Source organism: Lysinibacillus sp. NPDC097287 (genome assembly GCF_044761695.1).
Lineage (GTDB): Bacteria > Bacillota > Bacilli > Bacillales_A > Planococcaceae > Lysinibacillus.
Genome location: NZ_JBIWCX010000007.1, coordinates 1 through 115,343, shown reverse-complemented (window position 1 = coordinate 115,343; position 115,343 = coordinate 1). Strand labels below are relative to the sequence as shown.

Annotated in this window: 112 protein-coding genes, 6 tRNA genes, 1 rRNA gene, 3 riboswitches and 2 other annotated features; of the genes, 34 read left to right on the top strand and 85 right to left on the bottom strand. The window is 37.6% G+C overall.

Annotation, left to right across the window (positions count from 1 at the left end; translation table 11 throughout):
- Positions 1-56: 56 nt before the first annotated feature.
- The 5 genes from ACIQ2D_RS11870 to ACIQ2D_RS11850 form a co-directional block, all read right to left on the bottom strand.
- Positions 57-440, bottom strand: coding sequence for a VOC family protein (locus ACIQ2D_RS11870; RefSeq protein WP_402864239.1), 384 nt, complete (start codon positions 438-440; stop codon positions 57-59).
- On the bottom strand, positions 437-871 hold the full coding sequence (locus ACIQ2D_RS11865; protein ID WP_402864237.1) for a DUF1801 domain-containing protein: 435 nt from the start codon (positions 869-871) through the stop codon (positions 437-439). Before ACIQ2D_RS11865 ends, ACIQ2D_RS11870 begins: the two co-directional genes overlap by 4 nt.
- A complete protein-coding gene (locus ACIQ2D_RS11860) occupies positions 868-1,530 on the bottom strand; it encodes a YdeI/OmpD-associated family protein (RefSeq protein ID WP_402864235.1) in 663 nt (220 codons plus the stop codon). The genes ACIQ2D_RS11865 and ACIQ2D_RS11860 overlap by 4 nt, the downstream gene beginning before the upstream one ends.
- Before the next feature lie 82 nt (positions 1,531-1,612).
- Positions 1,613-2,107 carry a DUF1648 domain-containing protein gene (locus ACIQ2D_RS11855; RefSeq protein ID WP_402864233.1) on the bottom strand — a complete coding sequence of 165 codons (495 nt, stop codon included), beginning with the start codon at positions 2,105-2,107 and terminating at the stop codon, positions 1,613-1,615.
- A 130-nt stretch (positions 2,108-2,237) separates the two neighbouring features.
- Positions 2,238-2,987 carry an HAD-IIB family hydrolase gene (locus ACIQ2D_RS11850; RefSeq protein ID WP_402864231.1) on the bottom strand — a complete coding sequence of 250 codons (750 nt, stop codon included), beginning with the start codon at positions 2,985-2,987 and terminating at the stop codon, positions 2,238-2,240.
- Between the two features lie 265 nt (positions 2,988-3,252).
- Positions 3,253-3,493: a binding site (T-box leader), on the top strand.
- 183 nt (positions 3,494-3,676) lie between these two features.
- On the opposite strand from ACIQ2D_RS11850, the gene ACIQ2D_RS11845 reads away from it, so the two are divergent.
- Entirely contained in the window at positions 3,677-5,251 is a 1,575-nt protein-coding gene (locus ACIQ2D_RS11845) for a 2-isopropylmalate synthase (protein WP_402864229.1), read from the top strand.
- 366 nt (positions 5,252-5,617) lie between these two features.
- Here the strand turns inward: ACIQ2D_RS11845 and metG are convergent, their stop codons facing one another.
- The 3 genes from metG to rsgA all read right to left on the bottom strand — a co-directional run bounded on the left by metG (position 5,618) and on the right by rsgA (position 9,150).
- A complete protein-coding gene (gene metG / locus ACIQ2D_RS11840; protein ID WP_402864227.1) occupies positions 5,618-7,252 on the bottom strand; it encodes a methionine--tRNA ligase in 1,635 nt (544 codons plus the stop codon).
- Between the two features lie 55 nt (positions 7,253-7,307).
- Positions 7,308-7,564, bottom strand: a binding site (T-box leader).
- Between the two features lie 109 nt (positions 7,565-7,673).
- Positions 7,674-8,015, bottom strand: a complete 342-nt coding sequence (locus ACIQ2D_RS11835) for a hypothetical protein (RefSeq protein WP_402864225.1) — start codon at positions 8,013-8,015, stop codon at positions 7,674-7,676.
- 61 nt (positions 8,016-8,076) lie between these two features.
- On the bottom strand, positions 8,077-9,150 hold the full coding sequence (gene rsgA / locus ACIQ2D_RS11830; RefSeq protein ID WP_402864223.1) for a ribosome small subunit-dependent GTPase A: 1,074 nt from the start codon (positions 9,148-9,150) through the stop codon (positions 8,077-8,079).
- A 329-nt stretch (positions 9,151-9,479) separates the two neighbouring features.
- Here rsgA and ACIQ2D_RS11825 point away from each other — a divergent pair, with 329 nt between their 5' ends.
- Positions 9,480-10,583: a type III polyketide synthase gene (locus ACIQ2D_RS11825; RefSeq protein ID WP_402864221.1), complete on the top strand. Its 1,104-nt coding sequence runs from the start codon at positions 9,480-9,482 to the stop codon at positions 10,581-10,583.
- 1 nt (position 10,584) lies between these two features.
- Entirely contained in the window at positions 10,585-11,127 is a 543-nt protein-coding gene (locus ACIQ2D_RS11820) for an isoprenylcysteine carboxyl methyltransferase family protein (RefSeq protein ID WP_402864218.1), read from the top strand.
- Positions 11,128-11,243: 116 nt separating this feature from the next.
- Here ACIQ2D_RS11820 and ACIQ2D_RS11815 read toward each other — a convergent pair whose 3' ends face one another.
- The 4 genes from ACIQ2D_RS11815 to ACIQ2D_RS11800 form a co-directional block, all read right to left on the bottom strand.
- Complete coding sequence (locus ACIQ2D_RS11815; RefSeq protein WP_402864215.1) at positions 11,244-12,077, bottom strand: coiled-coil domain-containing protein; 834 nt, start codon at positions 12,075-12,077, stop codon at positions 11,244-11,246.
- Between the two features lie 14 nt (positions 12,078-12,091).
- Positions 12,092-12,394 (bottom strand): hypothetical protein, encoded by a 303-nt coding sequence (locus ACIQ2D_RS11810; protein ID WP_402864212.1) that lies wholly within the window; start codon positions 12,392-12,394, stop codon positions 12,092-12,094.
- Entirely contained in the window at positions 12,387-12,962 is a 576-nt protein-coding gene (locus tag ACIQ2D_RS11805; RefSeq protein WP_402864209.1) for a hypothetical protein, read from the bottom strand. The genes ACIQ2D_RS11810 and ACIQ2D_RS11805 overlap by 8 nt, the downstream gene beginning before the upstream one ends.
- A gap of 159 nt (positions 12,963-13,121) precedes the next feature.
- The gene (locus ACIQ2D_RS11800; RefSeq protein ID WP_402864206.1) at positions 13,122-13,760 is read right to left on the bottom strand and encodes a BMQ_0737 family morphogenetic spore coat protein; all 639 of its coding nucleotides are present in this window, start codon (positions 13,758-13,760) and stop codon (positions 13,122-13,124) included.
- Positions 13,761-14,069: 309 nt separating this feature from the next.
- On the opposite strand from ACIQ2D_RS11800, the gene ACIQ2D_RS11795 reads away from it, so the two are divergent.
- The gene (locus tag ACIQ2D_RS11795) at positions 14,070-15,017 is read left to right on the top strand and encodes a hypothetical protein (protein ID WP_402864203.1); all 948 of its coding nucleotides are present in this window, start codon (positions 14,070-14,072) and stop codon (positions 15,015-15,017) included.
- 237 nt (positions 15,018-15,254) lie between these two features.
- Here the strand turns inward: ACIQ2D_RS11795 and ACIQ2D_RS11790 are convergent, their stop codons facing one another.
- Positions 15,255-15,416 carry a hypothetical protein gene (locus ACIQ2D_RS11790; protein WP_402864200.1) on the bottom strand — a complete coding sequence of 54 codons (162 nt, stop codon included), beginning with the start codon at positions 15,414-15,416 and terminating at the stop codon, positions 15,255-15,257.
- A gap of 419 nt (positions 15,417-15,835) precedes the next feature.
- Positions 15,836-16,006 carry a hypothetical protein gene (locus tag ACIQ2D_RS11785; protein WP_402864197.1) on the bottom strand — a complete coding sequence of 57 codons (171 nt, stop codon included), beginning with the start codon at positions 16,004-16,006 and terminating at the stop codon, positions 15,836-15,838.
- A gap of 596 nt (positions 16,007-16,602) precedes the next feature.
- Between ACIQ2D_RS11785 and ACIQ2D_RS11780 the strand changes: the two genes are divergently transcribed.
- On the top strand, positions 16,603-17,226 hold the full coding sequence (locus ACIQ2D_RS11780) for an exosporium glycoprotein BclB-related protein (protein WP_402864195.1): 624 nt from the start codon (positions 16,603-16,605) through the stop codon (positions 17,224-17,226).
- Positions 17,227-17,502: 276 nt separating this feature from the next.
- Here the strand turns inward: ACIQ2D_RS11780 and ACIQ2D_RS11775 are convergent, their stop codons facing one another.
- The 5 genes from ACIQ2D_RS11775 to ACIQ2D_RS11755 form a co-directional block, all read right to left on the bottom strand.
- Positions 17,503-18,015: a YfiT family bacillithiol transferase gene (locus ACIQ2D_RS11775; protein WP_402864192.1), complete on the bottom strand. Its 513-nt coding sequence runs from the start codon at positions 18,013-18,015 to the stop codon at positions 17,503-17,505.
- 32 nt (positions 18,016-18,047) lie between these two features.
- Positions 18,048-18,728: a hypothetical protein gene (locus ACIQ2D_RS11770; RefSeq protein ID WP_402864189.1), complete on the bottom strand. Its 681-nt coding sequence runs from the start codon at positions 18,726-18,728 to the stop codon at positions 18,048-18,050.
- Between the two features lies 1 nt (position 18,729).
- Positions 18,730-19,212, bottom strand: a complete 483-nt coding sequence (locus tag ACIQ2D_RS11765) for a GNAT family N-acetyltransferase (protein WP_402864186.1) — start codon at positions 19,210-19,212, stop codon at positions 18,730-18,732.
- 202 nt (positions 19,213-19,414) lie between these two features.
- Positions 19,415-20,317: a DMT family transporter gene (locus ACIQ2D_RS11760; RefSeq protein WP_402864183.1), complete on the bottom strand. Its 903-nt coding sequence runs from the start codon at positions 20,315-20,317 to the stop codon at positions 19,415-19,417.
- A complete protein-coding gene (locus tag ACIQ2D_RS11755) occupies positions 20,314-21,273 on the bottom strand; it encodes a proline dehydrogenase family protein (protein ID WP_402864180.1) in 960 nt (319 codons plus the stop codon). Before ACIQ2D_RS11755 ends, ACIQ2D_RS11760 begins: the two co-directional genes overlap by 4 nt.
- A gap of 118 nt (positions 21,274-21,391) precedes the next feature.
- On the opposite strand from ACIQ2D_RS11755, the gene pdxR reads away from it, so the two are divergent.
- The 3 genes from pdxR to ACIQ2D_RS11740 all read left to right on the top strand — a co-directional run bounded on the left by pdxR (position 21,392) and on the right by ACIQ2D_RS11740 (position 23,820).
- Positions 21,392-22,804 (top strand): MocR-like pyridoxine biosynthesis transcription factor PdxR, encoded by a 1,413-nt coding sequence (gene pdxR / locus ACIQ2D_RS11750; protein ID WP_402864177.1) that lies wholly within the window; start codon positions 21,392-21,394, stop codon positions 22,802-22,804.
- A 118-nt stretch (positions 22,805-22,922) separates the two neighbouring features.
- On the top strand, positions 22,923-23,351 hold the full coding sequence (locus ACIQ2D_RS11745; RefSeq protein ID WP_402864174.1) for a nuclear transport factor 2 family protein: 429 nt from the start codon (positions 22,923-22,925) through the stop codon (positions 23,349-23,351).
- Entirely contained in the window at positions 23,335-23,820 is a 486-nt protein-coding gene (locus ACIQ2D_RS11740; protein WP_402864171.1) for an SRPBCC family protein, read from the top strand. Before ACIQ2D_RS11745 ends, ACIQ2D_RS11740 begins: the two co-directional genes overlap by 17 nt.
- A gap of 214 nt (positions 23,821-24,034) precedes the next feature.
- Here ACIQ2D_RS11740 and abc-f read toward each other — a convergent pair whose 3' ends face one another.
- The 3 genes from abc-f to ACIQ2D_RS11725 form a co-directional block, all read right to left on the bottom strand.
- Complete coding sequence (abc-f, locus tag ACIQ2D_RS11735; protein WP_402864168.1) at positions 24,035-25,663, bottom strand: ribosomal protection-like ABC-F family protein; 1,629 nt, start codon at positions 25,661-25,663, stop codon at positions 24,035-24,037.
- 303 nt (positions 25,664-25,966) lie between these two features.
- Complete coding sequence (locus ACIQ2D_RS11730) at positions 25,967-26,815, bottom strand: AraC family transcriptional regulator (RefSeq protein ID WP_402864165.1); 849 nt, start codon at positions 26,813-26,815, stop codon at positions 25,967-25,969.
- 114 nt (positions 26,816-26,929) lie between these two features.
- Complete coding sequence (locus tag ACIQ2D_RS11725; RefSeq protein WP_402864162.1) at positions 26,930-27,289, bottom strand: MmcQ/YjbR family DNA-binding protein; 360 nt, start codon at positions 27,287-27,289, stop codon at positions 26,930-26,932.
- Between the two features lie 189 nt (positions 27,290-27,478).
- On the opposite strand from ACIQ2D_RS11725, the gene ACIQ2D_RS11720 reads away from it, so the two are divergent.
- Positions 27,479-27,814: a DHCW motif cupin fold protein gene (locus tag ACIQ2D_RS11720; protein ID WP_402864159.1), complete on the top strand. Its 336-nt coding sequence runs from the start codon at positions 27,479-27,481 to the stop codon at positions 27,812-27,814.
- A gap of 188 nt (positions 27,815-28,002) precedes the next feature.
- On the opposite strand, the gene ACIQ2D_RS11715 is transcribed toward ACIQ2D_RS11720, so the two are convergent.
- The 3 genes from ACIQ2D_RS11715 to ACIQ2D_RS11705 form a co-directional block, all read right to left on the bottom strand.
- The gene (locus ACIQ2D_RS11715; RefSeq protein WP_402864156.1) at positions 28,003-28,359 is read right to left on the bottom strand and encodes a hypothetical protein; all 357 of its coding nucleotides are present in this window, start codon (positions 28,357-28,359) and stop codon (positions 28,003-28,005) included.
- Positions 28,360-28,446: 87 nt separating this feature from the next.
- On the bottom strand, positions 28,447-28,953 hold the full coding sequence (locus ACIQ2D_RS11710) for a DNA-deoxyinosine glycosylase (protein ID WP_402864153.1): 507 nt from the start codon (positions 28,951-28,953) through the stop codon (positions 28,447-28,449).
- Between the two features lie 18 nt (positions 28,954-28,971).
- Positions 28,972-29,763, bottom strand: coding sequence for a DUF2268 domain-containing putative Zn-dependent protease (locus ACIQ2D_RS11705; RefSeq protein ID WP_402864465.1), 792 nt, complete (start codon positions 29,761-29,763; stop codon positions 28,972-28,974).
- 118 nt (positions 29,764-29,881) lie between these two features.
- On the opposite strand from ACIQ2D_RS11705, the gene ACIQ2D_RS11700 reads away from it, so the two are divergent.
- Positions 29,882-30,139: a hypothetical protein gene (locus ACIQ2D_RS11700; RefSeq protein ID WP_402864150.1), complete on the top strand. Its 258-nt coding sequence runs from the start codon at positions 29,882-29,884 to the stop codon at positions 30,137-30,139.
- 93 nt (positions 30,140-30,232) lie between these two features.
- Here the strand turns inward: ACIQ2D_RS11700 and ACIQ2D_RS11695 are convergent, their stop codons facing one another.
- Complete coding sequence (locus ACIQ2D_RS11695) at positions 30,233-30,946, bottom strand: polysaccharide deacetylase family protein (RefSeq protein WP_402864463.1); 714 nt, start codon at positions 30,944-30,946, stop codon at positions 30,233-30,235.
- A gap of 385 nt (positions 30,947-31,331) precedes the next feature.
- Here ACIQ2D_RS11695 and ACIQ2D_RS11690 point away from each other — a divergent pair, with 385 nt between their 5' ends.
- The 4 genes from ACIQ2D_RS11690 (at position 31,332) to ACIQ2D_RS11675 (ending at position 33,489) form a co-directional block, all read left to right on the top strand.
- Positions 31,332-31,454 (top strand): hypothetical protein, encoded by a 123-nt coding sequence (locus ACIQ2D_RS11690; RefSeq protein ID WP_402864147.1) that lies wholly within the window; start codon positions 31,332-31,334, stop codon positions 31,452-31,454.
- A 151-nt stretch (positions 31,455-31,605) separates the two neighbouring features.
- Complete coding sequence (locus tag ACIQ2D_RS11685; RefSeq protein ID WP_402864144.1) at positions 31,606-31,911, top strand: YunC family protein; 306 nt, start codon at positions 31,606-31,608, stop codon at positions 31,909-31,911.
- Positions 31,912-32,106: 195 nt separating this feature from the next.
- The gene (locus ACIQ2D_RS11680; RefSeq protein ID WP_402864141.1) at positions 32,107-32,724 is read left to right on the top strand and encodes a DUF2238 domain-containing protein; all 618 of its coding nucleotides are present in this window, start codon (positions 32,107-32,109) and stop codon (positions 32,722-32,724) included.
- A 114-nt stretch (positions 32,725-32,838) separates the two neighbouring features.
- Positions 32,839-33,489, top strand: a complete 651-nt coding sequence (locus tag ACIQ2D_RS11675; protein WP_402864138.1) for an SIMPL domain-containing protein — start codon at positions 32,839-32,841, stop codon at positions 33,487-33,489.
- Between the two features lie 187 nt (positions 33,490-33,676).
- Here ACIQ2D_RS11675 and ACIQ2D_RS11670 read toward each other — a convergent pair whose 3' ends face one another.
- The 8 genes from ACIQ2D_RS11670 to ACIQ2D_RS11635 all read right to left on the bottom strand — a co-directional run bounded on the left by ACIQ2D_RS11670 (position 33,677) and on the right by ACIQ2D_RS11635 (position 38,942).
- Positions 33,677-34,483 (bottom strand): DUF169 domain-containing protein, encoded by an 807-nt coding sequence (locus ACIQ2D_RS11670; protein WP_402864135.1) that lies wholly within the window; start codon positions 34,481-34,483, stop codon positions 33,677-33,679.
- 97 nt (positions 34,484-34,580) lie between these two features.
- Positions 34,581-35,834, bottom strand: a complete 1,254-nt coding sequence (locus ACIQ2D_RS11665) for a serpin family protein (RefSeq protein WP_402864132.1) — start codon at positions 35,832-35,834, stop codon at positions 34,581-34,583.
- Between the two features lie 128 nt (positions 35,835-35,962).
- Positions 35,963-36,211: a hypothetical protein gene (locus tag ACIQ2D_RS11660; RefSeq protein WP_402864129.1), complete on the bottom strand. Its 249-nt coding sequence runs from the start codon at positions 36,209-36,211 to the stop codon at positions 35,963-35,965.
- The gene (locus ACIQ2D_RS11655) at positions 36,204-36,737 is read right to left on the bottom strand and encodes an RNA polymerase sigma factor (RefSeq protein WP_402864126.1); all 534 of its coding nucleotides are present in this window, start codon (positions 36,735-36,737) and stop codon (positions 36,204-36,206) included. The genes ACIQ2D_RS11660 and ACIQ2D_RS11655 overlap by 8 nt, the downstream gene beginning before the upstream one ends.
- On the bottom strand, positions 36,715-37,104 hold the full coding sequence (locus tag ACIQ2D_RS11650; protein WP_402864124.1) for a group-specific protein: 390 nt from the start codon (positions 37,102-37,104) through the stop codon (positions 36,715-36,717). Before ACIQ2D_RS11650 ends, ACIQ2D_RS11655 begins: the two co-directional genes overlap by 23 nt.
- Positions 37,105-37,860, bottom strand: coding sequence for an ABC transporter permease (locus ACIQ2D_RS11645; protein WP_402864122.1), 756 nt, complete (start codon positions 37,858-37,860; stop codon positions 37,105-37,107). It abuts the gene before it with no gap.
- Positions 37,857-38,579, bottom strand: a complete 723-nt coding sequence (locus tag ACIQ2D_RS11640; RefSeq protein ID WP_402864120.1) for an ATP-binding cassette domain-containing protein — start codon at positions 38,577-38,579, stop codon at positions 37,857-37,859. The genes ACIQ2D_RS11645 and ACIQ2D_RS11640 overlap by 4 nt, the downstream gene beginning before the upstream one ends.
- Before the next feature lie 204 nt (positions 38,580-38,783).
- A complete protein-coding gene (locus ACIQ2D_RS11635; protein WP_402864118.1) occupies positions 38,784-38,942 on the bottom strand; it encodes a DUF1540 domain-containing protein in 159 nt (52 codons plus the stop codon).
- A 470-nt stretch (positions 38,943-39,412) separates the two neighbouring features.
- Between ACIQ2D_RS11635 and ACIQ2D_RS11630 the strand changes: the two genes are divergently transcribed.
- From ACIQ2D_RS11630 to ACIQ2D_RS11595, 8 genes are all read left to right on the top strand, one after another.
- Positions 39,413-39,715, top strand: coding sequence for an urease subunit gamma (locus tag ACIQ2D_RS11630; RefSeq protein ID WP_402864115.1), 303 nt, complete (start codon positions 39,413-39,415; stop codon positions 39,713-39,715).
- 17 nt (positions 39,716-39,732) lie between these two features.
- Complete coding sequence (ureB, locus tag ACIQ2D_RS11625) at positions 39,733-40,056, top strand: urease subunit beta (protein WP_402864112.1); 324 nt, start codon at positions 39,733-39,735, stop codon at positions 40,054-40,056.
- Positions 40,053-41,765: an urease subunit alpha gene (gene ureC / locus ACIQ2D_RS11620; protein ID WP_402864109.1), complete on the top strand. Its 1,713-nt coding sequence runs from the start codon at positions 40,053-40,055 to the stop codon at positions 41,763-41,765. Before ureB ends, ureC begins: the two co-directional genes overlap by 4 nt.
- Before the next feature lie 10 nt (positions 41,766-41,775).
- Positions 41,776-42,231 carry an urease accessory protein UreE gene (ureE, locus tag ACIQ2D_RS11615; protein WP_402864107.1) on the top strand — a complete coding sequence of 152 codons (456 nt, stop codon included), beginning with the start codon at positions 41,776-41,778 and terminating at the stop codon, positions 42,229-42,231.
- Positions 42,224-42,910 carry an urease accessory protein UreF gene (locus ACIQ2D_RS11610; protein ID WP_402864104.1) on the top strand — a complete coding sequence of 229 codons (687 nt, stop codon included), beginning with the start codon at positions 42,224-42,226 and terminating at the stop codon, positions 42,908-42,910. Before ureE ends, ACIQ2D_RS11610 begins: the two co-directional genes overlap by 8 nt.
- A gap of 32 nt (positions 42,911-42,942) precedes the next feature.
- Complete coding sequence (gene ureG / locus ACIQ2D_RS11605; RefSeq protein WP_402864101.1) at positions 42,943-43,554, top strand: urease accessory protein UreG; 612 nt, start codon at positions 42,943-42,945, stop codon at positions 43,552-43,554.
- Between the two features lies 1 nt (position 43,555).
- Positions 43,556-44,380 carry an urease accessory protein UreD gene (locus tag ACIQ2D_RS11600; RefSeq protein WP_402864098.1) on the top strand — a complete coding sequence of 275 codons (825 nt, stop codon included), beginning with the start codon at positions 43,556-43,558 and terminating at the stop codon, positions 44,378-44,380.
- Between the two features lie 262 nt (positions 44,381-44,642).
- Complete coding sequence (locus tag ACIQ2D_RS11595) at positions 44,643-45,122, top strand: hypothetical protein (protein WP_402864095.1); 480 nt, start codon at positions 44,643-44,645, stop codon at positions 45,120-45,122.
- Positions 45,123-45,582: 460 nt separating this feature from the next.
- On the opposite strand, the gene ACIQ2D_RS11590 is transcribed toward ACIQ2D_RS11595, so the two are convergent.
- From ACIQ2D_RS11590 to ACIQ2D_RS11570, 5 genes are read right to left on the bottom strand one after another with little or no spacing between them, the layout of a single operon-like run.
- A complete protein-coding gene (locus tag ACIQ2D_RS11590; protein WP_402864092.1) occupies positions 45,583-46,188 on the bottom strand; it encodes an ABC transporter ATP-binding protein in 606 nt (201 codons plus the stop codon).
- Positions 46,178-47,101 carry an ABC transporter ATP-binding protein gene (locus ACIQ2D_RS11585; protein ID WP_402864089.1) on the bottom strand — a complete coding sequence of 308 codons (924 nt, stop codon included), beginning with the start codon at positions 47,099-47,101 and terminating at the stop codon, positions 46,178-46,180. The genes ACIQ2D_RS11590 and ACIQ2D_RS11585 overlap by 11 nt, the downstream gene beginning before the upstream one ends.
- Positions 47,102-47,130: 29 nt before the next feature.
- On the bottom strand, positions 47,131-47,985 hold the full coding sequence (locus ACIQ2D_RS11580; protein WP_402864086.1) for an ABC transporter permease: 855 nt from the start codon (positions 47,983-47,985) through the stop codon (positions 47,131-47,133).
- Entirely contained in the window at positions 47,982-48,926 is a 945-nt protein-coding gene (locus tag ACIQ2D_RS11575; protein ID WP_402864461.1) for an ABC transporter permease, read from the bottom strand. The genes ACIQ2D_RS11580 and ACIQ2D_RS11575 overlap by 4 nt, the downstream gene beginning before the upstream one ends.
- A gap of 59 nt (positions 48,927-48,985) precedes the next feature.
- On the bottom strand, positions 48,986-50,602 hold the full coding sequence (locus tag ACIQ2D_RS11570) for an ABC transporter substrate-binding protein (RefSeq protein WP_402864083.1): 1,617 nt from the start codon (positions 50,600-50,602) through the stop codon (positions 48,986-48,988).
- A gap of 591 nt (positions 50,603-51,193) precedes the next feature.
- Between ACIQ2D_RS11570 and guaD the strand changes: the two genes are divergently transcribed.
- Together guaD and ACIQ2D_RS11560 are read left to right on the top strand one after the other, a co-directional pair.
- Positions 51,194-52,564, top strand: a complete 1,371-nt coding sequence (gene guaD, locus ACIQ2D_RS11565; RefSeq protein ID WP_402864080.1) for a guanine deaminase — start codon at positions 51,194-51,196, stop codon at positions 52,562-52,564.
- Between the two features lie 78 nt (positions 52,565-52,642).
- Positions 52,643-53,995 carry a uracil-xanthine permease family protein gene (locus tag ACIQ2D_RS11560; RefSeq protein WP_402864077.1) on the top strand — a complete coding sequence of 451 codons (1,353 nt, stop codon included), beginning with the start codon at positions 52,643-52,645 and terminating at the stop codon, positions 53,993-53,995.
- 531 nt (positions 53,996-54,526) lie between these two features.
- Here ACIQ2D_RS11560 and ACIQ2D_RS11555 read toward each other — a convergent pair.
- Complete coding sequence (locus ACIQ2D_RS11555; RefSeq protein WP_402864074.1) at positions 54,527-54,868, bottom strand: winged helix-turn-helix transcriptional regulator; 342 nt, start codon at positions 54,866-54,868, stop codon at positions 54,527-54,529.
- Positions 54,869-55,001: 133 nt separating this feature from the next.
- On the opposite strand from ACIQ2D_RS11555, the gene ACIQ2D_RS11550 reads away from it, so the two are divergent.
- A complete protein-coding gene (locus ACIQ2D_RS11550) occupies positions 55,002-55,628 on the top strand; it encodes a nitroreductase family protein (protein ID WP_402864071.1) in 627 nt (208 codons plus the stop codon).
- 81 nt (positions 55,629-55,709) lie between these two features.
- Here the strand turns inward: ACIQ2D_RS11550 and ACIQ2D_RS11545 are convergent, their stop codons facing one another.
- The 5 genes from ACIQ2D_RS11545 to ACIQ2D_RS11525 all read right to left on the bottom strand — a co-directional run bounded on the left by ACIQ2D_RS11545 (position 55,710) and on the right by ACIQ2D_RS11525 (position 61,029).
- Positions 55,710-56,549 (bottom strand): metallophosphoesterase, encoded by an 840-nt coding sequence (locus tag ACIQ2D_RS11545; protein WP_402864068.1) that lies wholly within the window; start codon positions 56,547-56,549, stop codon positions 55,710-55,712.
- Between the two features lie 269 nt (positions 56,550-56,818).
- Positions 56,819-57,601 carry a PHP domain-containing protein gene (locus ACIQ2D_RS11540; RefSeq protein WP_402864065.1) on the bottom strand — a complete coding sequence of 261 codons (783 nt, stop codon included), beginning with the start codon at positions 57,599-57,601 and terminating at the stop codon, positions 56,819-56,821.
- Between the two features lie 18 nt (positions 57,602-57,619).
- Entirely contained in the window at positions 57,620-58,438 is an 819-nt protein-coding gene (locus ACIQ2D_RS11535) for an energy-coupling factor transporter transmembrane component T family protein (protein WP_402864062.1), read from the bottom strand.
- On the bottom strand, positions 58,425-60,161 hold the full coding sequence (locus ACIQ2D_RS11530) for an ABC transporter ATP-binding protein (protein ID WP_402864059.1): 1,737 nt from the start codon (positions 60,159-60,161) through the stop codon (positions 58,425-58,427). The genes ACIQ2D_RS11535 and ACIQ2D_RS11530 overlap by 14 nt, the downstream gene beginning before the upstream one ends.
- Positions 60,154-61,029, bottom strand: a complete 876-nt coding sequence (locus ACIQ2D_RS11525; RefSeq protein WP_402864460.1) for a DUF8171 family membrane protein — start codon at positions 61,027-61,029, stop codon at positions 60,154-60,156. The genes ACIQ2D_RS11530 and ACIQ2D_RS11525 overlap by 8 nt, the downstream gene beginning before the upstream one ends.
- Before the next feature lie 168 nt (positions 61,030-61,197).
- Between ACIQ2D_RS11525 and ACIQ2D_RS11520 the strand changes: the two genes are divergently transcribed.
- Positions 61,198-62,031, top strand: coding sequence for a MurR/RpiR family transcriptional regulator (locus ACIQ2D_RS11520; protein WP_402864056.1), 834 nt, complete (start codon positions 61,198-61,200; stop codon positions 62,029-62,031).
- A gap of 90 nt (positions 62,032-62,121) precedes the next feature.
- Here the strand turns inward: ACIQ2D_RS11520 and ACIQ2D_RS11515 are convergent, their stop codons facing one another.
- The 5 genes from ACIQ2D_RS11515 to ACIQ2D_RS11495 form a co-directional block, all read right to left on the bottom strand.
- A complete protein-coding gene (locus ACIQ2D_RS11515; protein WP_402864053.1) occupies positions 62,122-62,853 on the bottom strand; it encodes a class I SAM-dependent methyltransferase in 732 nt (243 codons plus the stop codon).
- Positions 62,854-62,919: 66 nt separating this feature from the next.
- A complete protein-coding gene (locus tag ACIQ2D_RS11510; protein ID WP_402864050.1) occupies positions 62,920-64,065 on the bottom strand; it encodes a sensor histidine kinase in 1,146 nt (381 codons plus the stop codon).
- Positions 64,058-64,750, bottom strand: coding sequence for a response regulator transcription factor (locus ACIQ2D_RS11505; RefSeq protein ID WP_402864047.1), 693 nt, complete (start codon positions 64,748-64,750; stop codon positions 64,058-64,060). Before ACIQ2D_RS11505 ends, ACIQ2D_RS11510 begins: the two co-directional genes overlap by 8 nt.
- Positions 64,751-64,911: 161 nt before the next feature.
- Complete coding sequence (locus tag ACIQ2D_RS11500; RefSeq protein ID WP_402864044.1) at positions 64,912-65,217, bottom strand: hypothetical protein; 306 nt, start codon at positions 65,215-65,217, stop codon at positions 64,912-64,914.
- Between the two features lie 98 nt (positions 65,218-65,315).
- Positions 65,316-66,332, bottom strand: coding sequence for a DUF1835 domain-containing protein (locus tag ACIQ2D_RS11495; protein ID WP_402864041.1), 1,017 nt, complete (start codon positions 66,330-66,332; stop codon positions 65,316-65,318).
- Between the two features lie 420 nt (positions 66,333-66,752).
- Positions 66,753-66,836, top strand: a riboswitch (cyclic di-GMP riboswitch).
- Between the two features lie 145 nt (positions 66,837-66,981).
- Between ACIQ2D_RS11495 and ACIQ2D_RS11490 the strand changes: the two genes are divergently transcribed.
- On the top strand, positions 66,982-72,807 hold the full coding sequence (locus tag ACIQ2D_RS11490) for an NPCBM/NEW2 domain-containing protein (protein WP_402864038.1): 5,826 nt from the start codon (positions 66,982-66,984) through the stop codon (positions 72,805-72,807).
- A gap of 103 nt (positions 72,808-72,910) precedes the next feature.
- Here ACIQ2D_RS11490 and ACIQ2D_RS11485 read toward each other — a convergent pair whose 3' ends face one another.
- The 8 genes from ACIQ2D_RS11485 to ACIQ2D_RS11450 form a co-directional block, all read right to left on the bottom strand.
- Positions 72,911-75,553, bottom strand: coding sequence for a cation-translocating P-type ATPase (locus ACIQ2D_RS11485; protein WP_402864035.1), 2,643 nt, complete (start codon positions 75,551-75,553; stop codon positions 72,911-72,913).
- A gap of 268 nt (positions 75,554-75,821) precedes the next feature.
- Positions 75,822-76,748, bottom strand: coding sequence for a PhzF family phenazine biosynthesis protein (locus tag ACIQ2D_RS11480; RefSeq protein WP_402864032.1), 927 nt, complete (start codon positions 76,746-76,748; stop codon positions 75,822-75,824).
- 343 nt (positions 76,749-77,091) lie between these two features.
- A complete protein-coding gene (locus ACIQ2D_RS11475; protein ID WP_402864029.1) occupies positions 77,092-78,357 on the bottom strand; it encodes an erythromycin esterase family protein in 1,266 nt (421 codons plus the stop codon).
- Between the two features lie 20 nt (positions 78,358-78,377).
- Positions 78,378-79,106, bottom strand: coding sequence for an ABC transporter permease (locus ACIQ2D_RS11470; RefSeq protein ID WP_402864026.1), 729 nt, complete (start codon positions 79,104-79,106; stop codon positions 78,378-78,380).
- Positions 79,106-79,816: an ABC transporter permease gene (locus ACIQ2D_RS11465; protein ID WP_402864024.1), complete on the bottom strand. Its 711-nt coding sequence runs from the start codon at positions 79,814-79,816 to the stop codon at positions 79,106-79,108. Before ACIQ2D_RS11465 ends, ACIQ2D_RS11470 begins: the two co-directional genes overlap by 1 nt.
- Positions 79,813-80,724: an ABC transporter ATP-binding protein gene (locus ACIQ2D_RS11460; RefSeq protein WP_402864021.1), complete on the bottom strand. Its 912-nt coding sequence runs from the start codon at positions 80,722-80,724 to the stop codon at positions 79,813-79,815. The genes ACIQ2D_RS11465 and ACIQ2D_RS11460 overlap by 4 nt, the downstream gene beginning before the upstream one ends.
- Before the next feature lie 95 nt (positions 80,725-80,819).
- Positions 80,820-82,202 carry a sensor histidine kinase gene (locus ACIQ2D_RS11455; protein ID WP_402864018.1) on the bottom strand — a complete coding sequence of 461 codons (1,383 nt, stop codon included), beginning with the start codon at positions 82,200-82,202 and terminating at the stop codon, positions 80,820-80,822.
- Positions 82,199-82,867 (bottom strand): response regulator transcription factor, encoded by a 669-nt coding sequence (locus tag ACIQ2D_RS11450; RefSeq protein WP_402864015.1) that lies wholly within the window; start codon positions 82,865-82,867, stop codon positions 82,199-82,201. The genes ACIQ2D_RS11455 and ACIQ2D_RS11450 overlap by 4 nt, the downstream gene beginning before the upstream one ends.
- 626 nt (positions 82,868-83,493) lie before the next feature.
- Between ACIQ2D_RS11450 and ACIQ2D_RS11445 the strand changes: the two genes are divergently transcribed.
- Complete coding sequence (locus tag ACIQ2D_RS11445; protein ID WP_402864012.1) at positions 83,494-84,339, top strand: aldo/keto reductase; 846 nt, start codon at positions 83,494-83,496, stop codon at positions 84,337-84,339.
- Positions 84,340-84,406: 67 nt separating this feature from the next.
- Here the strand turns inward: ACIQ2D_RS11445 and ACIQ2D_RS11440 are convergent, their stop codons facing one another.
- The gene (locus ACIQ2D_RS11440) at positions 84,407-84,790 is read right to left on the bottom strand and encodes a winged helix-turn-helix transcriptional regulator (protein WP_402864009.1); all 384 of its coding nucleotides are present in this window, start codon (positions 84,788-84,790) and stop codon (positions 84,407-84,409) included.
- A gap of 110 nt (positions 84,791-84,900) precedes the next feature.
- Here ACIQ2D_RS11440 and ACIQ2D_RS11435 point away from each other — a divergent pair, with 110 nt between their 5' ends.
- A complete protein-coding gene (locus tag ACIQ2D_RS11435; RefSeq protein WP_402864006.1) occupies positions 84,901-86,094 on the top strand; it encodes an MFS transporter in 1,194 nt (397 codons plus the stop codon).
- A gap of 54 nt (positions 86,095-86,148) precedes the next feature.
- Here ACIQ2D_RS11435 and ACIQ2D_RS11430 read toward each other — a convergent pair whose 3' ends face one another.
- Positions 86,149-86,781: a 50S ribosomal protein L25/general stress protein Ctc gene (locus tag ACIQ2D_RS11430; protein WP_402864003.1), complete on the bottom strand. Its 633-nt coding sequence runs from the start codon at positions 86,779-86,781 to the stop codon at positions 86,149-86,151.
- 197 nt (positions 86,782-86,978) lie between these two features.
- Between ACIQ2D_RS11430 and ACIQ2D_RS11425 the strand changes: the two genes are divergently transcribed.
- From ACIQ2D_RS11425 to ACIQ2D_RS11410, 4 genes are all read left to right on the top strand, one after another.
- Positions 86,979-87,380, top strand: a complete 402-nt coding sequence (locus ACIQ2D_RS11425; RefSeq protein WP_402864000.1) for a YuzC family spore coat inner layer protein — start codon at positions 86,979-86,981, stop codon at positions 87,378-87,380.
- A gap of 114 nt (positions 87,381-87,494) precedes the next feature.
- A riboswitch (SAM riboswitch) is annotated at positions 87,495-87,596 on the top strand.
- A 91-nt stretch (positions 87,597-87,687) separates the two neighbouring features.
- Positions 87,688-88,425, top strand: coding sequence for a cyclase family protein (locus ACIQ2D_RS11420; RefSeq protein WP_402863997.1), 738 nt, complete (start codon positions 87,688-87,690; stop codon positions 88,423-88,425).
- Positions 88,426-88,983: 558 nt separating this feature from the next.
- A complete protein-coding gene (locus ACIQ2D_RS11415) occupies positions 88,984-89,667 on the top strand; it encodes a DUF2225 domain-containing protein (protein ID WP_402863994.1) in 684 nt (227 codons plus the stop codon).
- Positions 89,668-89,687: 20 nt separating this feature from the next.
- Positions 89,688-90,041: a hypothetical protein gene (locus tag ACIQ2D_RS11410; RefSeq protein ID WP_402863991.1), complete on the top strand. Its 354-nt coding sequence runs from the start codon at positions 89,688-89,690 to the stop codon at positions 90,039-90,041.
- A 49-nt stretch (positions 90,042-90,090) separates the two neighbouring features.
- On the opposite strand, the gene ACIQ2D_RS11405 is transcribed toward ACIQ2D_RS11410, so the two are convergent.
- The 24 genes from ACIQ2D_RS11405 to ACIQ2D_RS11290 form a co-directional block, all read right to left on the bottom strand.
- Complete coding sequence (locus tag ACIQ2D_RS11405; protein WP_402863988.1) at positions 90,091-91,266, bottom strand: DUF4272 domain-containing protein; 1,176 nt, start codon at positions 91,264-91,266, stop codon at positions 90,091-90,093.
- Positions 91,267-91,582: 316 nt separating this feature from the next.
- A complete protein-coding gene (locus tag ACIQ2D_RS11400) occupies positions 91,583-92,965 on the bottom strand; it encodes a sodium/glutamate symporter (protein ID WP_402863985.1) in 1,383 nt (460 codons plus the stop codon).
- 21 nt (positions 92,966-92,986) lie between these two features.
- Positions 92,987-94,153 (bottom strand): alanine dehydrogenase, encoded by a 1,167-nt coding sequence (locus tag ACIQ2D_RS11395; protein ID WP_402863982.1) that lies wholly within the window; start codon positions 94,151-94,153, stop codon positions 92,987-92,989.
- Between the two features lie 465 nt (positions 94,154-94,618).
- A riboswitch (Lysine riboswitch) is annotated at positions 94,619-94,796 on the bottom strand.
- A gap of 499 nt (positions 94,797-95,295) precedes the next feature.
- Complete coding sequence (locus tag ACIQ2D_RS11390; protein ID WP_402863979.1) at positions 95,296-95,520, bottom strand: hypothetical protein; 225 nt, start codon at positions 95,518-95,520, stop codon at positions 95,296-95,298.
- Positions 95,521-95,817: 297 nt separating this feature from the next.
- A complete protein-coding gene (glmS, locus tag ACIQ2D_RS11385) occupies positions 95,818-97,620 on the bottom strand; it encodes a glutamine--fructose-6-phosphate transaminase (isomerizing) (protein ID WP_402863976.1) in 1,803 nt (600 codons plus the stop codon).
- A 674-nt stretch (positions 97,621-98,294) separates the two neighbouring features.
- Entirely contained in the window at positions 98,295-98,813 is a 519-nt protein-coding gene (locus tag ACIQ2D_RS11380; RefSeq protein WP_402863973.1) for a type 1 glutamine amidotransferase domain-containing protein, read from the bottom strand.
- 135 nt (positions 98,814-98,948) lie between these two features.
- Positions 98,949-100,301, bottom strand: a complete 1,353-nt coding sequence (gene glmM / locus ACIQ2D_RS11375) for a phosphoglucosamine mutase (protein WP_402863970.1) — start codon at positions 100,299-100,301, stop codon at positions 98,949-98,951.
- Between the two features lie 143 nt (positions 100,302-100,444).
- Complete coding sequence (locus ACIQ2D_RS11370; RefSeq protein ID WP_402863968.1) at positions 100,445-101,449, bottom strand: CdaR family protein; 1,005 nt, start codon at positions 101,447-101,449, stop codon at positions 100,445-100,447.
- Positions 101,442-102,278 carry a diadenylate cyclase CdaA gene (gene cdaA / locus ACIQ2D_RS11365; RefSeq protein ID WP_402863965.1) on the bottom strand — a complete coding sequence of 279 codons (837 nt, stop codon included), beginning with the start codon at positions 102,276-102,278 and terminating at the stop codon, positions 101,442-101,444. Before cdaA ends, ACIQ2D_RS11370 begins: the two co-directional genes overlap by 8 nt.
- A 150-nt stretch (positions 102,279-102,428) precedes the next feature.
- Positions 102,429-103,055 (bottom strand): zf-HC2 domain-containing protein, encoded by a 627-nt coding sequence (locus ACIQ2D_RS11360; RefSeq protein WP_402863962.1) that lies wholly within the window; start codon positions 103,053-103,055, stop codon positions 102,429-102,431.
- Positions 103,056-103,068: 13 nt separating this feature from the next.
- A complete protein-coding gene (gene sigW, locus ACIQ2D_RS11355; protein ID WP_402863959.1) occupies positions 103,069-103,632 on the bottom strand; it encodes an RNA polymerase sigma factor SigW in 564 nt (187 codons plus the stop codon).
- A 133-nt stretch (positions 103,633-103,765) separates the two neighbouring features.
- Positions 103,766-104,671 carry an arginase gene (gene rocF, locus ACIQ2D_RS11350; RefSeq protein ID WP_402864458.1) on the bottom strand — a complete coding sequence of 302 codons (906 nt, stop codon included), beginning with the start codon at positions 104,669-104,671 and terminating at the stop codon, positions 103,766-103,768.
- 290 nt (positions 104,672-104,961) lie between these two features.
- Positions 104,962-105,034, bottom strand: a tRNA-Lys gene (locus ACIQ2D_RS11345).
- A gap of 11 nt (positions 105,035-105,045) precedes the next feature.
- Positions 105,046-105,120: transfer RNA gene (locus ACIQ2D_RS11340), tRNA-Gln, on the bottom strand.
- Positions 105,121-105,137: 17 nt separating this feature from the next.
- Positions 105,138-105,221, bottom strand: a tRNA-Tyr gene (locus tag ACIQ2D_RS11335).
- 15 nt (positions 105,222-105,236) lie between these two features.
- Positions 105,237-105,312, bottom strand: a tRNA-Val gene (locus tag ACIQ2D_RS11330).
- Between the two features lie 75 nt (positions 105,313-105,387).
- Positions 105,388-105,462, bottom strand: a tRNA-Glu gene (locus ACIQ2D_RS11325).
- Positions 105,463-105,716: 254 nt separating this feature from the next.
- A complete protein-coding gene (locus tag ACIQ2D_RS11320) occupies positions 105,717-106,508 on the bottom strand; it encodes an ABC transporter ATP-binding protein (protein ID WP_402754338.1) in 792 nt (263 codons plus the stop codon).
- Positions 106,509-106,584: 76 nt separating this feature from the next.
- Positions 106,585-107,829, bottom strand: a complete 1,245-nt coding sequence (locus tag ACIQ2D_RS11315; protein WP_402863956.1) for an ABC transporter substrate-binding protein — start codon at positions 107,827-107,829, stop codon at positions 106,585-106,587.
- Positions 107,830-107,887: 58 nt separating this feature from the next.
- Positions 107,888-108,949: a branched-chain amino acid ABC transporter permease gene (locus tag ACIQ2D_RS11310; protein WP_402863953.1), complete on the bottom strand. Its 1,062-nt coding sequence runs from the start codon at positions 108,947-108,949 to the stop codon at positions 107,888-107,890.
- Between the two features lie 4 nt (positions 108,950-108,953).
- Positions 108,954-109,838, bottom strand: a complete 885-nt coding sequence (locus ACIQ2D_RS11305; protein ID WP_402863950.1) for a branched-chain amino acid ABC transporter permease — start codon at positions 109,836-109,838, stop codon at positions 108,954-108,956.
- 3 nt (positions 109,839-109,841) lie between these two features.
- The gene (locus tag ACIQ2D_RS11300; protein WP_402863947.1) at positions 109,842-111,734 is read right to left on the bottom strand and encodes an AMP-binding protein; all 1,893 of its coding nucleotides are present in this window, start codon (positions 111,732-111,734) and stop codon (positions 109,842-109,844) included.
- Positions 111,735-111,751: 17 nt separating this feature from the next.
- The gene (locus tag ACIQ2D_RS11295; protein ID WP_402863944.1) at positions 111,752-112,525 is read right to left on the bottom strand and encodes an ABC transporter ATP-binding protein; all 774 of its coding nucleotides are present in this window, start codon (positions 112,523-112,525) and stop codon (positions 111,752-111,754) included.
- Positions 112,526-113,079: 554 nt separating this feature from the next.
- A tRNA-Asn gene (locus ACIQ2D_RS11290) sits at positions 113,080-113,156 on the bottom strand.
- 330 nt (positions 113,157-113,486) lie between these two features.
- On the opposite strand from ACIQ2D_RS11290, the gene mbcS reads away from it, so the two are divergent.
- The gene (gene mbcS, locus ACIQ2D_RS11285) at positions 113,487-115,076 is read left to right on the top strand and encodes an acyl-CoA synthetase MbcS (RefSeq protein WP_402863941.1); all 1,590 of its coding nucleotides are present in this window, start codon (positions 113,487-113,489) and stop codon (positions 115,074-115,076) included.
- Between the two features lie 170 nt (positions 115,077-115,246).
- Here the strand turns inward: mbcS and rrf are convergent.
- A 5S ribosomal RNA gene (rrf, locus tag ACIQ2D_RS11280) occupies positions 115,247-115,343 on the bottom strand; the annotation flags it as partial.

Sequence of the window (115,343 nt, the reverse complement as noted above, 5' to 3'; positions counted from 1 at the left end):
CCATTGCCCCAAAGCACATAGGGCAAGTTGCGCCTCTTTACTTATAATACTCGCACTTAACTTGGATTATACGTAAACTGCCAAGATACACCAAAACGGTCTGCAATCCAAGCAAACTGCTCAGAAAAGCCATAATGACCTAGTGGCATCAAGGATTTTCCACCTTCCACAACTTGTGCTGCGAGGCTATTGATTTCCTCTAGCGTTTCACATTCAACAAAAATAGATGTTGCTGGCGTAAAAGTAAAGTTGTGTTTTATCACACTATCATTCACCAGGATCTTAAGACCTTTCAAATTAAGTACTGCCATTGCGACCTGCTGAGAATCCTCCATATACGTTAAACTCTCCACCGTTAAATCTTCAAACCACTCTTTATATTGTTGAATCGCTTCATTCGCTTGTCCTTGGAACATTAAAAATGTCGTTGCGCTTCTCATTTATTCAACTCTCCCTCATATTTAGTAATCCATTCTTCTGGTGTTATTTTCGACACAAGCTCGCCAATCAAATCATATGGAATATTTTTTGTGTTCGTAAAGCGAATGCAGCTTTTACCCATATTCAACTTTGTTGGTACACATTTCGCATATTCTTCTTGGAACCACGACAACAACGCATCATCAGCATAAATGCCCATGTGGTATAACGACACATGACGCTTTTGTGCAGCTAGACTAATAAAGGGAAGAGGCGTATTTGGCGTACAATGGTAGCCCTTAGGATATGTCCTCAGCGGCACAACAAAACTAATCATGTCGTATTGCATTGTACGCTCAAACCCCTCAGGCAAATTCGATTCCACAACAGCTACAAGCTTGGCAAAATCCTCACGCCATTTTTCATCTACTTGCTCAATGTATTCATTCATACCTTACCCTCACTTTTCGCTTTTCTGTACAATTCCTTCGTCTTAAAGCCTTGCCTAGTAAGGTCACGCATTTCTGCTAAACGTGCTCTTTGCGTTTCCTCTTTCTTCGCACTATAAATATAGCGAGCCCAATCCTTTTGGTAGCCTGGCGTTAAACCGTCATAAAAAGCTAAATCTGCTTCATCTTCAGCAAGTTGGTTGCGCAATTGTGGAATCATACTTTCGTAGTCACCTACACATTGACTGCTTGCCGTCTTCTTTTTCCCACGTGATTTACTATCTCGTTTGATGCTTAGTATAGAGAACGTATCGTCTAATGACATGAGACTTGCAAATTTATAGTCACTGCCGACAATGTATTTTTCTCCATCCACTTGAATGGCTGGGAAAATCTCATCTCGGTGAATAAACTGCTCATATTTTTTATTACCCTTTTTCGGATAAATTAAAAACAAATAGCCTTGATCTATTAAATTGCCGTCTTTTATACAGTTCTGCAGATACCGCGTCATTTCATCAGTTGAAAATACAAAAGAAATAATACGGTCATATGGAGCATCCCCACTCTGCTGAATACCTTCTAATATCAAATCTTGTGGTTGTTGATGAATATCAATAGATAGCATGTCCTTCAGTTTGAATTTTTTTTGCATCGACATGACATCCCTTCCTTACTTCATTTGTACTAAATTTATCATAAAAAAATCATCAATCCACTATGGAATGATGATTTTTTACATATTATTTAATTTTCGTATTCATGACTAAACCTTTAATAATTGGGTATGCTGTCCCGATGATCACGAGTGGTAAGAACCACCAACCTAAAGATTGTGCGTCACCTAAAGCAATTCGCACCATTTGAAAGCTAATAACAGCAAATATAATTAAGCAGTAGTTCTTCACATCATTTAATATTTTTCTGCTATTTAGATAAAATGCTTCCACATTATTTTCGTTTAAACGCGCTGGGTAGTTATGCATATGTGGCGCCTTTTCAAGTAATCCCAGTAGTATCCACAAAAATAGACCTATGAACGGCAAAATGAATAGTTCAACCTTTGAGCCCCAGCGATCTACTTCGCCTGCTCCATTAAAATGACCTGGAACTTCATCCGGTAGTTGGCCCCACATGATAATAATGTAAAGTATTGATGCAAGAAATATCCCCCCACCAATCCAATCCCATACTTTTTCACTCTTCGTTTTTGGTAAGTCTAAAATTGGCCTATACATTATCTCACACCCCGTTTATTTCTATATACTACTCTATACGGTAGTTAACACCACTTAGTTTCATCCTTCTTGGCAAATATGACATCATGGCATGTAAACTAATCGTAGTACATTATGTAAATACATATGGTTACTTATATTTCTCACTGAAAGAACAAATGATAGCTGCTACCGCATCCTCTGTACTAGCCACTTGGAGCGTTGCAAATTCCCTCACTGGATGTTCACCTACACAAACACTTTCCTTCGCTTTGGCAAACATCGACCTATCATTCGCATCATTGCCAAATGCAATAAATTCGCCCTCTACAACTCCCAGCTTCGTTAAGCCATTCCACTTATCAATACCACTTGGACTCATATCTATAATATTTTCTGACGTATGCTCATATAACGAAATTGGCAACTTCTTTAGCGCCTCCCATACTTCCTTGTGAAGTTCACCCGGAAATAAAACAACCTTCACAATCTCTTGAAGTTCTTCTAATGTAACCTTTTTAGCAAGTTTTAGTGGATCAAGATTTCGATAAATTGGATGTGCCTCACTACCTGTATAGGCATAATCCCAATTGCCATCCACCAAATACGGTAATTTATATGTACTGATCAAACCACGAATTTGCGCTACAATATCTGTTTTGAATGCTGTTACTGCAATCAACTCGCTCTCGTTTGCGACAAATGCGCCGTTCCCACCAACCATCGGAAACCTTTGCATTGCTTTTGGTAATACCGGTAGTAAATCACGAATTGGGCGTGCCGAAGCAAAAATGACCTCATGCCCATTTGTTATACAATTCTCTAATGCTACGATAATGTTTACACTTAAAGGCTGGCCTTTAAAACAAATTGTGCCGTCTAAATCGAATACAAATTTCATACTGTTCCTTCTTCCCAAAGTAATAATCTCTTCCTAATTATCTCATAAAAATAGCTTTTCGTTATCACCAATACCTCTTGATCGTCCCTGAGTATTCGACTAAATATCTGATTTAAACACAGCCATTTATCACCGAATAAGAGTACTTAAAAAGTAAATACCTACAAAATCAAAAAGTAGAACACTTTTTGACAGAAAATAAATAATTTTTAGAATATTATTGACAGAATGACAATATCAAAGTATTATTGCTTTCAACAACACATTGTAGGCCTAGATTGGAAATAGTAGAAATGTCTGTGTACTTGAAGAGAGCCGGTGGTTGGTGCAAACCGGTAGGCGCACATTTTGAACTCGTCCATGAGCCACTCCCTGAAAATTTCAAAGTAAGGGATGTCGGTTTCCCCCGTTATAGGGATAGACAGTGATAGCTGTCGATAAGGGGACTTTTTCTGTAAAGATGAAGTCAATTAGGGTGGTACCGCGAGCAAAAACTCGTCTCTATATTTTTATATAGAGACGAGTTTTTTTATTTTCATTCATCTCACCTATAGAGATGAATGAAAATAAAGCCTCCGGCGGATGTCACGGATTTTGAAAGGAGTTCATTGAGCAAGCACAATTCAAAATCAGGACGCAATAACGCCGAGGCGTAATTGAATTTTAAACAAAAAAAGGAGTGTTTGAAAATGGGAAGAAAAATTTGGGTGTTTGATACAACTTTACGTGATGGCGAGCAAGTGCCAGGGGCAAAACTAAACTTATACGAAAAAGTAGAGATTGCACAGCAACTCAAAAAATTAGGCGTCGATATTATTGAAGCTGGTTTCCCTGCTTCATCACAAGGTGACTTTGAAGCGGTAAAAGCTGTCGCACAAAAAGTCGGTAATACAAATGACATTATGATTACAGCGCTAGCGCGCGCCGTGCAAGCAGATATCGATTCTGTTTACAATGCTGTAAAGTACGCTGAAAATCCAATGATTCATATGGTACTTGGCACTTCTGATATTCATGTTGAAAAGAAATTCAGTAAATCCAAAGATCAAATTTTACAAATCGGTGTAGATGCCGTGAAATATGCTAAAACGCTTCTACCTCAAGTGCAGTATTCAACAGAGGACGCATCACGTTCTGACTTCGAATACCTGTGGAAAACAATCGAGGCTGTCATGAAAGCCGGGGCAACAATGATTAACGTACCTGATACTGTTGGTTTTGCAGAACCAGAAGAATTCGGCGCTATGATTTATAAGCTAAACGATCGCATGAAAAATCTAAACGATAGTGTATTACTAAGCGTGCACTGCCATAATGACCTTGGTATGGCAACAGCTAATACACTTGCAGCCATTAAAAACGGTGCAGATAAAGTTGAATGTACAATTAATGGTATTGGAGAACGTGCAGGAAATGCCGCACTTGAAGAAGTTGTGATGGCATTAAAAACTCGTAGTTCTGTATATAACGCTGAAACGCGCATCAACACAAAAGAAATTATGAATACATCTCGCCTTGTATCGAGCTTCATGGGCCTAGACGTACAAGTAAACAAAGCAATCACCGGTGACAATGCATTTGCCCACTCATCGGGTATTCATCAGGATGGTCTACTAAAATCTCGTGATGCTTACGAAATCGTACATCCAGAAGATGTAGGATTAGATGATATGGAGCTAATATTAACAGCTCGTTCTGGGCGTCATGCAGTGAAAAATGCGCTTGAAAAACTTGGTTTCAACCAGTTAACTGATGAGGAGTTTGAAGGAGTATTTGAAGGCTTCTTAAAACTAGCGGATGCAAAGAAAGAAGTATACGACCATGATTTATATGTGATCGTAGAAAGCTATTATGAAAAGCACGATGCAACTCATGCCAATGCTACTCATTATAGCGATCAATTTTTTGATTTCGCTGACCTACAAGTCGTCAGCAATGCAAGCTTCCCTTCTGCTAGCGTGAAAATCCATAAAGGCGGAGAAGTATTCAAAGCTAGCGCTGTTGGTTCTGGCCCGATTGATGCGTTGTATTCTGCGATTGCAGACGTTACAAAAATTGACGTAAAGCTTGTGGAATATAATATTAACAGCGTATCTCGTGGCAAAGAAGCACTTGGTAAAGTAAAAATTACGATTGAACATGAAGGTGAAAAGTATATCGCAAAAGCTGCGGATACAGATATTTTAAAAGCAAGTGCGCTTGCATATATTAATGCGATTAATAGCATTGTCGTTGCCAAATTGACGCCTGTTATGAACGTTTAGTCATTGGTCGTTGGCTGAGCGGCGCTACTACTGGCTTCCCGAGCGGTAATTGCCTTTGCTGAGCGATGCTGCTGGTTACCCCGGCGGCAATTGCCTCTACTGAGCGACGCTGCTGGTTACCCGAACGGTAATATACCTTGGCTGAGCGGTGCTGCTGGTTACCCGAGCGATAATATACCTTGGCTGAGCGGTGCTGCTGGTTACCTGAGCGGTAATATACCTTGGCTGAGCGGTGCTGCTGGTTACCTGAGCGGTAATATACCTTGGCTGAGCGGTGCCGTTGGATACCAGGGAGTAATACGCCTTGGTTGAGTGCGGACACTAAAAAGCAGTATGACCAAAAACTGGTTATACTGCTTTTCTCAATTATTTACTGTCTTCCACTAATTTATTATATTCTTCTTCAATCAGCGCGACGTCAATTCTTTCAAATAATGTCACGACCTCACAAATCATTAACGGAAGTTCCACTTGCTCGCCCCACTCTATTTTTTCCACACCTAGCATGTCACGAATTTCTCTTGCTGAGAAAGGTAAAAATGGCTGTAAGAGCTGACCCAAGTTGGCAATGATATAGACACAAGTCGCGAGTGTCACATCACCAGATGCTGGATCTTCCTTCACCTGTATCCACGGTTGCTGTTCGTCAAAATAACGATTAGCAGCACGAATATATTCAAAAATCCCTTCTAATGCCTGTTTAAAATGCCCGCCTTCAATTTGCTGACCAGCATCTACGAAGAGCTTTACAGTACGCTGTTTCACATCTTTATCAACAGAAACTTGTGGAACCTTACTTTCAAATGACTTCTCTAGGAACTTCAATGTACGATTGACAAAATTGCCGTATGCACCAAGCAATTCCCCATTATGACTATAGATAAATTCTCGCCATGAAAAGTCCGTATCACGATTTTCTGGCGCATTCATTGTTAAAAAATATCGAATTGAATCGGGATTATACTTACTCAAAATATAAGGTACCCATACCGCCCAATTTTGACTCGTTGATAATTTCCGCTTCTCTAACGTCAAATATTCATTCGAGATAATATGCGTTGGGAGTGCCTTCTGGTTGATGCCCATTAAAATCCCTGGCCAAATAATCGTATGGAATGGAATATTGTCCTTACCATGTACATAATACGAAATGGTTTCTTCATTCCATAAGTCTTCAATCGCAATACCATGCTGTTTCGCCCATTCCATACTTGCCGTTAAATAACCCGCCACCGCTTCAATCCACACGTAAATTTTCTTACCTTCAAATCCATCAACAGGCACATCAACGCCGTTTGGTAAATCTCTAGTCACAGCACGGTCTGGCACACCTTCAGCCAAATATCGCTCGGTTAAGCCCAGCGCATTTTCACGCCAGCGACCACCTGCCTTCGCATCTGCCAAATACGTTTCGAGCCTCCCCTGAAACTGACTAAATGCAAAATAAAAATGCTCTGTTTCTCGAATCTTCGGCTCATTGCCGCAAATTTTACAACGCTTGTCGATTAAATCGAGTGGATCTAAAATGGTCGAGCAATGATCACACTGATCACCGCGTGCCTTTGCTCCACAGGTTGGACAAACACCTTCGACGAAACGATCGGGTAAAAATTGCTTGTCCGTCTCGCAATAAGCCTGCTCGATCTTTTTCTTATACAAATGTCCATTTGCTAACAACTGTAAAAAAATATTTTGCACCGCTTCATGATGATGCATTGTGTCTGTTCTTGTGTACGTATCATACGTAAAACCTAGCTCTTGAAAACACTGTGTAAATTCAGCATGATAATGATCGGCAATTGCCTCTGTCGTGGTATTTTCCTGTGCAGCCCGAATTGAAATCGGTGTACCGTTACAATCACTACCCGATACATATAATACTTTCTCGCCCTTTTGTCGGTAATATCTAGCCAAAATATCACCTGGTAATAATGCGGCAACATGCCCTAAATGCAGTGAACCATTAGCGTATGGCCACGCACCTCCTATAACAATTGTCATTCTGTGTTACTCCCCTCACCAAAAAAAGTGTATAAAAAAACGCCCTAATCATTACGATTAGGACGAGTTTACCCGTGTTACCACCTATATTTACAAATAGCTTACACTACTTGCCTCATTCAGTACATCTACTAGTTGCGAGAGATACTGCTGCTGTTGTAACGAGTGCCTATCTCGTCGTAGCCTACTCGCTAATGCTTTCGGTACGAAGCTCAAAGGTCATTTTCAAAAGGGATCATTTACCTCATTTCCACCAACAGAGGCTCTCTATCAAATATCGTCCAATTTACTTTTCCTTCTCAACGCTGTTCTATAAGTTTGGCATAATTTTACCCTTTTCTCTTAAAAAAAGCAATGCAAACATCGGAAGCACCAACATATAATTCTCATTTAAGTCAAAATAGATTAATGTTTTGTATGGTCATACTGCCACCTTATCAACAAAAAGTTTCGCACGCTGTCTAATATGGTCAATACATTCCTCTTCAGTCATCTGTAATTCTGTTTCAAAGCCTTTCATAGAGCCGCTCACTTCATAAGTATTTGTATGGACATCCACTTTCACTGTCATATACCGGTTACCTTTATAAATAACTACACCTATTACCTTTCCTGATGCTGTATCGATAAATGGGTAGTCGTATTTAACTGTCTTTGCTATAGAATCCTTCTTACCAGTGATTGCACGCTTTCCTCGCCCAAACAAGAAACCTCCCACCACCGTAGCTATTACCGTACTCCGTAACACCTTAATTTTTTTCATCCTTCATCCCCCTATAAAAAGAACACAGATACTGCTCAACAATACCTGTGCCCCATTATTATTATTTTTTCTTCACTTGCTTTAAACTCTTCGCAATTTGCTTCCACTTACGCTGCTCATCAAGTCTTGCCTGCGTATTTGTTTTACGTTCCATAAAGGCCAGCTCTTTCTGTAATTTGAAATAACTTTGCAGGCGCGATTCCTCTAATTCTCCATCACGAATCGCTTGTTGCACAGCGCATTGCGGCTCATTTTGATGCGAGCAATCACGATAGCGACAAACTGCGGCAAACTCCTCAATATCCTTAAAACTAGAAGACAAACTGTCGCCCTGATCCCATAATTGCAGCTCGCGCATTCCCGGTGTATCGATTAAACAACCACCACTCGGTAATACAACTAATTCCCGATGCGTAGTTGTATGGCGCCCCTTCGCATCGTCTTCGCGAATATCCGAAACTTTCATTAACTCATCTTCAACTAGCGCATTAGTCAGCGTCGATTTCCCAGCCCCGGAAGAGCCGAGTAGTGCACCTGTTACCCCATCTGTAAATAGTGCTCGAATATCCGCTAACCCTTCGCCTGACAACGCACTCGTCACAAAAATGTCTACACCAAATGCAATTGCTTCAACTTCACTTACATATTGCAATACGTCAGAACATAAATCTGCTTTTGTCAGCACAATCACTGGCTTCGCACCAGAATCCCAAGCTGCCACCAAATATCGCTCTAAACGGCGAATATTAAAATCTGCATTTAAACTCATCACAAGAAGCACAATATCAACGTTTGATGCCACGATTTGCTCTGTTATCTCTTTTCCTGCAACCTTTCGTGAAAATACAGACTTTCTAGCAAACAATTTATGAATAATAGCCCTTTCCTCACCAGCCATTTTCTCAACAAGCACCCAATCACCAACTGCAGGGAAATCCCCACGTGAAAGAGATGTATAAGCAAAGTGACCCGCAACTGTTGCAAGCCACTCGCCCTCTACTGCTAGCACACGATACGAATGCTTATGTTCCAACACAACTCGTGCAGGCACGCAGTTCTTAAATTTTGCTTCCTCCATAAACGCTGTCATTTGCTCTTTAAAATATGATGAAAATCCTAATGTTGTTACTTTCAATTTTTATTCCTCCTGAATGTGTATAATTAATTATGCCTTGGCGTTTTACTCCAACTACATAAAATAAAAAAACCTTATAACTGCAATTCGGCAGTTACAAGGTTTCACAGGCACGTTCAAGAGAATATACAATCAAATTGTATATTTTAGGCGTGTGAAATTGAACAAACCGAATTGCAGTTCGCTAAAAACGGATCTATTCATCATGTCACATCACCTACTTCCGATATAGTTATTTTCAATATATCCAAACCCACTAAAATTGTCAAATCCAAATTTAAAAGCATGTATCCTATTCTTCCTAGCATACACTTAAAGAGACCACTTTTTTGCGAAGGAGATGTTTTGGATTGTCTAAAATAGTTTCTATCGGTACATATCAGCCACCTTACACATTACAGCAGGAAAATGCGGAGGAATTAACGAGAGAGCTCTTTTATCAGAAAATCCCACGACTCGAACGCTACTTAAAAGTATTTGAAACTGGTGATATCGAAACTCGCCATTTTTGTGTGCCCGCCGAATGGCATCGCACTGAGCATACTTTTGAAGAACGCAATAATCTATATATCGAGCTTGCGACAAATTATAGCGTAGAAGTAATTAAGACCTGCCTACAAAATGAAGCATTCCTACACACACCCATTACCACAGAAGAGATTGATGCCATTATTTTTGTCAGCAGTACAGGCATCTCTACACCTAGTATCGATGCACGTGTCATGAATCGACTCTCTTTTTCAGATAGGCTAAAACGCATACCACTATGGGGGCTTGGCTGTGCTGGTGGAGCAGCTGGTGTAAGTAGAGCCTATGATTTTTGTAAGGCTCACCCACAAGCTAAGGTACTTGTCGTTTGTGTCGAACTTTGTAGTCTTACGTTTCAACAGAACGACTTTTCGAAAAGCAATTTAATCGGTGCTTCTCTTTTTGCAGATGGTGCTGCTTGCATACTAGTATGCGGCGATGATGTCACTATCCCTTCGAAAAAACGTATCCCTTCTATCCTAACTACCGGCTCTAAATGGATGCCTGACTCTGAGAATGTCATGGGCTGGAACATTAAAAACAATGGTCTTCACGTTGTTTTCCAAAAAAGTATCCCTTCTATTATCACAAGTTGGCTTGGTCCATTCATCGAGCAATTCCTAGCAGAACAGCAGCTCTATAGTGAACAACTCCATCATTTCATTGCGCATCCAGGCGGCAAAAAAGTATTAAAAGCCTATGAAGATACCCTGTACCTTACCGAACAAAAAACCGACATTTCTCGAGAAATTTTAAGGCATCATGGCAATATGTCGTCCCCTACCGTCCTCTATGTATTAGAGCAGTTTATGTTAAGAGAATGTAATGTCAATGACACTGGTTTGCTTGTCGCTCTCGGCCCAGGCTTCTGTGCGGAAGCCGTACTACTAAAATGGAGGGAGTAGTATGATCTTTTACATCATTGTATTTCTAGTTATCGCTCAACGACTTACTGAGGTGTTTATCGCAAAGCGTAATGAAAGATGGATGCTGTCTCAAGGTGCCTATGAGATTGGTGCCTCTCATTATCCATATATGCTCGCACTGCATAGTAGTTTTTTTCTTTTTTTAATAGTAGAAGTGATGACGAGTAGTAACAGTCTCTCGCCCTTATTCCCGTTATTTTTTATTTTGTTTGTAGCCGTTCAAGCTTTGCGTATTTGGTGCTTACGTTCTTTAGGTCCATTTTGGAATACAAAAATCATTATTTTACCTGGAGCCGAAGTCGTAAAAAAAGGTCCCTATGTATTTTTTCGCCACCCAAATTACGCCGTTGTTTGCCTAGAAATTTTACTATTACCCTTGATGTTCCAAGCTTACCTAACAGCTTTTTGCTTTACACTTTTAAATATTACAATGCTATCTGTTCGCATTCCAATTGAAGAGCAAGCGTTAAGAGAAACGACAAATTACAATAATGTATTTCAAAAAAAGATTTCGGGATCCTAACCGAAATCTTTTTTGCTAACTGGATGAAACAAAAAGAATCCACCCTTTATCAAAAAAGAGTGAATCATGGTAAACTTGACTATCTCTTTGAATAACGTTGTTTCATTTTATTAGAGTTATTGTCCTTCAATATCTATCACAAGCTGATCTAATTTCCGTTCCAAGTCGTTTAAGATACGTAATTTTTCATCCAACTGTTCTTCAAAATCTCTCGATTGCCCCATTACTTTTTCCACTTGAGCATCTAAATACGCGAGAACTTGATTATTTTTCGCTTGTTCGCCATCTAAAGACGAGCTGCCCCCGGTAGCATCTTCATCTCGTTCTTTTAACTCAGTGATCTTGTGTAAGAGTTTTTCAATTTCATTACTTTTTTCTTCTAACTCTTTCACTAAATACTTTTTAACGTAATCTGACTCATGCATCTCCTTGTGAGTTTCTTCAAATTTCCCAACGACAGAATGCATTTGTTTGTTTGTTTCTTGAAAGAAATCTATCAGCTTGTTTTCAAGATTATCGATAATCCCCTTATAATTTACTTCTCTCAGTTCTCCTCTATCTTGACTATAGGCTACCAATTCCTCTTGAGCTTTTTTTAGGGCTTCTGACAACTGTTTGTTTATTGTCCTTAGCTCATTCTTTTCTTTCAATAACGCCTCAATTGAAGAAATTTGCTTAACTCTCTGTATATCCTGAGATTGAATCACTTCATTATACTCATTTTTTTCCTTCTCAAAATCTTTCTTCAATTTCAAAATCACCAATGAGAGTTCCTTTTTCTCACTCATTAATTGCACGATTTCTTCCTCTAGTTTAACTACTAGTGAATAATAATCGCTTTCTCTGTGTATTCGTACTTCATTTTTATATTTAGCTAACTCCGCTTTTAAAAAAATTATCATTTGTTGCAGCTGAAAAGGATCATTATTTTTGATACTTTCATTATCCACAGTAGTGCCCCCCATCATGAAAGGTTTTTAAGTAAACTAATAATCTCTTCAAATTCCTTTTTGTTATTCTCTATCATTTCATCAAGTTCCTTCACAACCTTTATTTCAAATTCTTCATTAACTTTTAAAGTTATTTGATTCTTCTCCCCTGATAACAAATAGCCAATCAGTAAATTCAGTGTGCCTTTCTCAAGGAAGGCGAAACTATTATTGTTTTTCTTGCTATTATCATTTAATTTGGCAATCTGTTCTTTCATAAAATCGTTGAGCAAACTCCTCATCAACACATCTTTTTCTTGTTCATCTATTTCACTCATGTTCACCCTCCTGTATAAGACTGAATCCATTGAGATTGATCGGATTTATCACAGCCATACCATCTTGCAATTGATCGCAGTAGGTAACTCCCGTGATGCTACCCGCATAAGATGTACTATGAGCCCATTTAATCTGGAAGTTTGAAAATGAAATAATCTCATTTGGCTCAATAGATGTTTTACCTAATGGTTTTAATAAAAATTCTACTTTATTTGCTTTATCATTTATTCGTTCCCATCCAGCTGCACCTTTTAGATTTTGCTTAAAGTGCTCATAAACATACTGTCCAGAGAAGGAAAAAGGAGAGTCTTCGGGTAACTTTATACACACATAAGGATTTATTAATGGCTGATAGCCGATATTATAAATATGGTAAGAACCCATGCATAAGCTCTCTTGTTGCGGATCATGGGAGATAATTAACGAAGACGTAAAATAGCTTATTACATTTACACTTTGCGAAATATTAAGTGCCTCTACCCTCTTTCTAAATTCAGATAAATATGACTGAGTTTGATGTTTAAGTTCTTTTATTTTCACTTCTACAGCATCCTGATCAGTTCTCATAATTACCGCCCCCCATTTGGTTGCTGTCGTACATCTATTACATTTGTACACATTAATAATGCACCAACATAACTGTCCCAAACTATGTAATCAATATAAAAAATAAAGAGAGGGTTACCCTCTCTTCATCATATGTTCTTTGCATTTCGGTTAGCACAATTAACCGCCATTTGGGAATATAACTGAGCATTGCTGTGGTCGAGCTGCTCCTGGACATGCGAATGGTAAATCTGCTCTTGGTTCGCAGTAAGTTGCTAAGAACTCAACAGTAACTGGGAATGTAGACTGGATACTTTGACAAACTGCTACCGTAATCGTTAAAGCCGAGAACGTGATTGTATCTGTACCAGCAGTAAGCGTACCTGTTGTGCACACAAAACAATCTAAATCTGTATACGTAATTTCTACGTCTGTTCCTTTAGGTGCACACAATGTAATTTGTTCGCAACGCGAAACCGGAATATTCGCACTAGTTAGCGTAGCCCCATTTGGTAAACACACAGTAAGTGTAAGAACAAAATTCTTTTGAACATTCAACTGTTGAAGACATACTGTTGCTCCATCGATAGTGAATGCACGGTTCTCGCGATTCAGAATCACTATTGGATTCGTCGACGCTGGCGTTACATTACATTTAACCGTTGCCCCTGTTAAATCTGTTGCTGCCGTTACACCCGGAAAAGACATTGATCCAGCGGGCGAAATATCAAATGACATCTCTTTAACAATCCAGTCATACACCTTATCAACATTTATACAAATGAGTTCTGGCGCCTGGGATGGCATATTCTCTTGCATCTATATTGACACCTCCATAATTTTTTTATCTTTCGTTTGTAGCATATGACGCTAAAATAATAGTGCTTAGGCATTCAAATAAATTGTCATGTTATTTGAACAATTACCCGACAAAGCACTAGATAATTAAGGGGCTAATACAATAACCATCATTTGGGTAATGCCATTTGATGTGCAGTTTTAACGGTATCAATTACTTTTTCAATGTCTTCTACTATATAAAATTAAATGCTATGACTTATTGGGGTTTTGTAACACAAAGTAAACATTTTTAATAAAATACTAATGGAATGGAAGGAGTGAACTATAATGGAAGATCCTAAATTGTACTCCGCTCAAGAAATAGAAAAACTAAAACAGAAAATTGCAACATACAGGGAAACGTTAACTACATTAAAAAAAGAAACTTCGATTGAAGATTATCTTTTGATCAAAAGTGAATTTGATAAATTTAAAAAGCAAGTATCACATTTAGACGGTTTAACTAAAACGATGGATGTAAAGAAAAATATGCATATTGGGGAATATGAGGAGCAAGTAAAACAAATTTCAAATCAAATTGACTTTCTTAACCAAACTGTTGAGGAAATCAACCAAGAAATTTTGCTGATTTTGAAAAAAATAATTACGAATGAGGACAATGAACTTACAGATAATAAAATTGCACCTGCGGGTCATAGAAATTTTTCAAAAAATGATACTAATAGTAAAACAATGAGAGAGGCAACAACCCACAATCAAATATCGATAACTAACACGCAACCATCCTTCAAACTGTTACAAAGTTTGGCTGGGAAGGCTATTGAAATTCAAAACATAGGAAAACCTACACCCGGCCTTGAAACTCAGGCCCCCCCACCAGAAGCGCGTCATTTTAATCAGCAATACTTTCAATTAACAGGTACACACCCAAGTCAGATCTACAACGGTTTATATAAAAACACTACAATGGAATCAACCCTTCAATTTAAAAATGCGACAGTCATACAGGAAGCACCGGCAAGTGCATCTGAAAATAGTACGGATAATTCACCTCCAATAGAGGAAGAACCTGTGGATACACATATCTCCGATACTGCTGAAGCTGATCTCTCCGAAGAAATTGTGCTTCCAGCAGAGAAAATTATTGAAGCCCAATATACACCGCCTATTGAAGAACTAAGTGATCAAGTTGAGTCGCCTAAAGAGGTGACGGATGATAAAACTAAAAAAGAGCAAAATTCTTTGTTTTTTAATATTTTTAGAAGAAGGAAATAATCTCTAAATAATGGAAATTTAATAATAAAATAGAGCCCGCAATAGTCATATACAACCAACCTAACTTTATATAGGTGGTTGTTTTTTTATGTTTACCTAGATCCGTCACTATGTAATTTTTGCTATACATATTAATCATGCCAACTACATGCCGTTGATACCCTTCCCGTTTTTCAACGAATAAAATAATGATGAAAAGAGGCGAAAAATTATTGATACCATCATTAATAACAACAATTAAGATTGTCCACTAGAATCTAGTGGATGCAAAGTTCTAAGACCGTTTCTTGCTATTAATGAAGCCTGTGTAAAGCCGCAGTCCTCGGTTAGCTTTAGCACAATAATTCCTTTTGCTTCTGGGATTTCACCTGTAAATTTAAGTACATTAGAGAATAGCATTATTGATGTACCTAGTTTTATCGGAATTGGTTCTACCCTACCTGGTGTGACTATTATAGGTAATGCATTTGATAAATCAGGGGCTGCAACTGAAGCGTCTTCTTTTTCACGTTCCGATAAGATTATAGCTATTTCCGCATCCTTTCCTACAACGATTGGGATTAATAACCTAGCTGAAACAACTACGACTAATGTTGGATCTATCTTGTACCAGCGGGTAGCACTTTTTTCACCGCTACAAATGCAACTGTTGATTTGGCTTCATTTTGCTATATTGAATGAATATCTGAAAGAAAATGTTCAGTAAGGAGTGAGTACTTCATAAAAGTAAACCCCTTCATACAAAGAGACATTAGCATTTACTCACTCCTCACTTTCTATGGTTGGTATACTTTTAAAGCAATAAGCATAAGGTGAACCTAATTATTCCCACCACTACCTCCGCCGTTATTTCCTCCACCACCATTACCTCCGCCGTTATTCCCTCCACCGCCATTTTGTCTAACACACGCGATAGGGATAGCAACAAAAGGTCCAAATCTATTACATCTATTTTTCCAAGATGAACCACCGCTTCTGCAACTTTTCACGAAAAACACCTCCTTTCCTCAATATTTTATTCATTAAAGTAACAGGTACATAGGGCAAAATTAACACGAACAGGTCTTTGTTGGTGTAATGTCCAATTTTTTCGCAAATTATTGATAGAACTAGTTACTGAACAGTATGAGTAAATTAATTAATAAGGTAATCCACTACTTACTACGAATATTCAAGAATTTGTGAAAAACCATACTATAACTAGACAACCTCATCATGTGTTAACAAGTTGTGGGGTAACATGTTAGTTAACGTGATCAAGTCCTACGGGGGCAAACGTTCCCCACCCAGCTACTATCAATCTATAAATTGAATAAAAAATAGTCAACCAGATTTTTTCACTGGCTGACCATATTATTCGAACGAGGGCTATAGTTAAAAAATGGAGTTTGATTCTACAGATTTTGTAGATTCAGCTCTTTTTTATTTAACCCCTATTTAAGCAACAATCTTTGAGAAACTGCCTTACCTTTACAGAACTCTACAATGTCCATGCGACTAATCTAAAATGACTCTCTGTACGTAGTTGATTGCCCTTCCAAATTGCTCTTCGCTGAATATGATAATGAGGAAAGGAGGTGTAAATATGTGTTCAAATTGTATGAATAATGGTGGTTGCGGCCGCGGTGGAAACGATTGTGCGAACCTTGGACCGTTTATTGCTGTTGACGCTGCTTGTATTACTACACCACCGCCGCCTACTGTCACTGGTTCAATCATCCCATTCTCTTCTGGTGTTACACCTGTTGTATTAGCAACAATTGTAGGTGGTCTTGTCGGCGTACCTAGCCTTATCGGATTTGGTTCTGCTGTTCCTGGTGTAACTGTTTTAGGCAATACACTAGACTTATCATCAGTTGTAACTGAAGCCTTCTCAGTACCACGTGCAGGGAATATCACAGCTATTTCTGCATCCTTTACTGCTACAGCGGCTGTAACTCTCGCTGGCACAACTGTCGTTCAAGCAACAGTCTACAAAGCGCCTGCAGGAAGCACTATGTTCACTGCTACAAACGCGACTGTTAATTTAGCTCCTGCTTTCACAGGAGTCATTGCAGTAGGTGGAACAGCTTTTGCCTCATCAACTGTCACACCTGTCCCAGTAGTAGCAGGTGACCGTCTATTAATGGTGTATTCTATTCTTGTTGATGGTATTACTGTAATACAGACACTTACTGGAACAGCAAGTGCTGGTATCACTATAGCTTAAGTTCACCACATATATCTCTGTGGAATAGAAAAATTAAAAAGTATGATAGCGTTACTAAATTGAAGCTGGAAATGGCCAACTCAAGCATAATCGCATTTTGATGTAGCTTCTGGGAACCTTTTGGCATGACCATATTCTCCGTTAATCCTAAACAGTTATCATGTTTATAAAAAACAGGCAATTTCTTGTTCAACTTTGAATAAGAAATTGCCTGTTTGAGTTTGAAACGAACCTACAAAGAAACACGTTTTTTTATCCCCTACCATTCAAAAATAATTATTTCGCTAAAGCATTCTGAATATGTGCAAGATGATGCTTACCATGCCACGCATATAGACCAATTGCACAATCAAGTGTTACCAGCCCCGTATCAGGATGCTTGAAAGATCTTTGTAATTGCTCAGCTGTTAGACTTCCCAACAAATAAACCCAACGCTCATGCAGACTTTCAATCACTTTATACGAAACTTCTATTGGCATTTCTGAATCTGGTAGCTTTGCCCACTCGACTTCATTATAAGGCTTAATCGTCGGTTCTTCTTCAGTTAAAGCCAGCTTAAAACGGATATAGCTATTCATATGGCTATCCGCAATATGGTGTACAAGTTGAGACAAAGTCCAGCCATTTTCACGATAGGTATTTCCTAATGATTGTTCATTCACACCACTAAGTGCCTTTGCTAGCTGTCTTGGCAACAGTCGGATATCCTCAATCCAGCCTACAACATGCTTTTCTAAAATTTTTTCAGGACATTGAAATTGACCAATTGGATATCTTTCATCGCTCATCACAATCACTCCCACTTTGTAATTAATCAACATCATAATTTAATTGTATCGAAGTACTGTCCATCCATTTCGAGTAAAATCGCAGTTACAAGTGATTTTAGTGGGTGGGTTACAGATATTCCAGAAGCATTTGAAAATTGTTGTGCTGCATCCACCATTGAAAGTTGTGCAACAGAGATTATTGAACGCTCATGAACAGATTCATGGAGAAATTGTAAAATCGCTTTATTATATGCTTCTTTTTTCCCCTGCATAAGAAGCTCAAATGAATTTTCAATTACATGTATTTTAATATTTATCTTTTTCTCATGATATTTAGCATACTGTTGAAGCCGTTCAATCGTTCCCGTGACAGTTGCTGGGTTTGTAAACAAAAGCGTTTGTGGCTGTGGCTCGCAGCAAATGACTTCAAAGTATGGCTCATCAATTTTAATAATTGGAATCTCTAATATTAGGTATTCATCTTTTAATACAGCAATCATGTTTGTACAAGTGATTAAAATTGCATCAACATCGCAGCTCGCAATCCACTCTAGATGCTCCTTTACTTTTACTAACGCATCCACTTCGTGAAATTGTTCATCCTGCATCATCTTATACATAAGTCCCGAATCGACATAATGTACAAGCTCTACTTCATGCATTGCCAATGCCGTTTCTATATAGGCGATATTCGAATGATGTGCATGCAAACAGCCTAGTCTTTTCTTCATCCTAAATCACCTTAGCCGGTAGCGTTTTAGCCATTGTCACAACTGGAATTGCTATACCGTTACGGTTTTCAACCACTTCTTCCTTCGTAATTACATAGCCCAAAGATTGATATAGAGCAATATTTCTAAGCACATCCATACGAACCTTACATTCACTTACTTCTTTCCCCTGCATACATGCATATTTTTCGATTTTAGCCACTAGTGCTTTGGCTAATCCCTGCCCTTGTTTTTCAGGAACTACAGATAGTCTGAAAAAATAAATACCCTCATCATTCATTGTAAATCGCACTATTGCGACTGGCTGTGCCTCTATATAGGCAATAAAAGCCTGTTCTCCTTCAGTTAAGGCTTGTTCAATCGAAGTCACTGTTTCACTTAAAGCACTAGAAGGTGGCGTTGCATATTCATACTCTTTAAAAGCCTGTAGCATAACCTCGTGAATCACTGGTGCATCTTCAAATTTCGCTAATACTATTTTCATTTACCCTATCCCCCTTTTGGTTTAATATTCATTTTAATGTATTTTTAAACATAAATAAACCGTATTATCAAAAGATAATACGGCTTATTCTATTATGAACAGCTCCTTTAAGATTTTAAATCTTTTGTTTGGCATTCTAATTATTATGAGTCTGCTAAAAATATATCTACCTCTAAAAAAATTTTTTAATCAATAAACCGCGTCATTCTGCCTGTTTTTTAACTTCTTGTTTTGAAAGAAAAAAAACTGCTATTAATATAAATCCAAATCCTATAAAATGGAGAAAGAAGATTTCCTCACCTAAGATAACCACAGATAAAATAGTACTACTCAACGGTAAAAAACTAGTTAATACGCCCGTCGAACTTGCTGGAACTTTTGAAACACCTTGATGCATCAAAATAAAAGCAATGACTGTTACAACCAAACCGGAATATAATATTAATCCCCATTCTGTAATAGATACCTCTTTAAACTCAAACTGACTACCCTCAAAAAGGGAAAAAGGAAGAAATAAAACAGCACCAAATAAACTGACAAATGTTGAAATAGCAAGAGGGCTGACACTTTGAGCGACATATTTCCCAAATATTATAAACAAAGCCTCACTAATCACTGCGCCAAAAATAAACAAATTTCCTAATAGAGAGGATGAATCACTGTCTGTACTTAAAAGAAATTGGTAACCATTAATAATCATCGTTCCTAAAACTGCAAGCAGTATCCCTATCACTAGATTAGTTGTTAATTTTTCTTTAAGAATTAAACAAGAAAGTACAACCGTAAACGCCGGTACAGTGCTTGTAATTAATCCCCCTTCAATGGCTGTAGTCTTTGTTAGACCATATAACATGAAAATATTAAACAAAAAAACACCAAATAACGCTTGTAAAAACAAAAAGAAAAAATCTTTCTTATGAATAGACGGAATTCCTTCCACTTTTATCAATAAGGGCACTAAAATCATTGTTGCTACTAGAAATCTTAATTCAGAAGCTAAGAACAGAGGAAAACTTTGAACAATCAGTTTCCCGGCCACAATCGAACTGCCTACAATGCTCATAGCCAAAATTATTTTTAAGATTGGTAGTAAGTGGCCGTTCAATAAGACTCCTCGCTATTCAATAAGGTTGGATTAATAATGTCTGTTACCGCTAAATAGAGATTTTCTGGATATTCGGCGATACGATGACACAAATATAAATACCACTCTTTTCCGTATGTTAGATAAACCTTGCAGTTGTACCCTTTTCTTTTTAAATCTTTTAATAAACCAGGGCGTATTCCATAAAGCATCTCTATCTCAACACAATCACGCTTGAAATATTGACGCTGCTCCATTTCCTGAATCAGAATCTCATCATGCGTAGCAATCGATAATGGATGATTTGCTTCTATTAATTGTTCGACAAAATTCAGGTAACGCATATTCAATTCCTTCGATCTTTTCATAGCAATATCCGCAGATTCTTGAAAGGCACCTTTCACGAGCCGTATCTTCCCAGGATATTGAATTAATTCTTGAATATCTGAATCTGTGCGATATAAATGTGTTTGGATTGTTATACCAACATTTGGATATTTTGTAGTCACTCTTTTATAGACATCAATAATATCACTCGTCTTCGAGGACTCTTCCATGCTTACCATCAGCATAATCCCATAGTGATTTGCTTTATGAGCAAGCTCTAGTAAATGTTTATATGCAAGTTCCGAATTGATAGATAGCCCAATATGGGATAAATCAAATGACACTGTTTGTTTAATTGCCAATGAACCCATTTCTTCGATAAGATCTAAAAATTCATTTTTAACTTTTTGACATTCTTCTAAATTTGTTATGTTTTCTCCGATGAATTCTAGCGAAGTAAGATAATCTTTTGAAATTAATTGTTTTGCTGATGTGATTGCGTCTTGTCTTTTTTCTCCAGTTACATATCGCTTTGCAGCTTTTAATAGTAATGGATAAAGTTCGTTTGATTGTTGGATGTAATCTTTAAACTGTTCGTTTCTTGCAGCAGACTTTAATGCTCGAATTACTTGAATTTCTGGATTTTTCATCTTTATTCAACTCCTATTTGTTATTTAAAACCAATTTATCACGGTAAAAGTGGTGGGAGTAGTGCCACTTATTATCCTTTTACAAGGTACCAATTCTATAGAAGGAGATTACTAAAAGATGCTATGGATACCAATTGATCGTTCGTTAGATATACCTTTATATAGGCAAGTCTACCAACAAATTCGAGAAAATATTTTAAATGGAGATTTACAATCCGGAGAAAGACTTCCATCCACACGTGAATTTTCTTCTGAATTGGCAGTGTCTCGGAATGTGATTTTAGAAGCATATGATCAATTATTGGCAGAAGGTTTTTTAGACTCACGAAGAGGTTCAGGGACATTTGTTGCAAAAGGGGCATTTTTAAAACAACATGAAAATCCATCTACTTTTCATAGCTTAAATAGCATTGAAGAAAACATTAATGAGGATAACATCATCAACTTTCGTTCAGGAATACCAGCTTTAGATTTATTTCCACGGAAGACTTGGTCAAAGTTATCTCATAGTATTTGTAATGAAATTGCACCTTCTAACTTTGGGTATGACCTTCCTGAAGGTCGACTAGAATTAAGACAAGCTTTATCTCGCTATTTATTAAGAACTAGAGGTGTCGATTGTCATCCAGAACAAATTGTGATTACCTCCGGTGCAACTCAGGCATTAACACTTGTTTCTAAATTACTTTTATCACCAAACGATGCTGCATTGATTGAGGATCCAATCACAGATGATATTCAATCTATCTTTAAGGCTTCTGGCTCTTCCCTTTATCCAATACCTGTTGATGAGTATGGAATGAGAACAGCTTTATTGCCGGAAGATAAAAACCCTAAATTCATATTTATTACGCCTTCGCATCAGTTTCCTATAGGAGGAACATTACCAATTCAACGGCGCATCCATTTAATTAACTATGCAAGAAAAAATAATTGTTATCTTGTTGAAGATGATTATGATAGTGAGTTTCGATACGAGGGACCTCCGGTAAGTTCTTTACAGGGCTTGGATCCAGCATATGTCCTATATATTGGTTCATTCAGTAAAATCCTATCACCTGCACTAAGAATAGGATATTTAATTCTTCCCATGCATCTTATTGAAAAATGTCGCAAGCTTAAATGGTTTTCGGATTTACATACTCCTTCTTTGGATCAACTTACACTTGCTCGCTTTATGACAGAAGGTTACTTGGAACGACATATTGCAAAGATGAAGAAGTTTTATAAAAATCAAAGGGATTTCCTAATTCACTGTTTAAATACAACATTTTCGAATGACATTCATATTTTGGGGTATTCAACTGGTTTACACCTCATAGCTGAATTAAAGGATATCCATTTTTCAAAAGAACTGCTAAAAAAAATTGAACTGTATGATGTAAAAGTTTATCCCGTAGAAGATCATTCAATTATAAAGGGGAAACATTCTAATCGAATTATTTTGGGGTACGGGCATCTGAGTAAAGAAGATATAGCTACTGGTGTATTCAGACTACATCAAGCACTTTATAATACAAATTCAACGTAGCTTAATTGCAACGTTCGTTGATAAAGCAATACTATTATTTTCTAAAATACGAGGGTAAAATTTCTATCATAGCACATAAAAATCCTAAAAATACTTTATGAAGGAGTAATATATATAAATGGAGACTACAACAAATATAAAAATAATCTACACTGAAGACTGCGGTAACAACTATAGAAATAAATTAATTAGAGAATTTTATATTGCCTTTACTAAACAAAATGTAGATTTCATCTTGGATTATGTTGAGAATGATGTCCATTGGCAAATTGTCGATAAAGCCTTTATCCTTGGAAAAGAACAGTTCAGCAAAAGAGTAAAGCAGCAAATGGCGCACCTTAGAATAAAAACACTGCACATTAAAAACATCATCATAAATGGTCGTACAAGTGCAGTTAACGGTATTGTACAGTCTGTCGAAAATAAGAATTATAGCTTCTGCGATATTTACCATTTCAGTAATACGGGGAAAAATGCTAAAGTCCAAAGAATCTCATCTTATATTAATAATTTTTCTATGGAGCCTACGAATGTTTGCTACAATTAACAAACAACAAGATGGCTATCTAGCCCAGTTCATACGATCACTCCCATACTCAGTCGAAGTTGTGTGGGGGGTGCTCACGGTAAATGATAAACTTCAAAAATGGATGGAAAATTTAGAAATAGTGGATCTCCGTAAAAATGGAAAGATGAAATTTAATATGAATGATGGGTCTGGTAGCTTCGAGATTTTAACGATCGTAGATTATGTCGAAAAAGAAATCATCGAATTCAATTGGGGAAAAGATACGGTTCGTTTTGAACTCTCTCCTACAGCAGAAGGTTCATTATTAGTACTAAATGAGTCTATTCGTGAAATAACCGCGCATACAACAAAAGATTTAGCTGGTTGGCATGTATGTCTAGAACTACTTTATGACTTATTAAATGGCGTACTCCACGAAGAGTTTCCCATGGATAACTGGAAAAACTCATATGAGCAATACAAACTCATTGTAGAAAATACAAAATAAATTTTGTTTATACCATAAAAACCCCCAAGTAATCTTCACTATTGCAGTGTTGATAACTCGAGGGTTTTCTACTATCCTCCAAACGCAGTTGCTATTTCAAGTGCCTTCATTTGATTTTTAATTGAATCTAGTCCGCTTCATAAATATCTAAATGTACTAACCGAGCTGTTCATCTGCACTATCTACTCCTTACCACTTTCACCGTAATCATTCTTTAAGAAAGCTCATTAATCCGCTTTGTTAACTCATTAAACTTTTGATCGAGCGTAGCATACTCTTTATCCTTTAATGTTAAAAAACTTAGTCTCCCTAATACTTCTTGCCTTTCCGTCTCCATCTTTAAACGGGTAGCTGCAGTATCATCAATCTGAGGGGGAGTTTCTTCCCACTGCCTTTGGATGCTACCATTTGCAATCTGTAATGTATTATTCGTCGTTTTTTCAAGGAAATAACGGTCATGTGATACGACAAGCAGTGTGCCGTTATACTGTGCTAACGTTTGCTCAAGTTGTTCCCGGGAAGGCAAATCAAGATGGTTTGTCGGCTCATCCAAAATTAGCACATTTTTTTCTTCTAAAATATATGCCATAAGCTTACATTTCACTCGTTCCCCCATACTCATATTCCCAATGGATGCTGTCCAGTGCGCAGGTGTAAATCCTAAATGCCTCATTAAATTTTGAACTTTCCCTCTCTCCTCAAATGTCTCCTTATAAAAAAATTGCTCAGGTGTTTTGTGAAGTGGCAAATCAAATACTTCCTGTGTTAAATAGCCAATGTTAGCAGCTGGTGAAATCCACACATCTCCTTTAGCCTTCTCTTGATCAATTAGTATTTTCAACAAAGTTGTTTTCCCACTGCCATTTGGCCCTACTATAGCAACCTTTTCGCCATATTTAATGGTAAAGTGAGCGTCTTTAAATAACACACGGTCGCCATAAGATTTTGTTAAATGCTTTACCTCTAAAAAACGTTTCCCTACTCGCTGATTCGACTCTATTGAAAATAATACGCTATCGTCTGGTATGACACGTTCAACCTTCTCTTTGGCAAGTTCCTTTTCTAAACGCTTTTTCTTCGACTTCACTTGTGTGTCCATACGCTTTGCCTTTACGCGATAATGCTCTTTAAATCCCTCTTGCTTCGTGGACTGGGCATGTGCCTGTTGAGACCAAGACGTCAGTTCCTTCATTTGTGCCTCAATACGTTCTATGTTTTTCTGTTGCTTTTCATAGGCACGTTCTTGTGCTAACCTTTGCTGCTTACGAGCCTCCATATAGCTTGAATAATTGCCACTATGTTCAATGAGCTGTGCATTTTCAAGTGACCAAATTTTTGTTGTCACTTCATCTAAAAAATAGCGGTCATGCGAAACCACAAGTATGGTACCGGAATAATTTTTTATCTCATCTATAAGCATTGCCGTACCCTGTTCATCTAAATGATTGGTCGGTTCGTCTAATAATAACAGCTGTGTATTTTGTGCAAAGCCATTTGCTAAGCGCATTTTAAGCTTTTCACCGCCACTTAATGCAGTATATACAACGGTTGGCACTCTCCATTTCGCCAGTAAATCAGCTTCTTTCGCTGAAATATCACGTTGGGCATACTGCTCACTTTCTTGTTCAACATACGTAATATCACCGCTCTTGAGCCAGTGCAAATGACCTTTTGTTGGTGATATTGAACCTTTTATTAGCTGCAATAATGTAGATTTCCCCGCACCATTTTTGCCTATAATGCCGATTACCTCGTCTTGCTTTACCGTCGCATGTATATTTTCGAAAATCAATGTGTTCTTAATTTCATAACCAATATCTCGTAATTTTAAAAGTTCCTTCATACAATCCATCCCTCTCGATTTGGAGGCATAAAAAAATCCCTCCAATGTTTTTGGAAGGATTAGCTGCAAAAATAAAATTACACAAATAAGCTATTTTTTAATCCAGCAACAATTACGCCTTGGCGTAATTGTTGTGTAATAGCTCGTTGTTTTTATGGAAAATGGGCAGACTAATCCTATTTTTGATTCATTGAAATTTTAAGTTTCAATCGTAAAAATAAGATTAGTTGTTCATCGGCCACCCATCTTCCCTTCATTCATAATTACAATTATTTTAACATCAATTATTGAAAAATGAAAACATTACTTAATTGGTAACCAAATTTCCGAACGGTAATCGGGACTTGAAGAATCGCCATCACTGTACACTTCCAATTCGGGGCCGTTCGTCAGTTCATATGCATTTGAAGGTAGCCATTCTTGGTAAATTTTCTCCCACATAGTTGTGATAGCTGTGGGCATAGCTCCCTTAACTTCAAACACTACCCATTTCGCTGCAGGGACTGTAAAGGATTCAAATCCTTTTGTATCCTCACCAGCGTAATTTGTGGCTATCCAATAATCCATGAGATTATTTTCACCCATATCGCACACACCAATTACACCCTTGAATTCGCCCGTATTACACGGAAATAGTCGGTCATTCGTACCATCCTCATAAATATCCTGCCAAAACTTTGTGATTTCCTTTGTTTGTTCCCCATTTCCACATGAAAATGTTCGTTTAACACCGACTACTTGAAAACTTCCTTTTTCTACAATTTTATACTGCATTGGTTCCGCTCCCTTCAGTTGTACATGAATAACAAGCTTATTGTAGGAGTGAATCATTGCCGCTTCTTTCCGAACATCAGACGGCTTCATGCCATGCTGTTTTCGGAAAGCTTTAGCAAATGCTTCTGGCGTTTCATAACCATATTTGTAGGCAACATCGATTATTTTACAATGACTACTTGCAATTTCTTGTGCAGCTAACGTTAATCTTCTCCCACGTATATATTCACCAACTGTCATGCCAGTTAATATAGAGAACGCGCGCTGAAAATGAAAAGAAGATGAATGAGCTACCTTGGCAATTTGCTCAATTTTCAAATCCTCCGTTAAATGCTCTTCTATATATTCAATTGCTTGCTGAATCGATTGTAGCCACATGAAGCATCACTCCTTACACCTATCATATCGAATTTGAGAAAATACACTGGTCATTTCTTGCGGGAATTGGACAGCTTTCAAATGATAAATCCCTTCACCTTAATACCCATGTCACTACTCAGAGATAATTTGGTTTTGGACCTTTTTCGTAAGTTTAGAAAAAATCAGCTCATATGAATGCTGAATAAGCTTTTCTACAAATTCATCGGACAAATTCGAATCAAAATAGATTGAATTCCAATGTGTTTTGTTCATATAATAGCCAGGGATAATGCCCTCATACGTTTCTCTTAGCTCTTCCGCCCGACTCGGTTCACACTTTAATGTGATGACAGGCCTACCTGTAGCATCTGTTCCCATCATCGCAAACATTCTACCACCGACATGATAACGATCTGCTTGCCATTCTGGTTGATAATCATGCGTAGCGCCCAAAAGTGATAGACAATAGTCTTGTAAATTCCCCTTATTCATGACAAATGCCTCCTATATATTATTAATATCGGCTTTCTTTTACTTAAAGATTGAATTACGAACACCATTCACAGATAAAATCTTTCATATGATAAGTATATACTTGTAATTCGTCAAAACAACCAATATAAATATACTAAATTTTCTGATATACTAACTTTTATTTAAATAAAGTTATGGGGGAAATGAATGCTTAAAGATACTGAATACACAATTTTGGATTGGAGTACTATTATTGACTCTGTTAAGTCTGGTGAATTAGGGTTTTCATCGACGAAAGAATTTAGAGTCAATAATATTAAGTATAGAATTATCGATTATTCTCCTGGCTATTTAGCAGACCATTGGTGTGAAAAGGGGCATATTGTATTTGTTCTTGAGGGAACACTAATTAGTGAATTATCTGATGGTAGTTCATCGATTTTAAGTAAAGGCATGGGGTATGTGGTAAGCGATCATTTAAGTTCTCATCGCTCCAGAACTGATGTAGGCGCAAAATTATTAATTATCGATACAATAGAATAGAGGTACTCCATTCTTTGAGCTACATATTCGAATACATAAAAAATAATCTCCTAGGACGTTTTCTACGCTAAGAGATTATTTTTTCTTCGTTATTCATCGCACGGAACCTTTATAGTGAAGCTAACTGTTTTTAATACCATAAAAAGAGCCACGTATAACTTGCATACGTAGCCCTGTGATTTATTTAGTTAAAAGCATTGGAAAGAACGAATATTATTTACATGAATTGTGCGTAACCTCCAGCCATTCCTATTACTCCAGCGGAATCCGGTCACCACATCTCTTGTCACAGCCACCGGATAGAACCAAAAACTTCTACCACTGTCCAACCAAATATACGTATGCTTAAATAAACACGAACGTATTCCTGAAGGACCTACATGCCAAGCTGGACTCGATGGTGTAAAGTTAGGTGGTGGGCCCATCGGTGGCGAACTTCCTGATGGTGGACCAAATGGCGGCGGACCCATTGGAGGTGGGCCGAATGGTGGCGGGCCCATCGGTGGTGGGCCAAATGGTGGTGGATCGAATTGAGCAAAATACAAATCATGTTCCCCCTTTCTACATAACTTACTATATGCATATATCATTAAAGGGTGAAATTTAGCATACTATAGCTCTTTGCCCAATCATTACAAATATGTGCCTATCACACGCCACTCCTCCAGTTTTCCCTCAAAGGATTTAATATTTTTGCCAGGAATCGGACTTGTAGATGGCATCTTTTGATATGGACGATTGTCCAAAACTTCGAAGCCAATATGCTTTTTAAACACATCAAATGCCTTCGATCCGTTAAAAATAAGCAGGCGAATATTTGGATAATGCTTAAAAAGGGCATGAAAATCGTTCGGCTTTTCATTACGAATCGTCGCGTCTAGGCTACCTTTTCGTTCACAAGAATCTATTGTGTCCCATAGACCAATACCATACTCTCTTAGCAGTTCAATTCTTCTTTCATAATCTGTTGGTACATCTACTTTTAAAATCTCTCCGACAATCGGCCAAAAGTGATTGCGAGGATTGCCGTAGTATTGTTGCTTTTCTAACGATTGTTTGCTTGGCATTGATCCGACAATCAGTACCTTTGTTGACGTATCCACAATCGGTGGCAACACGTTTGTAAGTTTACTTGTCATAGCAATCACTCCTCTCCACTATTGTAATGGAAAATCCGAACCGGCGAGTATTTCTTCTGTCGATTTCACATAGAGATCCTCGTTAGTAATACGATTCGCTTTATACGTCCGAACGATTTCGTATCCGATACAATAACCAACCCATCTTGGCAGCTGACCACCATATAAAAACGCAAAATGATTATGCACCCCTTGCACTTCAAGAGAAGGTAAAAAATGCTCCTGCCATACCAAAAGAAGTTCATCCTTTGTGTACAGTTTTAACCAAGGTGCCAGCCACCTTTCACCGTATAATTCCTCCACCGCACACTCTGCCAACCCTTCTAACAAAAGAGAATCTTTCAAAGTTACCTCATCAAGTGACTTATTTAAATAATGGAGCCGACAAGCATGATTGTATTCATGGGCAAATAATGCACGAAGCTCTTCTTTTTCAAGCTCCGCAGAAACGAATAAAAACACAGCATCTTTATAGGCAATTCCATTTTTGTTTGTAATCGCGTGTTCACTTGTAATTGGAAAGATATAAATGGGCACTTCCGGACCATTCCATTTCTCTTTTAATCGTTCGTATTCATCCTTTATCGTTTGCCAAATACCCTTTTTCTCCAATTCCACTACATCAACTGTTTCATGTGGCATGAATAATCCATTTTGTAATAATTCATACTGTATTTCTTCTGGATATGCATTCAAAAACACATCTATTAGAGGGCTACAGATGACCTCACAGTGGATTTTTTCAAAGCTTTTCCCATTTGGCTTCCTATAAGCATCCAACAATTTCAATAACCACTTTTGTGTTGGCATCACAGACACACTTCTCCCTCCTTTTCTCTAGTTTATGATTCGGCTAGACAATTGGCTAGTGTCCTATAAGTTCAGATGCATATATTACTATGTAACATTGTAGAAAGGAGGGATATTTGTGAATCCAAATGAAGCATATAATGTTTGTTGTAGGCATCATGGCAAACGCGTAAGAATTACATGTAAAGATGGTAGAGAACACTTTGGGAGAATTACAAGGATAGATAGAGATCAAGTGTGGATTCAACCTGATAGACGATTTGGAGGCTACGGCCTAGGTTTCTGGGGTGGAGGGTTTGGTTTTGGAGGATTTGGCTTCGGTATCGCACTAGGTGCCATTGCCGGCATTGCACTAGCACCACTTTTCTTTTTCTAATGAAAATGGGCCATCCAAACTGTATTTTATTTTGGGTGGCCCTTTTCTACGTGCAAAAATAAACAAGCCTATATCATAAGATTATTTTCAAACTTATTTTGCAACCTCTTTTTGATTGCCCCTAATTAGTTCTGAAACGGTGACAAAAGTATAGCCTTGCTTTTGCAGCTCTGGCAATATTTTTTCAAGTGCGCTGACAGTTTGACCGCGATTTCCTCCTCCATCATGGAACAAAATCACATCCCCAGGTCTCGTTCCTTTTAACACTTTATTGACAATTTTGTTTACACCTGGTTCTTTCCAATCCTGCGTATCCTGATGATAAGACCACATCACTACTTTGTAGCCATCATCTGCTACCGCATTGATTAATTGATCATCGTAAGCTCCACCGACAGGACGAAATAATGTAGGCAAAAAACCCGTAATACTGTAAATGATTTCATTCGTTTGTTCTAGTTCATCCTGCAATTCCGTTACCGATGCATTATATGGATGAGTATACGTATGATTTGCAAGCTCATGTCCTTCCTCGTAAGATTGTTGGACAAGATCGGGATACTTTTCTGCATTTTCTCCAACAATAAAGAAAGTAGCCTTCGCATTGTATTTTGCTAATACGTCTAATATTTTTTCTGTATTTCTGGGATGTGGGCCATCATCAAAGGTCAATGCTATTACTTTTTCCTCTGTGTCGATATCCCACACAACTTGCCCCGTCTCTTCATAATAACTCCTACCCTTATCTGCCGAAGTCTTAGATCCCACATAAAATGCAGAAAGTACAAGGGCACAAATCGTCAACATCAATACATGATTCCATCTCAAAACTCCACCTCCTAAGTGAAAGGAAATTCACAAAGCTCTGTTGTCTTACTATTTGCGAAATGGCGTGAATTATACCGGAGAAATAGTTACCTAAAAACTATTTCAGAAAACAATTCAGTTGTAAACGCATTCATACAAAACCCCCAATTTATTCATTCAATATTACACTTATACCTATCTTCAAATAATTTTCAAAAACTGCCATTCAATTTTGAACTATTTGTGAAAACATTCACAAGACCCTTCCTTTTTTCAAAAATAAGAGTAGAATGAGATACACAGCTGATATACAACAACTTTAGTACATAATCAAAATTCATCAGTCTGTTATAGCACAAAATTCAAATGCAAAGGAGGCTTCATTATGTGGGTAATTACAGTTTTTGAACAAGATACATTCCGTATGTTTGAGTACAGCACTAAAAACGAGGCGACAAAGGCATTAGAAAACTTCAAACATACAGCGGTACTTTCTTATACAAAATAATGAATTGATAAAGCTACTCCCTGGAGTAGCTTTTTTGCATTTAATAATAACTTTTTTGCCAAGCTAAAGGATCTAATTCTTTTCTCAATGAAATACCTCGAACATCTTCTTGCTCCTAACCATATGTATATAGATAAAAGGAGTGATTTCTATGGTGACAATAGAGCCTATCATGATTAAAGGACATTTTTTTACAGCTGTCACTGTTTGCTTACCGAAAACAACGTTGTTAACCATTTCAAATGGTACTGGCTATATCATGTGTGGGGCATTAGATGTTGGGCTTTTGAATAGCCGGCTAGTTGATAGAAAGATCATTGCTGGTCGAGCAGTTGGCGTAAAAACAATTGACGAGCTATTAACGGCCCCACTCGAATCTGTTACTTATGAGGCAGAACAACTTGGCATTTTTTCAGGAATGACCGGCGTAGAGGCATTACTACAAATGGTTGAGTAACCTAATAAGGCGCTTTATTAATGAGCTGGCCAGAAAGTCATTATAAAATGACTTTCTGAGACAGATCTATTTTATGAATTGCGTAATAAAACTCATAGTGATTTTTCACATAATCGAAGCTTTTTATAAGACATTATCCCACTGTATAAGCAAACCTATCCTTCCCCATACTGTTGGTAGAAGGAGTGAATACAGGTGCATACAAGTAAACATTCAAAGATACATTTAACACTTCTAGCGATTGTTTCTATAGTTTTTATCTGGTCTGTTATTAAACCAGCTGCTTACTTAGATTGGTTAGCAGAAGTTAGTCCAGCAGTTATTATTTTGTGCATTGTTATCACAACCTATAACAAATTCCGCTTCACTACATTTTCCTACTGTATTATCGCCCTTTTATCGATTCTAACGTTTATCGGTGGTCACTATACTTACTCAGAGGTTCCTCTTTTTAATTGGATAAAAGAGGAGTTTGATTTGCATAGAAATAATTACGATCGATTTGGTCATTTTCTAAAAGGCTTATCGGCCATAGTTGTAAGAGAAATATTATTAGCTTTCACCCCATTAACGAAAGGTGCATGGTTGTCGGGCATTACGATTAGTATTGTGCTAGCAATAGCTGCTTTATATGAAATTATCGAGTGGTTAAGTACGAAAATATCAAAAGGTGGAAAAACCTCAAAAGACTTTTTAGGGATGCAAGGTGATAAATGGGACGCACAATGGGACATGTCCTTAGCCTTTGTGGGTGCTGTTCTGACCTTAGTCATTTTTTCTAAAATACATGATAAATTGTTAAAAAATAAATAAGGATAATACAATAACCTGGTGTCCACCACCTTTATCGAACAAAATACGACCGACAAGCTTTTTAGACTAAGAGCATAGAATTAGTAGTATGAAACATACGGAAGGTGGAATCCGATGTATTATACAAACATTAGTCAGCAACCACACCCTACTTTACGTGTAATAACAGTAACGGGAAATGGCAAAGTAGTGGCTACAGCAAGTTATGTCCAACTTCAAATTGAAGTAAGTATACAAGGTGAGAATGTACAAGAAGCTCAACAAGAAAATGCCATCATCATGAATCGCGTGATTCAGTCAATTTTAGAGCTCAATATTCCCCGAGAAGATATACAAACAGCCAGTTATACGATATCTCCCAACTATGACTTTATTGACGGAAAACAGGTTTTTAAAGGTTATGAAGTGACAAATGCCATATCTGTTAAAGTAACAAATATCAGCCAAGTTGGAACTGTCATTGATACCGCAGTGCAAAACGGTGCCAATCGTATTTCCTCAATTCAATTCAAAATTGAAGATACAGACCTGTACTATCAACAAGCGCTTAGTTTAGCTCTTCAAAATGCACAAATGAAGGCTAGAACAATCGCAGAGACCATGCAATTATCCCTATATCCTCAGCCAATCGAAATTGTGGAAGAGAATAATAGTGGACCTGTCCTCTATAAATCACTAGCAATGGCAGACCAAACTATATCAACGCCAATCGAACAGGGACAAATGACAATTAGCGCAGCTGTTCGGGTCAAATTTCAATATTAACTATTCAATTACGCCTCGGCACAATTCAAAATCTGTGACATCCGCCGGAGGCTTTATCTTCATTCAGCAGGTGTCCTGCCACTCGCTGAATGAAGATAAAAGGACTGTATTTTTACCAACGTTCGATAAAAATACAGTCCACATCTATATTATTTAATTTTTTCAATAACAGATATTCGTTTTACAATCAATTACCTTTTTTATTTGGTTTTACCCATTCAGGATAAATTCGTGCGAGATATTCGGTTGTATCGGACTGAATACCAACTTGCGGGATTGGGTAACGCAAGCCATTTTTAGAAAGCTTCTTTAAGCCCTCGATCCCTTTTACCAAATCTTGCGGTGGGATAGCCATGAGCATTTCTTCATCTAAAACGCCTCCAAATCGGCGTTCCGCATAACAAGGAATGGACAGGCTAGGTTCTCCAGTCGCTAGCGCTTTCCCCCATGAATCTGCACACGCACTTTCCCCAGAGACACTCCACTCGAATTTCTTAAATCCTACCCATTGCAAACCATTAATCAATAACATCATTTGACCTGGCGTTGCGTAGATTAAACAAATATCAGGGCTCTCAATTCTCCCTGCTGCAAGTGGCGAAATAGCAAGAGCTTCATAACTTCCATAAGGCACGACATCTAGACTTTTTTGGTGAGCTGCCGAATCTTCACGTGTCCCAAACCACACACCATCCATCGCTTCTCCGGAGTAGAATTCCTCGTCTTGTGGCATTAACCCAGCGATTGCTCCACACTGTTTCATAGCAAGATCATCTGCTGTGACCCCAATTGTCCAACCGAGACGAACCGATTGTGCAACAAGTTGATCGAGCAAATAACGTTTATCTGGGCGGCGTATTTTAGGTATTGCCTCCATTTCTGCTCGAGTAGTAATTTTTTTCATGCCTACTGGTGTAGCTTTTAAGCGAAGGAGTTCGTTAAGACTTGCTACGATTTCCTTCCAATCATATTGCGTTTGCGATGTCGTTTCCATCCATATCCCCCCTTTGAGATACTATTAATTATCTAATTATTCAGATTATTAATCAAGTAGATTTTATTCTCAGGGTAGACTTAAAGGGAAAAATTTTTTAATCACTACTTACCGTCAGGGGATTTGAAATTGAGCCCATGAATAGAATTGCGCCTGTACTCTCTTCTGTAATCGCAATGAAAAACGGCCGATTTACTTTCATGTAAAAGGATTCTGCTGGAGCAGACGTCTCTGCAATTGATACCGATGTTACAGCGGCGGCTTCTGTCCCTTCCTCATTGACATCAATTAAGGTCTTTTGCTTTACTTCACTAATGAATAACGAAGTATTTTCTTGAATCATCTTCGCAAAATTAGCGTTATTTTCAAACGCTGTCGTCATCCCAAGATTTTTCAAAGTATCGTTTAATAATACTTCAAATTCCAATTGAAATTTCGGAAGCAAGATCGTTCCAATTTGTTTAATAAATGCTGAGTTCCATTGTTTCCAGCTACCCACTGTGAGCATGTCTTCCAATTCTTCTATACTAGAGTTTTCTTTCGGCAAAAATACTTTCATGCTCATTGCTTCATCGCCATACGGAAGAGAAACTGCCTGGAATTTATCATTTTCTAAATAAGCTAGTTTTTCATTTAGAGCCATTAGTGGTACATCTTTTGTTGTACCGTCCTTTAAATGAAATGACTGTTTTTGCGTTTGTTCTTTATCGAATTTGTGTGTCCAGTCCCCTTTGAAATAGATCGCGTTAATAAGCATTGCCACTAACTCCGTTTCTAAAGGTTTATCCACAATTCTATCGATTTTTCCATTTGTCGACTTTTTAACCCATTCATTAATTTTTTCAGGGGACTTACTATCAGTAATATTAATCTCCTGTATTTCGGCATTAAAATAATCGCTATTACTTTGGGCAAAATCGGCTTGAAATTGAAAATTGTCATTTAGCCAAATGGAGTTCGCAACGTTTAATTGAATCTGTTTTGAGAGATTATTAAGCCTCGACATTAATGATGCATTTGCTTGATTTAGCTCAGTCACATCTATTCCTTCAACATGTAAAACTTTAGAAATTTCTTCTTTTGTTTCTCCATCTGCTCCGTTATAAAGCATGGACAATGCCATGAATAAACTCATTGGAGAAATGAAGACATTGCCCTTTTCATCCTCACTGGCTTCTTTTAGTAATTGAAAGCCTAGTTGATTATTAGCAGACATAATTTTTTGATAATCATCTTCACCAAATTGCGCATTGCTCGAGATTTTCAAACCTTTGGAGTTTGACCCTTCCCCACAACCTATTACAAACACCAATAGGCTTATTATCACGAGCGAAACTATGTACTTCTTCAAATTCATCACCATCCTTTATTAGATTAGTGTGTATAAATTTAGAGAAATTAAACATTTTTATATAACTACTGCTATTCTAATCATGAAATATCATTGCAATTTGATGAAATGAATACGTTGAAGAATGGTTATTGCATTAGAATTTGAACAATAGTGATGAAAATCCCGCACACGATTGGGACTACTTTTAGTGATGTATAACCAACTGAAGATGTGCAAATAGGCTCTAATGGATCTTTCGTTGGAGAGGCTAAATATTGAATGAAGCGTTGCCATCTACCACGTTTCATTTGATAGGATAACTCAGGAATCTGTACTTCATACTTATCTAATTGTTTTTTTAATTGTTTTTCCTGCTGAAATTCATCTTTAAGCATGAAAATCCTCCTTTAGCTCTTCCTTCAATGCCTTTATTGCATTATGTAACCTCGATTTTACTGTACCCATAGGAATCGATAAAATTTGGGCGATTTCTTCTTGAGGTAAATCATGATAATACGCTAGTAAAATAACACCACGTTGTTTATCAGGTAGTTTAAGAATCGCCTGTTGCACTGTTAATTTCTCATCTGATGAAAGACAATAACTTGGCGTAGGTGTTAAAAATGGAAATAATGTACGCCATTTCTTGCGTCGATTCAATTTATTAATCATTAGCCTATATGCAATTTGAAATAAAAATGCTTTAACCGTTCCTTTACGATGATCAAAATCATCTTTTATAAGATGTAAACGTTCAAAGGTATCTTGCACAATATCAATGCTTAGCTGCTCCTCCCTTGTGTAACGAAACAAAAAGCAATAAAGAGGCTCATACAAACGACTGTAAAGGTTTTCGAAGCCCACTACGTCCCCACTTTTATAAGCCTCCATCCATTCCTCATTGCTTGTCATCAAGCTCATCCCCCCAATGAGCCTTAATCGACTTTAATGTCATGGAAACACGAGAAACCAAATAGCCTACAATCACAATCACCCATGCTTGCGACTGATTTGTAAAAAATTGCACATATGGATTTTCAATTGTTTGACCAAAAGAAAGTAGCATATTTAATGCCTGCACACAAAGAATCGTATAAATTGCTAAAACAAGCGTTAGCGTATCAAATACATTCCAACGCAAATAAATCGTTGTTTTTTTATAATTAATTTTCCCATTTTCTTTTACAACATATTTTTTATTCATAGGAAACATGATTGCCATAATAATAATAGACCAGATTCCTACAACAATGATTGACACAATCCACCCTATACTCAAAGAAATCACCTACCGAATGCTATAAATTTTTTTAGCGATAATCGCTAACAACAAACTTAAACCTGATAAAATTAAAAAATATTGATACTGAGGCAACCAAGTTTTCTGTATTAAATCTAGATTAAGTTGCACAATGTCATTTAAATATAGCATGGGGTTCCAACTTAAGAATACAAAATAATCATGAGGGTTTTTACCTGCTAAACTTACAAACAGAGTCGTCATCGTAATCGAAAACATAAAAACGAGCATAATTGGCACAAGCATACTTTGTGCAACTTTGCCATTCCGAAATAGCCCAGCCAAAATAAAGCTTAACGGATAAAGTGCCAGTAAAACAAAATTACTAACAAGAACAATCATCGTCATTGAAGCTAATGGTATATCTATTAACAAACGATAACCGATTAATAAAATGACTAAACATATATTCATTAAAGTAAATACACCAATACCCATCCCTAAATAGTATTTTAACAGTGTAGCATCTGTACGTTGTATCCAGTTGTAGGTACGCTCTGCTTTTAAATCTGCTAAATAAATTGTTGCACTAGAAAAGGCAAATGAAAAGATGAGTAATAGAATGGAAATCGGCATAAATTGCCCCTTAATCATAAAGAAAAGCGTCTCTTCACTTCCTGAAAATGACATTTTAATTATCCATGAAATAAATATGAAAAGAAAGGGTGTAAACAAGTTTCCCAACAATACACCCATATTACGAAAGTTTTCTAGCATATACATACGTGCAATTTGTGTGATCATGCGCCTCTTCCTCCCAATACTTGACCTGTGACATCAAAATAAATTCCTTCAATCCCTGGCAATACTGCATGCATATATTTTTGCTGCAATTCATCTTTCTTACCATGCTCTACAATTTTCCCATTGTCTAATATGTAGATGTAATCAAATAACGCTTCAAACTCCGCCACTTCATGACTAATAATGATTAACAATTTGTTTTGTTGTTGCATTGTTGTTTGTAAAAAAAGAAGTAATTGCTTTTTCTTCATTAGATCTAAATCCGCAAATGGCTCATCTAAAAGAAGGATTGGCTTATTGAGCAAAAATGCTAAAAAGATCGATACAGCTTTACGTTGACCACCCGACGCATTTTTTAATAGCACGCGTTCATAAGAATCAATACCTAAAATTTCGTACAATTCCTCTGAATAGTAAGCATTTTCCGTTAACCTGTTGAACAATTGAATGATCTCACGAATTCTTAAATGCTTATAACTCTCAAAGGATTGATATTGCATGGCAATTTCGTCAAACACTTGAGAAGATGAGCTATTAAGTACAATCTCCCCCGCATCTACTTTCTCATCGCCTACCATACATTTTGCTAAAGTCGATTTTCCCGCACCATTTTTACCGAGTAATAAGTAACAATGGCCTGCGTAAAAGCTTGCTGAGACCCCATTTAAAATAGTCGTTCCATTATATTGCTTTACTACACCTTTCAAAGAAAGTTGCATAAAACATCCCTCCCGATTTGTGGTTTTACTAACTATACAAACGAGGGAAGGAAAAAGTTCATATTATTTCTAAAGTTTTTTAAAAAACGATTATATGTATAAAAAAATTGAATTTCCAAGGTGCTTTGAACGCTATTACACTTACATTATTATCCTTACTAAAACAAGGAAAAGGCAACCATTATTCTGGTTACCCTCAGACGATTAGTGTTCAGATGGGGTAAATGTTTGACAATCTGTTTCTTCACTGTTGGAAGCTTGTTTACCATTTTGACTAACGACATAAATAGCCTCTGCAGTGCATTTGTTGCCAGAGCCCCAATACGTACAATTATTAACTTCACAAAGAACTTCTTGAGCCATAGTATTACACCTCCTCCTTTGCTATCCTTAACAAATTTGAATTAGTTGATACTATAAGCATGCAAAAGTGGTCATATTATCATTGACGACGTTTTTTCAGTTAAATTCCCCTTATTTTTTTGTTAAGTTTGCTTTATAAATATGGTCAGAAAATCAAATAGTAAAAAACGTTTGTTACGAGTGGAATCCATACACGTGTAAGTGGATTTCAAATACGCTCAAGCATGACTCTCTAGTTAAAAAGTTATGTATAACTCTTTATTTAGAGAAAACTTTAGAATTAGTTTTTGCTTTACTGCGTTAAATTTCACCTTAATTTCTTTATATGTTAAAATTCTCTAGAAAGGTTTAAGTACTGGGCTTTCAGAGAAGATAAGTAAACTATTTTTTGCTTTTTCTAGTAAGTAAGAACTCCCTTTCTTCCAAATAAAGCAAGTTATTATTTGAGATTTTACCAGGAGGAATGAACTATGCATTTATTGCCGCGAGAAATTGACAAGCTAATGATAGTGGTTGCAGCAGACCTTGCAAGGCGCCGAAAAGATAGAGGATTAAAATTAAATCATCCAGAAGCTGTCGCCCTCATCACATATGAGGTATTGGAAGGGGCAAGGGACGGGAAAACAGTTGCTGAACTAATGGAATATGGCGCTTCGATTTTAACACGTGAAGATGTTATGGAAGGTATACCAGAAATGATTAATGATATTCAGGTTGAAGCCACTTTCCCAGATGGAACGAAATTGGTGACTGTCCACAGCCCGATACGATAAATAGGAGGGATTTCTAAGTGTTGCCAGGAGAATACATTTTAAAAGAAGAAGATATCATTTGTAATGAAGGAAGCGTCGTTTCTACTATCACTGTTACAAATACAGGGGACCGACCTGTTCAAGTTGGATCACATTTTCATTTTTATGAAGTAAATGAAGCACTCCATTTTAATAGAAAAGAAGGCTACGGCAAGCGGCTTAATGTCCCTGCTGGCGCTGCTGTTCGTTTTGAACCTGGAGATGAAAAAGAAATACAGCTGATTGATTTTGCCGGAGAGCGTCGGATCTATGGATTCAACAATAAAGTCGACGGTAAATTAGAAAGTGAGGATGAAGCATGAGTTTTAGAATGTCCCGAAAGCAATACGCTGAAATGTACGGACCAACTACTGGTGACTCTATCCGTCTTGCAGATACAGAGTTATTTATTCAAATCGAAAAAGATTACACTTCATATGGCGAAGAAGTAGTCTTTGGAGGCGGAAAAGTGATCCGCGATGGCATGGGTCAGCATCCACTTGCTACACGCGAAGATGGTGTGCCTGATACCGTTATAACGAACGTCATTATTTTAGATTATACAGGCATTTGTAAAGCCGATTTAGCCCTTCGCGATGGCAAGATTTTCGGCATTGGCAAAAGCGGTAACCCACTAATTACGGATAATGTAGATATCGTTATTGGTACATCTACTGAAATAATTGCCGGTGAAGGCTTGATTGTGACAGCTGGAGCTATCGATACACATGTTCACTTTATTAACCCGGAACAAGTACAAGTGGCACTAACAGCTGGTACGACAACACTAATTGGCGGTGGTACAGGTCCTGCAGCTGGGTCTAAAGCAACTACAGTTACGCCGGGTGAATGGAATATTCACCGTATGCTAGAAGCGGCTGAAGGTCTCCCAATTAACATCGGTTTTACAGGCAAAGGACATGCTGCTTCTGTTGAGCCATTAATCGAGCAAGTGAAAGCTGGCGTTATCGGCTTAAAAGTTCATGAGGACTGGGGCGCAACTGGTTCATCTCTTGACAACGCACTACGAGTTGCAGACGAATATGACATTCAAGTTGCATTGCACGCAGATACATTAAACGAAAGTGGCTTTATGGAAAATACTATGGCTGCAGTAAAAGATCGAGTTCTCCATATGTACCATACTGAAGGCGCAGGCGGTGGCCATGCACCTGATTTAATCAAATCAGCAGGTTACCTTAACATTCTGCCTTCATCAACGAACCCTACCCTCCCTTATACCGTAAATACGATCGACGAACACCTTGATATGGTCATGGTTTGCCATCATTTAAATCCTTCTGTACCAGAAGACATCGCTTTTGCCGATTCTAGAATTAGAAAAGAAACAATTGCAGCTGAAGATATCCTTCACGACATGGGCGTATTTAGTATGGTGAGCTCAGATTCCCAAGCAATGGGCCGTGTAGGGGAAGTCGTTTTACGGACATGGCAAGTAGCCGATAAAATGAAAAAACAAAGAGGCTCCCTAGAAGGCGATAGCGAACATGCTGACAACAATCGCGTTAAGCGCTATATTGCCAAATACACGATTAACCCAGCTATTACTCATGGTATTTCGAAATATGTGGGTTCTATTGAAGTTGGAAAAATGGCGGATTTAGTTCTTTGGAATCCAAAGTTCTTTGGAGTGAAACCAGAAATGGTCCTTAAAAACGGTCTTGCGGTTACTGGATTAATGGGTGATGCCAATGCATCTATCCCGACGCCACAGCCTTATATTTATCGTCCAATGTACGCTCAATTCGGGAAAGCATTAGCAAAAAGTTCAGCTACGTTCATTTCTCAAGCGGCTTATGATGATGGTGTCCACGAAAAACTTGGCCTACAAAAAATAATTTTACCAGTTGGTGGAATTCGAACGCTAACAAAAAAAGATATGAAGTTAAATGCTGAAACACCAAATATTACGGTTGATCCGCAAACATACGAAGTAAAAGTAAACGGAGAATTGCTGACATGTGACCCGGTTGATACGGTGCCTATGGGTCAGCGCTATTTCTTATTCTGAGGTGAATATAATGATAATAGAGAAGATTATCACAAACATTGAACAAATGGATTCAAATGAAATTAAAAAACGTCATATGGAAAAAGTTTATTTGGAAAGTGCTCATTTAATGAAGCGAATTCAACGTGTTAAAACAGATCACGGTAACGAACTAGGCATTCGCTTAAAAGAGCACAAAGATCTTGTTGCCGGTGATGTCCTATACATTGATGATAAAAATATGATAGTCATTGATGTACTATCAGATGATTTACTTGTTATCAGTCCTAGAGACATCAAAGAAATGGGTACGATCGCTCACCAACTAGGTAATCGACATCTTCCTGCGCAATTCGAAGACAATGATATGTTAGTTCAGTATGACTACTTAGTTGAAGAACTACTTCAACAACTTGAGATTCCTTATAAACGAGAAGATCGAAAAGTAAAACAAGCATTCCGTCATATAGGCCACAGCCATGACTAACAACATTCTCTCTTTGTTTCAACTATGCGACTCTAACCTCCCTACAGGTGCCTTCAGCCATTCTTTTGGCTTGGAAAGCTACATACAGGAAGATAAAGTTCATGACCAAGAGACGTTTTTCCAGTGGCTTAAAGTCTATTTACATGAGCAGCTCATCTATACGGATGGGCTAGCCTCTCGCCTTGTATATGAAGCCCTTTCGGCAGGAGATATTCAAGAAATATGGCACTTGGATCGCTTATTAACTGTACAAAACTTGCCGAGGGAGACGCGTGAAGGCACTCAAATGATTGGTGATCGCATGCTGAAACTCACTGAATCACTATACGAGCTACCCATCCTCTCACAATACAGAGCGGAAATTAAAAAAAAGAATGCATTTGGACATCCTGCTATCGTATTTACAATGGTAGCTCATGGGCTTGAGGTAGAATTACAAGACGCTATCCGCTTCTACCTGTATTCTTCTATTTCTAGTCAAATTCAAAATGCTGTTCGTGCGATTCCACTTGGACAAACAGCCGGACAAAAGATTTCTCATAACTTTATACCAGAATTAAACATGGCAGTGGACAAAATCCTGCAACTACCAAAAGATGATTTCGGTATTGTTTCGCCAGGAATTGAACTGTCACAAATGAAACATGAACGCGTAAATATTCGAATATTTATGTCATAAAATTTTAAAAAAATAGTAAAGGACGTGTTCTAATGGAACCAATAAGAATTGGTGTTGGGGGACCTGTTGGAGCAGGTAAAACAATGCTCGTAGAAAAATTAACTCGCCATCTTCAAGATGAAATAAAAATGGCGGTTGTCACAAATGATATTTATACAAAAGAAGACGCGAAATTTTTAATTCAGAATGGCGTTCTGCCAGAAGATCGCATTATCGGTGTTGAAACAGGGGGCTGCCCTCACACTGCTATTCGTGAAGATGCTTCTATGAACTTCGCTGCTATTGATGAATTAGTAGAGCGTCATCCAGACGTTGAACTTATTTTTGTTGAAAGTGGTGGAGACAATCTTGCAGCTACTTTTAGTCCTGAGCTAGTTGATTTTTCTATCTATATTATCGACGTTGCGCAAGGGGAAAAAATCCCTCGTAAAGGTGGACAAGGGATGATTAAATCTGACCTATTTATCATTAATAAAACAGACCTTGCTCCTCATGTCGGCGCTAGCCTTGAAGTAATGGCAGAAGACACAAAAGTATTCCGTGGCAATAAACCTTTCGTGTTTACAAATTTAAAAAATGATGACGGTCTTCCTGAAGTAATTGAATGGATTAAGCAGCACGCTTTACTAAAAGGATTAGAATAACATGACCAACTGGACTGGTACTTTATCTCTGGACCTCGAAGATCGAAAAGGAAAGACGGTTGCTAAAAGAGTTTATTTTCAAGGCGCACTCAAAGTTATGCGACCGATTTACTTGGATGATTCAGGACAAGTTTGCTATTACCTTCTAAATCCCGGTGGTGGCTATTTAGATGGCGATCGATACAATATGGAGATTACTGCTGATGAAGGATCTAAAGTTACGTTAACTACACAATCTGCAACAAAAGTATATAAAACGCCAAAAAGCTATGCCTATCAAGAAACAACAATTCACTTAAAAAAAAATAGTTATTTGGAGTACCTGCCAGACCCTCTCATTGCTTATGAAAATGCACATTATAAGCAAAAAAATGTGGTGCATATGGACAGTGGTGCTACGTTTCTTGGTACAGATATTCTTACTCCTGGCTGGTCGCCAAGCGGTGGGAAATTCAGCTATGATACCATTCAATTAGTTACCGAGATTTATGTAGATGGACAACTTGGTGTGTTTGACCATATCAAGTTAGTGCCGAAACAACAGTCAGTGTCTGGACTAGGATTTATGGAAGGCTATACGCACCTTGGCTCTATGTTGGTAGTCGGAGAATCTACAAATAATGCTCTTATTGATGAATTGTACGAAACCATTCAACTGGAACAAGCAGATTTTAAAGCTGGCATTTCGAAGCTAGCAGTATCAGGCTTTAGCATACGTATCCTAGCAAACTCTACCCAAGTCATCGAGCGTATTTTAAATAATTGCCATAAAATGATCAGTGAAAAATGGCTAAATCGCACACCAAATTCTTTACGAAAATATTAATATACTCATCCAATGTAGACTTTTTAAAAAGCATATACGGAGGACTACCTGAATTTCCTCCACAGTTGACGCTTTTCTATTCTGTTAAAAAGACCGATTTCCCATACACGATGGTCATTTAAATGGAAAACCAAAAATAAAAACCTATATACTAGGCAATTAGAAAATGATTACAGTATTGTTTTGATGCTACACACCAATAATATATACGATAATCTTGGAGAAATATTTAAATAGAAACTTTCATGAGAGGGGAAAAAGTATGCCTGATAATAAGAATGCAAAACCCAAACTTGAAGATTTTGAAGTTGAAACAGTGTTTGAAAATCGTGTTCATGAACGACTTGCCTTTACTTTTAAGATTGATGGAGATGAATTCAAGGGACATTTTCATGAGGATGAGATTTTATGGCTCCATCCTCATCCAAAACAAATTCTCGGTGAGTGCAAGATCGCCTCAATTGAAGCAAATATTTATTCATTAATGAGACATTATGGCTTTTCGAAAGAGATTTCAGAAGTGGAATTAAAGCCCGCGTTTGAAGATCGTGTACATGAACGTCAGCAATTTTCTTTGCACGTACAAGGAGATGAATACAAAGGATTTGTCCACGAGGGAGAAATTCGATGGTTCCATCCACAGCCTCAGCAAAAACTAGAGGATGATCTTGTACAAGCAATGGAATCTGAAATCCATGAAAAAGTAGCAGAGCAAGAACAGAATAGTAATGACGAAAACTAAATAACATAAAAAGGAGGTTTCTATCTATAGAAACCTCCTTTTTAATTGTTGAATAACCATTAAATCAATAGATTCTTTGTGAACGCGTATGAGAATATGTTCAAGGGGTCCGTTGATTTCCGTTCCAGGCGGACGCTTTCCAGGGGGCATCTTGCGTCGATCTGATGGTATTACTTATATCATTTGTATTCATCATCCAAAATAAAGGATAGAGTCTGATAAAAGTGCATATTAATTTTAGATTGCTTGTTGATTGGAGTGGGGGCTGGGCGACTCCTGAGGGATTAGCGTCCCAGATGAGACGGAAATTAACCCCACATTACTGTAATTAAAGGAGCTTTAAAGTATGGATTTTGGTGTAGTGACCATTTTTAAGAACGCACTATTCACGCAATTTCTATGGACAAGATACTTTATTAACAAAATGAAAAGAGGTCTCTTTTTAAAGAAACCTCCTTTTTTAATCCCATTCATTAAAATCAATCACACGATGACAAAGTCTTTGCATTAGCTTGGATTCATGTGTGACAACAAGTATGCCCATTTCTCTTTTTTTAGCGATTTCAATGATCGCATGCCAGATTTGGGCCTGTGTGTTTGCATCAAGCATTGTCGTCATTTCATCTGCAATTAAAAAACGAGTATTCGGTCCTAATGCTCTAGCTACACAAAAGCGTTGTAATTCGCCCCCAGATAACTCGTGAGGCCAACGTGTAAGCCACTCTTGTTCAATCCCTAATAATGCTAATAATTCATGATCTGGTTGATATCCTTCATTTAGAATCTTATGCATCTTCCATCTTGGGTTAATCGCTTTTTCAGGATGCTGGAGGACCATTTGAACAGGATGATAGCCGCTTTTCGGTAATGGAGCACCATTAAAATGCACGGTACCTTCAACCGGTGACTCAAAGCCCGCTAAAATACGGCAAAAAGTCGTTTTCCCCCGTCCACTTGGTCCTGTAATGCCGACGATCTCCCCAGGCTCTATCGTTACATTGACCCCTTGGAATAACCACGGACCGTCCCCATAGCGAAATCCAATGTCTTTTGCTTCAAGTTGCATGAATACACCTCACCATTCCATTCCTTAATTCTCGCATTTCAGGTGGTGCTTGCTGGCATTCTGGCGTAGCCATCTCACAACGCGGTGCAAACAAACATCCCGGTGGCAATGAGCTTGGATGAGGTTGCGAACCCGGAATTGGGATAAATTCATTTTGAGGTAACGCTCTCCATAATGCTTTCGTATAAGGATGCCGTATAGCCTCTCCTTTTCCTACAAAGTCTTTTACAGAAGCTATCTCTACCGTCGTTCCAGCATAAAACACAGCAATTTTATCTGCAATTTGAAGAGCCGACTCAATATCATGTGTGATTAACATAACCGCACATCCGTTATCAGCGAATTCCCTAAAGTTACTTAATGCTTCTTTTATAACAATCGGATCGAGTCCTGGCGTAGGCTCATCCGCAATGATTACTTTTGCGCCACTAACCATAGCAGTTGATAAAAGCGTCCTTCTCGCCATACCTCCAGAAAGTTGAAATGGATACATACTTTCCACTTCTTTGCCAAGATGATACCGTTCAAAGACCTTACGTTGCGCCGATACAGCATCTCCACTATTGGCAGCCGTACGAACTTGGCTCCCCACACGCATCAGTGGATCTAAAAAGTTGACGGATTGCGGTACAAGCGCCAGTTCCTTACCTCTTAATGTAGCTAGACGAGCAGCAGTAAGTTCCTCACCCTTATACTTTATGGTGCCACTTATACTTGCATTGCTAGGAAGAATTCCAAGAATGGCATGCGCAAGCAAACTTTTCCCCGATCCACTTGCACCAACAACAGCTAGAATTTCTCCAGCTTCGAGCGTTACACTTAAACTTGATATAACTTTATGATTGATCTCTTTAAGTCCATCTGTATATTGTTTAAAAGACACAGATAGATTTTCTACCTCAAGAATAGACATTCGTTCACTCCTCCTAATAGTATTCGTGACTAATCATGACTTCTAGTAGGATCCATGAGCACTCGTAAATTTTCCCCAATCTGATCAAACATTCTCACGACAATCAACAAACAAAGCCCTGGGAAGAAAGCAAGCCACCACATACCTGAAGATAAATACTTCATCGATTCCGATAAAATAATGCCGATTGCCGGCTCATGTGGTGATAAACCTAAGCCTAAAAATGTCACTGCCGCTTCATGTAAAATAACATGAGGGAAAAGTAACATAAAACCGATGAGAAGTTGCGGAACGATGTGTGGAAGAATATGATGTACCGCAATCCACCATCTGGATTTCCCCATCTTCTGCGAAACGTGTACAAATTCCGCTGAACGAATTTGCATAACCTCTGCCCGAATAACTCGCGCAAGACTTGGCCAATGCGTTAGCGTAAGTCCAATGACGATCCCTTTAAACCCTCCTCCAAGCGTAAAAGCAATAAGAATGAGGGTCACAAGATGTGGCACACTCAGGAAAAGATCAATGATCCACGAAATAATTCGGTCAGCCATTTTGCCCATTGTTGCTGCAGCCATACCAAAGAATAGAGCAATTAAAGTACTTCCAATTGCGCCAATCAGTCCAACTCCTATACTTAAAGAAAGCCCCATTACTGTTCTTGCAAACATATCTCGCCCTAACCAATCCGTACCAAAGAGATGCTCTAAGGATGGAGCGGAATTTCGTTCACTTAGATTTGTGACAATTCTCTCCTCATCCAGAAGAACGCCGCCTACTATAACAGTGACTAAGAACATAATTGAAATAATAATCTTAAACAATGTCCATTGCTTTCGGTTCAGAGAAAATTTCTTATTCGTAATTTTTAGGTTTGGAATCATATCTTCCTCACCTCTCTTGTCCGCGGATCTAACACACGATAACTCAAATCAGCCAATAAATTACCGACAAAAACAAAAATCGTACTAAATATTACTAGTCCTAATAAAAGGGGTACGTCCCCTCTAAGCCCCGCTTCTACAGTTGCTTGTCCTAAACCTGGATAAGAAAATACTTGCTCTGCTAGCACTGCTCCACCAAACAACTCACTAAAAGCAGCAAATTGTAATGTGATCGCAGGTAACGCAACATTACGTAATCCATGTCGCCAAAATAATACAAAACCTTTTTCGCCTCTTGCTCTAGCAAATAACACATAATCACTAGCCATGACATCGATCAGCTTTTGGCGCGTGTGAAGTGCTACATTAGCAACACCTAATATACTGAGTGTCAGTACCGGTAAAATAAGATGTTGAATTCGATCCATCAGGGTGACATCTTCTGCAAGTACCCCAGCAGGAACACCCATTCCAATAGGGAACCATCCTAGCCATACGGCAAATACCATTAGAACAAGGAGACCCATCCAGAAAGTAGGCGTTGAAGCTAATGTAAAGCAGTACCACTTGATCATACGATCAATCCAAGTCCCCTTTTTCATCGCCGCTACAACACCCATCACAAAGCCAACTACACCTGATAATAGCCATGCTGATAACATAAGCGCTAAGGAATTGAAAAACCGCTCGCCAATTACTTCAATTACTGGTCGTCGATAAATCATCGATGTGCCTAAATCGCCTGCGAGTACAGCAGAACCCCAGTTCAAAAATTGCACCATAACTGGTTGATCCAATCCCCAGTACTCCGCTATCTTCTCCCGTTGTTCAGGACCTACCTTCAACATATCTGCGCCAATATAGGCTTGAATTGGATCAATCGGAGAGTTTTTTACTAATAGAAAAGAAATAAAACAAATGGCCACCAATAATGTGGCCATTCGTACACCTTTCATCAATATAAATAATCCAAGCTTTCCACTATTAAATTTACGCACTGTTAGTTAGCCCATTTCCATTCCACAATATTATCAGTAGCTGGCCAACCATGCCCATGAACATGGATTCTTTGATCTCCGATATCAAGTCCATCCTTCACTAAGTACAAGTGATCAATATTCACTAACCATGCCCATGGAGCATCGCCTTTTGCACTTAAACCAGTTGTGCCATCCCATTGTGCTTTTTTCCAAAACTCAATAGCTTCTTGTTCACTAGTAGCACTAAGTGCTTTTGCAAAATATTCATCTACGGTTTTATTTTGATAATAACCCGTATTGTAATACTCTACACCAGCCGATTCACTACTATAGATATTGTACATTTCATGTGGATCATGACTTCCCCATCCCATTAGGACTGGATTAGAATACATTTTTTTAGCAATCATATCCCAGCTTCCACCTTCTAACTTGATGTTAATGCCTAGTGGTTTCATCATATCAACAACAGAAATGGCTAGAGATTGTCTAATTGCGTCATTTGCTAAGTAATACAGCGTAAACTCCGCCTTTAAAGAACCTTTGTCTAGAATGCCATCCCCATCTGTATCTTTCCAGCCCGCTTCTCGCAATAGTTTCTTTGCACCTTCCAAATCAGCATCCTTAATGACCGTATCAGGGTTCCACCAAGGTAAGCCATCCACCGACGTATAAGCTGGTGTGCCTCGTCCTTCCAACACTCCGTCCACTAACGCTTGTCTATCTACCCCAATATTGATAGCATGACGAATTGCTGGATCAGCTGTTACATCATTCCCAATAGGTAAACCATCTTCCGTTACGCCACCAGATTTTACAAACGGGAAGACAATTCCGCGATTATCTACTGTTTGTACCGATTCTAATTTCATACCAGGTACTTTCTGATTACTAAATGCGGCTGGTATATACGCAAGATCAACCGTCCCCGCTTGTGCAGCTGCAAATGCAGCATCCTCATTTAAAAATAAGAACGTTATCTTTTTAAAATCTGACTGTTTATCGTAGTATTCTGGATTAGCTTTTACAATCATTTGCTGTCCCTTGTCCCATTGAACAAGCTCGAAGGGTCCTGAACCTATAGGCTTCTCTGCATAGTCAGCGCCATATGCATGTTTTGGAACAATACCTGTTGCCACTAAAGAATTAACAAATGTAGATTGTGGTTCTTTTAGTGTAAATTTCACCGTGTAGTTATCCACCGCTTCTACCTTTTCCATACCATTAAGGTCTACAACTGACCCATTGTTTGTAGCTGTTTCAAATGTAAATACAACATCGCTTGCCGTTAATGGTTCACCATCAGAAAATTTTACATCTTCACGTAGTTTCACCGTCCAAACCTTTCCATCTTCACTTACTTCATAGTTTGTCGCAAGGTCATTGACAATATTGAGCTTGTCATCTCTTTTTAGAAGCGTACTTTGAAATAAAGGTGACCCATATCGCCCCCAACCAGTTGTTGGGTCAAACCCAGCTTCTGGCTCAGAGTCAAAAGCCAACACAAGCTCGTCCTTATTTCTTTCATTACCTTTGTTATTCTCATCTTTTGACTGATTATCTTTAGAAGAACTACATCCAGTTAACAGAAGAGAAGCAATTAGCGTAACAAACACTATCTTTTTAAATATCTTCATCATTTCACCTCATAATTAAAAATTCCTCCCCAAAAAACACCTTACTTAAATCACATAGTAAGGAATAAATTGACAGGTATACATATTGAACAATAAACAATCATAAAACTTTATTCAATGACTAAACTAAAAAAATAAAAATGTCCTTAACATCTATCTTATTAAGCATTGTTAGAGGAGGTATTACTAATTTTTCCTACATCGAAGGTAAACAATTTCACGGAATGAAAAGTGCGGAAGTGGTTGAATGGTGCAAAACTACTCGTTGGTTTTAGACAAGAAGGATACCTTATTAATTATGTATCGATTCACGTCTATCCTATTCTAATGGTTCAACTAGTGGTAGGCAACTTTAATAACCACTAAAGGGAATTTTTTTACGGATTTATCAAAGGAGGAAAAAACTTAATACCACTGAGGTTTATCAACTTAATTTACAAAATAATTTCACTTTTATCATAATAAACTAATGCATTTTCCTATTTTTAATATAGTTTTATCACTATATTCGTATTTTTTATAGACTTAGTCATTCTTATGACCTATAATAATCCATACTCTTCATTAAATACGAACATTAAGGTGGATTTTATGTCTAAATATACGCAAATTTTCCGAGGGACTGCTTTTTCAAGTAAGTCATCTAAAGAAGTACAAATCTTAAAAGATTATCTATTCTGCATTAATGCTGACGGTATGATTGAAAAAACCGTTGCACCTGAACATACTGACTATGAAGCTTTACTAAATACATATCAAGGAAAAGAGAATTTTCATCAATTAGCTGATGGACAATATTTTTTACCTGGTTTTGTCGATTTACATGTCCATGCACCGCAATGGGCTCAATCTGGAACCGCATTAGATATTCCACTGAATGATTGGTTGAACACGTATACTTTCCCGATTGAATCTAAATTCTCAGATTTAGATTTTGCTAAAGAAGTCTATGAAGACTTAGTCAGCACACTACTTGCGAATGGTACAACTACATCACTCTATTTTGCAACGGTTCATAAAGAAGCTAGCTTATTGCTCGCTGAAATCTGTGCAAAGAAAGGTCAACGTGGTCTAGTTGGGAAAGTTGTAATGGATGATCCTGAACAAACGCCAGAATTTTATCGTGATGCAGATACGCAAACAGCATTGGCCGATACAGAAGAATTTATCTTAGCGGTGAAAGAATTGGCGAAATCAACTAAACAAGGTGTTTATCCAGTTGTCACACCTCGCTTTATACCAAGTTGTACAGATGGCGCTTTGAAGGGGTTAGGAGCGTTAGCTGCTAAGTACGATACGCACATCCAGTCTCACTGTAGTGAAAGTGATTGGGCTCATGGTCACGTACAAGAACGATTCAATAAAAATGACGCCTTTGCTTTACATGATTTCGGTTTATTAGGCGATAAAGCTGTCATGGCACATTGTAATTTCTTAAATGATGAAGATGCAGAATTATTTGCTGAAACAGGCACTGCGATTGGTCATTGTCCAATCTCAAATGCTTATTTCGCCAACAGTGTCCTTCCAGTTGCACACTTACATGCAAAAGGTGTTGATATTGGTTTAGGCACAGATGTTTCTGGTGGTTTTTCACCAAGCCTATTCGACAATGCTCGCCAAGCAGTCATGTCATCTAGAATGTTAGAAGACGGTGTAGATCCTGTTCTCCCTGCTGAAAAACGTGGCAAACCAAATTCACGCATTACAATTAATGAAGCCTTCTATTTAGCTACTGCTGGCGGCGGGGAAAGTTTAAGCCTTCCAATCGGTCGGTTACTAGAAAACTATACATGGGATGTGCAAATTATCGATACAAAAATCGCATCTGCAAAACTACCGATTTTTGATGTGAACGAAGATTTAAACGATATCTTCCAAAAAATTATGTATCTTGTGCGACCTGAAAATATTCGTGAAGTGTGGGTGCAAGGCAACAAGGTTCATAACAGAGCTGAATAAACAAAATATCATTACCCTATAAGCAACAATCATCGAACATTTATGTAAATAACTTAAAATTTTGAGGTGTGCATCTTAGTGGAAACGCAAAATAACAAGCTAGCTAACGATAAAAACAATGCAACGAAATTAACCGTGTTACCCGATGAAAAAGTTTCGTTCGGTCAGTCAGCCCTACTAGGTTTACAACATGTAATGGCAATGGACGTCTATGTAGTACCTTTCCTTATTGCGATGTTAATCGGTTTACAGTCTGGTCAATCAACAGCTTTAATACAATCAACCTTTATCGCAGCAGGGATTGCAACAATCGTTCAAACTTATTTCTGTATGAAACTACCGATTGCACAAGGTCCATCCTATGTACCACTCGGTGCCATTGCCGGTATTTATGTCGCGAGTGGTGGTGGCGAGCTTGGTTGGAGTTCAGTGCTAGGTGCAAGTCTAATTGGAGCTATTTTAGTCATCATTTTAGGATTTACCGGTCTCTTCAATAAGATTGTGAAAGTTTTCATTCCACCAATCGTTGGGGGTACAATTATCTTTGTCGTTGGTCTTTCATTAATGCCCGTTGGCTTAAGTAGTAATATCTATAATGGTGCAGGCGCTACAATCAGCCAAAACATTTATTTAGCTCTTATTGCAGCCAGCGTATTAATCACTTGCGTTATGCTAGGTTCTTTCTTTCATCAGAAAGGTCGCATATTCCGTATCACTTCTGTCATTATTGCGTTAATCGCAGGTAGTATTGCTGCTAAATTTATGGGGGTATTAGATTTATCGGCTGTTTCCCAAGCAAAATGGTTTAGTATGCCACAAATCCCTTTTGCAGACTTTGGCTTCACTTTTAATCTTTCTGCAATTATTACAATGGTTATTATTTATATTGTATTAATGGCTGAAACAACAGGTACATGGTTTGCTGTCAGTAATGTAATCGACAAACCATTAACAGATAAACAAATTAATCGTGGGGTTATTGGTGAAGGGATTGGTTGTTTCATCGCTTCATTACTAGGCTCAACACCAGTAACAGGTTACTCAACAAATGCCGGTGTTATTTCAATCACAGGCATTGCAAGCCGCCGTGTCTTTGTTGCCGCTGGAATTTGGTTTGTATTGTTCGGATTTTCTGGTAAATTAGCCGCTTTAATCTCTGCCATTCCATCAGCCGTAATTGGCGGTGTGTTCGTTATCGTTTGTGGTATTATCGCTATTAGTGGTTTACAAGTTATGAAAAACGAACAAATCGGTGAAAAAGAAATGTATGTCCTTGCTGTTCCAATGATTTTAACATTAGCTTTAACACTACTGCCTGAAGATTTCCTATATTCTTTACCAACAACAGTACAATACTTATTTGGCTCACCAGTAGCAACAGCTGCAATCGTAGCTATAGTGTTGAATAAAATATTACCGAGTGCTAGGTAGTTCTTAATAAAAGTAGAGAAAAAACATTTATGCAATAAATTCTTTGTGGACGTTTATGAAAGTCTGTTCCAGGGGGCGAGCCTTTCACTCCAATCAACTAGAATTTTCTTATCAAAATAGTAAAAGAATGTAGACCAATCTAGTTTTAAATGAAGTTAAGAGAATTACTGTGCAGGTAGGCAACTTGCAGTGAACTGATGATTTTACTTGTATCATTTATATTCATCATTCTAAGTTAAGGATAGAATTTGATGAGAATACATATTAATTTTAGATTGCTGGTTGATTGGAGTGGAGGCTAGGCGACTCCTGGGGGATTAGCGTCCCAGATGAGACCCTGGAGCGAGCGTTTAGGGGAATAAAGGCTAAAGGCATCACATCCTGTGATAACGCCTTTGTGACCAACATCGTGTTGGCCTAAGCGGCTCATCGGACGCCCCCCGGAAAGCGCCTAGCCGGAACGGAAATCAACCCCACGTTACTATAAGTTAAATGAAAAAAACTAGTTAGAACTTCTAACTAGTTTTTTCTTTATGATTCCTTCGTTGTCTTTTCAAAGTCACATAAATCTATCCATTTTTGAATCGACTTAATGACTTCTTGAAAAGCGATGCCATTAGGTGTTAACTCATATTCCACTTTTTTTATAGAAGAATCAATAAATTTCTTATTGATTAAGCCTGCATTTACAAGCTCATTTAAACGTTCTGTTAATAAACGGTCAGAGATTCCAGGGATCGTGGCGTGAATTTCATGATATCTTTTTGGCCCTGGTAATAAGGTATAAATAATCATACCCATCCATCGTTTCCCTATAAATTCAATCGCTTGATGATAGCTGCTGCATATATGTGTACAATTCGGTTGAGTCATATAATAACCTCCCGCCTGTGAATTCATTTTCCTCTATTGTAACACATAATGTTTTTTATTTGACGCAAAAACTTACTAATGGTAAGATTCTATTTATCAACTTATCATTAGTAAGTTTATAGGAGGAAATACAATGACAACAACAACTAAAGATCTATATACAATTATGCATGAAAGAAAATCAGTGCGTAAATACGATCCTACTTTTAAAATGACACAAGCAGAAATTGAAGAAATCCTTACTGAAGCAACAAGTGCACCATCTTCAAGTAACCTACAACCATGGAGATTCATTGTTGTTCAAGACGACGCTACAAAAAAAGAACTTCGTGCAATTGCTAATAATCAAGAACAAATTGAAACAGCGTCAGCAGTTATCGCCGTTTTAGGTGATGCTGAAATGTACAAAAACGTAGAAAAAATCTACACTCAAAATGTAACAGAAGGACATATGGGTGAAGAACAGAAGAATATCACGATTAGCAATACACATCGCATGTACCCTGCTGCTCCATTAGCAGTTAGACAAAACATCGCTTCTTTTGATGCAGGTCTAATTTCAATGCAACTTATGCTTATCGCAAAAGAAAAAGGCTTTGATACAGTAACAATGGGTGGCTTTGACAAAGTGAAATTTGCAGAGCGATTTGAATTACCTGAAAATCAATTCCCAATCGTACTTATCGCTATTGGTAAAGCCGCTGCACCAGCATTTGGCTCATCACGTCTACCATTAGAAGATATTGCTCGTTTTATCTAAAATCATTAGCAAATACAAAACCAGCAGAATCCAGGATTCTGCTGGTTTTTTGTTTAATTAATTCGATTTGACATTCCTTACTTATAAGTGCAACTCGATAAGTGCCACTTGTGGGATGTTTCCTAAACGGAATGGTAGTTTCGTATTGCCAATCCCCGTATTCACATATAAATTGGGATTTGTGTTCCCTGAGAGGGTATACCATCCCTTCACGTATTCTTCAGCTAATGAAGTCGTAGCGAGAGGTCCGATAAATGGTAGGTACACTTGTCCACCATGACTATGCCCAGCCAAAACTAAAGCATGATCCGTTGACTCAAGTTGTTTTGCTACGTCTGGCTCATGCAATAAGACAAGCGTATTTTGATTGCGAGATAGCACATTATTTACATCAGCTATATCAGGTGATCCTAAAAGTGCGTCATCTAATCCGTATATGAGTAGTTCTTCTCCGTTCGGCAAAGTAATGGTCGTTTCTTCATTTTTTAAAAGTGTGAAATCAGCATCCGTAAGTAAACGTTCATAGTTTCGTACCATACCGCCTCCTACATCCCGATTACCATACACTGAAAACTTCCCATAAGGAGCTTCCATCTCTTTCAAGAGTGCTATAATCTCTTGAATTTCAGCTTCCGTTGCCCCCATATCAAATAAATCACCAGTAAAGACAATCATATCGGGCTTTTGTTTGTTAATTTTCTTAACAACCTTCTCGAATTGACCCATACTATAAAATTCCCCTATTTGTGTATCAGTAAAATGGGCAATTTTAATGGATGTCCCTTTTTCCTCGCTCGGCGATGTGTATGAAAATTCATGTGACTTCACCGTTAATAGCTTCGATTCGATAAATGTTGCATAGACAAAAACGAGCACTCCCACTGTAACCAATAGAAGTAAAAATTTCAAAAACTTTCGCATTCTTTTTTCCCCTCAACTACTGAAATTCTATATTAATATAATCATTGGATGTTACAACTGTGTCACAATTCGATGACTGATACAAATAATTTGACCACTAAGAATTACTTAGCTTCTTCATATTGTGAAGATTGTAGGGCAATTAATCAATACCCACGTAAACCCTTTTCTCAACGCACTTCGTCATAAATTATTACCGTTAAATCCAAATAATAAAAGGAGTACTCCGAATATAATTATCCGAAATACTCCCCCTATGTTTTAATCACCTATACGTTTGATACTTTGTTGATAGTAGCGGCTTCCATGATTTTTTTCTCAATTGCTTTTTGCTCAGTCGCATTCTGTACCTTTTCAGATAAGTCTTCTGAAATGTGAATTGTATAAGCGCCACTTAAAATTACATTCTTTAAATCATTAACAGTATTACATTCCCTTTCAAGTTCGTTAAAGATACAGCCATACTGTAATTGATGGTGTGTATCACTACCACCTACAACTGGCTTGTTCAAGCTTTTTGCAAATTGAAAGACCAGTTGTGAATTTGCATCAATCCCCATCGAATAAAGATCCTTGCCATTTAAATCAAAGGCATCTAGCTTACTTAGCAAGACTGGGTCTAGATTATATAAAGGAGTACTCTTACGATAAGGATGTGCCCCCATAATTAAAATCTCAAATGGTGCAACAAGCTCAAATAGCTGGGCAAATTTAATGAAATTCCCTTTTGAAGCAAAAGGGTCTAATAACGTACGAATTTCCCGTATAGTAGTTCGATCCGCTACGATTAAAATATGCCCCACCTCTTGGATATCTACCTCCATCCCAGGGAAGACTTTTACACCATCTACTAAGTAATAGCCTTGTTCATATGGATAAACTTCATCTAACGTGTTGTAGACATCAAAAAAGTTACGCGTATTGAAATGTTCTGTTAAAGCGAAGCCATCAAGACCGTTCTCCTTTGCAGCCTTCACCATACTTTTAAAATAATCTAATGAAAACTCTACTTTTTTTGAAAGCTTACCGTGTGTGTGGAAATCGAAATTCATATCAATGCACGTCCTTTTTTAGTAGTAAATACTTAATGTAAAACTTATTCCAATATAAAATATTGAAAAAGCAATAAATGAATAATCATTCCGTCCAAAGTTAAAATAGGCTGTTTTTAGCTTTTTCACTTCAGAATTATTTGTTGAATGACTAAATCCTTTCGTTTCAAGTGCTTCAACAGTCGTTCTTGAGCGTTTAGCACCGTTTAAAATAAGTGGATAAAATGATAAAACTAATATTTTCATATAGTAAACAACCATACGCCAGTAAAATAACCCTGGTTTACTTGGTGCTTTTCCACGTAAACGATATGACAAGATAACTTTATGAAACTCTTCCATTAACGTTGGTAGAATGCGATAACAATAAGATACGCTGAATGAAACTTGCGCTGGTACCCCCATACGCAATAAGGCATCGCTAAATTTTTCCGGGTCTAGGCTTGTAAATACCGCAACACTCGCTAATGAAATGACAGCAAGCTTAATTGTGAGCCAAAACATTGGTGCAATGGATGCCAAATCACCACCAAAAAACAAGGAAATGATAAATAATATAGTAATTTCACTGAGTAACCCCAAACATAATACAAATAAAATGAGTGGGCTAACACGTGCTAAATAAGTCATTCCTACCATGAACAGCAAAAAACTAACTAAAATAATTTCACTATGAATGAACCACGGAACAATAGCGAAAAACAAATACCAAATAATTAGTGCCCTCGGATCCAATCTACCTAAGTATGTGTCGCCACTACCATAAGCTGTTTTTAAAAGTTCACCTTTGACATATTCCAGTGACAGCTTTTCAGATACGCTCTTATACATATTCATGTAAGGCGCCCTCACTTTCTAAACTTTCAAACAGCTGACAGAAATCTTCCACCGTATAGATTGGTTCAGTTATTCCAAGTTTCATACCAAGCTCTACTATTTGTGGTATGACAAGTCCCGCTGTTTCAAGTAAGCTTTGATTGCTAAAAATATCATGACGATTCCCATCACCAATGATTTCACCATTATGCATAACAATAATGCGCGTCGCCCATTCCGAGACAAGTTGCATATCATGCGATGCAATTACCACCGTTTTCACATGATCCTTTAAGGTTTCTAGCATATGGACAACATGCTTTTTTGTCGCAATATCTAAATTAGCTGTCGGCTCATCTAATAAAATAACACTCGGTTGCATTGCCGCTCCGATAGCCAACGATACACGCCTTTTTTGTCCACCACTTAAAAGACGTGCATCTCGTTCCTGCAATTCTGTCAGTCCAAAATCATGTAAAATATGTTCCACAATTTCCTCACAGTCTTTTACTTTTCTCGCTTTTAAGAAAAGCTCTATTTCCTTCTTGACCGAGTCTTCAATAAACATCTCTTCTGGATTTTGGTATACATATGAAACGTGTTTCCCTAGTTTCTCAGGAGTAGCTTTCGTGGCTTGGATATTTAGGACTGTTACCTCACCTTGACTGGGTTTTACAATGCCCGCCATTAATTTGATCAGTGAGGATTTACCAGCACCATTATTGCCAACGATAGCAATTCGTTCCCCTTCGTAGAATGTCGTGTGTACATTGTTCAATACTTGCTTTAGTTGCTTTCTTAAATCTCGGAATTGTAACGAAACATGCTCAAAACTAATGATAGGTTTAGTCGCTTGCCCTCCATTTAACTCGCAACTCATGTGCTGTGAAAAATTATTTATTTTTGCATAGGTACTGAAGTGCTCAACGCCCTCTTTCATTGTAATTGGCAGTTCTACAGAAGTAGCTCCACCAACTTGCATCAGACTCGCTGCTTGTGTAATTTGTGGTGGATAAATACTGCGACTCACTAATTCATCTACCCTCGATAAAGCTAGCTTCACAGGCTCTTTCCACAAAATACTTCCTTGATCCATCAACACAACTGAATGACAATATTCTGCGATAAACTCGGCATGATGCTCGATAACAATAATCGTCATACCTAACTCTTCATTTAACTTTTTCAATACCTCATACACTTCTTTTGCATGCTGCGGATCTAGCTGTGCAACTGGTTCATCAACAATAAGGATTTTCGGTTTCATCGCAAGTACGCCAGCTATAGCTAGTAAGTGTTTTTGTCCACCACTCAGTTGCCAAATAAATCCATCAGCGATAGAAGCAAGACCTGTTACTTCTAAAGCCCACATACCCCGTTCTTTATAATCCGCCAAACCATAATTTAACGGCACAAAAGAAGCATCATCAATGACTGTCGGTCGCATAATCTGATTTTCGAAGTCTTGATAAACATACCCGATGTCTCTTGATAGCTCAGCAACTGAAAATTTAGAAGTTTGACGATCTTCAAGTTGCACTTCTCCTTCAAAATCACCTACATAAAACTTAGGAATAAGTCCGTTAAATGTTTTACATAGTGTAGATTTACCAGAACCATTCCCACCTATAATGGCTACAAATTCTCCCTCATGAATCGTCAAACTTACATTCTTTAACACTTTATCTTCTGCACCAGGGTACGTGAAGGTGACGTCTTTTACCTGAATTATCGGCTTAACCAAGATTTCCGAACTCCTTTGAATTGTTTTTAGATTTAGAACGCATCACCCCAAGTACGATAAGCGTAACGATCGCCGCAGATGCAATCGGTACCCAAATAAACCATTCACCAAAAGTCTCTAAAAATTCAGGTTCCCATTCACCAAATGCCCAATCTGTTTCTGATAAGAATTCAGACAAAATAGCAACAGCCGCAAGAACAACTGAAGTAACGACTAGTTTTGGTGTAACAATCTGACCTAAAGAATATTGCACTTTATTGTTTCTCGGCTTCATCCCTAATAGCGGTTCGATTTTGCCATATAAGCGCGGTACTAAATACAAGGTTGGCAATAAGGCAAATAAAATACCCGAGAATAAAAGATCGTTTAGCAGGGCTACCCCTTCAACGATGACAATACTTTCTGCTAAACCTGAGACAGCTTCGAACTCTTCAACACCAACCCATACTTTCCCGATATCAACGATAGTTCCTAATAAATGATGGACAAGGAGACCAGCAAATACTGCAAATGTAACTTGTCTACGATTTAGTGGATTACGCACTAAAATCCCTGCAATAAACATCCCTAACGAAAAAGTAATAAATTTTTCTACTTCTCCAATACCACCAAACTGTCCAAGCATTAACTCACCAAATATAATTTCTCCAAGTGATGCGCCAATCGCAGCATAAAAAGGATGGAACAAAATACATAATGTTAATGGAATAAATGCAAAATACTCTACAGATAACTCAATGACCCCTAATTGCACTGAAGGAATTAACTCCGTGAACATGTTCGATAACCCATACAGCGACATTGATAAAATGAATACCATCATTTTTTGTGACTGCGTCAATTGATACGTACTTTGAATTGACATAATTTCCTACCCCCTTTGTTTGATAGGTCAAGTATATGGGTGTACTGTAAATGCCGTGTGTATAATTCGAAAAGGTTATGTAAATATTTTTTCAACCAAAAAATAATGAAAAATATTTTTCATTTATGATTTAAAATATGATATAACTAGAGTGCAGATAGGAGGCAGAACATGAATCAAAAACTTTTTGAAGATCAACCTTTAACACCTAACGAAAAAACGATTGCCGATTACATATCAAAAAACGGTGTGACAATATTAACTTACACAGAAGATGAAATTGCAAAGGAGCTACAGATAAGTAATGCCACAGTCTCTAGATTTTGGCGTAAAATTGGATTTAAGAACTTTAAAGATTTTAAGAATAACTATAAGGAAAAGATGGATGTTTCACCTGCCAATAAGCTCGAACACATAATGGAACAAGTAGATTCAACAACCATTCATGCACAAATGATGGCTACTAGTATTAAACATCTGGAGTTAACACTGGCTCAGTATAATACAGAGAGTTTTCAGAAGACTGTAAAAGCTATGATAGAGGCAAGAACGATTTATATTTATTGTCCTGGTCCATCTGAAGGTTTAGGGAGCTTGTTAAATTTTCGTTTATCGCGCTTCGGATTAAGGATTAAAATTTTGCCAAAAAGCGGGCATGAGATATATGAATCTTTATTGCATTTTTCAGCTGATGATGTGTTATTCATGTTTGGTTTTGTAAAGCTACACCCTGAATCACGTGTATTGCTGGAGCATGCAAGGAAGCTTAGCATGACCTCCATTGTTATGACCGACTGCTTAGTATCTGATTTCAATGCATATGCAGATTGCTTATTATTCGCAAGTAGAGGTGAGCTTTGGGAGTTTCATTCGATGATTGCTCCAACATTTCTCGTAGAAAATATTATTATTGCCATTGGAAAAGAAACGTCTGAACAGTCGATGGAAAAACTCGAAATGTTGGACACTATACGAAAAGAATATAAAGATTTACTACCACGATGATTACTTTTTTCCATGAAATAAGTAAAGGGTTGTCACAGAAAGTCAGATTCCACTGATTTTCCGGACAACCCTAGAATATAAATTTCATGCTTATTTTTGTGCTGAGATTATTAAAAACATAGGTCTTCGAAGTTCATCTTTCATCTCAGGGATACTCTCTAACATTTCTTCAGATGGTTCCGGTTCCTTAACTGCTTTTATCGTAAATCCAGCATCTATTAAGTCATTTAAATATGTTGAAAACGTGCGATGATATTTGATGACGTTTTCTGTTAAGAATGTAGTTTCTCGTATACCCTCTGATTGATAATTATCTACTGCCCAGTGCAGACGATCCCCTTTCTCGTCATAATACCAATCTTGTTCATCACGTGATGTAAAGATGGGATGCTCAACTGAAAAAACAAAAGAACCACCAGGCTTTAGATATTTGTAGACTTTCTTGCAAATTACTTCAAACGACTTAACATAATGAAAAGCCAATGAACTGATTACCACATCAAATTGTTCGTCTGAAAAATTAATGTCTTCAATTGGCATCCTTATATAAGAAATCAGAGGATCATCTGTCTTTTCACGGGCTTTTTGAAGCATCTTTTCCGATATATCGACACCTATTACAGCACGTGCCTGTTGCTCACGAGCATATCGGCAATGCCAACCAAAACCGCAACCCAAATCAAGTATACTTTTATCTCGTAGCTCTGGTAGTAGTGCCTTTAATACGTGCCATTCCCCCGCACTTTCGAGTCCGTTGATGGATCGGGGCATTTTTTCATAGGCAGAAAAGAAATTCTCATCATCATACTTATTTTGTTTCATCATGCATTACTCCTCTTTATGGCAAGTTCACTTCTTACATTTATAAACACTAAGGTAGTGTGTACTTTATTTTCTTGGTAAATTCACTTCAAATGTTGTACCGACATGTAATATACTGTTCACACTTATTGTACCTTTATGTTTTTCTACGATTGTTTTTACTATAGATAGACCTAAACCTGAACCACCTAACTGTCGCGTTCGAGACTTATCTACACGATAAAACGGTTCAAATATCATCGACAATGCTTTTTTAGGTATGCCCATTCCCGTATCCGAAATCGTAATTGTTAAAACATCATCATGGACGCTCGTACCAACCGTAACTGTTCCATGAGTATCATTAAACTTCACTGCATTTTCGATTAAGTTAAAGAACACTCTATATAGTAACGTTGGATTGCCTCTTATTTTTTCATTACAAATGTCCACATGAATATTTGTGTTCTTCTCCATACAAAGCGGTTTTAATTCATCTATGATTGCTTCAAATACATCTTTCAACTCTATGTCGTGGAAAAGTTCCTCCGCCTCCTCAGAAGCTAAAGCTAGTAGATCGTCCACGACTTGTATTAACCGTTGGGTACTCAGTTCTGTAATATCTACATTTTCCTTATAATCCTCAATTGTTGGTGATGGATCTAGTTTCAACACTTGTATTCCTGATTTTATGATTGTCAGTGGTGTTTTCAGTTCATGTGCCGCATTTGCAGCGAAACTCTTTCGATACATAAATGATTTTTCTAGGCGATCAAGCATTTTATTGAAAGAAATAGCCAAATCCCCAATTTCATCTTCTGTATTTATGTTTTCAATACGCTGGGAAAGACTATGCTCACCTATACTTTTAACGCTCTTACTTAGGTCACTTACTGGCTTTAAAGCTTTACCCACGAGTATATATGTTGCACCGATACCAACGACAATAATAGCAATCATCCACATAATACTTTGAACGTTAAATTGCTTTTGCGCTTCTTTAACCTCTACGCTAACAGCTAACCCTTTAATCGAATCCTTATCAATAATTTCTGTATTAAAAGGCTGGATTTGCTCTACAGACTCTCGATTGAGCATCTTTCCAGTTATATTCGGTTGTACAAACTTATTATCAACATTATGAATCGATATGAGTGTAAGTAAAATTGTGATAGCCACCAAAATACAGCCAGTCAACAATGTTAACCTAAATCTCAAGGTTAGCTTATTCATTTGATTCTTCCTCTAACTTATCTGAAATCATATACCCGTGCCCACGAATCGTCCTAATCACTTCTACGTCCGACAATTCTTTAATCTTTTTCCTTAAGGAATATAGATGGAATTTTAATGAATTTGAAAACAAATCCACTTCACTATCCCATGTATGTTCAATTATTTCCTCTGAGCTTATTACTTCACCTCTATGCAGCATTAAATACTCTAAAATAGAAAATTCTTTTTTGGTTAAGGTAATCGGTAAATCTTTCACAAGCACCACTTTTTTTGCGCTATCTAGTTTGATATGCGCACAGGATAGTACACTATTTTCTTGCGTGAAAGAACGCCTCAGTAAATTACGTATTCGAGCATCTAATTCTTGAAAATCGAAAGGCTTTACTAAGTAATCATTTGCCCCAGTATCAAGTCCTGTAATCTTATCTTGAATACTCGAACGTGCCGAAAGGATTAGTATTTTTATGTCGACATTTTCACGCCGAATTCGTTTTAAAACTTCCATCCCATCGATTTTGGGCAAATTTAAATCCAGTATTACTAAGTCATATTCATTAATCTCCATAAATTCAAGTGCTTCTTCGCCATCAAAAACTGAATCGACTGCATATCCAGATTTCCTCAATCCTTTAGAGATAATATTTGATAGTGTAATTTCATCCTCTATTAATAATAGTTTCATTTAAACTCCCCTTGAAATGCTTATAAATTACTGAAAACCATGCATCGTCTGCATGGTTTTCAGGGTTAAGTTGTAATGCGCTTAATCTTCTTATTCACTTTGTTTTAAATTTTTATTCTCTTTCGAATACGTACTTTCCGAAAACTACTGATGTTCGTAACTTACTTGACGATTTCCTTCATCATAAGTTCTTTACCTTCAGATTCTGTTTCCAGTTCTCCATCTTCAAAGGTCTTTAATTCAGCACTTAGTTCTTCTACACCCTCAGATTCATCTAAAACTTCTTTGTTAAGTAAAATTTTGCCCTCGGACCCAGTCATCATCGTTCCTTTTTCAAAAGTTTTAACTTCCATAGAAATGTCTTGTGTATTTTTTTCATTATCTTCAGTAGCAGCAAATGCAGAAACCGCTGTAATACTCATCAAAGCTGCCGTAGCCAATCCTAAACCAATTTTAATCTTTTTCATGTTATATACCTCCTACAATATTATCAAATTTCTGTGCTTTACAACTGAGATTAAGCATACTGCATGGAAGGTTAGATTAAAGTTAGATTTTAAATTTCTTAACTACGTATTTTAACACTATAATGGTGCATTGATTTGGGTACTCCTTTTAACTCAAGTACCCCACTGTACACTAAATATCTAATTCTGTACTCTAAATAGAAGATATTAACGAACATATTCCTTTGTTCTAATATCTCCCCAATAACTTGTCCAGTCTTGATAAAATCTTTGATGATTTGCTCATTATGTAGCTTCTCAATTGCACGTAAAATTAGTGAATCGATGTAGTTTTCTGGAACGCTTTTTAGTTTATCTTTATCCCATATACGTAGCACTTCTTTAGTCTGTAATAATTCTGTCCATTCTCTTTGAAATTGAAGCAGAGCCTTATCTATAAGAGGACTCTTCCCTCTATTTTTTTCAAATAGCAGTCTTAAATCATCTGGTTCAATTTGACCTGTATGGGAAATTTGCCGATCTTTATCTTTTGACGTTATAAGTTTTGGATAAAGTTCCGTGGCGTTTATAAGATAAATCTCATTTTCTTTATTCTTCAATACGTCCAAAATATAAAGTATGAACGTATACTCATCTGCATTATGCCCATACCAGAGATAAATAGGAACTTGACTTGGTATATCCTCTATTTCTCGTAGCGTATTATTCAACTTATTTTGATAAATATACTCTTCCTGTTCGTAGTTGATATTTTCCTCTAGCCATTCACTTCGATAAGCTTTTCCCGTTCTACAATCTAAGTTCCACAACGGTCCAATAGAAAAGTCGTCTGGGAATCCCATTACAATTTTAGGTCTTTCTAGTCCTACGCTTAAAGAACCTGCTGCAGATTCCGAGGAAACAAGATGTACTGCACTAGGTCTACCGCTCAGGTCCTTTGGGAATTGAGACAGGTTCAAGAATTGGCGACGTTTTTGAATGTGATGATTTATTTCTTCTACCATCATGTTCAAATCATCCTGAGAGAAATAGCACCCTCTGCCTTCAAGTGGTTTGCTAACTTCGTGATCAAACGTTTCAAATTCATCTTTATGATTGATTTCGAAATTCTCCAATTTGCCACTTCCAAACGCATTGGAAATTGATAAATAATTTTGAGTTTCAATTTTATAGACAAGAACTACATTTGGCTCCATCAAAAAATATATAAATAGACCATTTACTTTGGTTTTAATTATCAGCACCCCCTACCTAAATTTCACATTATCTATCCTAAAATCACTATGTTCATTGACTATCCTTAGATACTGTTAATTTGCAATAAAGTTATATCGATGTATAAACTAATTCACCTTTATAGATTTGCACGAAATATTTACAATATATGCATTTACACTCCATATTCCCCATTAAATTAGATAGATTAATTTGCCAACTTTTTGATATTTTAGCCATATTACCTGCATTTATAGTAGTAAAATATAGTACGATTTGTTCTTGGGAGCAAAATTTTAATATGCTATTGTTTGAAGTGTAAATCAAATAGGCAAACCTAGGGAAATTTAGGGACGCAAAGCTATAGGGACTAAGGTTTATTACTATGTCAGCCAGTTACCGAAGAGTACATTCTACTTTTTGTTATTCTATATTTCCATAAATAAGCAATGTTATTTTTATGAACAATTTATAGGAAAAGGGAACTACTCTTGTAGAGTAGTTTTTTTATGTGCTTCTCAGGAATAAATTCATCAGGAGGAAATGTAAATGAAAATAGTTAAAATTGCAACAGCAGCGGCTATGGCTATAAGTTTAGTCGGTGCCCCAATTAATGTTTTAGCAGATCAAAATCAAGACACAAGAGTAACAACGACTTCAGTAAAAAATAGCATCAAACAAGCAAATAATGCTAGTGTCAGTAAGTTTTATTTATATGGAAATGACTTACTAAATACATATAATGAAGTCTTTAAAATGGACAAATCTAATATCGTATCAATTACGAACAACGGAGGAAACTACCCTGGTTCTCCCCTTGAAAAGGCGATCGATGGCGATATGAATACCCATTGGGAAACAGGAAAGCAAAATAATGCAACATTCACAAATGAGGTTATATTTAATTTCAATGAAACAACTTCATTAGATCGAATTGTTTATGCCGCACGTCAAGCTAGCGCAAAAGGTAAAGGTTTTGCACAAGAGTTTGAAATCTACAGTTCAACTACAGATGAAGGTGATGACTTTACATTAGTTTCTTCTGGTGAATATAAAGGTTCTACAGGAGATATCGTTGAAATCCAATTTAAACCGACGGAATTTAAACGTTTAAAGTTTGTCTATAAAAAAGCAAATCAAGATTGGGCAAGTGCTTCAGAATTCTTATTCTATAAAGAAGACCGTGTATCTGACAAAATGGAAAAACTATTTACAGACGACACATTTAGTACAATCAGCAAAGAATTTAATACGCCTGATGCATTAAACCAATTAGAAGAAGAAGTAAAAGATCATCCACTATATCCCCTATTTAAAGAAGATATAGAAAATGCTAAATCTCTTTTGAACCAAAAGGTAATTGAAGCAACTACAGCAGCTGTTTCAAAATTAAAAAGCTACGGCACAAACTTTGATAATGCCTATAGCGAGGCGTTTAGAATGCCAAATTCTAACGTATCGAAGGTAACTACAAATGGTGGTAGCTATCCTACTACAAAACCAGAATTTATGTTAGATGATCAACCAAACACGCATTGGGAAACAAATAAAAACAATGATGCGAACTTTACAAATGAAGTTGTATTCGAATTAGAAAATGCAGAAGTGTTAGATCGAGTAGCCTTTTTAGCGAGATCCGTTAATCAAAAAGGGTTCCCCGAAGAATTCGAAATTTACGCATCTGAAACTAGTAAAGGGGAAACATTCCAACTTGTTTCTAGTGGCGAAGCTGTAAGAACAAGTGATTTCTTAGAATTTAAATTTGAACCTACAAAGTTTAAACGACTCAAGTTTAAATTCAAAAAAGCATATACAGACAGACCGTTCGCAGCAGAATTCAGATTCTATAAAGAAGATAGTATATCTAATAAGATGGACAACTTATTTACGAACGAACATCAAAATAAAGTATCTGAGCCATTCAATACGTTAGAAAAATTAGAAGCGTTTGAGCAAAGTGCTCAATCACATCCTCTATATGAACTGTATAAAGAGGACTTCGAAAACGCCAAAGTACTACTAAATGAAGGCAAAGTAGAAACAACTCCAGCTGCAACAAAACCATTTGAGCATTATTCCAATGAAGACTACTCTAAATTATTCAAAGTGGATAATGAAAACATTAAGAGTATCCGTAACAACGCAGGTAATTGGGGTAGTGCTGTAATTGGGAACGCCATTGATGGCGACCTAGATACTTACTGGGAAACGAATAAAGGTAATTCTACTGATTTCTCAAATGAAGTAGAAGTAGAATTCAAAGAAGCAGTAGAACTAAATAGAATCATGTACGGGGCAAGAAAATCTGACCGTAAAGGGTTCGCTGAAGATTTCGAAATCTATATGTCTCAAACATCTAAAGGTGATACGTATCAACTTGTATCAACTGGCGGACATAATGTTGTTGCTGGATTAGTGGAAGCTAAATTTGAACCTACTACATTTAAACGCGTTAAATTTAAGTTCAAGAAATCAACTCAAAACTGGGCTTCCTTAGCAGAATTAGCATTCTACACAGAAGATGCTGTAGCAGATAAAGTTAATAATATCTTCACGGACGGAACAATGAGTGCGGTTGTACCAGAATTCAATAGTGTAGATAAAATTAATGCATTAGAAAATGAAGCGAAAGCACACCCACTGTATGATATTTTTAAAGAACGTTTAGATCTGGCTAAAAAGATTGTACAAGGTGAAATAAACGGTGAAGGAACTACTGTTGTAGCAGAACAACGTGGAGATATGGTGAAGCACGCGAAAGAAAACTTAAAATTCGGCTTCGGTAACAATCTACAGCCTACAGGATTTGCAGCACAGCCCGGAGACAAAATCACAGTATATGTTGATGCAAATACAAATGGTCCATTACCAAAGTTATCTTTTGCTCAACAAGATGGTTCTTTTGCAAATTGGAGAAGAGATGTCGCTCTAGTACCTGGTAAAAACGAGATAACGGTACCTCAAGTTAACAAAGATAGCTGGTATAAACATGATGTAACACCAGGTGGAAGTATTTACATTATTAATCCTTATACAGAAGAACAACAAGGGAAAGCCCCAAAAATTCGATTTGAAGGCGTGGAAAAAATTCCTTTCGCAACGAAAGATACGAACATAGCAGAGTTCAAATCATTCCTAAAAGAATATAAGAAGAAAATGGATGAAGATATCGTAAAACACCCGAACGTTGAAGATAGAGAAGTTCTAGACGTTTTCGAATTTGTAAGTGATCATATTGTTTGGACTGGAACAGCAACAGGCGCTTACCAAACATATATTGTAGATGGATATAGTCCGTTAGAAACTATTGAGTCTTATAATACTCATATGGAAGAAATATTTAGATACTATGGATTGAATGCAAGCGATGAAAGTAATGACCCAAAATTAATTAGAGATAATGTACGTCTTGCACAACCATTTGGTTATATGTATGCATATACTGACCATATCGGTGTACAAGGTGATGTTATGGCTAACCACTTAATTCCATTTGAAGTGAGAGGTCAATCATGGGGCTTAACTCATGAGATTGGACATAGAATGGATGTTAACGCTAGATTATATGGTGAAATAACAAATAACATGTTACCGCAACATATGTCTGCTTATTATGGTCAGATAGATACTCGTATACCATATGAGGGATATATCTATAACAATGTAATCGATGAAAACTTGAAAGATTACAACGAACAAGGGTTGTTTGAAAGATTAGGCGTATTTTGGCAATTAGAGATGTACAGCCCTGGATATTGGGGAAAACTAAATAGACTTTATCGAGAAAGAGATGTACAACTGACAGATGGAGAAATCTCTAAACAACAGTATTTAGTTCAATTCTCTTCTGAAGTATTAAAACTTGATTTAAGCGAGTACTTCGCTAGACACGGTTTTACAGTTAGCAAAGAAACGAGAGCGTTGACTAGTAAATATAAGAAACCGAATGAAAAATTATGGTATCTAAATAACTCTGTAGTAGGGTACAAAGGAAACGGAATAAAAGATAAAAAGGTCTCTGTTGGAGTAAGTGTTGATCCAAATGCAGAGAAGAATACAAATACTTTAAACTTTACTATGGATAAGAGTTATGCTGAAGACTTTTTAGGTTATGAAATAATTAGAAATGGTAAAGTTATAGGGTTTACTTCTACTAATAGTTTTATTGATAAAGAGGTAGATACAAGTGAAAACTACAAGTATCAAATTGTTGTATATGACAAAAAGTTAAAAGCCTTAGAGCCCGTAGAATTTAATTCATTAAAACCAACAATAGCTGTTGAAGATCATCTAACTCTTAAATTACACCAAGAATTTGATCCTATGAATTATGTGAAAGCACTTAACTTTGAAGGAAACGATATTACAAATGACGTAACGATTAAATCAAATACTGTTGATGTAACTAAAAAAGGTAACTATGAAATCGTATATGAAATAACAAATGCAGATTCCGTAGAAACAAAAACAACAAAAGTAACTGTAACAAGTGATTTTGCATATATCTCTGATTTAACTGCTAAATCTGCAACTGTTGGTTGGGGATCATTACAAAAGGATAAATCCGTTTCTGGTAAAACTATCACTTTAATTAGACAAGGTCTTGATGCAATTTACGAAAAAGGTATCGGTGTACATGCGAATTCAGAAGTAGTATATGATATCGAAGGAAAAGACTTTAACTTCTTTGAAAGTTATATCGGAATCGACCAAGCGATGAAAGGAAGACCTTCATCTGCAACGTTTGAAGTATGGGTAGATGGCGAAAAGAAATTCGCGAGTGATGTATTCAAAGCGGATACAGAACATGAATTTGTAAAGGTTCCTGTCGCAGGGGCAAAAGAAGTTAAACTAGTAACAACTGATGCTAACAATAACGGCAATACAGCGGACCATACAGTATGGGCGGATGCGAAGTTTACACAAGATTCTAGTAAACCTACACTGACAATTCCTAAATCGACTGCAACTAAAGTAGGGACTCCTATTGACATCAACGAGCAATATACTGCGTTTGATGCAGAAGATGGCGATTTAACGGCTACTGTACAAGTAACCGGAGCCGATCAAGTAAACTTCGACCGAGCTGGTAAGTATGAGCTTACTTATACTGTTACTGACAGCGATGGTAATGAAGCAACTGCGAAGAGAACGATTTCTGTAGTAAATATGGATGATTACAACTATCTATCTGATTTCGACTGGACATCTACTCAAAACAGTTATGCCGCTCCTAAGAAGGATATCTCTATGAGCGCTAAAACTTTGCGTTTAACAGCTGAAGATGGCAGTGAAGTAGCTTACGAAAAAGGGATTGGCGCACATTCTAATTCAACAATCGTCTATGATTTGACGGATAAAGATGCTGATTTCTTTACTTCATTCGTTGGCGTAGACCGCCAAATGTACGGTAGTGTTGGCTCTGTAACATTCCAAGTATTTGTTGATGGAGAAAAGCAATTCGACAGTGGCTTAATGAACTCTAGAGATCCTCAAAAGTTCGTTGAAGTGAATATTAGTGGCGCTAAAGAATTAAAGGTAGTCGTTACTGACGGTGGCAATGGAATTGGCTCTGACCATGCGACATGGGGAGATGCTAAATTACATTTCGCTAACCCAGATAGTATCTTTACAAAAGATTTAGAAGCTGCTATTTCAGAAGCGAAAGCTATCAATGCAGAAGACTATACATCTGAAAGTGTGGCTTCCCTACAAACAAGCATTGCGAAAGCAGAAGAAACTCTTGCTAACAAGCAAGCTACCCAAGCAGACATTGATCAGGCTGTAGCGATGCTAAAACAAGCGAAAGAATCATTAGTGGCAATTGATTTAGGTCAATTCATCACAATACCTGATACAAGTTTAAGCACATTTATTAAACAAACACTAGGTATTACAGGTGAAATAACACTTGGTGATATGCATAAACTTACAAGCCTATCTGCCGTTGGTACTCGTACAGAAAGAGTTGCTAGTCTCGAAGGCTTACAGTTTGCAAAAAACCTAGTGACGTTGGATATATCCGGTAATGAAGTGACGGATTTCTCACCACTACAAGGATTAAAGAAATTAGAAAATCTAATTGCTGATCCTCAAGTAATTGAAATGCCTTCTCCAACTGGTCAAAGCTCAATATTCAATGTAGAAAATCCGGTAATTGGCCTAGATGGAAAGCATGTTAACCCTACTCAAATTGGGCTTAGATATAATAAAACGTTTAAAGAAATAGCCGTAGATGTTGATCAACTAGAAGCAAATGCAAATCAATTTACAATTGATCTTACAGAAGAAGAGCAAGGTGTTTACACACTCGTAATGGTTTATGAAGTAGAAGGTAATATGATCCAAATCATGTCTATGATTGACAATAAATGATTTGTGTCAGAAGTACCCACTCTTAACTTAAGAAAAAACATCTAAATACATTAAAAATAAGAACTCCCTTGAAAATGCATTCATTTTCAAGGGAGTCCTTTATTTATTGAACATTTCTATGTTGGATTACTTTAACGATCTCCATTAGAATAACAGATCCTAGAGCAAGCCCTGTTGCAATTAGCCAATCCGTCATACCAAATTCTACAGGGATATTAAACACATCACGCGCGAATGGTAAGATAGTAATACCATACAGCACGAAACCTAATACAACCGCTCCAATGACATATTTATTGCTGAAGAACCCAAAACTTATTGATGTCTGTGTATTAGAACGTGCAACAAAAGTTTGTAATGTTCTCGATAAAATCAGCGTCGTAAATGCCATTGCTATACCCATCTCATCCGAATGCGATAAGCCGATATAAAATGAAATTATAACAGCAATCCCAATTAACAATCCACGTGTCAGTACTGCTTTCATCGTTCCCCCTGCAAAAATCCCCTCATCCATTGCTCGAGGTTTCTTTTGCATAACATTTGGCTCTGGCTTTTCTAGCCCTAAGGCAATTGCCGGTAACGAATCATTTACAAGGTTAATAAATAGTAGCTGCAATGCAGTAAATGGATTTGGTAAATTGAAAGTGACTGCGTACAGAATAGCAATAATAGCCCCTAAATTTCCTGCAAACAAATAACCAATTGCCTTTTTAATGTTATCGAACACGGTTCTACCAACTTGAACGGCATCCACAATTGATACGAAGTTGTCGTCCGTTAATATCATAGCAGCGGAATCCTTGGCAACGTCGGTACCTGTTCCCATGGCAATACCAATATCGGCCTGTTTCAACGCCGGCGCGTCATTGACACCATCACCTGTCATCGCTGTAACTTCATCTTTGTTCTGCCATGCTCGTACGATACGAATTTTATTTTCAGGTGATACACGTGCATAGACAGAGATTTTTTCTAATTTTTCATTCAGCTCTTCTTCAGACAGTGCATCCAGTTCTTGACCGGTAACTGCAATATCATCTTTCTCCATTAGTCCAATATCTCGACCAATCGCTTGTGCTGTTGTTTTATGGTCACCAGTAATCATAATCGTGCGAATACCAGCTTGTTTCGCTTTCTCTATAGAGCTATATACCGCTTCTCTAGGCGGGTCTATCATAGCCGTTAAACCCACTAATACAAGATCATATTCATCACCATGGTCAATATGCGTTTTTCCTTCTGGTAAACGCTTATATCCAAAAGCTAAAACCCTTAACGCCTGATTAGAGAAACTTTCATTTGCATACGTAAAGCGTCCTAGTAAATCATCAGTCATTGGCTGTTCTTCCCCGTTTACCAACACATGGCTCACACGGTTGAACATCACATCAGGGCCACCCTTCGTCAGTATCATATTGACCCTATCAACAATATGTAGTGTTGACATGAGTTTACGATCCGAGTCGAAAGGAATTTCCGATACTCGCTCATACATTGCACGTAGATGCCCATATTCAAGAGCATGCTTATTCACAAAGTTGATCAATGCAACTTCTGTCGGATCGCCTACTTCCTGCCCCTCTATATTGATGTAGGAATCATTACAGAGTGCCGCTATCAGAACAAGCAATCGCTCAGATTCATCCCAATCATCTGGGCTATCTGGCAACCGTTCATTTTTTTCAGAAAGTAAAAAATGATCCGTCACAGTCATTTTGTTTTGTGTAAGTGTACCCGTTTTGTCGGTGCAGATTATGCTTGTTGAGCCTAATGTTTCGACAGCCGGGAGCTTTCTAATAATCGCGTGCTGTTTCGCCATTTTATTAGTCCCAACTGATAATACGATGGTTACGATTGATTGTAATGCCTCTGGTATCGCCGCTACTGCAACGGCTACAGAAAACATTAGTGCATCCAGTAGTGCCGTCGTTGTATTGTCATCACTGTCACCAAACCAAATTCTAGCAGCCTGCACAGCAAAAATGACGATACAAAGCAGTAGAATAGCGATACCAAGCTTTTTACTGAAGTCATTTAACTTTCGTTGAAGTGGTGTTTCCTTTTGCTCAGCAGTTGATAGTAAATCGGCAATTTTCCCAACCTCTGTTTTTTCTGCAGTACCAGTAACAACAAAGGTACCACGCCCATAAACGACCAACGAGCTACTAAATACCATATTGCGCCGATCACCCAGAGCTACTTCACCATGAATGGCTCCAATAGATTTTTCTACAGCTTCAGACTCACCTGTTAACATGCCTTCATTGACTTTTAACGATCCGCTCTCTATCACACGTCCATCAGCAGGAACATAATCTCCAGCTTCCAGGAATACAATATCCCCTTGTACGAGTTCCCTTGCTGCTATTGTCTGTTTCGTTCCATTACGGATTACTTTTGCCGCTGGTGCAGACATATCTCGCAATGCATCTAACGAGCTTTCCGCTTTCCTAGTTTGCACAACACTAATCACGGAATTAATGAGTATCACAATAAAAATGATTAATGACTCTACCATCTCACCGAGTACAATTTGGATACCCGCTGCTATTAGTAAAACAATCACCATCGGATCTTTAAATGTCTCTATAAAGAGCTTCCAGGTAGGTACTTTTGCTTGATCTTCTATTTCATTGTAGCCGTCCCGCTCTAACCGTAATTGCACTTCCTCACTTGATAAGCCCTTTTCGTTGGAGTTGACCGCTTCTAAAACATCTTCTTTGCTATGTTGATAAAAATCCATTTCATTCCTCCTCGCTTATGCCATTCTCGTTGAAAATCATAATGAATTGATACCAAGTTGTAAAAAATCCATGTTCTTCACTCTTTGGATATCCTCTAAAAAAACCTATCCATCCTATAACTATTCTCATTTTTAAATCACTTTAAAACCTCTTTAATAACTTTATTTGACGAATTTTTTGTTTCTCCTTCTATAGAAGCTAAAAAGCGTAGAAATCAGCAAAAATCTGCCCTTTCTACGCCAGTAGTGTTATGTTTAAATTTATTCATCATTCTTCATATATATAAATTTGACCCGATCCAATGATTCTTGCAGACCCGCCAACCTTTATTTGTTGAATTGTATTTCGAGCTTTCTTTATGGTCATGTCGATATAGCTTTGGCGCCCCATTTCAAATCCTTGCTCCCCACGAATATGATATATGCCTTCCTCTGTATTTGGTATGACTCCATATTCAATGAGATACGCTCCTAGTGGCCCACTAGCCCCTCCTGTAGCTGGATCTTCCGCAATACCCATGGCAGGTGCAAACATACGGCTATGTACATGCGAAGTTACCTCAACTGTTTCTGTCGTAAAGGCGAAAATATGCTGACGACCTGGAGTCACACTAAAACGCTCCTGCCAAATATCTGTGCGTAAACGAATCTTTTTCATCGCTTCCAACGAACGAATCGGAATAAAGAAAAACGGTACACCTGACGAAACAGTTTGCATCGGGAGTGTTGCATCAATATCCTCTTTAGAAATTGATAAAAGTTGTGCGGCTGCCTCCACATCCGTAAATCTTCCGCCAAACTCTGCTATTGGCTGTTCCATCTCAACTTTAGTAATTATATTTCCCTCTTTATACACAGTTAGCGGAATGTCACCAACACCTTCTTTAAAAATCCAATCATTACGACCTTCCTCTGTTTTAACAGTTCCATTAGCTGCTAAAACGTATGCTGTTCCTATTGTCGGATGCCCAGCCATAGGAAGCTCTAACTTTGGTGTGAAAATCCGCACCTTTTTCGTCTTATGAAGGTCATTTGTTGAAAATACAAAAGCAGTTTCAGATAAATTCAATTCGTTCGCAAGTACTTGCATCATTTCTGTAGTAAGACCTTCTGCATCTTCAAAAACAGCAAGTTGATTGCCTCCAAATGAAACGGTCGTAAATACATCTACTAAAGTATAATGATACTTCTTCATAAAATTCCCCCACTTCAAAAATATTAGCTAATCACCATAACTTGGGGTTGATTTCCGTTCCGGCTGGGCGCTTTCCGGGGGGCGTCCAGCCTCCACTCCAATCAACATGCATTTTAAAATCAATAAGTACTTTAATTAAATGTCATCCCCGACTTTTAGTGATAAACCAAAATATTACAATAATTGTATCTTAAATAACTCCCGACAGTAACATAAGGTCATAAAAAAATTCTCCACCCTAAGTAATTTACTTGGATGAAGAATTATAGTTAATCAAACTATTAATAAAGTTCGAGCAAAACACGTAAAGAGGGTACGACTAATCTGTAAATACGTGCAAAAATTATTCAATGACAGTTGTTGGTGTCGCCTCTTTCACAATTATTATGCCATCATAAGATTCTTTGGGTGTCATTTTAATCGTATAAAACATCTTCGATAACTTATACCAAGGACGAAAATCATCGCCTATATTCGCCATTTTCTGTTCAGTTGAGAGAATAGCTGCTAACTCTTTTGATTCACTAGCTTTCTCAAAATCTACATAAAAAATATTTTCCTCTACGCCACTAAAAGCATCTACTAAATCATCATGATGCTCCAGTGTATAGTTTTCACGTTTATCGGAACTGGCGTTTAACGCTTGGAATGTATTATCGATAAAGTCCGTTCCAATCGCAAAATATGCCTCACCGTAGAGCTCATCTAAATACTCTCCCATTACTTTGTTACCTGCTAACGTTGCAGAAGTTTTTTCAATATGCCCATTATGTGCAGAGATGAGCACTTTATCGTGCCCACGCGCCGCTTCAAAATCAACAATCCACTCCAGGTTGTTTGCTAAATATTGATCCCGCAAATCGGCATAGTCACTATCATTTAAAAACAGCTGTGTACGTTGCTTCATGATTTGTGCGTATTGTGAAGCAAAAGCAAAAGTATCTTCCGACGATAGTGTGATATACGCTGTTCTATTTGACTGTAAATCCGAAATAATCGTATCGATTGTTTCATCGAGTTCTTTCAGCTGGCCGTTTGTTAATTCACGCATTGTCTCATTGGAAACATGCGCCAACTGTGTTGCATATTCTTTTGCAATATCGCTGTTCACTTCTTCATAATAATCCAGCAATCCTTTTTTACTGTAGTCATAACGCTGCATATCGTTGCCGTAAAAATATACCTTCTCACTCTCATCTACTGTCATGTTATAATCATGCATCCATTGCACAAGCTCTATCATCTGCTCTGTTCTATAAATTTTATAATCAAGAGCATTTACAGCTTCTTTGGCTGTGCCGGAGCCAGTTGAGATAAACTGATTAATTTGCTGTGCACCACCAAAATCCCCCTCTAAAACGAAGACACGAACATTTTCATTCACGACTAATGCTTGAAATAAATCTTTTTTCAATGCCTGAAATTCAATATTCCCATGTGTCGCTTCTCCAAAGCCAATGACTTTGACATCAATAGGAATATCAATATTTTCTATTGTCGATGTATATTGAGCTACATTCTCTACCGCTTCTCCACTTCCACACCCTGCTAGGAAAACAGAAAGGGCCATTGCTGCGGTTATACACCAATTCTTTTTCAACAAAGTCATTTTACATCCTCCTCAAAAAGTTAAACTGCTTTTCTTTGGAAATACAAATACCCTCCAATGAAAAACAACACAAAACTACCACCTACAACTGTTAATAATTGATCCCATGGTATAAAAAATACATCCTCAGTACTTCCTCCTGTATTCATCATAAAAAACGGTTGCACCCACGGATAATAAGGGCCAAATTGTTTAGAATTCGCTACTAATATGGATGGTAAAGTGAAAATTACATTTACAGCAAATGGAGCAGCAAAGCTCTTAAACATCACAGACATCCACAATTGCAAAGCAACTAATGGCAATGTCGCCACCCATCCCCCTAAGATGCTTTTCAAAACAATTTCCATTGGAAAAGGGTCTGTATAACCTTTTATCATACCTACCGCATATATAGAACTTAAATATAGTAATTGCATTGCCATGACAAGTAACATGATTAATATATACTTTGCAGCAAATACTTTCCCTCTTGTAACAGGCAATGCTAATAGTTGTTTCCATCCCCCTGCTTGATGCTCATATCTACAAATGAGGCTAGAAAAGACACCTGAAATAAGTGGCAAAAATAATAAAGCATATATTAAATTCATCGAAAGTAATACGATAAACCATTTATTCATACCAAAATCATCATCGAAACTAGACGCTAATCCTATAAATAGACCAATCAACGGCCCTGCAAAAATAATCGGTATCATTTTAGATTTTCTTAATTTATACCATTCAGAGTGAAGTATAGCGCGCATTATTTCACATCCCTTCTCGTGAAATCTAACATTCCAACGATATATAATAGAACCCCTACACCTATACCAAGCGCAACATTGATGATTGGCTCATTCCATTCATTCATTAATGATGGCCACTTCCAAATCATCCAATCTGGCAAACTATAAGCCGAAAAGGCAAAAATCACACCAAAGACCCCAACAGTAATTGGAATTGCTTGATTTTGACTAACAGTCGCAATCCAAAGCTGTAATGCCAATACTGGTAATGATGCTAAAAATGGATAATAACTAAACTTGATTAGCTCCATATAAGGAATGTTCTCTCCTAAATCTAAAAACACTCCATAAGTAAGTGTAAAAATCAGTAATAGCGAGGAAGATACAAATAATAATATTGTGAGCACTGTAAATTTTGATAAATACACTGCCAATTTAGATACAGGTAAAGCAATTAATTGCTTCCATGCATTTGTTTCATCTTCAATACTTGCTATGAAGGATGTTAATATGGCAATCCCTAAGATCAGCGCAAGTGGCGTAAAAGAATGTACATTGCCTAAATAATATCCCCAATCATCCTCACTTTGCTGTAACAAATAGTCTTTTCTTATACCGTAATTGACCGTTTGTAGCGCTACTACACCAAAAGGGCCTAACGCTGTTAAAAACCATAATCCTTTTCGTTTAATTTTCAAAAAATCAGCAGTCAACAGTTTGCCCATCATATCGCTTGCACTCCCGCTGTCATTTGTAGGAATATATCCTCCAAGGACTGTTTTTCTTCTTCCACGCGATAAACTGAAAAGCCCTCCTGCACAAGGATCTGAACGATTTGTGCTACTTTTTCATCGGAGCATTCATCCAATACAATTTGCCCTTCTTTACATTCTGCCTTTATGCCATTTGCTACTAACGAACGCCACGCTTGCTCACTCTTATTCACCTTGAATATAACTTTTGGCTGTGCATGCATACGCATTGCGTCAATTGAGTCTTGAAAAATCAGTTTCCCTTTCGAAACGATGCCAACTGTTGTCGCCATTTGATCGATTTCTGACAACAAATGACTAGAAATAACAACCGTCATCCCGTATTCAGAAGGTAGTCGTTTAATTAAATTTCGAATTTCAATAATCCCAGATGGATCAAGTCCATTTGTTGGTTCATCTAAAATTAATAACTCTGGATTGTGTAAAAGAGAAGCGGCAATTCCTAGACGTTGCTTCATGCCAAGCGAAAATCCTTTGACTTTTTTATTGGCTGCCTCTGTTAAGCGAACAATTGCTAACACTTCATCAATGCGCGATTTGGGCACCCCTAAAATTTTTCTCAGAGCTTCTAAATTTTCATAGGCCGTTAAATGCGGATAATAGGATGGATTTTCAACTAAGGAACCAATTTTTGATAATATTTCGATTCGTTCCTTCATTACATCCTTTTGAAAAATTTTTATCTTACCAGATGTTGGTTTCATCAATCCTAATAACATACGGATTGTCGTTGTCTTTCCTGCGCCATTTGGTCCTAAAAATCCGTATATCTCCCCTTTACGGATTTTCAAATCCAAGCCCGCTACAGCCCGCTCTTTACCAAAGCTTTTTGATAAGTTTTCTGTTTGCACAATATATTCCATTTCTATCACCTCTTTATCTAGCATAACGAACCAAGTTTAAAAGCAGGTGTGTACGAAGTTTAAATTTTGTTTAAAAAAAGAAGCTGTCCGAAAAATCATTCGGACAGCTTCTTACGTCGTATAATTTTAATAATAGTGCCGGATTCACTTGAAGTGATATCCCAATCTAGCTCCATACCCTTTACCATGATATCCACTATTGATAAACCAATGCCTGCACCTTTTGCATTGGATTCATTGTTCATTCCTTTTCCGCAATCCGAAATGACGAATGCATCATAGTGCTCTGTCGACTCTGTTTTAACGCCAATGTATTGCCCACCACTCGCATGGCGCAATACATTTTGAAAGAAATTATCAAATATGCGCCCTAACCAAAGCGGATCAACTAGCCATTTATTCTCCTCAAATGAGTCTAACTCTACATCTATTGCAAAGCCTTCTTTTTCAAAAACAGGATACCACGTAGTCATGTGCTCTCTTACAAATCTAAGTACATTGATTTCCTTCGGTTCAAATTTATATTTACTAGCCATTAGTAACGTATACGACAATAAATTTTCCATCAATCCATCAATATTAACAATCGACGTTTCTAGAGCTTTAACAGCATGTTTTCCGTCATCGGATAATTCCTCTTTACTAATGGAATAGGTTTGCGCCCGTACTTTTGTTAAAGGGGTGCGTAAATCATGAGATAGGTTAGCGATTAATTCCCTCCGCAATTGTTCTTCCTTCTGCTCACGATTTTTACTTTCCCTAAGCTCACATACCATGCGATTAAAGCTTTGTTCAAGCTGCCCAATCTCATCCTTCTTTTTCACATACATTTCGATAGGTAGCCCGTCTACATCACGTATTTCCATCGCATCCTGTAGCTTTAATAAACGCTTTCGAATCCCTCTAAAAAATAAATAGGATACACTAACAAAAAACAAAATAACCACAATAACACCGTAAAATACAATCGTGCCGTATTGCTGATATACATTTATAAGTGGAGGATTCAATTCCGATCTAGGAATTTCAAAAACAATAAAACCATTCGTTTCATCATCACCTAGAAATGCAATAACGGTAAAAGGATCTCCGTCATATCGCTCTTTGATAAACTTAGTCGTAAATGCTGGTGACCACTCTAATGGTAATTCCTCTTTAATATTAACACTCGTTAATAACGTTCCATCTTCACTGACCCAAAACATTGAGGCCTCAGGATATTTTTCCTGCCAATCTTCAAAAAGTTGATCTATTACTTCAAGTTCGATAGCTTTTATTTTATTTGCTTCGGCATGCCATTGTTCCTCAAGCACATTTTCATTGAAGTGTTCGCCATATTGATTTTTATTAATACTTTCCTCAGTTTTAGCAATCCCCAACACAAATACAGCAAGAATAAAGTACGCTATTTGAACAATAGACATTGCCAGTAAAATAATAAGCATATACTTCGCTAATAATGATCGGAAAAATTTCATAGCTTTACCCTATAACCAATGCCACGAATCGTTTCAATAATCAGCGGCTTGGCTGGATTTAATTCTATTTTTTCTCGCAAATACCGGACATGCACCATCAAAGTTTTATCGCCTTCTATGTAAGCTTCTCCCCAAACCCCTTCATAGAGTTGTTCCTTTGTTAGTATTTGATTTAAATGACGAATAAAATATTGAAATAAATAAAACTGCTTACCCGTTAATTGGATTTCCTCACTGTCATTACTATTTATTACTCGCAACTCTTTAGTATGTATTTTTAGGTGCTGAAGCTCTAATACATCATCATTCTTTTGATATCGCCTTAGTAATACTTCCACACGCGCTACTAGTTCATCCGGATGGAAAGGTTTTGTTAAATAATCATCTGCAAAGTTTAGCCCCTCAATTTTGTCTTCTACCGCTGTGCGTGCGGAAAGCATTAAAATCGGTAATTCACTATTTTCTCTCTTGATTCTTTTCCCGATAGAAAAGCCATCTAATCCAGGCAGCATAACATCCAAAATGACAACATCGGCAAATCCTATGTACTTCTCAACTCCTTCGCCAGACTCTAACCACCTAACCTCAAATCCTCTTTCTGTTAGCTCCTTCGTCACCCATTGCCCAATTTCTTTTTCATCTTCTATGTATAAAATACGAAACAACTGCAATCATCTCCTATTTTCAAGTCATTTGAAATACTCATTCTGTACCAGTATACATTTACTGAAATTACCAATCAATTAATACTCTGAGGCATCACCATACCTTGGGGTTGATTTCCGTTCCGGCTGGGCGCTTTCCAGGGGGGTCATCTGATAAGCCGCTTCAGGGCAACAGGATGTTGGTCACGAAGGCGTTGTCACAGGACGTGACGCTTTTAGCCTTCGTTCCTTAACACTTATCCCCCAGGAGTCGCCCAGCCTCCACTTCAATCAGCGAGCATTCTTATATTGTTATACCCTTTTCCCAAATGTCGCCCCCAGATTAGGATAAAAAACTATTCTTTTTACTTGTTCATCTATCAAATTTTCAAATAAATATACCCAGTGCTTATATAAGATCTTACTAATCTTCAAGGAATTCATAGTAGGTAGCTTTGAATCGAATGACTTCATCCACTTATCTTCAGCAAACAAATTATAAAAAAGTCAAAGCGCTCAACAGTTGATACGACACAATAGGAACCTCTACGTTTCTATGAAACCAAAAAGTGCGTACTTTTTTTAATGCATGCAAGGCTACATAATAAAAAAGCAATGAAATACCGACTCAACTGGAGGACAAAATAATGATTAATAGTTTACAAGATACAATCAAATTAAATAATGGAGTAGAAATGCCAGGGTTTGGCCTTGGTGTATTCCAAGTGGAAAACGATGCAACAGCAGAAATCGTAAAAAATGCGATTGAGGTTGGCTACCGTAGCATTGATACTGCTGCTATTTACGGTAACGAAACAGGTGTTGGTGAGGGCATTAAACTAGCACTAGCATCTACTGGTTTAAAACGTGAGGATTTATTCATCACATCTAAAGTATGGAATACTGGTCTAAGCTATGCCGAAACAGTAGCAGCTTATGAAGAAAGCCTACAAAAATTAGGACTAGATTACTTGGATTTATACCTCATTCACTGGCCAGGTAAAAATAAATATGCAGAATCATGGAGAGCACTTGAGGATCTATACAAAGAGGGCAAAATCAAAGCAATCGGTGTATGCAACTTCAACATATCTCACTTACAAGACTTATTAAAAACAGCTAGCGTAACACCAGTTATTAACCAAGTAGAATTCCACCCACGTTTACAACAAATAGCGTTACGTTCATTCTGCCAAGAGCACAATATTCAATTAGAAGCTTGGGCGCCATTAATGCAAGGTGGACTTCTTGAAGATCAAACGATTGCGAAAATCGCAAAAAAATACGGCAAATCAAATGCACAAGTTATTTTACGCTGGGATATTCAAAATGGTGTTGTCACAATTCCTAAGTCAGTACGTAAAGAACGTATGATTCAAAATGCAGACATCTTTGACTTCAGCCTTACTAATGAAGAAATGGAAGTAATGAATGCCATGAACCTAGACAAACGTGTTGGTCCAGACCCAGCAGAATTTGACTTCGTACTGTAATAGAACTTCATAACAACACAAGTAGAAAAAGCCTTAAGGTATCTACCTTAAGACTTTTTCACTTATATTAAGATGGTTGCATAACAGCAATATCCTCATCACGTTGCATTAGAAGAACATCTTCACCATTATCAATTAATTTTTCGATATGGTTTTCACCCCACGTGCAAAGTAAGTTAAGCACGGGCTCCAGTTCATGTCCATACGGTGTTAATGAATATTCAACCTTGGGTGGTACTTGATTGAACACTTTACGATTGATTAATCCACATTGCTCTAATTCTCGCAATTGACTCGTCAACATTTTTTGTGAAATACCAGGAATTAATCGACGAAACTCATTCGTACGTATCTGGCCATGGTGATTGAGATGACATAGAATAATAGGCTTCCATTTCCCACCGATTACTTCAAGCGTGGCTTCAACACCAATATTATAAACTTTCTTCATCGTGAACCCCCTGTATTATTCAAAAGTAACTAAAAGTACCCTACATGCTTCTTTAGTACGTATGAATAATACTACACCCTATTTAAAATATCAAAGGAGTGCTCAATATTATGACAAAATCAACAACACCAAATGCCAAACTAACACTCCTCGCTCTAGCGATCAGTTCCTTTGGTATTGGTTCTACAGAATTTATAAGTGTGGGGCTACTCCCGCTCATTACAAATGACTTCGGTATCTCATTAAGTACTGCAGGCTTAACCGTATCAATCTATGCATTAGGTGTAACAATTGGAGCACCACTTTTAACAGTTTTAACGTCTCGAATTGATCGTAAAAAGGTTCTATTACTCGTCATGGCACTTTTTATCGTCGGTAACTTATGGGTTGCTATGGCACCTACGTTCTCGTTACTACTAATAGGTCGTATTATTTCAGCTTTAGCACATGGTGTATTTATGTCGATTGCCGCTGTCATTGCCGCTGATGTCGTAGCACCAAATAAACGCGCAAGTGCCATTGCATTTATGTTTACAGGTTTGACTTTGGCAACTGTGACCGGCGTTCCATTAGGGACTTTCATCGGTCAAGTAACAGACTGGCGTATGTCATTTGTTTTCATCGTAATCATCGGCATAATTGGTTTAATAAGCAATGCATTACTCGTGCCAAGTAATCTATCAAAGAGTAATCCAATTTCGATACGTGATATGGGTAAAGTTTTGGGTAATGTACGAATGCTGTTAATTCTTTTCATTACAGCAATCGGTTACGGCGGCGTATTTGTCGTATACACATATGTATCTCCCATTTTAGAAAAACACATGGGATACTCCCCTCAAGCAATCGTAGTTATTTTAGTCGTCTACGGGATTTGTGTAGCAATAGGAAATACTGTAGGAGGACGCCTTGCAAATAATAATCCTTTACGCGCATTATTCTTCATCTTTATCAGTCTTGCTCTAGCACTACTAGGCATTAACTTTTCATTAGAATCTCAGATTGTTGGTCTAGTTATGGTTTTACTTATGGGGCTATTCATGTTTATGAGTGTACCCGGCTTACAACTCTATGCCGTTCAGCTATCTGAAAAATATGTACCCACAGCTACTACGATGGCTTCAGCGTTAAATATTTCTGCCTTCAATATCGGAATTTTTCTAGGATCTTACGTAGGTGGATTGGTTGTACAATATCAATCATTAAAACATACACCCATTTATGGCTTCCTAATGGTCATGCTTGCAGCGATCGTCACATTAATATGGATAATTTTCGAAAACAAACAAAAAGACAGCTATTAAAAAACTACGTCATAAGTCAAAGCATTGACCTATGACGTAGCCTATTTGTTTAGATTATTCTTCTTGTCCAGAAGGATTTTTTCCTGTTGCTTCAATCACTTCAGGCGTTCCATCTACTGTTTCTTCTTGTTTATTTTCAGCAGGTGGTGGTGTAATTGCAACCAATGTATAGTCATCCTCATTTAAAATTTCAAACGGGAATTTATTTCGAATATCTGCGACATACAGTGAAGTACCAATCGCCACATTCGACACATCGATTTCTAGTGCTTCTGGTATATCTGATGGTTTCACCTTCACTCTAACCTCTCGATGTGGCTGTAAAAGAAAACCACCATCTGCCACGCCGATTGCATCCCCTACTAGTGTCACAGGGAGATCGACTTCCAACTCTTCTGTCATATTGATGGATTTAAAATCTAAATGCTTTATATTGCCCTTTAACGCACAACGCTGCAGTTCATTTAGTACAGCATTCACTTTCTTCCCATCAACCTCTAATTGAAATACACCATTAGTCCCCGTTTTCGCTAACACTTTAGCAAACGCTCTTGCATCCAGTGAAATTGCAGTAGATGCCAATTGATAGCCATAAACGACACCAGGAATATCACCACTTTTTCTAAGCTTAGTTAAAGTCGATTGAGGGCCTGCATTACGTTTTTTTGCAGTTAATACTGAACTCATTATCATTCTCCCCTTCCATGGAAACTCATCACATAAAAGGTTTTGCCCGTTACACCAGTTTTTATACCTAAATCATTGACTAAATCGTTGTTCAAAAGTAGCTGCACATTCGAGTTCAAACCAAAAATCACACGCTACACCTAAAAGCAGAACAATTCATAAGATATAATATCAGCTATTGAATTGGAGGAATTTTATTGTATTACAATTACTATCCCTATTATTCCTACTCAAATCATTATCCGATGTGGGTAATGGCAAATCATTCGTCTCTCGCTCAATTCCCTAGTCAATTGGCAATGCCGACAAATAATAATTCATTTCCACCTGTAAACACGCGTCAATTAAAGATTTCAGCGAAAAGTATGCAGGCCATAATGCAACAATCTCAGTTGCTAACAAGTAAAATTGCAGATTCAGAACAGTTCGCCCACAATCTCATGAGTGCTGCACAACTTTCAAATAAAGCAGAAGTTGACAGATTAATTACCTCAACTGGTATTACTATTAAGTTCGACACAAAATTCACACCAGATGGCATTCAAATTCGTTTTACTGAACATGCTTGTTGTGGACTGACATTAATATTAGATTGGTGAATCAAAAAAAGTAGTGGATACATCAATTAACAGAGTATCCCTATTGAACTTGTAAACTTCTATTTAATATGATAAAGTGGCTGTAATATATTTCCGAAAATTCACACACTTATATTCTTATCAAGAGAGACGGATGGGTTGTCCCTATGAAGTCTCAGCAACCAGCTCTAGCATGTTGCTAATTCCAATCGGTGAAAATCACCTTAAAGATGAGAGGAATAACTTCAGTTAGTATGCACGAGGGCCCTCTTTTACAAATTGGGTTCTCTTTTTTTATCTAAAATATTAGGAAAGCAGGAAACACATTATGACAAATGATCTTTTACAAGCACTTCAACTATTGAAATCAAAAGAATGGGTCGATTTAACACACACATTTGGACAAGATTCGCCACACTTTTTTATGTTTGACGATGCAAAATTTGAGACGTTATTCTCACATGAAGATGGATTTTTTGCACAACAATTCACTTTTCCTGGACAATACGGAACACATATCGATCCACCCATTCACTTCGTTCGAGATACACGCTACTTGGATGAATTAGAACTGAAAGAGCTTGTCCTACCACTTGTCGTTATTGATAAATCCAAGGAAGCAGAATCCAATAATGACCTTTCGTTAAGTGTGCAAGATATTCTTGACTTTGAGGAAAAATACGGAAGAATTGAAGCTGGGACATTTGTTGCACTTCGTACGGATTGGAGTAAACGATGGCCTGATAAAGAAGCTTTCAACAATAAAGATGAGGATGGAAATAATCATATACCTGGTTGGGGATTTGAAGCGTTAAAGTTTCTATTTGAAAAACGAAAAGTAAATGCTATAGGTCATGAAACATTCGACACTGATTCAGCAGCTGATTTTCGTAAAAACGGCAAGTTAGATGGTGAATATTTTGTACTCGACCAAGATACATATCAAATCGAGCTCATGACGAACTTGGATAAGCTACCACCAAAGGGTGCAATTATTTTTAATATTGTTCCGAAACCCGAAAAAGCATCTGGGTTCCCTGTACGTTCATTTGCTATTTTGCCTTGATTATATGTTTTAAAAATGTAAAATACTAAAATAAAAAGGGGCTATCAAAATCATTTTTAATGACTTTGATAGCCCTTCTCTAGTTACTCTATAACATTTTTCTATCACTTCATAAAAATACGCTAATAGCTCCGAGTAACACTTTCAATTCCAACGTTACACTTTGAAAAAATGTAAGTTGGCATAATATTATTCACATACAATTCACAAGTGGTCATTTTATACTACAGCGTTCAATAGTCGACACCTATCTGGATTGGTTTGAATAACACCATAAAGTTGCTTATATAGAGCAACTTTTGCACTTAATTTAATTAACTACTATCAAATCCTCCACCAACTACAGATGCCGTTGTAAGACAAATTTAGTAATCTTTGCTCTTAAAAACAATATGAGAAAGTAGCAGGTATTGTATTAATAATTCCAAAGGAGTATACCAAATTACATATAATTGATAGAATAAGAGAACATTGATTAAATATATTGAATTATTACATACAGAGTATTACTAGAACAAAAGGAACGATAATTAACCCGATGTAAAGGAGTTGGTTCTTATGGGATTTAACATTTACTATTACGAAAGTAATGTAGATTGCAAATTTTGCAAGAAGCATTTTACAACATACAAAGTACGTCCTAATCGCTATAAGATCATTGAAGAACATACCGATTTCATGCCAGTCTATGAAGGTTTGAATCCATTATTATATGAAGTAGCTGTCTGTCCTCATTGTGGCTATGCCTATCATAAGTCCATGACAAGAACCTATGGGCCATTCATGCTACTGATTAATGAATTGTACATTAAAGAGCTCCAAAAACCGGTGAACATTTGCCAGGAGCGCACGATAGATGATGCGATTGTTAGCTACAAGCTAGCCTATCTTGTGTCAAAATCTTCGATGGAAGAGCCTCTTCTAATGGCAAACCTAGCTTTGAAAATAGCGTGGCTCTATCGATTAAAAAATGACCCTGAAGCTGAAATGCGCTACTTACAGTCTGCAAGGGAATTTTACAGCAAGTCTTTTGCTACCAATCAAGAAGGCGAGGAGCGAATTCAATTTTTAAATGCAGAGTTGAGTCTTCGTCTTGGAGATATAAAAGATGCAAAGAAGGGATTCTCCCGCTTAATCTCGGATCGAAGCGTTTCAAATAAATACAGGAAATTAGCCCGTAATCGTTGGGAAAATTATAAGTATGACGAGAACCCTATCAATATCACCGAAACCATCAATTAAAAGGCGGGGAGCGAAGTAGAATGCAGCTGTTTGGGAAAAAACTAGATGCGAGAGAAGAAGATATTTTTTCGGAATTACTTCATTTTTTACTAAGAAAAAACAATCGTAACTTATCAAATGATGAAGTCGTTGAATTAACAGGCGTTTCTTCCGACTTGCTTTATAAATGGGTGAAAGCAGGAAAACTAAAAAACACTATTTTCCCCAATATTGGTGCCCCGTGCGAACGATGTGGCAAAATTACGCAAGCTAGAACCTGTGTTAGCTGTTCATCCTCCATCGTCAATACATTAAAACAAGAAGAAAAAGATCAAGCATGGTTTAAACAAATTCAACGAAGAGACCGACAACCAAGCACATATCACTATAAATAATAAAAGGAAGGGCACCCTTTATGCTAAGTGCCCTTTTTGTCATCTTCAGTTAGGTATCCATTGAAATATGATCCCATTCTTCATCAAGGTGCCCCATCATCCAGAATAATCCCCTACGTCTTTCAATGATGATACTTTCATTCATACCTGCAGGTGCTTCTTGTTCATGTATTCGACTATTTACACAAGCCCAGTGCAATCTATAAATTTTGTCTGCTTCATCCATAATCTCCGCCTTGTTTCGCATCGAAGTTTTGACATAAAAATGTTCGAACGACTCACAGCTTGAAACAACTTTGATTGCATACTCACAGTCGCAAACATCGTCAGGAAAATCGAGTGTATCAACAAGACCCAATGCCCAAATAAGTACCCAGTATGCTTCATATTGCCAAGAAATATCGACCGCTTCTTGCCTATTCGGTTCTTCTGTATGGAAAAAATCTCTTTCTTTGTTGGTCAGGTATTCGTCCACACCATATCTCTGCAGCATATTCATGAAGAAGTCTTTGGATTCATGTATATCTCCCCCTTGCACCACATCGCACGCATATTGGATAACAATTAATAACGCAACAGCTCTTCTTGCTATATCTTCCTGTGTTCTAAACTGATAATGCGCTAAAGGTGGAAGCTGAGGTAGTGAATTAATAAATGAAATTCCCTTTTCATTTAAATAAACAATTGTCTTATTCTTTCTTTGTTCGCCTTCTTCAGACGTAACTTCATGTCCCATTATCTTTCTTGTACAACCATGCGGTCTGAATTTGGCAGGTCCTGATTTCCCATCAGGATAAACAATAACAAGACCATCTTGATCTAGCAAAGTACCGTTTGGTAAAAAGCCAATTCCACCTATTTGTGCTAGCAGGCTAGTAAATAACTGCATCTGTTCTTCATTAATTTCTTTCTCCATTTCGATAGCAATCATCGTATTTAAAACGGATATTTGTGTCAACACCAACCCTTTAAGATTCTCATCTTCAAAAGGAATTTCATCATAATACCCCATCATCCCAGGAATATTTTTGTCGAAGTAATCTGGATCTGTATCTTCTGAAATAATCCTTATTGTAATTTTAGATTTGTTGAAAAGCGTCTTAGATTGAATAAAATATTCATTTTCATTTCTCCTGATTCGAAAACCTTTTGTGAAAACATCTATAATCCCATTTCCAATATCATCAGTATCGTTCTTAGAAGCGTATACCGTGAAATACTTCAAACTCATCTCTCCTTCGCAGCACGTTATTTGAAATCTTAAAGTTCTATTAGTTATCTTGCATTAACGATTATACCAACTAAATATTACCATAAATTAAGCTAGTCACAAATGACGGAAAAGTGAGCAATAGCCAGGGGAGAATTGACGGAAGTATAAAAAAGACGGCCTTCCTTTAACAAAAGAAAGCCGTCATTTTAATCTTACAACGTTTAATTATTGATGGTAACCCTTCTATAAATTACTTCTGTGCAATTCTAGTGATTTCTTTACCTTATTAAAGCGGGAATTTCAACGGTATTGATACTCTTCTGCATCATCACTCACTATTGGGTGCAGAGGCATCTGGTCTATCCCCTAAAGGCACTTTCCAATACCACCATTTAAACTTAATAGAGATGACAATACATATAATCGAAATGGCTGCATAAATACCTACAAATGACCAATGTTGTCCGCCAAGCAGCATGGCTGGACCCGCAGACCATGCAAATAACTCAATCGGCGTATTCAGCGGGCCAACAATAGCCGTATCTGTAAGTGTCTTAGATTTATTCTCTGGATCTATTACTCTTAATAGAGTTAGACCAATCGCAAAGACGCCTGTTGCATATCCATAAACAAATATTGAACGTTCAAACCAACTTTCATAGTTCATGGCTGGTCCGACTACCCATAACAGAAGTACGACAATGATAATACCTGAAAGCATTAATAATCCTAGTGGAAGTGCGTATTCAATAATAACCGGTAGCTTTATAGAAGCAATCCCAAAGAATACAAGATAATCAGTAGCCGAACTACCTAACCGATTTACCACATTTTCGTCTACATATTTATAGACTCCTGTTTTTCCCCGCCCCATAGTTGCATACATGACTAACGCGACGATGAACGATATTGTAAATGTTGGGAAGTCTAGCCCCCAAGTGTTTGCGATATATGTATTTAGCAAATATCCTAACCCGGATGGAATCAGTAAAAGCGCAACATGAAAAGCTAGTGGATCAAGTGCTATCGGCGAAATTGTCTCCGTTCCCATAGAAACTCGATTAGCAGGTTTTATTAAACCCGTTCTCATGTCCTCTGAAATTTCGGAGAAGTCTTTCACATAGTGTGTGTATCCTTTTTTTGTAGCCATTTTTATAAATATGAGTCCGCCAAATATACCTGTTAAAATACCAATAGTGGCTGATGTCATACCTAGATCTGTTGCGGCTGCAAAACCTAAATTCTCAAAAGTTGACCCTACTGCGGCTGCTGTTCCGTGACCACCATAGAATCCCGCTGCCAATAATAACCCAAAACCATAGTTAATATCAGGAACCCATTTAGAAATGACTATTATTGAGAAAACCACTGGAACGAAAATGAGCACACTCATAATCAATATTTTGTATGAGGCATATGCCCCCATTCTATTAAGATCTTTCTTCATATTCCCTGGGGAGAATGAAAATCCATTAATCCCTACCGAAGCAAATACAAAAATGATGATGACTCCTGCATAAGAACCGATATCTCCTGAAAAAGGTAGGAGATTCAAGAATCCAGGCCCCAATGCTAAACCTAAGAAACCAGCCATTAAACTAGCCGGAATAAAGTTCCTTTGAAAAAATTTAATTTTCGATCGCATAAACATACTTATAAAGATAAGTATACTGGCGAGCGTAAAATCTACCAATAGTGTATAGAACGTCATAGACCAATCCCCTTTATCTAATTAAAGTGTTAAAAAATTATCTGATTTTGTAACTGTAGCAGGTGGAGCAACGTCCAATCTCTCTTGTGTAATACCAAGAATATCTTCTGGTTTTACCCACGCTCTATTTTGAATAGCACTCGTTTCTTCATGTGTCAGATACCCTTTATAAGCTGTTAGACTTCTTCTTAAAAACCCATCTTTTATACAAGCTTTCGTGACACCTGAATTTAGAATAGATCTAAGGTGGCCTAATACCGAAGCTGCATATGCTACAGATGTTGAATTTGCAATAGCGCCAGGAATATTGCCTACACAATAGTGAACAACACCATTTTCAATATAAGTTGGATTATCATGAGTAGTTTCACGGAAGGATTCAATCGCCCCTTCAGTATCATTGCTAATATCCACAATGACTGACCCTTTTTCCATTAGGTTAAGCATATCTCGATCGATTAAATAGTCCTTACTTCCTTTTGGCCATTTCACACAATTTATGACCATATCAATTTCCGGAAGCAATTGTTTAATATTTTGTTTCGTTGATAGTTGAGTGTTTACCTTTTCATTGTATATCTGTCCGATTTCTCTTAATGTTCCGATATTTATGTCCATAACGGTACACCAAGCCCCTAAAGAATGTAGTACTTGTAATGAAGATTTTCCGACTATACCTCCGCCGAGAATAAGGACCTTCATGCCAGGTGCTCCAGCTAATCCACTTACAAATTTCCCTTTACCTCCATTAATTGTGAGCATTGCTTGTAAGCCCATTAAAGCTCCTTGTTTACCTGCAGCTTCACAGTTTACTGAGCCAAATCTATGTGAATCTTCTGCAGTAAATGCAATACATTTGCTGTCTAGAATAGCTTGGACCTGTTCTTCATGAGCTGCTGGATGGATGCATGTGTAGATAATTTGATCTTCTCTCAGTAATTTGTACTCAACTTCTTCAATTTCTTTGACCTTAGCTAAAAAGTCGCATCGTTCGTACATTTCCTCTAATGTTTCTACAATTTCTGCACCTTGCTCTTCATATGCTTCATTACTAAATCCAGCCAAGACTCCAGCATCTTTTTGCACAAGAACCGTATGACCATCACTTATAATAGTCCCTACTTCTAACGGCGTTGCGATTACACGGAACTCGCCCACTTTTATGTCTTTCAATACACCAAAAATCATTTTCTTTCCTCCTCAGTTTTCATGTGTTTAACAACACCTTACTCAGTTAACACCAGCAGTGTTTTTCTGAATATAATCTTGATTTACACCTCGTTACTTAACGCCAAGGTGTCACCACTTTATTCCTCACTTGCTAAAATGTTTAATTCTTATTCTAGCATAAAGTTTTAATTTTAAAGTTCAATAGATTCATATTAATTAAAATTTTTCATATAAACAGACTTTTATTGATAAATAAATGGTATATTATTGTTTATTTTACTATTTTTAATAGAACCCCATTGGGACCTGCCCGAGAAATCATAGTGATATGGCGACTTCTCACCTCTTTTTTCAGTTTCCGAGCTTTATGCTCTAGCTGATTACCTTTTATTTCATTCACGTTACTAGCTTCCCTCCTTTTTAGAGGTAAAAAAATACCATCACAAAACGATGTGATGGCTAAGAGAATCCCTCTGTTCTTTAAAACACGATAGCACAACACGTCGACTAAAACGTGACAGTTCTGTTCCTTTCGGAGACAGCCCCAGCATGAAGTTTTCAAGTCCCTTCACACTTCGGCGATATTTCCTTTCAGCTAATTTCATCAATGCTTGTCATTTCCATTAGCGTACTCTTAAATAACGCGACCTCTACCTCAATACAAACATGAGGCATATATTTATTAAATTTATGATGTGGATAAGCTTAACATATACACTTTTATATTTCAATACGGGTTAAAATATTCGTTATTTTGCGAACTTTCTACTATTTCTTAAGCATGGTAAAATAAAAATCCACCTATTATGTTTTGGAATGTATATTCAAATACCCAGTTGAAAGGATTCTACACAAGCAGTACTACTATAAAAATCTCCATAACTAGAATGGCAAAATGTTATTCCATTAAATCCTTTGTGCCTAATTATCTACGCTAAAATAGATGAATCAATTATTCCTAAATTCCTGTAACCGGTATGGTAATGCTACATGGAATTACTTTAAAGAAGAATACATGCTGCCCTCCCAATGTCACCATTTTAGTTGAGTTAGAACAGCATCTTTCACTTCCCGTTTTTTAACCTATTAATAACATCTTCTTTTACCCTATGAGATTTGAATACTGAATTATATAACTGAATAGAATAGAATAGAGCTTTTTATGTTCCCATCAGAAAAAGAAGATAAAGAATCCCGTAAATAGGGAGTGCAATTGAAGTCATTATATACACTGTCATTTCGCCTGTAGAAAGTTTTCTTTTCCACTTAGTTAGTTTAAGTTGCCTACGATAAATCATGCTAGAAATCAATATTATTACAAAGGCTAAATCCTTTAGGTCCTCTAAAAAGGGAATCAAATAATTAGCTCCTTTAGGGTTTTGCACTATTTTCCTCCTACTATATTAAATGACTAAATAGCAAAAAAGATTCTCATATTTACTAGTATTTTAATGACAGCAAAGTATATTTTCAGTTCCTAAAGTAGCCTTACTTCACTCAACATTCATAGTAGATTCACCCAATAGTGTAACTTTAAAATAATTAGATTATTTATTACTTTTAACCTTGATTTCACTGCATAAAAAAAGCCATCGTTTTGATCAAAACGATGGCCCTCTTCTACTATAAAAAATGGTCAAACTTTTTTACAAAGCTACACATTCTAAATTTACATGTTTCCCTTATTCTACAGTCACCGACTTAGCTAAATTTCTCGGCTTATCAACGTCACAACGACGGTGTAAGGCTGCATAATAGCTAATCAACTGTAACGGTACAACCGATACAAGCGGTGTTAATAGCTCATTTACTTGTGGAATCACTAGGCGATCGCCGTCTTCATCCACACCAGCCATTGCGATAATACATGGATATGCACCACGAGCAGCTACTTCTTTGACGTTACCACGGATGTTTAGAGATACTGCTTCTTGCGTCACAAGAGCAAATACTGGTGTACCTTCTTCAATCAGTGCAATCGTTCCGTGTTTTAGCTCGCCACCTGCGAAACCTTCTGCTTGGATATAAGAGATTTCTTTCAGTTTTAAGGCTCCTTCAAGGCTAACATAGAAGTCGATATTACGACCGATGAAGAATGCATTGCGTGCGATTTTTAGGTAATCCTCCGCGATATCTTCTAGGACATCTTTAGAGTCGATAATTGTTTGGATACCATTTGCTGCAATCGCAAGCTCTTGTTTTAAATCAAACGTTAAGTCTTTACCTGAAGCCTGTGCTGTTACGTAGGCTGCTACAGCAAGTACTGCTAGCTGTGCCACATAAGCTTTTGTTGAAGCAACAGCGATTTCTGGACCCGCGTGTAATAAAAGCGTATGGTCTGCTTCACGTGAAAGTGTTGAACCTGGTACGTTTGTGATTGTTAATGTTGGATAGCCAAGCTCTTTAATTTTCACAAGCACTTGGCGGCTATCTGCTGTTTCACCGGATTGTGTGATAAAGATAAATAACGGTTTTTCAGATAATAGTGGCATGTTGTAGCCGAATTCACTTGAAATGTGAACCTCTACTGGGATACCAGCCATTTTTTCGAAATATTGTTTACCAATTAAACCAGCATGATAGCTTGTGCCGGCTGCAATAATGTATAGACGATCTGCTGCTTGTAATGCTTGCAAAATGTCAGTATCAATCGCTAATTGACCGTCTTCCACTTCATAAGCTTGAATAATTTTACGGATAACAGTTGGCTGTTCATCCATTTCTTTTAGCATATAGTGAGGGTACGTACCTTTTTCAATATCGCTCATATCAAGCTCTGCTGTATAAGGTGCACGCTCTACTTGTGTACCATCTAGTTTTGAAATTTGGACGCTTCCTTTGTGTACAACTACGACTTCTTTATCATGTAACTCCACGAATTGATCTGTAACTTGTAGCATTGCCATTGCATCTGATGCAACAACGTTAAAGTCTTCTCCCACACCAACAAGTAGTGGTGATTTGTTCTTAGCTACAAAAATTGTGTCAGCCACTTCTGCATCTAAAAGAGCAAGTGCATAAGAGCCGTGTAAAAGTGATAATGTCTTGCGGAACGCATCTACTGTTTCAAGACCGTCCTTCACGAATAATTCCACTAATTGCACGATGACCTCTGTATCTGTATCAGATTTCATCGGAATACCTTTAAGATACGTCTTTTGTAAAAGGTGATAGTTTTCGATTACACCATTGTGTACAAGCGTAAAACGTCCTGATGCACTTTGGTGAGGGTGCGCGTTTAAACGGTTTGGCACGCCATGTGTAGCCCAGCGTGTATGGCCAATACCAGTGTTTGCAGCAACGTCTTCGTCGACAGCTTCACGTAAATCCGCAATTCGACCCTTTTCCTTGAAAATAGTGACACCATCTTCATGGCGTACGGCAATCCCCGCAGAGTCATAACCACGGTATTCTAATTTCTCTAAACCTTTTAATAAAATTTCCTTAGCGTCTAATTCGCCAATATAACCTACAATTCCACACATAATTTGTATCCTCCGATATCATTCATAATGGATGCAATGACAAACTAAGCTTTAACTGATCAAATTTTTTCGTGTGGCCACAAATAAGCATCCATTTCTCTTTAAACAGAAATGGACATAAACAAGTGAGCACAAATCAACCACATTCATCTCTTATGAATGATTGGTCATTTGATAGCTAAAACATCGTATTATCTTTTGCATTTATTATGCCTTTCTTTATCCTCTGTCTATTCAATCACTTGAATGTTTTCAAGATAAAAAATGACGATCGGGCAACACGACCGGGAGGCATCCGCCGAATTTTCGATAAACCTCCACCTCGTCTGCTGAGAATGCATTTTTCGTCCAATTTTCTCAGCTCAGGCGCTATAATTGTTTTCCTTATGACGCTTATATCCTATCCTCCTTAGCGCATTTACACTATTGTATGTTACGTAACGCTAGTTCCGTTCCAATAGCATTTCCATCATACTTAAAAGTGGTTCATTAGTCAAATAGATCCTTCGAATTCTGGATTTCGCGACCATTTCCCACAAGAAATGGCGCTACTTTTCAAGAAAAAAGTCGATATTTCCCAAGCAATATTTCGCTTTGATATAGTGTATTTTCTTTTTTGCAATATAAAAAAAAGCCACTATCCAAAAATTTTGAGATAGTAGCTTTATAAGTATTCACATAGTTTCTTGTAATAATTTTACGATTTCGCGATTGAAGGCTGGTAAATCCTTTGGTGTGCGGCTTGTGACAAGCTGCTTTTGACAAACGAATACTTCCTCATCATGAAATTTAGCACCTGCGTTTTCAAGGTCAACTTGTATCGATTTATATCCAGTGGCATCTCTACCTTTTAACGTCTTAGCGGTAATCAGTAACTGTGGGCCATGACATATTGCAAAAGTCGGTTTCATATCATCCATAAACGCCTTGACGAATGCCACTACACGATCATCCGCTCGTAATATATCTGGAGAAAAACCACCTGGAATAAACAAGGCATCAAAATCAGACGCTTTCACTTCATCGATTCCTTTATCAATTGTTACCTTTTCTCCGTGCTTCCCCTCAACCACTTTACCCGCTTCTATATCGATTGTAATAACCTCATGTCCCGCTTCTTTTAACGCTTTTTGCGGACTCGTCCACTCAACATCTTCGAACATATCAGTAATTACTGTTGCGATTTTAGCCATATCAACTAAACACTCCTTATTTCATAGGATACCTTTGTTATGCCCCTATCTATACGAAATAAACATGTCTAATGTCTAATTAAGAAGGATAAAAAAACGGCTTCCCACCTAAACGGAGGAAACCGTGTTCTTTTATTATTCTGTTAAGCCCATTTCAGCACGTACAACGTCTGCAATACGTTCTACATAGCTTTCACAATCTGCTTCTGTTGCAGCCTCAACCATTACACGCACTAATGGCTCCGTACCAGATGGGCGCACTAAAATACGACCATTGCCAGCCATTTCAGCTTCAACCTCTGCAATGACTGCCGCAACTTTTTCATTTTCCGTTACTGCATGCTTGTCTGTCACACGTACGTTTACTAAACGTTGTGGGAAGATCGTCATTTCTGATGCAAGCTCAGACAACTTTCTACCTGTTGCTTTCATAATGTTCACAAGTTGAATACCTGTTAGTAAACCATCACCAGTTGTATTGTAGTCTAGGAATACGATATGCCCTGATTGTTCACCACCAAGGTTGTAATCATTTGCACGCATCTCTTCCACAACATAACGGTCACCTACAGCGGTTTGCACGCTATGCATGTTGTTCGCCTCAACAGCTTTATAGAAGCCCATGTTACTCATTACAGTAGACACGACTGTATCTTTTTTCAGACGACCTTGTGCATTCAAATATTTACCGATGATGAACATAATTTGGTCACCATCTACGATAGCTCCCGTTTCATCTACTGCGATTAAACGATCGCCGTCGCCATCAAATGCTAAACCAACATCTGCACCTTTTTCTGTTACAAATGCAGCTAGACCTTCTGGATGTGTTGAACCTACACCATCATTTATGTTTAGTCCTGTTGGTGAAGAACCCATTGTTGAAATATCTGCTTCTAAATCAGCAAATAAATGAGTTGCTAATCCTGAAGTTGCACCATGTGCACAATCTAATGCCACATGAATGCCTAAAAACTCTTCATCTACAGTTTGTTTTAAGTATTGAATATATTTTTGTCCACCCTCGAAATAATCGCTAACAGAGCCTAAATCTGCGCCAATTGGGCGTGGTAATGTATCTGTTTCCGCATCTATAACTGCTTCGATTTCTGCTTCCTGTGCATCCGTTAGCTTAAAGCCATCTGGACCAAAGAATTTAATGCCATTGTCGGCAACTGGGTTATGTGAGGCTGAAATCATGACGCCTGCATCCGCACTCATTATACGAGTCAAATAAGCCACTCCTGGCGTTGAAATAACACCAAGACGCATTACTTCTACACCGATTGATAATAGGCCCGCTACAAGTGCACCTTCAAGCATTTCACCTGAAATACGTGTATCACGACCAATTAATACCTTCGGACGATCCTTTGCATCCTTCGTTAAAACATATCCACCTATACGGCCTAGTTTGAATGCAAATTCAGGTGTTAATTCACTATTCGCGACGCCACGGACGCCATCAGTTCCAAAATATTTACCCATTTTTATTGTTCTCTCCTTCAATGCAGGAACGACCGTTTTGCACCTGTCCATATGGACGGTATTACGGCTCGTCTGCTTACTTTTGGAAAAAGTCTAATTTTTGTTCATTTACTTGTAACTTTAAAATTATAGTCAGTTATTGCTTAAGAATCAATATCTCCTGTTGTTACAGTAGTATCTGCTTCCTCAGAATTCGCCGGAGGAGTCTCTTCTACCTTTGTAATATCTGCTTTGACTTTAATTTTTTGTTCAGATACTTTCGTCACGCCTTCTGGTAATTTTACTTCGAATTCATATGTTTTTGCTTCTGTAATTTTCGCTAGATCTACTTCAACTGTTATTTCGTTCATTACATCAATAATCGACTTTTTACCGAACACTTTTACCGTTTTCACATCAGTTGTAAGCTCATTAATCGTGATGCCTTCAGGTGCTGTACCAGTCTGAACAATAGTGAGTGGCAACTCCTTACTATACTCAGCAATATCCACCTGTACATTCACACTACCAGGCTCAATTATCACATCTAATTTATTTAAATCTCGATCGAGTACCTTTACAGCCGCTTCTTGTGAAAATGGCTCTTTTAGACCCTTTTCCCCTGTCACAGTTGCTTTTACATAACTAATACTCTCAATTACGCTTTTTGCACCTGTCACATAAACAATGGCTGGATCTGCTAGCATGCCTTTTAACACATAGCCTTCATCGATTAATCGATGGTTCATCTCTGGGTCGACACGGAATTTCTCCGTCATCTTTTCTTCTATTTTCACATTGACTGTTGCAGGGTCTAATGTTACTTCTAATTTTTCTGAAATATTCTCGTACTGTATATTTACCTTATGTTCACCCATTACTAAATGATTCAAGTCAACGAAAACCGAAAAATCCTTTGCATGTTTCGTTGATAATACAAGTGTGGGTGATCCTTTAATTGTTACATTTACCGTTTTTGGTAAGCCCGTAACAATAAGGTTTTCATCATCATAAAAAACCTCTAACGGTACATCCTTAATCACTTCAACCTGATCACTTACTGGGGGTTTATCATTAGATAATTCTGTACGAACAGAGAAGAAAAATAGACATGCTAGGAAAAGTGAAACAATACGTAATACCCTTGGACTATCTATCATTTTATCCATTCTTTTTCCCCCTCCAAGTCAACTTAGAGGATGCATTCGATTCTTCCGCTACCCCGAACCACATTCTACGTAAAAGCGTTCCGAATTCCTCTAGAGAAAGATTGCGGTGCAAGTTACCGTTTAAAGCAATACTAATTGCACCTGTTTCTTCTGATACGATAATGGTAATTGCATCCGTCACCTCACTTAAGCCGAGTGCTGCTCGGTGACGTGTACCTAGTTCTTTTGAGATGAAAGGACTTTCGGATAGCGGTAAATAACACGCAGCTGCCGTCACCTTATCTTTTTGCATAATGACTGCACCATCATGAAGTGGCGTATTAGGAATGAAAATGTTGATGAGTAATTCAGAGGTAATATCAGCATTTAAACCGATACCTGTTTCGATATATTCATTCAAACCGGTTTCCTTTTCAATGGAAATAAGTGCACCAATGCGACGCTTCGCCATATAGCTCACGGATTTTTTCATCGCTTCAATTAGCCTTGTTTCTTCTTCTTCTTCCTGACTATTTGAACGTTGGAATAGTTTCCCCCGTCCAATTTGTTCTAGACCTCGACGAATTTCTGGTTGGAAAATAATAATAATCGCTAAAAAACCATACGTAATCACTTGCTCTAGCATCCAACCTAATGTCTGTAACTCTAAAAAATCTGTTACGATGCGTGCAATAATAATAACGAAAATCCCTTTTAATAATTGGACGGCTTTCGTACCTTTAATGAGGGTTAAAACTTTATAAATAACGTACCAAACTAGCAGTACATCAAAAACGTTAATAACAATATTCACTGGCGTTAAATCCGTGAATTGCTCGAAAATTTCCACGTGGCATCCCCCACTTTTCATTACGAATCCATACACTTTAAGTATAGCATATTCTTAACAAATGTAACTTTTTTCAAGAAAAAAGTCCACCCAAAAGAGTAGACTTTACCAACCTCTCATACGCACTACCATGTAGGACGTACCAAAGTATTATTTAGTTTCCTCTTCATCCGCGAATGTCCACGCATCTTTGACAGAGTTTTTGATTGTATACCATAGCCATTCAAAGGCTTGGTCGATTTCTTCGATCTGGCCAGAAACAACAGCTGATGACGCCATATATTGACCATTAATGACCGTTACATCGCCATCTACTTCACCTTCAACTACTAAATCTCCATTTTTTACAACTATATCACCCTTTACAATTTCACCTTTTGGCACAATAACGGTTTGACCTTCAACTACTAAATTCGGCTGTTTTGTAACAGAAAAATGTTGGTCATCTCTAAAGCTTCCGAGTAAAGTGGCACTCATGAATAAGCAAAATACAGCTGCTGCTACGAATAACGGATGGCGGCGAATCCATTTTTGCATACCAACACGGTTTTTCGGTTTCGGTAATCGAGCCATCACTGTGGATTCAAAATGCGGAGGTGCTGTAATATGGGAAGCACTCTTCACAAAGGCGATTGTTTCACTCAATTCATGCATAAGTTGTTTGCACTCGTTGCACGTATGCAAATGCTGCTTTAACTCTTGCTCATGTTCACGACTAATGTCACCGTCTAAATAATCGTGCATATATTCTATAATATGCTCTGGACAAATATTCATGACGCTTCCCCTCCTACAGATTATTTAATTGCTTTCGTAATGCTTCACGTCCACGGTGAATTCTCGTTTTCACCGTTCCAAGAGGCATATCCAAAATTTCACTAATTTCTTGCAACGATAATTCTTCGATATATTTCAATACTATAACTGAGCGATATTTATCGGGTAAACGACCTATTTCATATTGAATACGCTCTTGTAATTCCATTTGTTCAAGCGTTTCCTCTGGCAACTGGTCCTCTGCAGCGATTTGTGAATACATATCAAGCCCTTCCGTACCGGCAACCTCCGCATCTAAATAATAATCCGGCTTTTTCTTCCGAATTCGATCAATGCAAAGATTCGTCGCTATACGATACAGCCACGTCGAAAATTTTCTTTTTTGGTCAAAAGTATGCAAATTCATATATGCACGGACGAACGCTTCTTGCGCTATATCCTCGGCCTCTTGTTTATTGCCTAGCATACGATAGCATACTTGGTACAGTTTGTGCTGATAGAGACTCACAATATCGGCAAATGCGTTTTGATCGCCTTTTAGCACTTGTTTTATTCTCTTGTTTACTAACGCATCCATTGTGTTGACTTCTCCACCTTTACAACTGTCTTATACTATACGACTTAACGTTAAGAAAAGTTTCATTCTAATTATAATTATAACAAAAGATTTTCGTAGTATGATGACGAAAGCAAATTTCTTACAATTTTCTTCAAACTAGTGTCTCCCCGAATAGGGATCCCATAAGCGCTACCGCTACATCGGCTGTTTTATTTTTCTCATCTAAAATTGGGTTTACTTCTACAAATTCAGCTGATGTCAACATGCCTGACTCTTGTAGCATCTCCATAGCCAAATGACCTTCTCTATAGGTCATACCACCAGGCACTGGCGTTCCAACACCAGGTGTATACAATGGATCAAGTCCGTCTAGGTCAAGGGACAAGTGTAAGCCGTCTACTGGAAGACCTTTCAAATAGGAAAGTACCTCCTCCATTACCCGCGTCATCCCAAGACGATCTATTTCATGCATTGTATACACTTTAATACCTTGTTCATGAATAAGCTCCCGTTCCCCAGGATCCACAGAGCGCGCCCCAATAATAATGACATTTTCAGGCTTAATTTTCGGTGCATATTTACGAATTTGCACAAGACGTTCATGCCCAATACCAATACTGACAGCAAGCGGCATCCCATGAATATTGCCAGAAGGCGTTGTATCCGGCGTATTTAAATCCGCATGTGCATCGAACCATATAACCCCTAAATTTTTATAATGCTCACCAAGCCCGGCAAGCGTGCCAATCGCTATACTATGGTCACCACCAAATACTAGGGGAAATTGCTTTTCAGTTACAGCTTCATGTACGCGGTTTGCTAAAGACGTATTCACATCAAGGACTTCCTCTAAATTTAATAACCTCATATCAATTTGTGCATGTTCCCGCTTCTGGCTAACACGAATATCACCTTGGTCTTGCACCGTATGACCAATTGCCTCAAGACGTTCCACAACACCCGCATAACGAATTGCACTCGGCCCCATATCAACTCCACGTCGTGCCTGCCCATAATCTGTAGGTACACCAATAATAGAGATAGTTTTTTTATTCACCATTCTATACCCCCTTCGTGTTGTACGACTATTGTAAAGCCTACAAGACACTTGGCTCAACCTATCATTTTTCTGAATTTTTATACAACAAGGTGCTAATACACACTATAAAGGTACAAATAATATCCCCACTACTTTAATCCAAGGTTTCAGCCCACACCATACCAGTATATGGTGTGGGGCTAACAAGAGATTTACACTGAGAGAAAATAAAAAAATCTCTTACTGAATTCAGTAAGAGATGAAAATTTTGTAGTTAATGATACACTTTTGAATATTTTATAGAAAAGTGAGCCATGAAGGACTCGAACCTTCGACCCTCTGATTAAAAGTCAGATGCTCTACCAACTGAGCTAATGGCTCATAAAAGAAAATGGCTGGGGTACCTGGATTCGAACCAGGGCATGACGGAATCAAAATCCGTTGCCTTACCGCTTGGCTATACCCCAAACATTCAAAATAAAACTGGTGGAGGGGGACGGATTCGAACCGCCGAACCCTAAGGAGCGGATTTACAGTCCGCCGCGTTTAGCCACTTCGCTACCCCTCCGAAATAAACACTATATGGTGGAGGATGACGGGCTCGAACCGCCGACCCTCTGCTTGTAAGGCAGATGCTCTCCCAGCTGAGCTAATCCTCCATAAAAACGGGTGTTATTTCTTAACAGTTTATTTATTCTTTTAGGCCTTCGCATTACTACAATGCTAAGAAAAATTGGTGACCCCTACGGGATTCGAACCCGTGTTACCGCCGTGAAAGGGCGGTGTCTTAACCGCTTGACCAAGGGGCCGGTTGTTTAATTATTCGTTGTCTTTAACAGGACAAGACTTATATTATCAGCTTTTTTTTATTAATGCAACCCTTTTTACAAAGTTTTTTCAAAAAAACTTTTTATGTGGAATATTTCAAGCTTTCCTTCATATATAATGTAATTTTTTTGTATCATCTTTTTAGAAAAAACTCAAAAACTAGACTACTTAACACCACTCAAATCTGGTCATAAGCAGCCTAATTAAAATTTTTGAAACTGGCAAATGAATAGTATTACCAGACAATCCTTTGGCGACGTCTGAATATTTTTCCTTCTTTATAATTCTTTTCGCCTTCTTTTCCTATCCCTAAATAATGCTCACTAATGTCTTTGTCCGACAATAGTGTTGCAGGATCACCTTGCATGACAACTCGTCCACTTTCCATAATATAACCATAATCAGCAATAGATAATGCAACATTGGCATTTTGCTCTACAACTAATATAGAGGTACCTTCCTCTTGATTAATCTTTTTTATATTTTGGAAAATTTCTTTTACAAGTAATGGGGCAATCCCCAGTGAAGGTTCATCTAGTAACAGCAATTTCGGCTTGGCCATAATGCCACGACCAATCGCTAACATTTGTTGCTCTCCGCCTGAAAGGAAACCTGCTTTTCTTGGCGCTAATGCTCGAAGCTTAGGGAAATAACCATAAATTTTCTCAATATCCCCTTTAATGTTTGAACGGTCTTTACGTGTATATGCCCCAGCAATTAAATTTTCCTCAACCGTTAGATCTTTAAACACACGTCTACCTTCTATACTTAAGAAAATTCCATTCTTCACAAGCACATCAGGTGTAATACCATTAATTTTTTTGCCTTGAAACTCAATTGTACCATCCGTAATTTGCCCACCGTCTCCAGAAAGTAGTCCAGAAATCGCCTTTAATGTTGTTGATTTCCCAGCCCCGTTACTGCCCAACAACGCTACAATTTTCCCTTCAGGAACATGAAGGGACATCCCCTTTAAAGCCAAAATAATCTTCGAATATACCGCTTCCACATTATTTACCTGAAGCATAGAAGTCCCCCTTTTCCTTGCAATAAAGACAAAGCTCCTAATTTCAAGGAGCTTGTCTACTGTTTATTCATATCACTTATTTATAGCTTCTGTACTCTGTAAGTTGCTCCCACTTACCGTCTTTTACAATACCAAGACGTGTTTGCTCTGTACCTGCATGATTATCAGCAGTAAACGTTAAAGGTGCAGCTAATCCACCTAAATCAAAGTTATTTAAAGTTTCAAGACCTTCGCGAATTTGTGCACCTGTAATATCGCCTTCTGGATTTTTCTCAGATGCGATTTTCACACCTTCTACCATAATTTTTGCTGCAGTCCAACCCTGAATGAACTTTTGGTTGATATCGTCGATAGTTTTTCCTTTTGACTCTAAGTATTCTTTAACTTCAACCATACCTGGTAAATCTTCGTATGGGAATGCGTGAGATAAAATACCCATGTATCCTTCTGCAATATCCGCAGTTGCAATATCAATTACGCCTTCACCAGATGCCCAATTTAGTCCGATAAATTGAGTATCAATGTCTAAAGTTTTTGCATCACGTAAAATTGTTGCAGTCGCTCCCCAAGTTTGATTGATAATCGCATAGTCAGGTTTTTTCTTTTTCATATTTAATAATTGAGATTGCGCCTCAGTTGCTTTTACATCGATTACTTGCTCGTCTACTACTTCGACACCAATTTCTTTACCATATTTTTTAATATCTTCAACTGGTGAACGACCAAATGCACTATCATTGTATAATAACGCTACAGTTGGGTTTTCTCCTTTATGATTTTCCTTAATCCATTGTAAAATTGTACGACCTTGATCTGAATATGAAGCCGCGATTAAGAAGTTATATGGACTTGTTTTGATATCTTTTAAGTTTTCAGAGAAAGACGCAGAGAAGTATGGAAGTTCATCAGTTCCAATTTGCTGACGTAATGCCTCTGTATCACCCGTTCCCCAACCTAATACTGCTGCTACTTTTTCTTTATCACGTAATTCTTGATAAATTTTTTGTGCTTCTGGAATTTTGTATGCATAGTCTTTACCTACTAAATGAAGGTTTAACCCTTCAATGCCACCCTTTGCCTCTAAATGCTCAAAGTATGCTTTTTCCCCTTCAGCATAAGGAGTACCTACATCACCAGTTCCTCCAGTAATATCATATATCCCACCAATAACTACTGTACGGTTGTTCGGGTCACCTCCACCTGGAGATTCTGCTTTAGAACCTTCTGAAGAACTTTCCTCTGAACCATCTCCTGAACATGCAGCTAATACTAATAGCATCATAATCCCCATTAATGCCCACAAGAACTTTTTGTTTTTCAAACTAACTCCCCCTTGATTTTGTTTTAATTATTATTAATTTTTCCCCAGTCAATTCTTTTTAGTAAGAGAACGGCCATAACTTAAAGTACTTCTTCATATTTAACCAAATATGAGCTAGACCACCTGGTTCAAAAATTAAAAACAGAATAATGACGAAACCGAATACAAACTCTTTGAAAGCCGATAAAATTTGATACAAATCTGGCATGTATACCGTTAATATATCAACCATCGTACTTAATCCAACAGGCAATAGTGTAATAAATACCGCCCCTAAAATAGAGCCAAACACACTACCGAGGCCCCCAATTAAAACCATCGCCAAGTATTCGATTGATACATGGAAGTCGTAAAGCTCTGGACTAACAATCATTGTGTAATGTGCTAATAAGGCACCAGAAATCCCAACGAAGAAAGAACTAATAGCAAAGGCCATAACCTTATATTGGAATAAGTTGATCCCCATAATTTGTGCTGCAATATCACGATCTCGAACAGCTAAGAAAGCTCGTCCTACACGCGTTCTTAATAAATTCGTTGCATATAAAATTGTGAGAATTAACACAATAATGCTCAAATAGAAGTACGAAGTGTTACTCGTTAAAGCGAATGACCCTATCTCTGGACGACTTAGTGTCATACCTGAAGTTCCACCAGTTACACTTGTCCATCTACTAATGACAAATAGAATAATAATCTGTGCAGCTAACGTCGCAATGGCTAAATACAAGCCTTTTAAACGTAGTGACGGAATACCGAATAATCCTCCGATTACCGCTGTAATTAGCCCTGCTAGTGGCAATGAAATCCAAAAACTAACCCCATAAGTGGATGTCAAAATTGCTGATGCGTAGCCGCCTACACCTAAGAAAGCGCCCACCCCAATGGAAATTTGACCTGTGAAGCCCGTCAGAATGTTTAATCCGATTGCTCCAATGGATGCGATTGCACACAGCGTTAATAAGCCTACCCAATAGTTAGAGGCAATCATTGGGACTAGTACTAATACTGCAACAATAAGTAACGCTTTCACTTTCGCTCCAGTAGTACCAAACAGTTTCATGTCATCACTATAAGATGTTTTGTAATTTCCACACTCTCTCACAAATAGATTTCTCAATTCATCACACCCTCTCAATTCCTCGACTTCCAAATAACCCGTGTGGTTTAACCATTAAAATTAGTAGAACAATAATGAAAGGTACAACATCCTTCAAGCCGCCGCCTACCAGTGGATCAAGATAGCCACCAGCTAAATTTTGGCATATTCCGATGATAAAACCACCAACAATAGCACCAAATACACTATCTAAACCGCCCAGAATTACTACTGGCAACACCGTTAAACCAATCGCTGACATCGATGGACTTACTCCATTAATATTCCCAAGTAAAACCCCGCCGATTGCTGCAACTACAGCTGCAATTGTCCAAGTTGCTGCATAAACATATTTCACACTAATCCCCATTGAAGATGCAGCCGTACGATCATCTGCTACAGCACGCATCGCGATTCCCATTTTTGAGAACTTGAAGAATAGTAAAAATAAAATAAGGAGTGCAATAACAACAATGAAAGACCATAAATAAACTGGTGTAATGATAACCCCGCCAATTTGAACCGGTGTGGGTGGGAAAATCGGTGGGAACACACGTGTTTGATGTCCCCAAATCATATGAACTGCCCCAGCTAATAAACTCGATAATCCGATTGTCGCCATTATTACTGAAATAACAGGAGCATTTTGGATAGGTCGTACGACTAGTCGCTCGACAGCTAATCCAAGTATTGCACTAAAGACGAGCGTAATGAGTAAAGCAACTAAAAATGGTATGTCATAAGCAGTCATGAGTACTAAACAAATGTATGGTCCAATAATGACAAATTCCCCGTTTGCCATATTTAACGCACCACTTGCCCGGTAGATTAAAACAAAGCCCAATGCTACCAGCCCATAAATACTCCCAACTACGATTCCGTTAATCAGCATTTGAGAGAAAAATACCATAGTTTAAGCCACCTCCTGTTTAATATCCAACTGAATAACAGTTAAACTAACATCACCCGACGATTCAACTTCTGAACTACTAAGCGATACTTCTTCAGAATCTGAATACATAGCTTCCATTAGCCTATGATACTTTTCTTCTACAAACTTTCTACGAACCTTTAATGTACGCGTTAGTTCACCCTGATCAGCTGTAAATTGTTTGTGTAAAATAGAGAATTTCTTTACTCTCATATGCGAAGGTAATTGCCCCATTAACTTCGTTACTTCTTGCTCAATTAATTCAGCTACTTTTGAGTTTCTTGATAAGTCAGAATATTCAGTATATATAATACGGTTTTTATCTGCCCATCGACCTACACTGCTTAAATCGATGTTAACAATTGCCGTCATATATGGTCGATCCTTACCAAAGCAAACTGCCTCTTGAATATAAATACTCGACTTTAGATTATTTTCTACTAATCTAGGATAAACTGGTTCACCTGCTTGGTTTGTAATAACATCTTCTTGTCGATCTAAAATATGAAGATGCCCATCCTCATCTAAGTAACCGTTATCCCCTAACGAAATCCACCCATCGACAACTAATTTCCGATCCGCTTCATTCAAGTATTCTGAAAAAATCGCATTATTTTTCATGTAAATTGTGCCATCAGCCTCAACTTTAACCTCTGTATCCGGAATAGGCACACCTGAACTTCCTGGTTTAATAGCATTATCATGCTGTACAAAGGCAATCCCTGCAACTTCAGTTCCTCCATAAGTTTGCTTCAAATTCACGCCCAGACTATGATAAAAATAAAAAGCATCTGATTGGAGTGCCGCACCTGCAACGTATGCCCGTTTTATTCTTGCAAATCCTAAATGATCACGTATCGCACTAAAAATTAATGCATCACCTAACCAATACATAAACTTATCCATTGCAGATAATGTCTTGCCCTCAATTGTAGCAAGTGCCTTTTTGTCACCATACTTTTGGAAGACTTTATACACTTTGCGTTTAAGCCAACCTGCCCCTTCTATTCGAATATTGAAATTCGACATTAACGATTGGTAAACCCTAGGTGGAGCTAACAAAGTTTGTGGTCCAATTTCTCGTAAATCACCCATAACCGTATGTGATTTTTCCGGGAAATTCACGACTACGCCAGTCAGTAATGGCATAACAACACTAACGACTTGCTCATGTACCCAAGAAAGCGGTAAAAATGAGAAATAGTCATCATTCTTTTTCATTTCATCTACTTTTGCTAGATTTTTGGCAGCCTCAATCAAGTTAAAATGTGTAAGAATTGCACCTTTTGGCCGGCCTGTCGTAGCTGCGCTATACGCAATAATAGCAGGAGTATTCCCACTAATCCGGTCCACTTTTTCACTAAAGAAGTTTGGGCTTTCCTTTGCTAAAGTAGCACCTGCGCTCAATAAGTTATCTAAATCTTGTAGTTTATCATTTTTATAATGACGCATTCCCTGCTTATTGTAATAAATAATGTGCTCTACTAACGGCAAATTATCTTCAACCTGAAGTAGTTTATCAACCTGCTCCTGGTCTTCCACTATGACAATACGCGCCTTGCAATCATTTAAATAAAACTCAATCTGATCAGGTAATGACTCTTGGTATACTCCAACCGAAACTCCTCCTAAGCTTTGTGCTGCTAATTGTGCATAAAGCCACTGCGGACGATTTTCGCCTATAATCGCTAGTCTTTCGCCACTCTTAAAACCATATTGTTCTGATAGTGCAATTGCTAAATGCTCAACATTTTTTTTATAGTCCCCCCATGATACTTCGTTCCATATGCCAAGGTATTTTTGTCTTAGGGCAACTGCATTTGCTTCACTTTTCGCTCGCTCTGCTAAAAGAGTAGGTAATGTTTTTTCGCTCATTACTTTCCTTCCTCCTTCTAAATAACCGTTTCTTCCCCAATATACGCTTTAATGACATCTGGATTTTGCTGAATTTCCTTTGGTGTACCAAAGCCAATTCGTTTTCCAAAATCCAATACCGCAATATGATCGGACAGGCTCATAACAATCCCTAAGTCATGTTCAATCAATACTACAGTTGTATCCATCACTTCATGCATATCCAATATAAAACTTGACATCATGTCTTTTTCTGCATTATTCATACCTGCCATCGGCTCATCTAATAGGATTAATTCAGGTCCTAGCGCTAATGCTCGACCAACCTCTACGCGCTTCTGCAAACCATAAGGAAGTGTACCTACTGGCGTATGCCTAATGTCCTGCAGCTCTAGAAATTCGATTACTTCTTCAACTTTCTTACGATGAGCTATCTCTTCGTTCGAAGCTTTTCCTACATACAATCCACCACTAAATACACCTGAATTCATCAAGGAATGGCGACCTAACTTCAGGTTATCCAGTACTGACATATGTGCGAACAGGGCAATATTTTGGAATGCACGTGCCATTCCAAGAGATGTACGTTCATAGGGTTTCATATTAATTATTTCTTGACCTTTATAGCGGATAGAACCACTAGTTGGTTGATATAGACCACTGATGCAATTTAGCATACTAGTTTTACCAGCCCCATTGGGACCAATTAGTGAGAATATTTCACCTTTGTTTATGTGATACGTGACATTGTCTAATGCCTTAACGCCACCAAATTGTAAAGATACACCCTCTATCTCTAAAATAGGCTCCACTTAAATTCCCCCTTGTCTATCTAAGCGTTTATTAACATCATGCTCTGAATATTACTTTAACTGGAATAATGTTGTCAATCTAAATTATGGGATTTTTTTTACAAATTTTTGACTTAAGTTATCTTTTTTCTCGCTTATTCCTAGTTTTCCTAAGAAAAAACCACGCACTTTAGTAACGAGTGCGCAGTTTTTATAAATTAATTATTTTAAAATATCAATAAAAGATGTTTTAACTTTCTAATCTTACGTTATTCCTACACATTAATAGAAATCCATGCTAAAAATACATATTGTAATATAACCAATTTATGTATAAAAATAGAAAATAATTCAATATTAGTGGTTCTGGAATTAACTGTAATAGGAAGATATTCGTTAAAAAGTAGATGAACCTGTTTTTGAATTGATGTATATCATTTTAAGAGGTATTTGTAATAAAAAAGATGTAGTTTATTTGTCTGAAATATTTCTATCATGTTGAGGCATACTCAACTTTTGAAGATGAATCTTGAGAAGTGTTTTAAGAGGGTTAGCAAAAAAAAGGCAAAAAAAAATGGCTCCGAAGGCAGGACTCGAACCTGCGACAACCTGATTAACAGTCAGGTGCTACTACCAACTGAGCTACTTCGGAACGCTACTATATTTATCCCTAGCACGCTAGGTACATTACTTATTATAGCAGGCATTTAGATTTTGGCAACAGTCTTTCTTCAATTATTCAATTTTTATGATTTTCATATGAAAATCCGACAGTTTCGAGCATTTACTATATTTCTCTCTTTTGAATGCTTATTAGTAATATAGAGGGAACTTATTAGATTTTAATCAAAATATTTCTTAAAGAAGTCATATTTCTAGTCTTTTAAAGCATTATTTTGTATTGATATTGTGAAGCGTGTATATGTAAAATAATTCTATAATATATAGTTATATCGTGATTTATTAAGGGGGAATTTCTTGCATGGTTGAAACTACTGGGATTCAAAATACTAATTTAATCGCACCAGAGCAATACAACATTACACAAGAGCTTGAAAAATATGCTAGTGATTCCTTACGCCAAGCCATTCGATGGATAGATGCACAAGGTACTCGTCAAATCTTATCCTATGAGCAATTAGTTAATCACATGAATCAATATGCTAATGCATTGACTTCTTTAGGTATACAAAAGGGAGATCGCGCCTTAGTAATTATCCCTCGCTTACCTGAGGCATATTGCGTGTATTTAGCTTGCTTAAAGGCTGGTATCGTACCAATTCCATGCTCAGAAATGCTTCGTGCCAATGACTTAGAGTATCGTATTAATCACTCAAACGCTAAAGCAGTAATTGCTTATCAAGCCTTTACTTCAGAAATCAATCACCTTACAAGTAATCACCAAGCACTAAACAAAAAACTTGTAATTGGGCGTGATGAAGAAGGTTGGATAACGTTAGATGCTCTAGCTGCGGAGCAAAGCACTGAATTTGAGGCAGTACCAACACACCGTGACGATATGGCCTTTCTTTCATATACATCAGGCACCACAGGTAAGCCGAAAGGTGCTGTACATTCACACGGCTGGGGCTATGCACATATACGTACTGCAGCGGCAAATTGGTTAGCAGTTCGCGAAGGTGATTTAGTATGGGCAACAGCTGCTCCAGGTTGGCAAAAGTGGATATGGAGTCCATTTTTATCGACAATTATGCTTGGGGCAACAGCATTCGTATATCACGGTGGCTTCGATGCAAACAAGTACCTACAACTTATACAGGATGAAAAAATTAATGTTCTGTGCTGTACACCAACCGAGTACCGCATTATGGCTAAGCTCGATCAACTAGGTGATTATGACCTGTCTTCTTTACGTAGCGCAGTATCTGCCGGGGAGCCTTTAAATCGCCCTGTCATCGAAACCTTTATGAATCTATTCAATTTAAAGGTACGAGACGGTTACGGTCAAACTGAAAATACATTATTAATCGGTACAATGGAAGGTATGGATTTACGACCCGGCTCAATGGGAAAACCTACACCTGGAAACAATGTTAAAATCATTGATCCAGAAGGAAACGTGGTGGCGACCGGTGAAGTCGGTGATATCGCTGTTCATAAAGACTCTCCAGCTCTATTCAAAGAATATTATAATGAGCACGAACGTACACAGGCTGCTTACAGAGGAGATTGGTATATTACAGGCGATCAAGCAAAATGCGATGAAGATGGTTACTTCTGGTTTGAAGGGCGTGGCGACGATATCATTATTTCTTCCGGATACACGATTGGCCCCTTTGAAGTAGAGGACGCGCTAAATAAGCATGAAACCGTACAAGAATGTGCCGTAGTTGCAGCACCAGACGAAATCCGAGGGAGTATCGTCAAAGCCTTCATCGTATTAAAAACAGGTTTTGAAACACAAGATCAGGAACAACTGACAAAAGAATTACAAGAGCATGTTAAAACATTAACTGCTCCATACAAATATCCTCGTCAAATTGCTTACTTACAAGAACTACCGAAAACGACATCTGGCAAAATTCGTCGGATCGATTTACGTAGCCACTAATTTTTAAATGACTTATTTTCTAACAACAGAAGGGATTGTCCAACAAGCTGTTTTCTAGCTCTTGGACAATCCCTTTTGCTTTTCTCTATTTAAATAAGAAGTTACTCTAACCTTTAATTTCAATATACAAAAAAAAGCCACTACCAATTGTATTAGCAGCGACTTTTTGAGCCTAGCGACGTCCTACTCTCACAGGGGGAAGCCCCCAACTACCATCGGCGCTAAAGAGCTTAACTTCCGTGTTCGGTATGGGAACGGGTGTGACCT

Bases quoted from the DNA above. Each gene is read 5' to 3' on its own strand.
- ACIQ2D_RS11400 (WP_402863985.1), bottom strand. From the start codon at position 92,965: ATGACGTTCTATACACTATTGGTAGATTTTACGCTCGCCAGTATACTT.
- ACIQ2D_RS11585 (WP_402864089.1), bottom strand. From the start codon at position 47,101: ATGTCTATTCTTGAGGTAGAAAATCTATCTGTGTCTTTTAAACAATAT.
- ACIQ2D_RS11505 (WP_402864047.1), bottom strand. From the start codon at position 64,750: ATGAAACTATTATTAATAGAGGATGAAATTACACTATCAAATATTATC.
- ACIQ2D_RS11545 (WP_402864068.1), bottom strand. From the start codon at position 56,549: ATGCGAAAGTTTTTGAAATTTTTACTTCTATTGGTTACAGTGGGAGTG.
- ACIQ2D_RS11445 (WP_402864012.1), top strand. From the start codon at position 83,494: ATGATTAATAGTTTACAAGATACAATCAAATTAAATAATGGAGTAGAA.
- ACIQ2D_RS11780 (WP_402864195.1), top strand. From the start codon at position 16,603: ATGTGTTCAAATTGTATGAATAATGGTGGTTGCGGCCGCGGTGGAAAC.
- ACIQ2D_RS11795 (WP_402864203.1), top strand. From the start codon at position 14,070: ATGGAAGATCCTAAATTGTACTCCGCTCAAGAAATAGAAAAACTAAAA.
- ACIQ2D_RS11805 (WP_402864209.1), bottom strand. From the start codon at position 12,962: ATGAGAACTGATCAGGATGCTGTAGAAGTGAAAATAAAAGAACTTAAA.
- ACIQ2D_RS11510 (WP_402864050.1), bottom strand. From the start codon at position 64,065: ATGAATAAGCTAACCTTGAGATTTAGGTTAACATTGTTGACTGGCTGT.
- ACIQ2D_RS11660 (WP_402864129.1), bottom strand. From the start codon at position 36,211: ATGCTTAAAGATGAATTTCAGCAGGAAAAACAATTAAAAAAACAATTA.
- ACIQ2D_RS11800 (WP_402864206.1), bottom strand. From the start codon at position 13,760: ATGCAAGAGAATATGCCATCCCAGGCGCCAGAACTCATTTGTATAAAT.
- ACIQ2D_RS11320 (WP_402754338.1), bottom strand. From the start codon at position 106,508: ATGCTTCAGGTAAATAATGTGGAAGCGGTATATTCGAAGATTATTTTG.
- ACIQ2D_RS11555 (WP_402864074.1), bottom strand. From the start codon at position 54,868: ATGACTCAACCGAATTGTACACATATATGCAGCAGCTATCATCAAGCG.
- ACIQ2D_RS11520 (WP_402864056.1), top strand. From the start codon at position 61,198: ATGAATCAAAAACTTTTTGAAGATCAACCTTTAACACCTAACGAAAAA.
- ACIQ2D_RS11645 (WP_402864122.1), bottom strand. From the start codon at position 37,860: ATGATCACACAAATTGCACGTATGTATATGCTAGAAAACTTTCGTAAT.
- ACIQ2D_RS11380 (WP_402863973.1), bottom strand. From the start codon at position 98,813: ATGGCTAAAATCGCAACAGTAATTACTGATATGTTCGAAGATGTTGAG.
- ACIQ2D_RS11610 (WP_402864104.1), top strand. From the start codon at position 42,224: ATGACTAACAACATTCTCTCTTTGTTTCAACTATGCGACTCTAACCTC.
- ACIQ2D_RS11765 (WP_402864186.1), bottom strand. From the start codon at position 19,212: ATGAAAATAGTATTAGCGAAATTTGAAGATGCACCAGTGATTCACGAG.
- sigW (WP_402863959.1), bottom strand. From the start codon at position 103,632: ATGGATGCGTTAGTAAACAAGAGAATAAAACAAGTGCTAAAAGGCGAT.
- ACIQ2D_RS11535 (WP_402864062.1), bottom strand. From the start codon at position 58,438: ATGAATATGTATAAGAGCGTATCTGAAAAGCTGTCACTGGAATATGTC.
- ACIQ2D_RS11410 (WP_402863991.1), top strand. From the start codon at position 89,688: ATGCAGCTGTTTGGGAAAAAACTAGATGCGAGAGAAGAAGATATTTTT.
- ACIQ2D_RS11550 (WP_402864071.1), top strand. From the start codon at position 55,002: ATGACAACAACAACTAAAGATCTATATACAATTATGCATGAAAGAAAA.
- ACIQ2D_RS11360 (WP_402863962.1), bottom strand. From the start codon at position 103,055: ATGAATATTTGTCCAGAGCATATTATAGAATATATGCACGATTATTTA.
- ACIQ2D_RS11630 (WP_402864115.1), top strand. From the start codon at position 39,413: ATGCATTTATTGCCGCGAGAAATTGACAAGCTAATGATAGTGGTTGCA.
- ACIQ2D_RS11640 (WP_402864120.1), bottom strand. From the start codon at position 38,579: ATGCAACTTTCTTTGAAAGGTGTAGTAAAGCAATATAATGGAACGACT.
- ACIQ2D_RS11440 (WP_402864009.1), bottom strand. From the start codon at position 84,790: ATGAAGAAAGTTTATAATATTGGTGTTGAAGCCACGCTTGAAGTAATC.
- guaD (WP_402864080.1), top strand. From the start codon at position 51,194: ATGTCTAAATATACGCAAATTTTCCGAGGGACTGCTTTTTCAAGTAAG.
- ACIQ2D_RS11770 (WP_402864189.1), bottom strand. From the start codon at position 18,728: ATGAAGAAAAGACTAGGCTGTTTGCATGCACATCATTCGAATATCGCC.
- ureG (WP_402864101.1), top strand. From the start codon at position 42,943: ATGGAACCAATAAGAATTGGTGTTGGGGGACCTGTTGGAGCAGGTAAA.
- ACIQ2D_RS11820 (WP_402864218.1), top strand. From the start codon at position 10,585: ATGATCTTTTACATCATTGTATTTCTAGTTATCGCTCAACGACTTACT.
- glmS (WP_402863976.1), bottom strand. From the start codon at position 97,620: ATGTGTGGAATTGTAGGTTATATTGGCGAATTAGACGCTAAGGAAATT.
- mbcS (WP_402863941.1), top strand. From the start codon at position 113,487: ATGGTTGAAACTACTGGGATTCAAAATACTAATTTAATCGCACCAGAG.
- ACIQ2D_RS11305 (WP_402863950.1), bottom strand. From the start codon at position 109,838: ATGGTATTTTTCTCTCAAATGCTGATTAACGGAATCGTAGTTGGGAGT.
- ACIQ2D_RS11575 (WP_402864461.1), bottom strand. From the start codon at position 48,926: ATGGCCACATTATTGGTGGCCATTTGTTTTATTTCTTTTCTATTAGTA.
- ACIQ2D_RS11670 (WP_402864135.1), bottom strand. From the start codon at position 34,483: ATGGAAACGACATCGCAAACGCAATATGATTGGAAGGAAATCGTAGCA.
- ACIQ2D_RS11690 (WP_402864147.1), top strand. From the start codon at position 31,332: ATGTGGGTAATTACAGTTTTTGAACAAGATACATTCCGTATGTTTGAG.
- ACIQ2D_RS11370 (WP_402863968.1), bottom strand. From the start codon at position 101,449: ATGGATAAAATGATAGATAGTCCAAGGGTATTACGTATTGTTTCACTT.
- ACIQ2D_RS11655 (WP_402864126.1), bottom strand. From the start codon at position 36,737: ATGAGCTTGATGACAAGCAATGAGGAATGGATGGAGGCTTATAAAAGT.
- ACIQ2D_RS11775 (WP_402864192.1), bottom strand. From the start codon at position 18,015: ATGAGCGATGAAAGATATCCAATTGGTCAATTTCAATGTCCTGAAAAA.
- ACIQ2D_RS11810 (WP_402864212.1), bottom strand. From the start codon at position 12,394: ATGAGTGAAATAGATGAACAAGAAAAAGATGTGTTGATGAGGAGTTTG.
- ACIQ2D_RS11485 (WP_402864035.1), bottom strand. From the start codon at position 75,553: ATGGATTTTTATCAACATAGCAAAGAAGATGTTTTAGAAGCGGTCAAC.
- ACIQ2D_RS11705 (WP_402864465.1), bottom strand. From the start codon at position 29,763: ATGCCAACACAAAAGTGGTTATTGAAATTGTTGGATGCTTATAGGAAG.
- ACIQ2D_RS11695 (WP_402864463.1), bottom strand. From the start codon at position 30,946: ATGTTGACGATTTGTGCCCTTGTACTTTCTGCATTTTATGTGGGATCT.
- ACIQ2D_RS11730 (WP_402864165.1), bottom strand. From the start codon at position 26,815: ATGTGGCTACAATCGATTCAGCAAGCAATTGAATATATAGAAGAGCAT.
- ACIQ2D_RS11850 (WP_402864231.1), bottom strand. From the start codon at position 2,987: ATGAAATTTGTATTCGATTTAGACGGCACAATTTGTTTTAAAGGCCAG.
- ACIQ2D_RS11725 (WP_402864162.1), bottom strand. From the start codon at position 27,289: ATGAATAAGGGGAATTTACAAGACTATTGTCTATCACTTTTGGGCGCT.
- ACIQ2D_RS11475 (WP_402864029.1), bottom strand. From the start codon at position 78,357: ATGACTTTGTTGAAAAAGAATTGGTGTATAACCGCAGCAATGGCCCTT.
- ACIQ2D_RS11460 (WP_402864021.1), bottom strand. From the start codon at position 80,724: ATGGAATATATTGTGCAAACAGAAAACTTATCAAAAAGCTTTGGTAAA.
- ACIQ2D_RS11710 (WP_402864153.1), bottom strand. From the start codon at position 28,953: ATGACAAGTAAACTTACAAACGTGTTGCCACCGATTGTGGATACGTCA.
- ACIQ2D_RS11685 (WP_402864144.1), top strand. From the start codon at position 31,606: ATGGTGACAATAGAGCCTATCATGATTAAAGGACATTTTTTTACAGCT.
- ACIQ2D_RS11490 (WP_402864038.1), top strand. From the start codon at position 66,982: ATGAAAATAGTTAAAATTGCAACAGCAGCGGCTATGGCTATAAGTTTA.
- ACIQ2D_RS11600 (WP_402864098.1), top strand. From the start codon at position 43,556: ATGACCAACTGGACTGGTACTTTATCTCTGGACCTCGAAGATCGAAAA.
- ACIQ2D_RS11860 (WP_402864235.1), bottom strand. From the start codon at position 1,530: ATGTCGATGCAAAAAAAATTCAAACTGAAGGACATGCTATCTATTGAT.
- ACIQ2D_RS11855 (WP_402864233.1), bottom strand. From the start codon at position 2,107: ATGTATAGGCCAATTTTAGACTTACCAAAAACGAAGAGTGAAAAAGTA.
- ACIQ2D_RS11470 (WP_402864026.1), bottom strand. From the start codon at position 79,106: ATGCGCGCTATACTTCACTCTGAATGGTATAAATTAAGAAAATCTAAA.
- ACIQ2D_RS11480 (WP_402864032.1), bottom strand. From the start codon at position 76,748: ATGAAGAAGTATCATTATACTTTAGTAGATGTATTTACGACCGTTTCA.
- ACIQ2D_RS11845 (WP_402864229.1), top strand. From the start codon at position 3,677: ATGGGAAGAAAAATTTGGGTGTTTGATACAACTTTACGTGATGGCGAG.
- ACIQ2D_RS11500 (WP_402864044.1), bottom strand. From the start codon at position 65,217: ATGAAAAAGATTAAAATTGGTTTAGGATTGGCTACGGCAGCTTTGATG.
- ACIQ2D_RS11415 (WP_402863994.1), top strand. From the start codon at position 88,984: ATGGGATTTAACATTTACTATTACGAAAGTAATGTAGATTGCAAATTT.
- ACIQ2D_RS11865 (WP_402864237.1), bottom strand. From the start codon at position 871: ATGAATGAATACATTGAGCAAGTAGATGAAAAATGGCGTGAGGATTTT.
- ACIQ2D_RS11790 (WP_402864200.1), bottom strand. From the start codon at position 15,416: ATGCTATTCTCTAATGTACTTAAATTTACAGGTGAAATCCCAGAAGCA.
- ACIQ2D_RS11740 (WP_402864171.1), top strand. From the start codon at position 23,335: ATGTTTGCTACAATTAACAAACAACAAGATGGCTATCTAGCCCAGTTC.
- abc-f (WP_402864168.1), bottom strand. From the start codon at position 25,663: ATGAAGGAACTTTTAAAATTACGAGATATTGGTTATGAAATTAAGAAC.
- glmM (WP_402863970.1), bottom strand. From the start codon at position 100,301: ATGGGTAAATATTTTGGAACTGATGGCGTCCGTGGCGTCGCGAATAGT.
- ureE (WP_402864107.1), top strand. From the start codon at position 41,776: ATGATAATAGAGAAGATTATCACAAACATTGAACAAATGGATTCAAAT.
- ACIQ2D_RS11675 (WP_402864138.1), top strand. From the start codon at position 32,839: ATGTATTATACAAACATTAGTCAGCAACCACACCCTACTTTACGTGTA.
- ACIQ2D_RS11430 (WP_402864003.1), bottom strand. From the start codon at position 86,781: ATGAGTTCAGTATTAACTGCAAAAAAACGTAATGCAGGCCCTCAATCG.
- ACIQ2D_RS11595 (WP_402864095.1), top strand. From the start codon at position 44,643: ATGCCTGATAATAAGAATGCAAAACCCAAACTTGAAGATTTTGAAGTT.
- ACIQ2D_RS11635 (WP_402864118.1), bottom strand. From the start codon at position 38,942: ATGGCTCAAGAAGTTCTTTGTGAAGTTAATAATTGTACGTATTGGGGC.
- ureC (WP_402864109.1), top strand. From the start codon at position 40,053: ATGAGTTTTAGAATGTCCCGAAAGCAATACGCTGAAATGTACGGACCA.
- metG (WP_402864227.1), bottom strand. From the start codon at position 7,252: ATGACAATTGTTATAGGAGGTGCGTGGCCATACGCTAATGGTTCACTG.
- ACIQ2D_RS11720 (WP_402864159.1), top strand. From the start codon at position 27,479: ATGCTTAAAGATACTGAATACACAATTTTGGATTGGAGTACTATTATT.
- pdxR (WP_402864177.1), top strand. From the start codon at position 21,392: ATGCTATGGATACCAATTGATCGTTCGTTAGATATACCTTTATATAGG.
- ACIQ2D_RS11540 (WP_402864065.1), bottom strand. From the start codon at position 57,601: ATGAATTTCGATTTCCACACACACGGTAAGCTTTCAAAAAAAGTAGAG.
- ACIQ2D_RS11590 (WP_402864092.1), bottom strand. From the start codon at position 46,188: ATGCAACTTGAAGCAAAAGACATTGGATTTCGCTATGGGGACGGTCCG.
- ACIQ2D_RS11835 (WP_402864225.1), bottom strand. From the start codon at position 8,015: ATGAAAAAAATTAAGGTGTTACGGAGTACGGTAATAGCTACGGTGGTG.
- ACIQ2D_RS11580 (WP_402864086.1), bottom strand. From the start codon at position 47,985: ATGATTCCAAACCTAAAAATTACGAATAAGAAATTTTCTCTGAACCGA.
- ACIQ2D_RS11870 (WP_402864239.1), bottom strand. From the start codon at position 440: ATGAGAAGCGCAACGACATTTTTAATGTTCCAAGGACAAGCGAATGAA.
- ACIQ2D_RS11515 (WP_402864053.1), bottom strand. From the start codon at position 62,853: ATGAAACAAAATAAGTATGATGATGAGAATTTCTTTTCTGCCTATGAA.
- ACIQ2D_RS11395 (WP_402863982.1), bottom strand. From the start codon at position 94,153: ATGATTTTTGGTGTATTGAAAGACATAAAAGTGGGCGAGTTCCGTGTA.
- ACIQ2D_RS11755 (WP_402864180.1), bottom strand. From the start codon at position 21,273: ATGAAAAATCCAGAAATTCAAGTAATTCGAGCATTAAAGTCTGCTGCA.
- ACIQ2D_RS11300 (WP_402863947.1), bottom strand. From the start codon at position 111,734: ATGAGCGAAAAAACATTACCTACTCTTTTAGCAGAGCGAGCGAAAAGT.
- ACIQ2D_RS11570 (WP_402864083.1), bottom strand. From the start codon at position 50,602: ATGAAGATATTTAAAAAGATAGTGTTTGTTACGCTAATTGCTTCTCTT.
- ACIQ2D_RS11465 (WP_402864024.1), bottom strand. From the start codon at position 79,816: ATGATGGGCAAACTGTTGACTGCTGATTTTTTGAAAATTAAACGAAAA.
- ACIQ2D_RS11745 (WP_402864174.1), top strand. From the start codon at position 22,923: ATGGAGACTACAACAAATATAAAAATAATCTACACTGAAGACTGCGGT.
- ACIQ2D_RS11420 (WP_402863997.1), top strand. From the start codon at position 87,688: ATGACAAATGATCTTTTACAAGCACTTCAACTATTGAAATCAAAAGAA.
- ACIQ2D_RS11435 (WP_402864006.1), top strand. From the start codon at position 84,901: ATGACAAAATCAACAACACCAAATGCCAAACTAACACTCCTCGCTCTA.
- ACIQ2D_RS11455 (WP_402864018.1), bottom strand. From the start codon at position 82,202: ATGAAATTTTTCCGATCATTATTAGCGAAGTATATGCTTATTATTTTA.